Origin of the sequence: Pseudomonas fulva NBRC 16637 = DSM 17717 (genome assembly GCF_000730565.1) — a bacterium.
Taxonomy (GTDB): domain Bacteria; phylum Pseudomonadota; class Gammaproteobacteria; order Pseudomonadales; family Pseudomonadaceae; genus Aquipseudomonas; species Aquipseudomonas fulva.
This window is the reverse complement of the sequence record NZ_BBIQ01000015.1, coordinates 1-112865: the sequence shown is the minus strand read 5'-3', so window position 1 is coordinate 112865 and position 112865 is coordinate 1. Positions and strand designations below refer to the sequence as shown.

Annotated in this window: 107 protein-coding genes, 2 tRNA genes and 1 pseudogene (1 of these 110 running past the window's edge); 61 read left to right on the top strand and 49 right to left on the bottom strand. The window is 61.8% G+C overall.

The genetic code is table 11. From position 1 onward, the window contains the following. The 6 genes from PFU01S_RS15770 to PFU01S_RS15745 all read left to right on the top strand — a co-directional run. On the top strand, positions 1–1839 hold part of the coding region annotated (locus PFU01S_RS15770; protein ID WP_042139660.1) for an immunoglobulin-like domain-containing protein (this coding region is incomplete at its 5' end). 2204 nt of the annotated region lie to the left of the window's left edge; 1839 of 4043 annotated nt are visible. A gap of 185 nt (positions 1840–2024) precedes the next feature. Continuing rightward, the gene (locus tag PFU01S_RS15765) at positions 2025–2366 is read left to right on the top strand and encodes a hypothetical protein (RefSeq protein ID WP_023535786.1); all 342 of its coding nucleotides are present in this window, start codon (positions 2025–2027) and stop codon (positions 2364–2366) included. Positions 2367–2562: 196 nt separating this feature from the next. Beyond that, complete coding sequence (locus tag PFU01S_RS15760; RefSeq protein WP_033737322.1) at positions 2563–3462, top strand: TauD/TfdA dioxygenase family protein; 900 nt, start codon at positions 2563–2565, stop codon at positions 3460–3462. A 16-nt stretch (positions 3463–3478) separates the two neighbouring features. Further along, a complete protein-coding gene (locus PFU01S_RS15755) occupies positions 3479–4498 on the top strand; it encodes an ABC transporter substrate-binding protein (protein WP_028688209.1) in 1020 nt (339 codons plus the stop codon). A gap of 3 nt (positions 4499–4501) precedes the next feature. After that, on the top strand, positions 4502–5365 hold the full coding sequence (locus tag PFU01S_RS15750; RefSeq protein WP_028688208.1) for an ABC transporter ATP-binding protein: 864 nt from the start codon (positions 4502–4504) through the stop codon (positions 5363–5365). Between the two features lie 15 nt (positions 5366–5380). After that, positions 5381–6244 (top strand): ABC transporter permease, encoded by an 864-nt coding sequence (locus tag PFU01S_RS15745; protein ID WP_028688207.1) that lies wholly within the window; start codon positions 5381–5383, stop codon positions 6242–6244. A gap of 53 nt (positions 6245–6297) precedes the next feature. On the opposite strand, the gene PFU01S_RS15740 is transcribed toward PFU01S_RS15745, so the two are convergent. Beyond that, a complete protein-coding gene (locus PFU01S_RS15740) occupies positions 6298–6858 on the bottom strand; it encodes a WYL domain-containing transcriptional regulator (RefSeq protein WP_027914179.1) in 561 nt (186 codons plus the stop codon). Positions 6859–7065: 207 nt separating this feature from the next. Between PFU01S_RS15740 and PFU01S_RS15735 the strand changes: the two genes are divergently transcribed. The 6 genes from PFU01S_RS15735 (at position 7066) to PFU01S_RS15710 (ending at position 13026) form a co-directional block, all read left to right on the top strand. Then, the gene (locus PFU01S_RS15735) at positions 7066–7857 is read left to right on the top strand and encodes a tetratricopeptide repeat protein (RefSeq protein ID WP_027914178.1); all 792 of its coding nucleotides are present in this window, start codon (positions 7066–7068) and stop codon (positions 7855–7857) included. 136 nt (positions 7858–7993) lie between these two features. Further along, positions 7994–8446 (top strand): MarR family winged helix-turn-helix transcriptional regulator, encoded by a 453-nt coding sequence (locus tag PFU01S_RS15730; protein WP_023535787.1) that lies wholly within the window; start codon positions 7994–7996, stop codon positions 8444–8446. Next, a complete protein-coding gene (locus tag PFU01S_RS15725; RefSeq protein WP_027914176.1) occupies positions 8443–10530 on the top strand; it encodes an FUSC family protein in 2088 nt (695 codons plus the stop codon). Before PFU01S_RS15730 ends, PFU01S_RS15725 begins: the two co-directional genes overlap by 4 nt. After that, complete coding sequence (locus tag PFU01S_RS15720; protein WP_023535833.1) at positions 10527–10739, top strand: DUF1656 domain-containing protein; 213 nt, start codon at positions 10527–10529, stop codon at positions 10737–10739. The genes PFU01S_RS15725 and PFU01S_RS15720 overlap by 4 nt, the downstream gene beginning before the upstream one ends. After that, positions 10736–11611: an efflux RND transporter periplasmic adaptor subunit gene (locus PFU01S_RS15715; protein WP_027914175.1), complete on the top strand. Its 876-nt coding sequence runs from the start codon at positions 10736–10738 to the stop codon at positions 11609–11611. The genes PFU01S_RS15720 and PFU01S_RS15715 overlap by 4 nt, the downstream gene beginning before the upstream one ends. Next, complete coding sequence (locus tag PFU01S_RS15710) at positions 11608–13026, top strand: efflux transporter outer membrane subunit (protein ID WP_027914174.1); 1419 nt, start codon at positions 11608–11610, stop codon at positions 13024–13026. Before PFU01S_RS15715 ends, PFU01S_RS15710 begins: the two co-directional genes overlap by 4 nt. Positions 13027–13173: 147 nt before the next feature. Here PFU01S_RS15710 and PFU01S_RS15705 read toward each other — a convergent pair whose 3' ends face one another. Further along, entirely contained in the window at positions 13174–13419 is a 246-nt protein-coding gene (locus tag PFU01S_RS15705) for a TIGR02647 family protein (RefSeq protein WP_023535777.1), read from the bottom strand. Positions 13420–13488: 69 nt separating this feature from the next. After that, positions 13489–13788 carry a hypothetical protein gene (locus tag PFU01S_RS15700; protein ID WP_023535746.1) on the bottom strand — a complete coding sequence of 100 codons (300 nt, stop codon included), beginning with the start codon at positions 13786–13788 and terminating at the stop codon, positions 13489–13491. A gap of 147 nt (positions 13789–13935) precedes the next feature. On the opposite strand from PFU01S_RS15700, the gene PFU01S_RS15695 reads away from it, so the two are divergent. Continuing rightward, on the top strand, positions 13936–14595 hold the full coding sequence (locus PFU01S_RS15695) for a glutathione S-transferase (protein ID WP_027914173.1): 660 nt from the start codon (positions 13936–13938) through the stop codon (positions 14593–14595). A gap of 111 nt (positions 14596–14706) precedes the next feature. On the opposite strand, the gene argH is transcribed toward PFU01S_RS15695, so the two are convergent. Then, entirely contained in the window at positions 14707–16101 is a 1395-nt protein-coding gene (gene argH, locus PFU01S_RS15690) for an argininosuccinate lyase (protein WP_027914172.1), read from the bottom strand. Between the two features lie 308 nt (positions 16102–16409). Between argH and PFU01S_RS15685 the strand changes: the two genes are divergently transcribed. From PFU01S_RS15685 to PFU01S_RS15655, 7 genes are all read left to right on the top strand, one after another. Further along, positions 16410–17153 carry a LytR/AlgR family response regulator transcription factor gene (locus tag PFU01S_RS15685; protein ID WP_027914171.1) on the top strand — a complete coding sequence of 248 codons (744 nt, stop codon included), beginning with the start codon at positions 16410–16412 and terminating at the stop codon, positions 17151–17153. 161 nt (positions 17154–17314) lie between these two features. Then, positions 17315–18256, top strand: a complete 942-nt coding sequence (hemC, locus tag PFU01S_RS15680) for a hydroxymethylbilane synthase (RefSeq protein WP_028688206.1) — start codon at positions 17315–17317, stop codon at positions 18254–18256. Next, positions 18253–19035: a uroporphyrinogen-III synthase gene (locus PFU01S_RS22700; protein ID WP_028688205.1), complete on the top strand. Its 783-nt coding sequence runs from the start codon at positions 18253–18255 to the stop codon at positions 19033–19035. The genes hemC and PFU01S_RS22700 overlap by 4 nt, the downstream gene beginning before the upstream one ends. Before the next feature lie 30 nt (positions 19036–19065). After that, the gene (locus PFU01S_RS22695; protein ID WP_028688204.1) at positions 19066–20166 is read left to right on the top strand and encodes a uroporphyrinogen-III C-methyltransferase; all 1101 of its coding nucleotides are present in this window, start codon (positions 19066–19068) and stop codon (positions 20164–20166) included. Further along, positions 20163–21401, top strand: a complete 1239-nt coding sequence (locus PFU01S_RS15665) for a heme biosynthesis HemY N-terminal domain-containing protein (protein WP_027914167.1) — start codon at positions 20163–20165, stop codon at positions 21399–21401. The genes PFU01S_RS22695 and PFU01S_RS15665 overlap by 4 nt, the downstream gene beginning before the upstream one ends. 222 nt (positions 21402–21623) lie before the next feature. Further along, complete coding sequence (locus PFU01S_RS15660) at positions 21624–22145, top strand: disulfide bond formation protein B (protein WP_028688203.1); 522 nt, start codon at positions 21624–21626, stop codon at positions 22143–22145. A 212-nt stretch (positions 22146–22357) separates the two neighbouring features. Continuing rightward, positions 22358–22828 carry an Rsd/AlgQ family anti-sigma factor gene (locus tag PFU01S_RS15655; RefSeq protein ID WP_028688202.1) on the top strand — a complete coding sequence of 157 codons (471 nt, stop codon included), beginning with the start codon at positions 22358–22360 and terminating at the stop codon, positions 22826–22828. A gap of 7 nt (positions 22829–22835) precedes the next feature. Here the strand turns inward: PFU01S_RS15655 and PFU01S_RS15650 are convergent, their stop codons facing one another. After that, a complete protein-coding gene (locus PFU01S_RS15650; RefSeq protein ID WP_027914165.1) occupies positions 22836–23471 on the bottom strand; it encodes an FKBP-type peptidyl-prolyl cis-trans isomerase in 636 nt (211 codons plus the stop codon). A gap of 259 nt (positions 23472–23730) precedes the next feature. Here PFU01S_RS15650 and PFU01S_RS15645 point away from each other — a divergent pair, with 259 nt between their 5' ends. Then, positions 23731–24672 carry an AlgP family protein gene (locus tag PFU01S_RS15645; protein WP_028688201.1) on the top strand — a complete coding sequence of 314 codons (942 nt, stop codon included), beginning with the start codon at positions 23731–23733 and terminating at the stop codon, positions 24670–24672. Here PFU01S_RS15645 and PFU01S_RS15640 read toward each other — a convergent pair. Then, the gene (locus tag PFU01S_RS15640; RefSeq protein ID WP_027914163.1) at positions 24648–25130 is read right to left on the bottom strand and encodes a TIGR02444 family protein; all 483 of its coding nucleotides are present in this window, start codon (positions 25128–25130) and stop codon (positions 24648–24650) included. The genes PFU01S_RS15645 and PFU01S_RS15640 overlap by 25 nt on opposite strands. Positions 25131–25180: 50 nt before the next feature. Between PFU01S_RS15640 and PFU01S_RS15635 the strand changes: the two genes are divergently transcribed. The 3 genes from PFU01S_RS15635 (at position 25181) to PFU01S_RS15625 (ending at position 28311) form a co-directional block, all read left to right on the top strand. After that, positions 25181–27091, top strand: a complete 1911-nt coding sequence (locus tag PFU01S_RS15635) for an ATP-binding cassette domain-containing protein (RefSeq protein WP_028688200.1) — start codon at positions 25181–25183, stop codon at positions 27089–27091. Between the two features lie 130 nt (positions 27092–27221). Continuing rightward, on the top strand, positions 27222–27854 hold the full coding sequence (locus PFU01S_RS15630) for a LysE family transporter (protein WP_027914161.1): 633 nt from the start codon (positions 27222–27224) through the stop codon (positions 27852–27854). A 214-nt stretch (positions 27855–28068) separates the two neighbouring features. Beyond that, positions 28069–28311, top strand: a complete 243-nt coding sequence (locus tag PFU01S_RS15625) for a DUF2789 domain-containing protein (protein WP_027914160.1) — start codon at positions 28069–28071, stop codon at positions 28309–28311. A 144-nt stretch (positions 28312–28455) separates the two neighbouring features. Here the strand turns inward: PFU01S_RS15625 and PFU01S_RS15620 are convergent, their stop codons facing one another. Together PFU01S_RS15620 and PFU01S_RS15615 are read right to left on the bottom strand one after the other, a co-directional pair. Then, a complete protein-coding gene (locus PFU01S_RS15620) occupies positions 28456–28893 on the bottom strand; it encodes a CBS domain-containing protein (RefSeq protein ID WP_023535729.1) in 438 nt (145 codons plus the stop codon). A gap of 131 nt (positions 28894–29024) precedes the next feature. Beyond that, entirely contained in the window at positions 29025–29480 is a 456-nt protein-coding gene (locus tag PFU01S_RS15615; RefSeq protein WP_027914158.1) for a winged helix-turn-helix transcriptional regulator, read from the bottom strand. A gap of 139 nt (positions 29481–29619) precedes the next feature. On the opposite strand from PFU01S_RS15615, the gene PFU01S_RS15610 reads away from it, so the two are divergent. From PFU01S_RS15610 to PFU01S_RS15575, 8 genes are all read left to right on the top strand, one after another. Next, a complete protein-coding gene (locus tag PFU01S_RS15610) occupies positions 29620–30879 on the top strand; it encodes an MFS transporter (RefSeq protein WP_028688199.1) in 1260 nt (419 codons plus the stop codon). A gap of 93 nt (positions 30880–30972) precedes the next feature. Further along, the gene (locus PFU01S_RS15605; RefSeq protein ID WP_028688198.1) at positions 30973–31269 is read left to right on the top strand and encodes a 2Fe-2S iron-sulfur cluster-binding protein; all 297 of its coding nucleotides are present in this window, start codon (positions 30973–30975) and stop codon (positions 31267–31269) included. Positions 31270–31338: 69 nt separating this feature from the next. Continuing rightward, positions 31339–32091: a hypothetical protein gene (locus PFU01S_RS15600; RefSeq protein ID WP_023535779.1), complete on the top strand. Its 753-nt coding sequence runs from the start codon at positions 31339–31341 to the stop codon at positions 32089–32091. Between the two features lie 15 nt (positions 32092–32106). Then, positions 32107–33447, top strand: coding sequence for an ATP-grasp domain-containing protein (locus PFU01S_RS15595; protein WP_028688197.1), 1341 nt, complete (start codon positions 32107–32109; stop codon positions 33445–33447). A gap of 28 nt (positions 33448–33475) precedes the next feature. Beyond that, positions 33476–34807, top strand: a complete 1332-nt coding sequence (locus tag PFU01S_RS15590) for an ATP-grasp domain-containing protein (RefSeq protein WP_028688196.1) — start codon at positions 33476–33478, stop codon at positions 34805–34807. A 31-nt stretch (positions 34808–34838) separates the two neighbouring features. Further along, on the top strand, positions 34839–36065 hold the full coding sequence (locus PFU01S_RS15585) for an ATP-grasp domain-containing protein (RefSeq protein ID WP_028688195.1): 1227 nt from the start codon (positions 34839–34841) through the stop codon (positions 36063–36065). Between the two features lie 24 nt (positions 36066–36089). Continuing rightward, on the top strand, positions 36090–36986 hold the full coding sequence (locus PFU01S_RS15580) for an EamA family transporter (protein WP_027914153.1): 897 nt from the start codon (positions 36090–36092) through the stop codon (positions 36984–36986). 17 nt (positions 36987–37003) lie between these two features. Next, positions 37004–38347, top strand: a complete 1344-nt coding sequence (locus tag PFU01S_RS15575; protein WP_230395997.1) for an aminotransferase class V-fold PLP-dependent enzyme — start codon at positions 37004–37006, stop codon at positions 38345–38347. Between the two features lie 80 nt (positions 38348–38427). Here the strand turns inward: PFU01S_RS15575 and PFU01S_RS15570 are convergent, their stop codons facing one another. Continuing rightward, a complete protein-coding gene (locus PFU01S_RS15570; RefSeq protein ID WP_027914151.1) occupies positions 38428–40158 on the bottom strand; it encodes a dipeptidase in 1731 nt (576 codons plus the stop codon). Positions 40159–40313: 155 nt separating this feature from the next. After that, positions 40314–40390, bottom strand: a tRNA-Arg gene (locus PFU01S_RS15565). Between the two features lie 317 nt (positions 40391–40707). Here PFU01S_RS15565 and gabD point away from each other — a divergent pair. Then, the gene (gabD, locus tag PFU01S_RS15560; protein WP_028688193.1) at positions 40708–42150 is read left to right on the top strand and encodes an NADP-dependent succinate-semialdehyde dehydrogenase; all 1443 of its coding nucleotides are present in this window, start codon (positions 40708–40710) and stop codon (positions 42148–42150) included. A 182-nt stretch (positions 42151–42332) separates the two neighbouring features. After that, on the top strand, positions 42333–43610 hold the full coding sequence (gabT, locus tag PFU01S_RS15555; protein WP_023535755.1) for a 4-aminobutyrate--2-oxoglutarate transaminase: 1278 nt from the start codon (positions 42333–42335) through the stop codon (positions 43608–43610). A gap of 76 nt (positions 43611–43686) precedes the next feature. On the opposite strand, the gene PFU01S_RS15550 is transcribed toward gabT, so the two are convergent. Continuing rightward, positions 43687–44673: a GGDEF domain-containing protein gene (locus PFU01S_RS15550; RefSeq protein ID WP_027914149.1), complete on the bottom strand. Its 987-nt coding sequence runs from the start codon at positions 44671–44673 to the stop codon at positions 43687–43689. A gap of 128 nt (positions 44674–44801) precedes the next feature. Then, positions 44802–45986, bottom strand: coding sequence for a delta-9 fatty acid desaturase DesA (gene desA / locus PFU01S_RS15545; protein ID WP_027914148.1), 1185 nt, complete (start codon positions 45984–45986; stop codon positions 44802–44804). Positions 45987–46194: 208 nt separating this feature from the next. On the opposite strand from desA, the gene dibA reads away from it, so the two are divergent. Beyond that, complete coding sequence (gene dibA / locus PFU01S_RS15540) at positions 46195–48090, top strand: phosphodiesterase DibA (RefSeq protein ID WP_028688192.1); 1896 nt, start codon at positions 46195–46197, stop codon at positions 48088–48090. A gap of 38 nt (positions 48091–48128) precedes the next feature. Here dibA and PFU01S_RS15535 read toward each other — a convergent pair whose 3' ends face one another. From PFU01S_RS15535 to tcyJ, 9 genes are all read right to left on the bottom strand, one after another. After that, positions 48129–48773: a methionine ABC transporter permease gene (locus PFU01S_RS15535; RefSeq protein WP_027914146.1), complete on the bottom strand. Its 645-nt coding sequence runs from the start codon at positions 48771–48773 to the stop codon at positions 48129–48131. Further along, positions 48763–49869, bottom strand: a complete 1107-nt coding sequence (locus tag PFU01S_RS15530; protein WP_028688191.1) for a methionine ABC transporter ATP-binding protein — start codon at positions 49867–49869, stop codon at positions 48763–48765. Before PFU01S_RS15530 ends, PFU01S_RS15535 begins: the two co-directional genes overlap by 11 nt. Positions 49870–49874: 5 nt before the next feature. After that, a complete protein-coding gene (locus tag PFU01S_RS15525) occupies positions 49875–50672 on the bottom strand; it encodes a MetQ/NlpA family ABC transporter substrate-binding protein (RefSeq protein WP_028688190.1) in 798 nt (265 codons plus the stop codon). Continuing rightward, entirely contained in the window at positions 50665–52056 is a 1392-nt protein-coding gene (locus PFU01S_RS15520; protein ID WP_028688189.1) for an LLM class flavin-dependent oxidoreductase, read from the bottom strand. The genes PFU01S_RS15525 and PFU01S_RS15520 overlap by 8 nt, the downstream gene beginning before the upstream one ends. Further along, the gene (locus PFU01S_RS15515) at positions 52056–53237 is read right to left on the bottom strand and encodes an SfnB family sulfur acquisition oxidoreductase (protein ID WP_028688188.1); all 1182 of its coding nucleotides are present in this window, start codon (positions 53235–53237) and stop codon (positions 52056–52058) included. Before PFU01S_RS15515 ends, PFU01S_RS15520 begins: the two co-directional genes overlap by 1 nt. Before the next feature lie 49 nt (positions 53238–53286). Then, the gene (locus PFU01S_RS15510) at positions 53287–54528 is read right to left on the bottom strand and encodes an SfnB family sulfur acquisition oxidoreductase (protein WP_028688187.1); all 1242 of its coding nucleotides are present in this window, start codon (positions 54526–54528) and stop codon (positions 53287–53289) included. 285 nt (positions 54529–54813) lie between these two features. Continuing rightward, on the bottom strand, positions 54814–55572 hold the full coding sequence (gene tcyN, locus PFU01S_RS15505; RefSeq protein ID WP_027914140.1) for an L-cystine ABC transporter ATP-binding protein TcyN: 759 nt from the start codon (positions 55570–55572) through the stop codon (positions 54814–54816). Positions 55573–55574: 2 nt separating this feature from the next. Next, positions 55575–56243 carry a cystine ABC transporter permease gene (tcyL, locus tag PFU01S_RS15500; protein ID WP_027914139.1) on the bottom strand — a complete coding sequence of 223 codons (669 nt, stop codon included), beginning with the start codon at positions 56241–56243 and terminating at the stop codon, positions 55575–55577. After that, positions 56240–57034, bottom strand: coding sequence for a cystine ABC transporter substrate-binding protein (gene tcyJ / locus PFU01S_RS15495; protein WP_023535740.1), 795 nt, complete (start codon positions 57032–57034; stop codon positions 56240–56242). The genes tcyL and tcyJ overlap by 4 nt, the downstream gene beginning before the upstream one ends. 274 nt (positions 57035–57308) lie before the next feature. Between tcyJ and epsC the strand changes: the two genes are divergently transcribed. Together epsC and betT are read left to right on the top strand one after the other, a co-directional pair. Next, positions 57309–58241, top strand: a complete 933-nt coding sequence (gene epsC / locus PFU01S_RS15490) for a serine O-acetyltransferase EpsC (RefSeq protein ID WP_027914137.1) — start codon at positions 57309–57311, stop codon at positions 58239–58241. Positions 58242–58547: 306 nt separating this feature from the next. Beyond that, the gene (gene betT, locus PFU01S_RS15485) at positions 58548–60509 is read left to right on the top strand and encodes a choline transporter BetT (RefSeq protein WP_165919275.1); all 1962 of its coding nucleotides are present in this window, start codon (positions 58548–58550) and stop codon (positions 60507–60509) included. An 80-nt stretch (positions 60510–60589) separates the two neighbouring features. On the opposite strand, the gene tauD is transcribed toward betT, so the two are convergent. Genes tauD through tauA form a run of 4 tightly spaced genes read right to left on the bottom strand, consistent with a single transcriptional unit; the run spans position 60590 to position 64092 of the window. Beyond that, the gene (gene tauD / locus PFU01S_RS15480) at positions 60590–61423 is read right to left on the bottom strand and encodes a taurine dioxygenase (protein ID WP_028688186.1); all 834 of its coding nucleotides are present in this window, start codon (positions 61421–61423) and stop codon (positions 60590–60592) included. Positions 61424–61471: 48 nt separating this feature from the next. Continuing rightward, positions 61472–62311 (bottom strand): taurine ABC transporter permease TauC, encoded by an 840-nt coding sequence (gene tauC / locus PFU01S_RS15475; protein WP_028688185.1) that lies wholly within the window; start codon positions 62309–62311, stop codon positions 61472–61474. Then, the gene (gene tauB, locus PFU01S_RS15470; protein ID WP_028688184.1) at positions 62308–63093 is read right to left on the bottom strand and encodes a taurine ABC transporter ATP-binding subunit; all 786 of its coding nucleotides are present in this window, start codon (positions 63091–63093) and stop codon (positions 62308–62310) included. Before tauB ends, tauC begins: the two co-directional genes overlap by 4 nt. A 27-nt stretch (positions 63094–63120) precedes the next feature. Beyond that, the gene (tauA, locus tag PFU01S_RS15465; protein ID WP_028688183.1) at positions 63121–64092 is read right to left on the bottom strand and encodes a taurine ABC transporter substrate-binding protein; all 972 of its coding nucleotides are present in this window, start codon (positions 64090–64092) and stop codon (positions 63121–63123) included. A gap of 491 nt (positions 64093–64583) precedes the next feature. Here tauA and PFU01S_RS15460 point away from each other — a divergent pair, with 491 nt between their 5' ends. The 8 genes from PFU01S_RS15460 (at position 64584) to PFU01S_RS15425 (ending at position 71617) form a co-directional block, all read left to right on the top strand. Further along, positions 64584–65918, top strand: coding sequence for an OprD family porin (locus PFU01S_RS15460; protein ID WP_027914131.1), 1335 nt, complete (start codon positions 64584–64586; stop codon positions 65916–65918). Positions 65919–66079: 161 nt separating this feature from the next. Continuing rightward, positions 66080–66721 (top strand): peroxiredoxin, encoded by a 642-nt coding sequence (locus PFU01S_RS15455; protein WP_028688182.1) that lies wholly within the window; start codon positions 66080–66082, stop codon positions 66719–66721. Between the two features lie 180 nt (positions 66722–66901). After that, the gene (gene ssuE, locus PFU01S_RS15450) at positions 66902–67495 is read left to right on the top strand and encodes an NADPH-dependent FMN reductase (RefSeq protein WP_023535782.1); all 594 of its coding nucleotides are present in this window, start codon (positions 66902–66904) and stop codon (positions 67493–67495) included. A gap of 84 nt (positions 67496–67579) precedes the next feature. Then, the gene (locus PFU01S_RS15445) at positions 67580–68545 is read left to right on the top strand and encodes a sulfonate ABC transporter substrate-binding protein (RefSeq protein WP_027914129.1); all 966 of its coding nucleotides are present in this window, start codon (positions 67580–67582) and stop codon (positions 68543–68545) included. Positions 68546–68602: 57 nt separating this feature from the next. Next, a complete protein-coding gene (gene ssuD, locus PFU01S_RS15440) occupies positions 68603–69751 on the top strand; it encodes an FMNH2-dependent alkanesulfonate monooxygenase (RefSeq protein ID WP_027914128.1) in 1149 nt (382 codons plus the stop codon). A 10-nt stretch (positions 69752–69761) separates the two neighbouring features. Beyond that, positions 69762–70559, top strand: coding sequence for an aliphatic sulfonate ABC transporter permease SsuC (gene ssuC, locus PFU01S_RS15435; protein ID WP_027914127.1), 798 nt, complete (start codon positions 69762–69764; stop codon positions 70557–70559). Next, positions 70556–71368, top strand: coding sequence for an aliphatic sulfonates ABC transporter ATP-binding protein (gene ssuB, locus PFU01S_RS15430; protein WP_028688181.1), 813 nt, complete (start codon positions 70556–70558; stop codon positions 71366–71368). Before ssuC ends, ssuB begins: the two co-directional genes overlap by 4 nt. Before the next feature lie 33 nt (positions 71369–71401). Then, a complete protein-coding gene (locus PFU01S_RS15425) occupies positions 71402–71617 on the top strand; it encodes a TOBE domain-containing protein (protein ID WP_003255829.1) in 216 nt (71 codons plus the stop codon). Between the two features lie 27 nt (positions 71618–71644). Here the strand turns inward: PFU01S_RS15425 and PFU01S_RS15420 are convergent, their stop codons facing one another. The 4 genes from PFU01S_RS15420 to PFU01S_RS15405 all read right to left on the bottom strand — a co-directional run bounded on the left by PFU01S_RS15420 (position 71645) and on the right by PFU01S_RS15405 (position 76716). Beyond that, positions 71645–72277 (bottom strand): TetR/AcrR family transcriptional regulator, encoded by a 633-nt coding sequence (locus tag PFU01S_RS15420; RefSeq protein WP_028688180.1) that lies wholly within the window; start codon positions 72275–72277, stop codon positions 71645–71647. Then, complete coding sequence (gene gshA / locus PFU01S_RS15415) at positions 72277–73854, bottom strand: glutamate--cysteine ligase (protein ID WP_241194868.1); 1578 nt, start codon at positions 73852–73854, stop codon at positions 72277–72279. Before gshA ends, PFU01S_RS15420 begins: the two co-directional genes overlap by 1 nt. 154 nt (positions 73855–74008) lie before the next feature. After that, positions 74009–74392 (bottom strand): PaaI family thioesterase, encoded by a 384-nt coding sequence (locus PFU01S_RS15410; protein ID WP_033694972.1) that lies wholly within the window; start codon positions 74390–74392, stop codon positions 74009–74011. Next, a complete protein-coding gene (locus PFU01S_RS15405; RefSeq protein WP_027914122.1) occupies positions 74392–76716 on the bottom strand; it encodes a Tex family protein in 2325 nt (774 codons plus the stop codon). Before PFU01S_RS15405 ends, PFU01S_RS15410 begins: the two co-directional genes overlap by 1 nt. Before the next feature lie 216 nt (positions 76717–76932). On the opposite strand from PFU01S_RS15405, the gene ompR reads away from it, so the two are divergent. Next, positions 76933–77673: an osmolarity response regulator transcription factor OmpR gene (gene ompR / locus PFU01S_RS15400; RefSeq protein ID WP_027914121.1), complete on the top strand. Its 741-nt coding sequence runs from the start codon at positions 76933–76935 to the stop codon at positions 77671–77673. A gap of 13 nt (positions 77674–77686) precedes the next feature. Beyond that, on the top strand, positions 77687–79000 hold the full coding sequence (locus tag PFU01S_RS15395) for an ATP-binding protein (RefSeq protein WP_027914120.1): 1314 nt from the start codon (positions 77687–77689) through the stop codon (positions 78998–79000). A gap of 83 nt (positions 79001–79083) precedes the next feature. On the opposite strand, the gene rimK is transcribed toward PFU01S_RS15395, so the two are convergent. Further along, a complete protein-coding gene (rimK, locus tag PFU01S_RS15390; RefSeq protein WP_027914119.1) occupies positions 79084–79989 on the bottom strand; it encodes a 30S ribosomal protein S6--L-glutamate ligase in 906 nt (301 codons plus the stop codon). Then, positions 79986–80468: a retropepsin-like aspartic endopeptidase RimB gene (rimB, locus tag PFU01S_RS15385; protein ID WP_023535750.1), complete on the bottom strand. Its 483-nt coding sequence runs from the start codon at positions 80466–80468 to the stop codon at positions 79986–79988. Before rimB ends, rimK begins: the two co-directional genes overlap by 4 nt. Before the next feature lie 109 nt (positions 80469–80577). Here rimB and PFU01S_RS15380 point away from each other — a divergent pair, with 109 nt between their 5' ends. Then, positions 80578–80979, top strand: a complete 402-nt coding sequence (locus PFU01S_RS15380) for an RNA-binding S4 domain-containing protein (RefSeq protein ID WP_027914118.1) — start codon at positions 80578–80580, stop codon at positions 80977–80979. A gap of 25 nt (positions 80980–81004) precedes the next feature. On the opposite strand, the gene PFU01S_RS15375 is transcribed toward PFU01S_RS15380, so the two are convergent. Continuing rightward, positions 81005–81799, bottom strand: coding sequence for a phosphatase PAP2 family protein (locus tag PFU01S_RS15375; RefSeq protein ID WP_027914117.1), 795 nt, complete (start codon positions 81797–81799; stop codon positions 81005–81007). Positions 81800–81904: 105 nt separating this feature from the next. Between PFU01S_RS15375 and hslO the strand changes: the two genes are divergently transcribed. The 3 genes from hslO to PFU01S_RS15360 all read left to right on the top strand — a co-directional run bounded on the left by hslO (position 81905) and on the right by PFU01S_RS15360 (position 85098). Next, complete coding sequence (gene hslO / locus PFU01S_RS15370) at positions 81905–82804, top strand: Hsp33 family molecular chaperone HslO (protein WP_028688178.1); 900 nt, start codon at positions 81905–81907, stop codon at positions 82802–82804. A 179-nt stretch (positions 82805–82983) separates the two neighbouring features. Continuing rightward, entirely contained in the window at positions 82984–84525 is a 1542-nt protein-coding gene (locus PFU01S_RS15365) for a phosphoenolpyruvate carboxykinase (protein WP_023535742.1), read from the top strand. Positions 84526–84660: 135 nt separating this feature from the next. Continuing rightward, entirely contained in the window at positions 84661–85098 is a 438-nt protein-coding gene (locus PFU01S_RS15360; RefSeq protein ID WP_027914114.1) for an acyl-CoA thioesterase, read from the top strand. Between the two features lie 225 nt (positions 85099–85323). Here the strand turns inward: PFU01S_RS15360 and PFU01S_RS15355 are convergent, their stop codons facing one another. From PFU01S_RS15355 to fdhD, 3 genes are all read right to left on the bottom strand, one after another. Next, on the bottom strand, positions 85324–85803 hold the full coding sequence (locus PFU01S_RS15355) for a glycine zipper domain-containing protein (protein WP_027914113.1): 480 nt from the start codon (positions 85801–85803) through the stop codon (positions 85324–85326). Between the two features lie 195 nt (positions 85804–85998). After that, positions 85999–88344 (bottom strand): FdhF/YdeP family oxidoreductase, encoded by a 2346-nt coding sequence (locus tag PFU01S_RS15350; RefSeq protein ID WP_028688177.1) that lies wholly within the window; start codon positions 88342–88344, stop codon positions 85999–86001. Positions 88345–88349: 5 nt separating this feature from the next. Then, a complete protein-coding gene (fdhD, locus tag PFU01S_RS15345) occupies positions 88350–89180 on the bottom strand; it encodes a formate dehydrogenase accessory sulfurtransferase FdhD (RefSeq protein WP_028688176.1) in 831 nt (276 codons plus the stop codon). A 192-nt stretch (positions 89181–89372) separates the two neighbouring features. Here fdhD and lysM point away from each other — a divergent pair, with 192 nt between their 5' ends. Then, entirely contained in the window at positions 89373–89813 is a 441-nt protein-coding gene (gene lysM / locus PFU01S_RS15340) for a peptidoglycan-binding protein LysM (protein ID WP_027914110.1), read from the top strand. 59 nt (positions 89814–89872) lie between these two features. Here the strand turns inward: lysM and yrfG are convergent, their stop codons facing one another. Then, positions 89873–90535: a GMP/IMP nucleotidase gene (yrfG, locus tag PFU01S_RS15335; RefSeq protein WP_028688175.1), complete on the bottom strand. Its 663-nt coding sequence runs from the start codon at positions 90533–90535 to the stop codon at positions 89873–89875. A 63-nt stretch (positions 90536–90598) separates the two neighbouring features. Here yrfG and nudE point away from each other — a divergent pair, with 63 nt between their 5' ends. After that, positions 90599–91165 (top strand): ADP compounds hydrolase NudE, encoded by a 567-nt coding sequence (nudE, locus tag PFU01S_RS15330; RefSeq protein WP_023535727.1) that lies wholly within the window; start codon positions 90599–90601, stop codon positions 91163–91165. Then, on the top strand, positions 91162–91980 hold the full coding sequence (gene cysQ / locus PFU01S_RS15325; RefSeq protein WP_028688174.1) for a 3'(2'),5'-bisphosphate nucleotidase CysQ: 819 nt from the start codon (positions 91162–91164) through the stop codon (positions 91978–91980). Before nudE ends, cysQ begins: the two co-directional genes overlap by 4 nt. A 132-nt stretch (positions 91981–92112) precedes the next feature. Here the strand turns inward: cysQ and PFU01S_RS15320 are convergent, their stop codons facing one another. From PFU01S_RS15320 to rfbC, 4 genes are read right to left on the bottom strand one after another with little or no spacing between them, the layout of a single operon-like run. Then, the gene (locus PFU01S_RS15320) at positions 92113–92568 is read right to left on the bottom strand and encodes a thioesterase domain-containing protein (RefSeq protein ID WP_027914106.1); all 456 of its coding nucleotides are present in this window, start codon (positions 92566–92568) and stop codon (positions 92113–92115) included. Then, a complete protein-coding gene (locus PFU01S_RS15315; protein WP_027914105.1) occupies positions 92568–93971 on the bottom strand; it encodes a sigma-54-dependent transcriptional regulator in 1404 nt (467 codons plus the stop codon). Before PFU01S_RS15315 ends, PFU01S_RS15320 begins: the two co-directional genes overlap by 1 nt. After that, entirely contained in the window at positions 93968–95782 is a 1815-nt protein-coding gene (locus PFU01S_RS15310; protein ID WP_028688173.1) for a sensor histidine kinase, read from the bottom strand. Before PFU01S_RS15310 ends, PFU01S_RS15315 begins: the two co-directional genes overlap by 4 nt. Before the next feature lie 42 nt (positions 95783–95824). Then, entirely contained in the window at positions 95825–96370 is a 546-nt protein-coding gene (gene rfbC / locus PFU01S_RS15305; protein WP_023535751.1) for a dTDP-4-dehydrorhamnose 3,5-epimerase, read from the bottom strand. A 267-nt stretch (positions 96371–96637) separates the two neighbouring features. On the opposite strand from rfbC, the gene aguA reads away from it, so the two are divergent. Beyond that, the gene (aguA, locus tag PFU01S_RS15300) at positions 96638–97744 is read left to right on the top strand and encodes an agmatine deiminase (RefSeq protein ID WP_027914102.1); all 1107 of its coding nucleotides are present in this window, start codon (positions 96638–96640) and stop codon (positions 97742–97744) included. Positions 97745–98193: 449 nt separating this feature from the next. Here the strand turns inward: aguA and PFU01S_RS15295 are convergent, their stop codons facing one another. After that, positions 98194–100296 carry a TonB-dependent receptor gene (locus tag PFU01S_RS15295; protein ID WP_028688172.1) on the bottom strand — a complete coding sequence of 701 codons (2103 nt, stop codon included), beginning with the start codon at positions 100294–100296 and terminating at the stop codon, positions 98194–98196. A 459-nt stretch (positions 100297–100755) separates the two neighbouring features. On the opposite strand from PFU01S_RS15295, the gene PFU01S_RS15290 reads away from it, so the two are divergent. Next, positions 100756–102075 carry an OprD family porin gene (locus tag PFU01S_RS15290; protein ID WP_023535821.1) on the top strand — a complete coding sequence of 440 codons (1320 nt, stop codon included), beginning with the start codon at positions 100756–100758 and terminating at the stop codon, positions 102073–102075. A 69-nt stretch (positions 102076–102144) separates the two neighbouring features. Here PFU01S_RS15290 and PFU01S_RS15285 read toward each other — a convergent pair whose 3' ends face one another. Together PFU01S_RS15285 and PFU01S_RS15280 are read right to left on the bottom strand one after the other, a co-directional pair. Further along, positions 102145–103512 (bottom strand): ATP-binding protein, encoded by a 1368-nt coding sequence (locus PFU01S_RS15285; protein ID WP_028688171.1) that lies wholly within the window; start codon positions 103510–103512, stop codon positions 102145–102147. A 1-nt stretch (position 103513) separates the two neighbouring features. Beyond that, positions 103514–104236, bottom strand: a complete 723-nt coding sequence (locus PFU01S_RS15280) for a response regulator (RefSeq protein WP_028688170.1) — start codon at positions 104234–104236, stop codon at positions 103514–103516. A gap of 140 nt (positions 104237–104376) precedes the next feature. Between PFU01S_RS15280 and PFU01S_RS15275 the strand changes: the two genes are divergently transcribed. Next, positions 104377–106674, top strand: coding sequence for a TonB-dependent siderophore receptor (locus PFU01S_RS15275; RefSeq protein WP_028688169.1), 2298 nt, complete (start codon positions 104377–104379; stop codon positions 106672–106674). Positions 106675–106746: 72 nt separating this feature from the next. On the opposite strand, the gene PFU01S_RS15270 is transcribed toward PFU01S_RS15275, so the two are convergent. Continuing rightward, a complete protein-coding gene (locus tag PFU01S_RS15270; protein ID WP_028688168.1) occupies positions 106747–106953 on the bottom strand; it encodes a DUF3079 domain-containing protein in 207 nt (68 codons plus the stop codon). A 337-nt stretch (positions 106954–107290) separates the two neighbouring features. On the opposite strand from PFU01S_RS15270, the gene PFU01S_RS15265 reads away from it, so the two are divergent. From PFU01S_RS15265 to PFU01S_RS15250, 4 genes are all read left to right on the top strand, one after another. Beyond that, complete coding sequence (locus tag PFU01S_RS15265; protein WP_027914097.1) at positions 107291–108103, top strand: alpha/beta fold hydrolase; 813 nt, start codon at positions 107291–107293, stop codon at positions 108101–108103. Beyond that, positions 108096–109253: a PAS domain-containing sensor histidine kinase gene (locus PFU01S_RS15260; RefSeq protein WP_042139648.1), complete on the top strand. Its 1158-nt coding sequence runs from the start codon at positions 108096–108098 to the stop codon at positions 109251–109253. The genes PFU01S_RS15265 and PFU01S_RS15260 overlap by 8 nt, the downstream gene beginning before the upstream one ends. Before the next feature lie 418 nt (positions 109254–109671). Further along, entirely contained in the window at positions 109672–109911 is a 240-nt protein-coding gene (locus tag PFU01S_RS15255) for a type II toxin-antitoxin system RelB/DinJ family antitoxin (RefSeq protein WP_028688166.1), read from the top strand. Further along, positions 109901–110200: a type II toxin-antitoxin system RelE family toxin gene (locus PFU01S_RS15250; RefSeq protein WP_028688165.1), complete on the top strand. Its 300-nt coding sequence runs from the start codon at positions 109901–109903 to the stop codon at positions 110198–110200. Before PFU01S_RS15255 ends, PFU01S_RS15250 begins: the two co-directional genes overlap by 11 nt. A gap of 298 nt (positions 110201–110498) precedes the next feature. Here the strand turns inward: PFU01S_RS15250 and PFU01S_RS15245 are convergent, their stop codons facing one another. The 5 genes and pseudogenes from PFU01S_RS15245 to PFU01S_RS15235 form a co-directional block, all read right to left on the bottom strand. Further along, a complete protein-coding gene (locus tag PFU01S_RS15245) occupies positions 110499–110945 on the bottom strand; it encodes a type II toxin-antitoxin system HicB family antitoxin (RefSeq protein WP_042139646.1) in 447 nt (148 codons plus the stop codon). Positions 110946–111050: 105 nt separating this feature from the next. Next, positions 111051–111215, bottom strand: coding sequence for a type II toxin-antitoxin system HicA family toxin (locus tag PFU01S_RS21860; RefSeq protein ID WP_081783995.1), 165 nt, complete (start codon positions 111213–111215; stop codon positions 111051–111053). Positions 111216–111800: 585 nt separating this feature from the next. Further along, positions 111801–112007 (bottom strand): annotated as a pseudogene (locus tag PFU01S_RS22685) (tyrosine-type recombinase/integrase); the annotation flags it as partial. 157 nt (positions 112008–112164) lie between these two features. Next, positions 112165–112240 (bottom strand) — tRNA-Thr (locus tag PFU01S_RS15240). A gap of 98 nt (positions 112241–112338) precedes the next feature. Next, positions 112339–112587 (bottom strand): hypothetical protein, encoded by a 249-nt coding sequence (locus tag PFU01S_RS15235; RefSeq protein WP_023535804.1) that lies wholly within the window; start codon positions 112585–112587, stop codon positions 112339–112341. Positions 112588–112865: the final 278 nt, after the last annotated feature.

Here is a 112865-nt window from a genome sequence, read left to right as displayed (position 1 = left end):
GGCGCTGGCCATACCGCTACCGTCGGCGCCAGCGGCGTCGATGTGACCGGTTGGAAGTTGGGCAGCCTGACCGTCAAGCCACCGGCCTACTACCAGGGCCAGTTCGACGTGAAGGTCACCTCGACCTCCACGGAGAGCGTGGGCGGCAGCAAGGCAGTCAACGAAGGTACGATCAAGGTCACGGTGTACCCCGATACCTACTCGGCAACCAACCTCACGGCCGACAGCGACACGTTCACCGGAACGGGCGCCAACGAGATCATCGTCGCCGACATCAGCGGCCTGCATGTGGTCCCAGGTCAGAACTACAACCTGGCGTTCATCGTGGACACCTCGGGCAGCATGAAGGACTCCGTGGACCCTGCGCAGAAAGCACTGCAGTCGGTCTTCACCACGCTGTCCAACAGCGTCAAAGGGGCAACGTCCGGCACGGTCAACGTGTTGCTGGTGGACTTCGCTACCCAGGTGAAATCCACCGTGGCGGTGAACCTGTCCGACAGCAATGCCCTGCAGACGCTGAAGAATGCCCTGACGGCCATGACGGCCAAAGGTGGCACCAACTACGAGGACGCCTTCAAGACGACGGCCAACTGGTTCCAGAACCTCAAGGATTCCGGCGTTACCGGCAACAATCAGACGTTCTTCATCACCGACGGCGAGCCAACGTATTACCAGACCGGTGAGCGTGTTAACCCGACGCTGCTCAGCAGCAAGGGCATCATGATGGATGCGTATCTGTCGTCGATTAACTACAAGCTCGGCCAGACCGTGAACGTCTACCTGGACAGCAGCAACGTCCTGAACATCGACAGCGCGGGGAACCTGACGGTTACCCGGTACGGATTCTGGAGCTCGACCCAGACGTTGGCAGGCACACTGCACGCCCAAGGCGACGGCACCTATGAGCTGTCTAGCCTGGCAGGTCAGGGCAGCTACGCCGATGCCGACACGATTACCAACTCCCAGAGCGCGTTCGCGTTGCTCAAAGGGTTGTCGCCTACCATCGAGGCGATCGGCATCGGCAGCGGCGTCAACACCAATGACCTCAAGCCGTACGACTCCGATGGCAATCCGCAGAGCAACATCGATGCCTCCAACCTGGCAAACGCCATCCTGGGTCACACCGAGGCCATCCAGCCTGGTAGTGACACCGTCAATGGTGGCGACGGCAACGACATCCTGTTCGGCGACGTGATCACCATGCCGTCGGTAGCGGGTAACGGTATCGAAGCGCTGCAGAATTATGTGGCGATGAAAACCGGTGTCGATGCCAGCGCGGTGGACAGCAAGGCGATGCACCAGTACATCTCCGAGCACTACACCGAGTTCGATATCTCCGGGCCTAACGGCGGCAACGACATCCTCTCGGGCGGCAACGGCAACGACATCCTGTTCGGTCAGGGCGGCAACGACATCCTCGATGGCGGCAAAGGCAATGACATCCTGTTGGGTGGCTCAGGCAACGACACCCTCATCGGCGGTCCGGGTAACGACATCCTGATCGGCGGCAGCGGTGCCGATACCTTCGTCTGGAAGGCCGGCGATTATGGCAATGACGTCATCAAGGACTTCAACCGCTCCGAAGGTGACCGCATCGACCTCAAGGACCTGTTGCAAGGCGAGAAAGGCAGCACCATCGACAACTACCTCAAGCTGTCGACGGTGGAGGGCACCACGACGTTGCAGGTCAGCAGCGAAGGCAAGCTCAACACCGATGGCGGGCTGGCCAATGCTGACGTCACCATCAAGCTGGAAGGTGTGAACTGGTCCAACCAGACGATCAACTCGTTGATCAGCGGTGCCGACCCGACCATCATCATCCACAACAAAGACAGCTGACGGTCCATGACCGGGGCAACCGTAACAGGTTGTCCCGGTGTGCCTTGACCTGGCGCAACTGCCTGGGCAGGCCTTCCGCCACGCACTCCCACAGCGCATACTTTCGCGCCGCACCCACGCGTGCGGCGCTTTTTGCCTATGCTGCTGTCTACCCTGAAGGAATCCATGTGACGAGGGACATCGCCATGTTCTACGTGCAACGCGACGCCGCTGGCCAGTTGCAGCGAGTGGAAGCTGCTGCGTTCGACGAATTTACCGAAATGCTTCCGGCCGACCATGCCGACATTCAGGAATGGTTTGCCGATGACGTCGTGGAAAATAGCCTCAATCAGCTCAAGCAAAGCGACTTGGACATGATCCGGGTGCTTGAAGACTTGATCGATGTCCTGACCGCCAAAGGCGTGTTCAAGATCACTGACCTGCCACCGGGCGCCCAGGCCAAACTCCTGAACCGTTCGACAGCGCGCAAAGCGCTGAGCAGCCTCAATAACCTGATAGAGGAAGAAGAAGAGGGTGGCCTGATCTGACGCCGAGCTCAGGCACCGACCGAACTATGGTTATGCTTTAAAGGTATTTAAAATATAGTTCTTATGACCTTATAGTTCACTCCACTGCGTACCCGTCGACCAATCGATGCGCCGCACGACTCGAACCCACACGGGAGTCCCCGTGCGTTTCCGATCGTCGCGCGTCATGAAGTCGCGCACTGCGTGGGAGTGAAACATGCCAGCCGCCTTGAACGCCCTGTCGCTCATCGATAGCGCGCCGTCACAACATTTTGATGTCCACCCGTTCGCCGGCGCCGTCGGCGCCGAAATCGTCGGCCTCGACCTTTCCAGGCCGCTCAATGCTCAGGACTTCGCGCGGATTCACCGTGCCCACCTCGATCATCATGTGCTGGTTTTTCGCGATCAGCGCATCACGCCTGAGCACCAGATCGCCTTCAGCCGCCGTTTTGGCGAACTGCAGATTCATGTGCTCAAGCAGTTCCTGCTTGAGGGGCATCCTGAAATCCTGATTGTTTCCAACATCATCGAGAACGGCCAAAACATCGGCCTGGGCGATGCTGGCAAATTCTGGCACTCGGACCTTTCCTATAAGGCACTGCCCAGCTTGGGCTCGATGCTACACGCCCAGGAACTCCCTGACGAAGGCGGGGACACGTTGTTCGCCGACATGCACAAGGCCTGGGACGCAGTACCCGCTGCGCTGCGCACGCTGGTAGCCGGGCGCAATGCCGCTCATTCCTACACCGCCCGCTATGCCGAAACCCGATTCGAAGGTAATTGGCGCCCTGCACTGACAGCCGAGCAACTGGCCCAGGTGCAGGAAGTGGTCCACCCCGTCGTGCGCACCCACCCTGAGACCGGGCGTCAGGCCTTGTTCGTCAGTGAAGGTTTCACCACCCGCATCGTCGGCCTGCCGGAAGACGAAAGCCGGGATGTCCTGCAGCAGCTGTATGCCTTGAGCGTGCAGGATGACAACGTCTATCGCCATCAATGGGAGCCCCACGACCTGGTGTTCTGGGACAACCGCTCTCTGATCCACCTGGCTGCCGGTTGCCCTGCGCACCTGCGGCGCAAGCTCTACCGCACCACCATCCAGGGCGATGCCCCGTTCTGACGAAAAGGATTCCATCATGCGCAAATCCATCAGCCGCCTGGCGGCAAGCATCGGGCTGGGCGCAAGCCTCATCATTGGCAGCCTGACGGCCCCCACCGCCGCCCAGGCAGAAGGCAAGATCCGCATCGCCGAACAGTTCGGGATTGTCTACCTGCTGCTCAATGTGGTGCGTGATCAGCACCTGATCGAAAAGCATGGCAAAGCGCAGGGCATCGACATCGACGTCGAGTGGGCACAGCTTTCCGGTGGCTCGGCCATCAACGACGCGTTGCTATCCGGCTCCGTGGATATCGCAGGCGCTGGCGTAGGTCCGCTGCTCACCGTCTGGGATCGCACCCGAGGGCGACAGAACGTCAAGGCTGTGGCTTCGCTGGGCAACTTCCCGTATTACCTGGTCAGTAGCAATCCGGCTGTGAAGACCATTGCGGATCTGTCCGAAAAGGACCGCATCGCCGTGCCGGCGGTGGGGGTGTCGGTGCAGTCGCGCCTGCTGCAATACGCTGCGGCGCAGCAATGGGGAGATCAGCAGTACAACCGGCTGGACAAGTACACCCTGGCTGTTCCTCATCCCGATGCTACGGCCGCCTTGCTGGCAGGCGGTACCGAACTCAACGGGCATTTCTCCAACCCGCCGTTCCAGGACCAGGCACTGGCCAACAAGAACGTGCACATCGTGCTCGACAGCTACGACCTGCTCGGACCGAATTCCCCCACGCTGCTGTTCGCCACCGAAAAATTCCGCAAGGACAACCCCAAGACGTACAAAGCCTTCGTCGATGCCATTGCCGAAGCGGCCACATTCGCCCAGAACGACAAGGCGGCAGCCGCCGATACCTACATCCGGGTGACCAACGCCAAGATCGACCGCGCAAGCCTCATCAAGCTGATCGACAACCCTCGATACGAATTCACCGTCACGCCAAAGAACACCTACAAGCTCGCCGAATTCCTCTACAGGGTCGGCGCGATCAAGCACAAGCCAGTGTCATGGAAGGATTATTTCTTCCAGGATGAACGCCCGTTGCAGGGGAGCTGAGTCATGACTGCGCCATTGCCAGGCCACACGGTCAGCACCTTGATCCACCCCACAGCACCGCCGTTGCTGAACGTGCAGGGCCTCACCCTCGAGTACCGCACCCGGCGACGGGTGGTGCGCGCGACCCATCAGGTCAGTTTCGAGGTGGATCAGGCAGATCGCTTCGTCCTACTGGGGCCTTCGGGTTGCGGCAAGTCAACCTTGCTCAAGGCCGTGGCTGGCTTCATCGAACCCTGTGAAGGGCAGATCCTGCTTCAGGGGCAGCCCGTCAGCGGCCCGGGGCCGGACCGAATCGTGGTGTTCCAGGAGTTCGACCAGTTGCCACCTTGGAAGACGGTGAAGCACAACGTCATGTTTCCGCTGTTGGTATCGGGCCAATTGAAGCGGGCCGAGGCCGAAGACCGGGCGCTTCACTACTTGGATAAAGTCGGCCTTGCAGCTTTCGCCGATGCCTACCCGCATACGCTGTCGGGCGGTATGAAGGCGCGCGTGGCGATCGCCAGGGCCTTGGCCACGCAGCCGAAGATATTGCTGATGGACGAACCCTTTGCCGCACTCGATGCACTTACCCGGCGCAAGATGCAGGAAGAATTGCTGCTGCTCTGGGAGGAAGTGCGCTTCACCCTGCTGTTCGTCACCCACTCTATCGAGGAGGCCTTGGTCGTGGGCAACCGCATCTTGCTGCTCTCACCTCACCCCGGCCGGGTACGCGCCGAGGTGCACAGCCACCAATATGACTTGGGCAGCCTGGGTGGCAGCGATTTCCAGGCCAGTGCCCGGCACATACACCGCTTGTTGTTCGATGAAGCTGCTGGCCCCGCGCAGGTCGACGATATTGGTTTCAATGACATCCGCATTGCCTACTGATCAGGAGTTTGAGCCATGACCACAACCTCTGTGCGCCAGGAATACGAGGTGCAGCTAGAGCCCTTGCTCAGTGTGCCTGTGGAACGCGACCTGTCGTTGACTCAGCGCCTCTGGCAGCACGGCTGGCTGCGCAAGGCCGTCATCCTGGTGGTCATCGCCGTGGTGTGGGAAGCCGTCGCCCGTTACCAGGACAACGACCTGCTGCTACCGACCTTCCTCCAGACCGCTGCCGCGTTTTGGGAAGGCCTGGTCAGTGGAGAGTTGCCGGCCAAGGTCGGCGTGTCGCTGGTGATCCTGCTCAAGGGCTACCTGCTGGGCATCATCCTGGCTTTTGGTCTCACCAGCTTGGCTGTCTCGACCCAGCTTGGGCGCGACTTGCTTGGCACTTTGACCTCCATGTTCAACCCCCTGCCTGCCATCGCCCTGTTGCCATTGGCATTGCTGTGGTTCGGGCTAGGCGAAAACAGCTTGATCTTCGTCCTGGTGCATTCGGTACTCTGGGCCCTGGCGCTCAATACCTATGCAGGATTCCAGGGCGTTTCCGACACCCTGCGCATGGCCGGGCGCAACTACGGCCTCAAAGGGCTACGGCTGGTGATGCACATCCTGGTGCCGGCGGCGTTGCCCTCGATTCTGTCCGGGCTCAAGATCGGCTGGGCGTTCGCCTGGCGCACGTTGATCGCCGCGGAACTGGTCTTTGGCGCCAGCAGCGGCAAAGGTGGCCTGGGTTGGTACATCTTTCAGAACCGCAACGAACTCTATACCGACAAGGTGTTCGCAGGCCTTGCGGTGGTCATCCTGATCGGGCTGCTGGTTGAGGGGATTGTCTTCAACACGCTGGAGCGCCTGACGGTCAAGCGTTGGGGCATGCAGCGCTGAACAGGCAGGCGCCGACGCGGGCCATTGGCCAAGGCCAGTGAGCGCGTCCCTGATCATGGCGTTTGATACTGGGCTGCGGCGTTGCTGAGAATCTTGCCGATCTCTTCGCGCAACTGCGCAGGCTGCTCGACCACCAGCTCATCCCCACGGCTCAATAGCCACCAGCGCAACGAGCTCCCATCGCTCACCGTGGCCCGCAGCCGATGCCCTTGGTCATGGGCGGTCAACTGCATGTCGCTGCTCAGTGGGGCCTCCCTGAGCTGGCGCGCCAGTGGATCGCTGATGCGTGCCACCAATTCGATGCCTTCGCCCGGTGGCGCTTGCAGCGCCTCTCCTTTGAGGTGTGCCAGCAGATCGGTGGTGCCGCGTAGCTCGTTCACCACGCCGGCCGCCCAGTGCCACCCGTAGGGGATGCTCTTGTCATTGCGCTCCAGCGGAAAGATCAGCGACAGGTCATTGAGGTCGCGCTCCACGGTGCGCTTGCTGACGGTAAAGCCCAGGTCTCGTAGCCGACAAGCCAGTTCGGAACTGGTGAGCCCTGGAGAACGGCCCGGTAGCTGGCGCAGCAGCGCCCACTGACGGCTGAGGGTGGCGCGAGTGGTGGCGAACGGCAAAAGGTAACGTCCTTGTCTAGGCTTGCCGCTCTAGGATGGCGGCACGCGAGGGGCATGGCAATTGGCCACGGACCGCTCAGATCAAGTAAGTGACGGTTGGTTGCCTGCCACCGAATCGTTCGCGACAGGTTTTGACGTCCTGTTGCGCAGAATCACGCCTCATCACAGCCGAAGGTTGAGGTTGTGCATCGTTCAATGAGGATGAACATGTCTGCTGTCGGCAATATCCATTCGCTGCTCGCCCGCCTGCTTCCGGCACAGGTGATCGTTCCTCCCGCCGTTGCCCGACGCCAGCGGCTGTTTGCAGGTGTCGGCATGCCCAGTCAACGGACGATGCTGGTCAGCCGTCTGGACGAAGCCAGTGACCTGCAAGCGGTCTACCAGGATCTGCGCCTGCAAGCCCTGCAAGGGAACGTCGCGGCGCTGAACGACCTTGGTTGGATCTGGCTCAATGGCAAGTACTGGCGTGCTGATACCGTGCTGGCCGGGCACCTGCTGCGCATGGCGGCGTTGCAGGGCAGTGCCGTGGCCTGGTTCAACCTGGGGCAGCAGCACTACTTCGGCAAAGGTGTCGACCGTTCCTACACCCAGGCCGCCGAATGCTACCGCCAGGCGTTCGAGCGGGGCATGTCGCATGCGGCCGCTGCGCTGGGAGACTTGTACGAAGAAGAAGTGTGTGATGCCCGGATTCAATGGCAAGTCGATCCACAGCTTGCCTACCGATGGTTCCTGCAAGGTGCCGAGCAGGGTGAGGCACGCTGTCGCTTTGAGGTTGGCTACCGGCTGATTCACGGTCTGCATGTGCAACCGGAGCTCAAGCCGGCGTTGTACTGGCTCGAACTGGCGGCCGCTGCGGGTGTGGTGCAGGCAGCGGAAGAACTGGCCGTGCACTTCAGTCGACGCGATCAGGAGCGGTATCAGCAATGGCGCGACCGCGCCGTGCAGATGGGCAGTACCTTGGCCCTGACCATGAAGCTGGAAGACCAGGTTCAGCCCTGAAGCGTTGGTGCAGTTAGCTGCGAGCTTTGCACTGTAAACAAGATTTCATGCAGGCGCTTCGTCGCCCCCTGTTGACGGAAGGGGGAGCACCCGGCGTATATTGATAGTTAGCAAACTATGAATATATGTGGTTTTCATGTCCCTTGATCTTCTGCGTCTACAGGTCAGCAGCGGCCTGGTCGTTGCCGCCCGCCACTGGCGCCGCATCTGCCACGTGGCACTGACTGCCTATGGCATTTCCGAAGCCTGTGCCGCGCCACTGCTGATGATCGTGCGCCTGGGCGATGGCGTGCACCAGGTGGCCGTCGCCCAGGCGGCTGGGCTGGAAAGCCCGTCCCTGGTGCGCTTGCTCGACCAGCTGTGCAAGGCCGGGTTGGTGTTGCGTAGCGAGGATCCACTGGACAGGCGCGCCAAGGCCCTGAGCCTCACGGTTGAAGGGCGCGCGCTGGCCGAGGCCATCGAGGCGGAGCTGGTAAGGGTGCGGGGTGATGTGCTGAGTCGTCTCGATCCAGAGGACCTGCAGGCCACCCTGCGTGTACTGCGCGCATTCGAAGCAGCCGGGCTGGGCAGCACGGGCGGGGTCGCATGAACGGCTTCTTCAGCTCGGTACCGCCGGCTCGCGATTGGTTCTACGGCGTGCGCACCTTCGCCGCCTCGATGATTGCGCTGTATATCGCCCTGCTCATGCAGTTGCCGCGTCCGTACTGGGCCATGGCGACCGTCTACATCGTTTCCAGCCCCTTCCTGGGGCCTACCAGCTCCAAAGCGTTGTACCGCGCCCTGGGTACCTTGCTGGGTGCCGCTGGGGCAGTGCTGTTGGTGCCGCCCCTGGTGCAGTCGCCGCTGCTGCTGAGCATCGCCGTGGCCCTGTGGACGGGGACGTTGCTGTTCCTTTCTCTGAACGTGCGTACGGCCAACAACTACGTGTTCATGCTGGCCGGGTACACCTTGCCGATGATCGCCCTGGCAGTGGTCGACAACCCGTTGGCCGTGTTCGACGTGGCTTCCTCGCGGGCTCAGGAAATTTGCCTGGGGATCGTCTGCGCAGCCGTGGTCGGGGCCATTTTCTGGCCGCGGCGGCTGGCGCCCGTGGTAGTGGGGGCAACCGGTAACTGGTTCAACGAGGCCATTCGCTATAGCGACAGCTATCTGGTCCGGCAGCAGAGCACGGTCGATGTCGGAGGTATGCGCGGGGCGATGGTGGCGACCTTCAACTCACTGGAGTTGATGATCGGCCAGCTCGGCCATGAAGGGACCGGGCCTCATACCTTGAAAAACGCCCGTGAGCTGCGTGGGCGCATGATTCACCTACTGCCGGTCATTGATGCGCTGGACGACGCATTGACGGCCTTGCAAGGGCGCGCTGCGCAGCAATTCGAACAGATCCTGCCTGTGCTCGATGCAGCCCGTGAATGGCTCAAGGGCACGGCAGAAAGCCCTTCTGTCCAGCAGTGGGCAGCCTTGCACCAAAGGATCGACGAGCTGCGGCCGGATGCGGCTGCACTGGACCAGCGTGCCGAGCTGTTGCTGTCCAACGCGCTCTACCGGCTCACCGAATGGGTAGATCTGTGGCAGGACTGCTGTACCTTGCAGCATGCCCTGCGCACCGATGACGCCACACCCTGGCGCGCCGTTTACCGCCACTGGCGCCTGGCGCGCTTGCGGCCATTCTTCGACCGGGGCCTGATGCTCTACTCGGTCACCTCCACCGTCCTGGCCATCATCGTTGCCTGCGGCCTGTGGATCGGCCTGGGCTGGAATGACGGCGCCAGTGCGGTGATCCTGGCGGCTGTGTCGTGCAGCTTCTTCGCCGCGATGGACGACCCGGCCCCACAGATCTACCGCTTCTTCTTCTGGACCCTGCTGTCGGTCATTTTCTCGAGCCTGTACCTGTTCCTCGTGCTGCCCAACCTGCATGACTTCCCGATGCTGGTACTGGCCTTCGCCGTGCCTTTCATCTGCATCGGTACGTTGACGGTACAGCCGCGCTTCTACCTGGGGACATTGCTAACTATCGTCAACACCTCGACCTTCATCAGCATCCAGGGTGCTTACGACGCCGATTTCTTCACCTTCCTCAATTCCAACCTCGCCGGCCCGGTTGGCCTGCTCTTCGCGTTCATCTGGACCTTGGTCATGCGCCCCTTTGGTGTGGAGCTGGCTGCCAAACGCATGACCCGTTTCGCCTGGCGCGACATCGTCGAGGTGACCGAGTACGCGACCTTGGCCGAGCATCGCAAGGTGGGTGTAAAAATGCTCGATCGCTTGATGCAGCATTTGCCGCGTCTGTCGCAAACCGGCCAGGACAGCAGCGTGGCGCTACGGGACTTGCGTGTGGGGCTGAACCTGCTCGACTTGCTGGCGTACATGCCGCGCGCCGGTCAGGTTGCCCGTGAGCGACTGACCCTGGTGATCGCTGAAGTGGGTGCCCATTACGCGGCCTGCCTGCGCGCCGGTGAGCGGCTGCACGCGCCACCTGCACTCTTGCGCAACATGGAAAGGGCCCGACTGGCGCTCAGTCTCGATGAACCCTGCGAACGCCTCGACGCCCGCCCGCATTTGTTGCATGCACTGGCTGGCCTGCGCCTGGCACTGCTGCCGGGTGTCGAGGTCATGCTCGAGCCTGCGGAACAACTGCAACTGCCGTCTGGCCTGGATGGAGCGCCCCTGTGATCGGTGAACTGGATATCAGTGGGGTATTCCTGCCCACGCTGCTGGTAATGATGATTGGAACCTACCTGCTGTTTCTGGGTGTCCACGCCGTACTGGTGCGTGTGCACTTCTATCGCCTGGTCTGGCACCGGGCATTGTTCAACGTTGCCCTCTACGCCGTGCTGCTCGGTGCGGTGGACCATTTCTGTCGAAGCCTGATGCTGCCATGAAAAAACCTTTGCTGACCCTGGGCCGTGTGGTCCTTACCCTGTTGGTAGTGACATTTGCCGCCGTACTCGTCTGGCAGATGGTTGTGTACTACCTGTTCGCACCCTGGACGCGCGATGGCCACATTCGCGCCGATGTGATCCAGATCGCCCCGGACGTGTCCGGGTTGATCCAGAAGGTCGAGGTGCGTGACAACCAGACCGTCAAGCGCGGCGATGTGCTGTTCACCATCGACCAGGACCGTTTCAGCCTGGCGCTGCGTCAGGCCAAGGCCACGCTCGGCGAGCGCCAGGAAACCTTGGCCCAGGCCTCGCGGGAGGTGAACCGTAATCGCAAGTTGGGCAATCTGGTGGCGGCCGAACAGCTCGAAGAAAGCCAGTCGCGCCAAGCGCGCGCCCGCTCGGCGGTCAGCGAGGCGCAGGTGGCTGTCGACAGTGCCCAGTTGAACCTTGATCGCTCGGTGGTGCGCAGTCCCGTGGACGGTTACCTCAACGATCGCGCGCCGCGCAACCATGAGTTCGTAACCGCGGGGCGACCGGTGCTGTCGGTGGTCGACAGTGCCTCTTATCACGTCGATGGCTACTTCGAGGAAACCAAGCTGGGGGGCATTCACATCGGGGACGTGGTGGATATTCGTGTGATGGGCGACAACACCCGCCTGCGCGGGCATGTGGAAAGCTTTGCAGCCGGCATCGAGGACCGCGACCGCAGCAGCGGCACCAACCTGCTGCCCAACGTCAACCCTGCCTTCAGCTGGGTGCGGCTGGCCCAGCGGATTCCGGTGCGGATCGCCTTTGACGAAGTCCCGCAGGATTTCCGCATGATTGCCGGGCGAACCGCCACTGTCTCGATCGTCGAGGGCCAGCACCCATGAAACGGCTGATGCTCGCAGGGCTATGCCTGTCGCTTGGCGCGTGCATGACGGTCGGGCCAGACTACGAGCTGCCCAAAGAGGCGGCAATACAGCGCACTGACCTCAACGGCCCCCTGCGCCAGGATGCCGACAGCGTAGTGTCGGCACCGGTGCCGGAGGATTGGTGGCAGCTGTATCACGACCCGCGGTTGAACGCGCTGGTGCGCCAGGCCTTGAGTGCCAATACCGAACTGCGCGTTGCGGCAGCGAACATCGCCAAGGCCCGCGCGCAGGTCGACATCGCTGAGTCTCAAGGGGGCTTCGACGGTGGAGTGAAGCTAGGCGCCCAGCGCCTGCAGGAGTCTGGCGAGGCTTTCTTGCAGCCCGAAAAGGTGCCTGTGGCCAACATCGGCGAGGCGATCATCAGCGCGTCATACCAGTTCGACCTGTGGGGCACTTTCAAGCGCGGCACAGAGGCCGCCAAAGCCAGTGCCGATGCAGTCCAAGCCGCAGCGGACACGGCGCGGATCACGCTGGTGGCAGATGTGGTCAAGGCCTATACCCAGGTATGCTCGGCCAACGAGGAATACCACATTGCCCGTGAGTCGCTCGATTTACAGGCGCAAAGCGTCAAGCTCAGCCAGCGCCTGCGCGATGCGGGGCGTGGCGATGAAACCCAGGTGACGCGGTCGCAAACCCAGTTCAAGTCGTTGGGCGCCGAGCTGCCGCGATTCAAGGCCGAACGTGAGACAGGCCTGTATACCCTGGCCGCATTGCTGGCGGTCCCCGTGCAGAAGTTGCCAGCAGGCGTTGCCGATTGTGCCGAACTTCCGCAGCTGACTCAGCTAGTGCCAGTGGGCGATGGCGCCGCGTTGCTCAAACGTCGCCCCGATGTGCGTCAGGCAGAGCGACAACTGGCTGCTGCTACCGCCAATATCGGTGTGGCGACCGGCGCGCTTTATCCACAGATCAGCATCGGCGCGCAGGTCGGGACCATCGGCATCCTGGACAATTTGGGCGAGCCTTCGACCAACCGTTGGGGCTTCGGCCCGCAGGTCAGCTGGAGTATCCCCACCGATGGCACGCGGGCCCGCATTCGCATGGCCGAAGCGTCCACCCAGGCAGCCTTGGCGAATTTCGATGGCGTAGTGCTCAATGCCATACGCGAAACCCAGACGCGGCTGGCCCAATACAGCGCATTGCTGGACCGGCGCGATGCACTGGCCGAGGCCGAGAAGTCAGCTCGGGAGGCGGCCGACCAGACGCACCGGTATTATCAGGCTGGGCGGGAGTCGTTCCTGGCGGACTTGCAGGCGACGCGGACCTATACCGACATGCGTGCGCAGTTGGCGGCTGCGAACAGCCAGGTTGCAATGGGGCAGGTTGGCGTGTTCCTGGCGCTTGGAGGCGGTTGGAAGCGACCCGTCGAGCACTGATGGGAAAATAGGGTCTGTGTAAAAAGTCTTGAGAACAGGGTCAGGTGAGGCGAGCGCAGCCCAGGTGGCGGGCTTATGGCTTGTAAATGAGCCTTCCAAGGCCACTGCAAGGCAGGGGCTGCAGCACAGCCCCACGCACTCACAAGGTCAGGCCGGCTGGGGCGCCCTCAGAATATTCTGCAGCAACTGAACACTTTCGACCGCATCGTGACCCAGGCTGGTCAGGTAGCCACCGTCGGGTTGATCGGTCAGGCCTTTTTCGTGCAGCCGCTGCGCGGCGGCGATGAGGGTCGGGGATGCGGTGTTGTGAATCTTGATGCCTTCCTGGCTGCTGTCGAGGTTGAACAGTGCGAGGACTTCCAGTTCAGCGATCAGTTCGGGTGAAAAGGACATGGCGACTCCTGACTTCCAGACGAGGATAGCGGCACCGCGGGGGGTGCCTGAATCTGGAGTGTAGCCGTGTTATTCGTCCTCGCCTTGATCCATCTCAGGAGGCAGTTCAGGCAGCGCGCGCAGGGCGTTTTCATACCACTGGCTATCGAAGGCTCGATCCTGCGCCAGCATGTTGTCGATCTCGAAGGCCAATACGTGGGCCATCAGGTTGAGGATATCCTCGCGCTCATACCCGACCAGTGTCAGCTTGTTGAACGTAGCCTTCGCCGCAGCCGGCTCGCCGCTTTCGATCTGGTTTTCGATGGCCTGCGTCAGCGTGGCTTCGGCAAACGCTTCATCGTCATTGTCGATATCGGTGGGCTCGCTCATGGGATTACTCCTGTGGTGGGCGCTACAGTTTGCCACGTCCGTGGTGGCAATGCCTGGTCATCGACCGGGTGCATGACGCTGGTCAGCCGACGGCGAACGGGCTATAACAGCCCTGCCATCCCCATACGGCCCGGAGGCTGTCGAACCATGCTCAAGCTCCACGGATTCCCTGTCAGCAACTACTACAACATGGTCAAGTTGGCCTTGTTGGAAAAGGGCGTGCCTTTCGAAGAAGTCCTGTTCTTCAGCGGTCAGACGCCTCAGGTGCTGGAAGTCAGCCCACGTGGCAAGGTGCCGGTACTGCAGACCGAGCACGGCTTTCTCAGCGAAACCACGGTGATCCTCGACTACATCGAGCAGACCCAAGGCGGCAAGGCGCTGCTTCCCGCTGACCCGTACGCGCAGGCGAAAGTGCGTGAACTGGTCAAGGAGATCGAGCTGTACATCGAGCTTCCTGCTCGCACCTGCTATGCCGAAGCCTTCTTCGGTATGCCCGTGGAACCATTGGTCAAGGAAAAGGCACGCACCGAGCTTCTGGCAGGTTTCGCCACGCTCAAGCGCAACGGGCGTTTCGCGCCTTACGTGGCAGGCGAGCAATTGACCCTGGCCGACCTGATGTTCTGCTTCTCGGTCGACCTGGCATGCGCCGTAGGCAAGAAAGTGCTCAACATCGACTTCCTTGAAGATTTCCCTCAGGCCAAGGCACTGCTCGAGCAGATGGGGCAGAACCCCCACATGGCAAAAATCGTGGCAGACAAGGAAGCGGCAATGCCGTCATTCCTTGAAATGATGCGCAACAAGCGCTGAAACAGCGGGCGAGTCCGGCCAGATGGGGGCTTGTTTCAAAGCCCCCTTCAACCTCAGTATTTTGCCCATGCGACGAGGGAGGGTTAGCTCTCAACCCGTCACTCAGCGCCGTTAGCGCGCAGCCAGCAACGCCTTGCCGCGAGCCACCGCTGCGCGTACCTGTGCCGGTGCCGTACCACCGATGTGATCACGGGCATTTACCGAGCCTTCCAGCGTAAGAACGGCGAATACGTCCTGTTCGATCTGGTCACTGAACTGACGCAGCTCTTCCAGGCTCATCTCTGCCAGGTCCTTGCCGCTATCGACCCCGTACTTCACCGCGTGGCCCACGATTTCGTGGCAGTCACGGAACGGCAGGCCACGGCGCACCAGGTAGTCGGCCAGGTCCGTTGCGGTCGAGAACCCGCGCAAGGCGGCCTCGCGCATGATGGCATGCTTGGGCTTGATGGCCGGGATCATGTCGGCGAAGGCACGCAGCGAATCGCGCAGCGTGTCTGCGGCATCGAACAGCGGTTCCTTGTCTTCCTGGTTGTCCTTGTTGTAGGCCAGCGGCTGGCCTTTCATCAGGGTCAGCAGTCCGGTCAGCGCACCGAAGACGCGCCCGCTCTTGCCACGCACCAGCTCTGGCACGTCCGGGTTCTTTTTCTGCGGCATGATCGAGCTGCCGGTGCAGAATCGATCGGGCAGGTCGATGAACTGGAACTGGGCACTGGTCCACAGCACCAGTTCTTCGGAGAAGCGCGAGAGGTGCATCATCGCCACACTGGCGGCGGCGCAGAATTCAATGGCGAAGTCACGGTCCGACACGCCGTCCAGGGAGTTGCCTGCCACGGCTTCGAAGCCCAGCAGCTTGCAGGTCAGCTCACGGTCGATCGGGTAGGTGGTGCCGGCCAGCGCAGCGCTGCCCAATGGCATGCGGTTGGTGCGCTTGCGGCAGTCGACCAGGCGTTCATGATCGCGGCTGAGCATTTCGAACCAGGCCAGCAGGTGGTGGCCGAAGGTGACGGGCTGGGCCGTCTGCAGGTGTGTGAAGCCAGGCATGATGGTTTCGGCTTCGCGTTCGGCCTGTTCCAGCAGCCCTTTTTGCAGGCGGGTGATTTCGGCCAGAATCAGGTCGATTTCGTCGCGCAGCCACAGGCGAATGTCGGTTGCGACCTGGTCGTTGCGGCTACGGCCGGTGTGCAATTTCTTGCCGGTGATACCAATGCGGTCGGTCAGACGCGCTTCGATGTTCATGTGCACGTCTTCCAGGTCGACGCGCCAGTCGAAGGCACCAGCCTCGATTTCGCCCTGGATGGTCTTGAGCCCGTCGATGATGGTGTCACGCTCGGCATCGCTGAGCACACCGACTTGCGCCAGCATGGTAGCATGAGCGATGGAGCCCATGATGTCGTGGCGGTACAGGCGCTTGTCGAAATCGACCGAGGCCGTGAAACGGGCGACGAAGGCGTCTACGGGTTCACTGAAGCGGCCGCCCCAGGACTGATTGGTCTTGTCAGTGCTCATGGTTTCACTCATTGCAGGCGTGAACGAAAAATTGCCGCGATGATAACAGGGTTGGGCCCAGTGCCGCAGGGCGCCTGCAGAGTGTGAGGGTGGAAAAGGCGTAGCGCGATGTAGGCCACGGAGATTTCACCGATTGAACGGCAGTGTTCCATGGACCGTCTACAGTTTGACAGAGGCGGGCAGCTAATCTGCCAGCCACAGTGAATCTTTGGCTATCGCACCGGTCTAGAGCGTGACACGCAGCGTCGCTTCACACAGCTGTCTACGCTTTTAACCGTGCGAGACTCACTCAGGAATCCAGCGCAATTATGAATGTCCTGATCGTTGATGACGAACCCCAAGGCCGCGAGCGCCTAAGCCGAATGTTCGGTGAACTCGAGGGTTATACCGTGCTGGAGCCAAGTGCCACCAATGGTGAAGAGGCCCTTGCGCTGATCGAAAGCTTGAAACCCGACATTGTCCTGTTGGATATCGGCATGCCTGGCCTCGATGGTCTGCAGGTCGCCGCCCGACTGTGCGAGCGTGAGGCGCCACCTGCGCTCGTGTTCTGTACCGGTGATGACGAGTACGGGGAAGACGCCTTCAAGGAAACTCCCCTCAGCTACGTGACCAAGCCTGTGCACGGGCAGGCGCTTCGTGAGGCACTGCGCAAGGCCGACCGGCCAAACCGCAGCCAGCTGGCCGCGCTCACTCGTCCAGGCCACGAGGGCGGTGGTCCCCGCAGCCACATCAGTGCCAGAACCCGCAAGGGCATCGAGCTGATCCCTATCGCTCAGATCATCTACTTCATCGCCGATCACAAGTACGTGACCCTGCGCCATGAAACGGGCGAAGTGCTGCTCGACGAGCCGCTCAAGGCACTCGAGGATGAATTTGGCGACCGTTTTGTGCGTATCCACCGCAATGCGCTGGTTGCGCGGGAGCGGATCGAACGCCTGCAACGTACACCTCTGGGGCATTTCCAACTGTACCTTCGAGGGCTCGACGGCGATGCCCTGACCGTGAGCCGGCGTCATGTAGCTGGCGTGCGCAAGATGATGCAGACCCTTTGAGCGCTTGACGCCGTGGACGTGCCAGCGCTCATGGCAGTCGCACAGGGGCGCACCGCCGGGCCTGTCATCGGCAGCTTTGGCCCAGGCTGTTGATCCGTATCTGCTAGTGCCGCCGATGATGCTGCTATCATCGGCGGCATTTCTCTGGTTCGGGGCGTTACATGTCCACTCGCGAAATCCGTATTGCCACTCGTAAAAGTGCCCTGGCCCTGTGGCAGGCCGAATACGTCAAGGCGCGCCTGGAACAGGCCCACCCTGGCCTGAAAGTTTCCCTGGTGCCCATGGTCAGCCGGGGCGACAAGCTGCTCGATGCGCCTTTGGCCAAGATCGGCGGCAAAGGGCTGTTCGTCAAGGAACTGGAAACCGCTCTGCTCGAGCACGAAGCCGACATCGCCGTGCACTCGATGAAAGACGTCCCCATGGACTTTCCCGAGGGCCTTGGCCTGTATTGCATCTGCGAGCGTGAAGACCCGCGCGATGCGTTCGTTTCCAACCGGTTCGACAGCCTTCAGTCGTTGCCTGCCGGCAGCATCGTCGGAACTTCCAGCCTGCGTCGACAGACCCAACTGCTGGCCCGCCGTCCCGACCTGCAAATCCGCTTTCTGCGCGGCAACGTCAATACACGCCTGGCCAAGCTCGACGCGGGTGACTACGACGCCATCATCCTGGCGGCAGCCGGGCTCATCCGGTTGGGCTTCGAAGCGCGAATCACCGACAGCATCAGCGTCGACGACAGCCTTCCTGCCGGGGGGCAAGGCGCCGTCGGCATCGAATGCCGCAGCGCCGATGCAGAGATCCACGCGCTCCTCGCGCCCTTGCATCATCTCGATACGGCCGATCGTGTGGTAGCCGAACGCGCCTTGAACAAACGCCTGAACGGCGGTTGTCAGGTGCCGATCGCCTGTTATGCAGTGCTTGAACAAGACCAGCTGTGGCTTCGGGGCCTGGTAGGGCATCCAGATGGCGGTACGCTGTTGGTCGCCCAGGCTCGGGCGCCTCGCCTGCAAGCTGAAGCACTCGGTGTGCAGGTGGCCGAAGATCTGCTCAATCAGGGTGCTGAGGCCATTCTCAAGGAAATCTACGGCGAGGCAGGGCATTCGTGAGCCCTTGGCGCCTGCTGTTGACCCGACCCGCTGAGGAGTGTGCAGCGCTTGCCCACACACTGGGCCAAGCTGGCATAGCCAGCAGCTGCATGCCTTTGCTTGCGATCGAACCTGTCATGCTGCAGCCGCCGCAATTGGCGTTGCTCAAGGGACTGTCCAGTTACCAAGGGTTCATCGTGGTCAGTAAACCGGCTGCCAGGTTATTGCTCGCGGCAGCGGCGCAGCGGCAACTGCCCGTACCGATGCAGGGTTGGTTCACGGTAGGCGCGGCTACGGCTGCGGTGCTGCAGGATGCACAGCTTGATGTCAGCTTCCCCGCATGCGGGGACGACAGTGAAGCCTTGCTCGAATTGCCTGCGCTCCAACAGGTTCTGGCGAACGCAGGGCCGCGCATCTTGATCGTGCGGGGTGTCGGAGGTCGCGAATTGCTGGCAGAGCGTCTTGCTCAGCGAGGTGCTACCGTCGATTATCTGGAACTGTATCGCCGCGACCTGCCGTCGTACCCTGCGGGCTACCTGTTGCATCGCATCGAAGCGGAACGCCTTAATGGCGTGGTGGTCAGCAGTGGACAGGGTTTCGAACACTTGCAGCAACAGGCTGGTAGCCAATGGCCGCAGCTGGCACGCTTGCCGGTGTTCGTACCAAGCCCGCGGGTCGCTGAGCAGGCCCGGGCCGCAGGTGCCCAACACGTTGTGGATTGCCGTGGCGCCAGCGCTGCGGCCTTGCTGGCAGCCGTGCAGCGTAGCGCTGCACCTGCCGACCCAGGCGCCAAGCTCTAGGCGGCGCGCCCCCATGCAAAGGATGGATACGTGAGCGAGACTGTCTTGTCCAACAAGGATCAAACGTCGGCCCAGGCGCCGACGGAGCCTGTCACCCCAGTGCCCGCCAAGCGCTCCGGCAATGGCTTAGCCGCGCTGGCCCTGTTGTTGGGCGCTGCCGGCATCGCTGTAGGCGGCTGGGGCGCCTGGCAAGTGCACCAACTGCAAGGCAGCGAGTTCGACCAGGGCCAGCACCTGGAGGCGCTGAACCAGCGAGCCGAGGCGCTTCAGCAGCGTGAACAGAAAATCAGCGCACAGTTGGCCGGTCTGCCGGCAGCCAGTGAGCTTGAAGACCGTCGTCGTCTGGTCGCGCAGCTCCAAGGCGATCAGCAACGTCTGAGTCAGCGGCTTGAGACCGTACTGGGTGAAAGCCGCAAGGAATGGCGCCTGGCCGAAGCCGAGCACTTGTTGCGCCTGGCGACCTTGAGGCTGTCGGCTTTGCAGGACATCACCAGTGCCAAGGCGCTGGTCGAAGGGGCCGACGAGATTTTGCGCGAGCAAAGCGACCCTGGCGCCTTCGCCGCGCGCGAGCAACTGGCCCGCAGCCTCGCCACGCTCAACAATACCCAGCAGCCTGACCGCACCGGTCTGTTCCTGAAGTTGGCGGCCCAGCGTGAGCTCGTCCAGCAACTGAGCGCCCAGTCCCCGGAATTCGACAATGACGCCAATGCCATGGGTGCGCTGACCAGTGACGGCGACGGCGCCAGTCGCCTGTCCAAATGGTGGTCGGAAATATCCAAGTATTTCCAGATTGAATTCAATGCCGACGAGAACGTGAAACCGTTGCTCGCGGGTCAGCAGCTCAATCAGCTGCGCCTGGCGTTGAGTCTTACGCTGGAACAGGCGCAATGGGCAGCGCTCAACGGCGATGCGAAGGTCTATGCCCAGGCATTGGATGATGCACGCAGCGTGCTGCTGGCCAACTTCAACGCCGACAATCCGCAGAGCAAAGCCATGCTCGACAGCCTGAACGCACTGGCCGAGCAACCCGTTTCGGTCGTAACCCCTGACCTCAGTGAAAGCCTTGCCTCCGTTCAGGCCTATATCCAGCGCCGGCATCTGCCTGCCGAGGACAAGGGAGACAAGCCATGAAGCGTGTCTACCTGTTGGCGGTACTGGCCATTGTGGTGGCAGCGGCCCTCGGCGTGGCCGTGGCCAAGCACAGCGGCTACGTGATGATTTCCTATGGCAGCTTCCGTTATCAGTCCGGGCTTTGGGCCGCGCTGTTGGGCTTGCTGGCCGTCATCCTGGCGCTGTTGGTGCTGCGTTTTCTGGTCGGCCTGCTCCTGGCGTCCGGCGGGGCGGTCAACCCTTGGTCCCGGCGCAACCGCAGCCGGCGCAACCGCGTTGCCATCGAACAGGGCCAACTGGATCTGGCAGAAGGGCGCTGGGCCAGCGCCCAGCGTCATCTGCACAGGGCTGCAGAAGCCGAACGCCAACCGCTGATGTATTACCTTGGCGCCGCCAAGGCCGCCAACGAGCAGGGCCGTGTCGAGGAAAGCGACGGTCTGCTGGAGCGTGCGCTGGAGCGGCAACCTCAGGCAGAGCTTGCCGTGGCCTTGACCCATGCCCAACTGCAAATGGACCGTGGCGACAACGACGGGGCGCTGGAGACGTTGCTGGCCATGCAGGAGCGCCATCCACAGAACACTCAGGTACTGCGTTTGTTGCAACGCTTGCAGCTTGAGCGCGGCGACTGGTCTGCGCTCATTCGCCTGATGCCGGACCTGCGCAAGAACAAGGTATTGCCCGCCACCGAGCTCGCCACGCTCGAACGTCGTGCCTGGGGGCAAAACCTGAGCCTGGCACAGACCCGGGGTGAAGATGCGCAAACGGCCCGCCAAGCCCTGGAGCGTGCCTGGCAGCAATTGACCTCCGCCCAGCGTCAGGAGCCGCAACTGGTCCTGGCCTATGCCGAGCAACTGCGCCAGCTCGGCGCTCAGGGCGAGGCCGAGCAGGTATTGCGCACGGCGCTCAAGCGCAACTACGAAAGCCACCTTGCTCGGCTGTACGGCCTGGTGCGCGGTGAAGACCCTGCCCAGCAGCTGCAGACCGCCGAAGCTTGGCTCAAGGACCATCCTCAGGATGCCAGCCTGCTGCTGACGCTGGGTCGGCTCAGCTTGCAGAATCGGCTGTGGGGCAAGGCCCGTGACTATCTGGAAAGCAGCTTGCGCATGGAGCGCAACCCCGAGGCCTGCGCTGAGCTGGCACGTCTGCTCGCAGGCCTTGGCGAAACGGAGCGCAGCAACCAACTCTTCCAGGAAGGGCTTGGTTTGCTCGATGAGCGACTGCTGGCGCTGCCGTTGCCGGAGACGGTTCGCGCTTGACCTGACCTTGGCCCGCGCAAAGCCGCGGGCTTCAAGGGGAGGTAATCTTTCGGCTCGGGCCAGAGAAATCCTGACGTATTTTCTTAAGGCGCGTCTTACAAAGCAGTTGGATATTTCTTAGGTAACGCTGGGAATTGTCTCGACTGTTGTGCCTTGAAACAAAGGATGTGATTCCTCTACCGTTTCAAGCCACGACTACCGATACCGGGACCCTCACTGCCCATGCTGCCGGCCCGCCTGCGTACTTTCTTCTTCCCAACCTGCCTGGTGGCATTCACTGCCCTGGTCACTGCATTCAAGCTGCAAGATGCGCTCGGGCTTTTGCCGTGCCTACTGTGTGTGACACAACGGGCGCTGCTGGCAGGGTATGTACTGGTGTGTCTAAGCGCAGTGCTGCATGGGCCGGCACTCGAAGGCCAACGCCGCTATGCCCAGCTAGCGCTTGGCTTTGCACTGGGTGGCGCTGCAGTAGCCGCAAGGCATGTCTGGCTGCAGGGGGTTGCGGCCGATGACCTGGTCTGCCCCGTCGCCATCGACCACAACGCTGGGCAGTACTGGAACGAGCTTGCCCGGCAACTATTTTCCGGTGCCCCTGATTGCAATGCGCTGACCTGGAGCTTCATGGACTTGACGTTACCCGAATGGAGCCTGATGGCCTTTGTGCTCCTGGCTGCGTTTGCGCTCGGTCATCTACTTGCAGGTCGCCTGCATGCCCTGCTCACCCATGACCTCAAACAACGCTGAGCCGCAGCACGACCAATGGCGGTAAGACGGCGTATTAAACACTTGTACGAAGTTATTACCCTGCGTACCTTGAAGGGCAGCTTGCGTGGGAATAATCTCCGAGCACGCCTACCGAAAATCCAAGGTTTGATGCTGTTCTGCTAATTCAATCTCGTGCCTTAGCAGCGCTACGCGAGGAGCAGCGGCATCTACCCACAGGGGAAGAGATCGCCATGCTCGATAGTTGTCAGAATGCACAGGAACGCTGGGGCGGGGTCAACGCGCTGATCGACCGTTGGCTGAGCGAGCGCGAGCAACTGGTTCATGCCTATCGTTCGTTGCGTGATGCCAAACCGGCCTTTGCAGACAAAGACACCAACGGCGACTTCTGTGCGCTGCTGGTGGACTATGTCTCGGCGTGGCATTTCGAAATCTGTGAACAACTGGTCAGCGAGGCCAAGGCATTTGGAGACACCCGAGCCCTTGATCTTGCAGGCGAGATCAGCCCACGCATTGATGACATTACCCAGATTGCACTGGCGTTCAACGATCACTGCGTCAAGGCTGAATGCAAGGACACCGAACGCTTCGCCGAGAAGCTTGGCAAGCTTGGCAGCTTGTTGCATGAGCGCTTCGAGCTTGAAGATTGCCTGATCGAAGTGCTGCACAACGCGCACAAGGAAGAAGGCCTGGCGCCCGTCTGAGGGTCATTCAGTCCTTGGTTTGCAGCAATTGGATTTCAAAAACCAGCGGCGTGTAGGGTGCAATCAGATCACCCGCGCCGTCGGCGCCGTAGGCCAGTGCAGACGGAATCACCAGTCGCCATTTTGCACCCGCATGCATTTGCGGCAGCGCCATCTGCCAGCCCTCGATAACCGAGTCGAGGCTGAACCACTGCGGCTCACGGCTTTGGTCGAACACTTCTCCACTGGGCAACCGTCCCACGTAATTGACCAGCACCTTGGCGCCCGCCTTGGGCTGCGGTCCATTGCCTGCTTGTAGCTCGCTGTACAGCACACCTTGCATCAACTCATGAACGCCAGCACGGGCCCGCTCATTGGCCATGAAACGTATCTCTGCGGCTTCAGGCGCCTGGGGCGCAGCGTCTTGCTGCGGTTGGTGCTGTTCGAGCAGCGCCTGCATGCGGGCCTGGCTCAACTTCAAGGGCTGTTCCTGGTAAGACTGGCGCAAGCCTTCGACGAGCGCATCGAGCTGTAGCCCTGGCATTTCCTGTCGCAGCCGTTCACCCAGACTGGCACCCAGGCTGTAGGCAAGGTCCTGATCATCGGTGTCGGCCACGGCCAACATCGGCAGTAGGCAAAAACCTAGAACAATGGATCGAAGCATGACCAATTCCTACGGCGGTGGGGGGCGAAGTATGCCAGTGTTCACGACGGTACGGGCTCGCGGCGTGCCGGACCACACGGTGCATTGATCAACGACAGGTCAGCGCTGGCGAAGCGTAGTTAATTGCCGTGCTTGCGGTGCGAGATGTGCTCAGACGTTGATATGCAACAGTGTATGGATATTGCGGTCAAGATGCCCTAGCGGCCTGCGCAGCGGAAGCATAGTATGAGTCGCACTCTCATCAGTCAGGAGGTAAGTCATGTCGGCCAAGAAAAAGCCAGTCAGCACGCCGTTACACCTGCTTCAGCAACTTTCGGGTAGCTTGCTTGAACATTTGGAAGAGGCCTGCTCGCAAGCGCTGGCTGATGCAGAGAAGCTGTTGGCCAAGTTGGAAAAGCAGCGCGGCAAGGCCCAGGAAAAACTGCATAACGGTCGCTTGAAGTTGCAAGACGCAGCAACGGCGGGCAAAGCCAAGTCGCAGAACAAGGCCAAAAAGGCCGTTGCCGAGCTCGAAGAGCTGCTCGACTCGCTCAAGGACCGCCAGACCCAGACCCGCGGCTACATCCAGCAATTAAAGCGCGATGCTCAGGACAGCCTGAAACTGGCCCAAGGCGTTGGCAAGGTGCGTGAAGCCGCCACCAAGGCCCTCGACCAACGTGCAGCCCAGGCTGCCGCCCCAGCTGCTACCAAGCCTGCTACCAAGACCACAGCCGCCAAATCGCCTACCCCAGCCACTGGCAAGGCCAAACCGGCTGCGCGCACCGCAGCTACCAAGCCTGCAGCCAAGGCCGCTGACGCACAATCCGTGGCAGCCAAACCTGCTGCCAGATCGGCCTCGAAGCCTACCGCAACCAAGGCTGCCACAAAGCCGGGCGCAGCCAAGTCCCCTGCGAAAGCGACAGCGGCCAAGGCTTCAGCGGCTGAATCTTCTGCATCCAGCACCCAGGCTGCCAAGGCGACGTCAGCCAAGCCTGCAGCCAAGGCAGCGAGTGCAAAAGCCGCAAGCAAGCCCGCACCTGCGAAACCCTCTACCCGTGGCACCGCCACCCGAACGGCCACTCGCACTGCCAGCAGCCGATCCACAAGTGCCAAGCCGGCGACGGCTGCCGACGACAAAGCCCCAGCGTCCGGCAACTCGGTGAACCCTGCCACACCTGTATCCGACGTAGGAGCTGCTCAGTCGTCGTCCACCGACGCCTGATGCGCCAGCGCCGCCGCGCGCAACTGCTCAAGTGCGCGGTGATCTCGCAGCTGGCTCGGTGCAAGCCAAGCCAGCCAGTCGCCAGTATGTCCCGGTCTGCCGGCGGGCCACTGTGCTGCACAGGCTTGCAAGCGTTCCAACAGCGCTTTTTCAGCTGAAAGCTCCAGTCTTTTGAGTTGCTCTCGCAGCTCAGCCAACGGTGGGTCGCCTTTCGCTGATTCTCGCCATTGTTCGCGCAGGCTTCGCAAGGGTGAGACCACATCCCGTTGCCAGGGCCCTGCACAGCCCTGCAAGGCCTCGACGCGCTGTTGCTGCACCTCGATTGACCTGGCCTGCAGCCAGGTGGCGCACAATAGCAGGCACACGTCGCCCCCTTGCCGTTGCAGGTCGAGGCAAGCCGCTTCCACACCGGGCCTGGCGTACAGGCTCAAGGCGTGATCCCACAAGTCGCATTGCATGGTTCCACTCGCGCTATGGGCCGAGGAAGCTGGTAGACTCCGCGACCATCATGATCAGACTATCCAACCTCACTTTACAGCGTGGTCCGCAGCGCTTGCTAGATGGCGCCGAGATGACCCTGCACACCGGTCACAAGGCCGGCCTCATCGGTGCCAACGGTGCCGGCAAATCCAGCTTGTTCGCTTTGCTGCGCGGTGAGTTGTCGCCCGATGGCGGTGATTGCCACCTGCCGGCAGACTGGCGGATCGCGCACATGCGCCAGGAGGTCGATACCCTCGACCGGGTGGCCGTGGACTATGTGCTCGACGGCGATGTGCGATTGCGCAGGGTGCAGGCTGCGTTGGCAGAGGCCGAGCAGGCCCATGACGGTACGGCACTGGCCCGGCTGCACAGTGAGTTGGACAGTGCGGACGGTTATACCGCCGATGCGCGAGCGCGCAAGCTGCTGGCGGGGCTAGGCTTTACCAACGAGCAGATGGACCGCCGCGTCGGCGACTTCTCCGGTGGATGGCGGATGCGCCTGAACCTGGCCCAGGCATTGATGTGCCCCTCCGATCTGTTATTGCTCGACGAACCGACCAACCACTTGGACCTGGACGCCATCCTCTGGCTGGAAGACTGGCTCAAGGGCTACCCGGGCACGCTGTTGCTGATCTCCCACGACAGGGATTTTCTCGATGCCGTGGTCGATCACGTGCTGCATGTCGAACAGCGCAAGCTGAACCTGTACAAGGGCGGCTACAGTGCATTCGAACGCACCCGTGCCGAACGCCTGGCACAACAGCAGCAAGCATACGAGAAGCAGCAGGCGCAGCGTGCGCACATGGAAAAATACATTGCGCGCTTCAAGGCCCAGGCCACCAAGGCGCGTCAGGCACAGAGCCGCATAAAGGCCCTGGAGCGCATGGAGGAGCTGTCGGCCGCTCACGTGGATTCGCCGTTCGATTTCGTGTTCCGCGAGTCGCAGAAAATCTCCAGCCCCTTGTTGAGCCTGTCCGAAGGGCGGTTGGGTTACGGCGACAAGGCCATTCTCGAGAAGGTCAAGCTGCAGCTGGTGCCGGGTGCACGCATCGGCCTGCTAGGCCCCAACGGCGCCGGCAAGTCCACCTTGATCAAGAACCTTGCCGGTGAGCTTGAGCCATTGTCCGGGCGCCTGGTGCGGGGTGAAAACCTCGCCGTCGGCTATTTTGCCCAGCATCAGCTCGACTCGTTGGACGACAAGGCCAGCCCCTTGCTGCACCTGCAGCGCATTGCCCCAACCGAGCGCGAGCAGACGCTGCGCGACTTCCTCGGTGGTTTCGATTTTCATGGCGATCGCGTAGACGAGCCGGTCGTGAACTTCTCGGGTGGCGAAAAGGCACGGCTTGCGCTGTCGCTTATCGCCTGGGAGCGGCCAAACCTGCTGCTGCTCGACGAACCCACCAACCACCTGGACCTGGAAATGCGCCTGGCCCTGACCATGGCATTGCAGGAGTTTGCAGGTGCAGTGGTGGTGGTGTCCCACGACCGGCATCTGCTCAAAAGCACAACCGATGACTTCTTGCTGGTCGCCGACGGTAAGGTCGAGCCCTTCGACGGGGACCTCGATGACTATAGCCGCTGGCTCGTGGAATATCGCCAGCGCAACGCGCCGGTCAGTAGCGCGGTAACCAACCCCGACAAGACCGACAAGAAGGCCATGCGCCAGGCTGCGGCAGCATTGCGCCAACAACTGGCGCCGCACAAGAAGACCGCTGACAAGCTTGAAGCTGAACTCAACCAGGTGCATGCGCAGTTGGCCGAGATCGAGACTGCGTTGGGTGATGGTGGTCTTTACGAAGCCGCCCGCAAGGACGAGCTGCGTGAATTGCTGGCCCGGCAAACCGCGCTCAAGCAGCGTGAAGGCGACCTCGAAGACGCTTGGATGCAGGCACTGGAAACGCTCGAAACCATGCAGGCCGAACTCGAAGCGCTCAGCTGACGCGCTTTTTGCGAGCGCTGCTACCGACCCTTCGCAAGCAGCGCTGCAAAATCGCTCAAATTGCGCTGGTCATTTTTTCATCGGCACCTTAGCTTAATGCTTTGAAACATGTGCATGAGCGAGGTGTGGGATGTCGATGGAAGTGTGGTTGGGCTTTTTTGCCGCCTGCTGGGTTATCAGCCTGTCTCCGGGTGCGGGCGCTATCGCCTCGATGTCTAGTGGGCTGCAATATGGGTTCTGGCGCGGCTACTGGAATGCGCTGGGCTTGCAGATCGGCCTGGTGATGCAGATCGCCATCATTGCGGCAGGCGTCGGGGCCATCCTGGCTGCTTCGGCCACCGCATTCCATGTGATCAAATGGTTCGGCGTCGCCTACCTGGTGTACCTGGCCTATAAGCAATGGCGCGCCCTGCCCATGGACATGAGCGATGAATCCGGTATACGACCCATCGGCAAACCGCTGAGCCTGGTGTTCCGGGGTTTTCTTGTGAACGTCAGCAACCCCAAGGCCCTGGTGTTCATGCTGGCGGTGCTGCCGCAGTTCATCAATCCTCATGCGCCTTTGTTACCACAGTACATCGCCATCGCCGCTACCATGGTTGCCGTCGATCTGCTGGTGATGGCGGGTTATACGGGGCTTGCAGCACGCGTGCTTAGGGTGCTGCGCACACCCAAGCAGCAAAAGCGCCTCAACCGTACCTTTGCCGGGCTGTTCATCGGTGCGGCCACGTTCCTGGCCACCTTGCGCCGCGCGCCGCTGTAAATCCAGGGCAGAGGTGGCTGCGCCTTCTGGCTCAGAGCTTTCTGCTCAAGGCATTACGGTGATTTATCGAGTCTTCTGCTGTGGCGCGCTGTCTATTCCCAGGCAGGATGATTGCGGTCGTCCTGCCTAGGGCGCTGATGCCCACCCTTGAGCGCAAGCTCTCAAACAGGACTGGCGCTTACACCAAAGCGCATGCCGGCACTGCGGAGGAATCATGGACAAACCGACTCACCACTTTTCCGAATTGTTCAAGCAGCTTGGACTGGACGACGACCCGGTCGAGATCGAGCGCTTCATCACCACCCATTCGCCACTCGATGATGATGTGAAATTGGTCGATGCACCGTTCTGGAGTGAGGGCCAGCGTGCCTTTCTCAAGGAAAGCTACGCCGCCGATGCCGACTGGGTTCCCATGGCCGATCAGTTGAACGAAGCGCTGCATCCGGCCAAGAAATAAGTTACCTGCAGCGTGAAGCGTGAGGGGCCGTGAGCCGTTCCGGTCAACGCGTCGATACTGCCATTCAAGGTATAGACAGTTCCGGAACCGGCTGACGGCCAGTCTTACCTGTAGCGCATGCAGGTGGCCGAGCCCTGAAATGCCTCACTCGCCGCGGATGTACTGCTCGAGCTGCAAGATCAACCCTGCCTGCTCCGCGATGGTCTCCTTGACCAGGTCGCCAATCGACAACAGCCCCAACAGCTCACCGTTGCTCACCACCGGCAGATGGCGCAAATGTCGATTGGTCATCAGGTTCATGCAGTATTCAAGGTTGTGCTTCGGCTCCACGGTAACCACCGGTGCGCTCATGATGTCGCGCACCGGCGTGGCGGCCGACGAGCGTCCCTTGAGCACCAGCTTGCGCGCATAATCGCGCTCACTGACGATACCTACCACCTCGTTGCCTTCAACGACAGGCAACGCGCCGATGTTCATCTCGGCCAACAGTCTGAGGGCGTCGAGCACTGAGTCGTCCGGACCGATGGTGTACACGGTCTGGTGTTCGGACTTGCTCTTGAGGATTTGTTCGACGTTTTTCATGGTGGCCTCTGCAGGTGGAGGAAAACACTGGCGACGGTCCTGCAAGCATCGACCACCCGGCGCCGTCCGGCAATGCAGGAAACGGCATCAAGGTGATTGAAAAACGTCATGAGCATGCAGGGGCGTTTGCCTCAACCCCCTCGGGTGATCAGTCGTCGGTGACAATCCTCCGGGCTCAACTGCTGGCCTGTACGGGATCGAACGGTGATCGTCTCAAGGGGCTGGTCTGTCATGTTGTCCAGCATGATCGAGTGGCATTCACCTGAACCGTACAAAAAACGCTCTCCCCACTGGCGCATGCTGATGACGATGGGGAAGGCGGCCCGGCCCATTTCGGTCAGCACATACTCCTTGTAAGCACTCCCATCGGAAGCAGGCCGGACCTCGAACACGCCCAATTCGACCATTGCCTTGAGCTTTACGGTGAGGATGTTCTTGGCGACACCAAGGCGCTTCTGAAAATCACTGAACCGCCGTACGTCGTCGAACGCTTCGCGGATGATCATCAATACCCATCGGTCCCCAATCGCTTCTAGGGTGCGCGCCACTGGGCATTCACTGCGCGCTAACTGTTCCTGTTTGGCCATGTTTGTCCATGAGCAGATGATGAAAAGCGCTAACCATATGAGAAAACGTTCATGGTCAGTAGTTGCATTTAAAAACCTGATTTGTTAAAAATCGCTACAAGTGGTTTCCTTTTGAAACCTATTCCAAGGATGGAAGTGCATGCCGTACAGGCCAGATAGCCCGGTCAAGCGGGCGGCGACAGCCGAAGCGTCTGCCAACCGTGACGACACGGCGCGCTGCGACACACCGCGTAGTACCACACTCAGCCCTTCCCAAACCTTCCTCTTTGCCATTACCTGCGCAATGGCCGTGGCGAATGTGTACTTCGCCCAGCCGCTGCTCGAGTCCATGGCCAGCAGTTTGGCGGTGCCTGCCAGCACCATCGGGATCGTCGTCACGGCCACCCAGGCAGGTTATGCGGTCGGTTTGCTGTTCATTGTGCCGCTGGGCGACTTGGTCAACCGGAAGAAGCTCATTCTCTGCCAAATGCTCCTCAGCGCCTTGGCCCTCTGCGCCGTAGGGCTGGCGCAGGCCTGGGTCGTGCTGCTCGGTGCCATGGTCCTGGTGGGGTTGATGGCCGTACTGGTGCAGGTGGTGGTGGCCTACGCTGCGGCACTGGCAAGCCCCGAGCAACGTGGCCAGACCGTGGGGACTGTGACCAGCGGCGTGGTCCTGGGGATTCTGCTTGCACGTTTCGTGTCTGGCGCGATGGCCGATCTGGCCGGGTGGCGCAGCGTGTATTTCGTGTCGGCCGCGCTGATGGCGGGGATGGCCTTCGTGTTGTGGCGCACGCTGCCCGCCTCTCCCCGCGCTGCGGTCAGCGGCGGCTACTTTGCCCTGCTGCGTTCGGTGCTGCAGCTGTTTCTGCGCGAACGTACCCTGCGCGTGCGCGGAGTCTTTGCGTTGCTTATCTTCGCTGCCTTCAGCGTGCTCTGGACATCCATGGTCCTGCCGCTCAGTGAACCAGATCTTGCGCTTTCGCATACCCAAATCGGGCTCTTTGGCCTTGCCGGGGTAGCAGGGGCTCTCGCAGCGGCGAGGGCCGGGCGACTGGCAGACCGTGGCCTGGCCAATCGCACCACAGGCATTGCGCTGGTCTTGCTGACCCTTTCCTGGCTTCCGACGGCGTTCGTCCATAGCTCGCTGCTGGCAATGGTCCTGGGCGTGGTGATGCTCGACTTCGCCGTGCAGGCCGTGCACGTCACCAACCAAAGCCTGATCTTCGCTGCACGACCGGATGCGCAAAGCAGGCTCGTTGGCGCCTACATGTGCTTCTACTCGCTGGGCAGCGGGCTCGGCGCCATCGCGGCGACCTACACCTATGCCCAGGCGGGTTGGGTAGCCGTGTGCATGCTGGGCGCATCAATCAGTGCCGTCGCCTTGATCTACTGGCTGTGGTTGAACTTCAACGACCGATAAGTACTTGCGATTCAACAGCTGCGCTCATTGTTTCGACACAGCAACGTGATGCCGTGCGCGCGACACAGCAACTTCAACTTAGGCGAGGCACGTATGGCGCTGCACAAACTGACCGTTTCTTCCCACGGCGTCGACTTTGAACTGCCCTCCAACTCACCCCTTACAGACATCGAATGGGAGGCCGGTGGCAAGAATGTCATCCCGCTCGGCTGCCGCGTCGGGGCGTGCGGGGCGTGCCTGATCAAAGTCAAGCAAGGGCTGGACGCGTTGAATCCACGCAACGATGAGGAAACAGCATTCATAGAACTGTTGGGCTATAGCGGGGCGGACTACCGTCTGGCCTGCCAGTGCCTGATCAGAGGTGAATTGGCCATTGAAGTCATTGGCTAGGCAGTGCGTTGTTCACGTCGACTCATGATGAGTGGCGTCTTGTATCAGAACCCAAGAAGAGGCTCGAATATGCTGAACCGTGTAAAGAATGTGGGCTATGGCGATCGCACTCCGTTCCTCAATGCTGCTGCATCGGTCAACCTGCGTGGGGAAATCGACAGCATCATCGATGAACAGGTCGATCAGTGGTACAAGACGGTGCCGCAAGCCGCGCACCTGGAAGGCAAGGATGTCAACAGCGCCTACTACAAGCGTCACCTGATCGAGACGGCGTGGCGTATCCGCCTGCTGCGCGTTGCCGAGGCCAAGGCCTTGGTCGAGGTGGCGAAAGTCAGCCCGGAAGCTGCGCAGATCTGGGCCCACTACGAACAGGAAGAAATGCTGCATGACGACTTGTTCATCCAGGATCTCCAGCGTGTAGGCGTCAGCCGCGAAGAGTTCCTTGCCACCGAACCCTACCTGTCCACCAAGCTGCTGGCAGGCTTCTTCTCCTACCTGCTCGACCATGAAGGCCCCCTGGGCGTCATCGCCTACTCGTACCTGGTCGAATACGTCAACGTCAAGCTCGAGCCGCGCAAGCTCGAAGCGCTCAAGGGTTCGGTCGGCGAATCCAAGATCGTGGGTCAGATCTCCCACTCCCACACCGACATCAACGATGACCATCCAGGCGAGGTATGGGCGGCATTGCGCTTCTTGATCAAAGGTGAGCAGGACATCGCTGCGCTCAAGCGCTACCTGGCCGAGCATCAGAAAGTGTTGGCCATGTACTTCAACGAGTTGTACCTGGACACGCTGGCCAGCCCGCAAGCCAAGGTAGCCTAAGCCATGGTGCAGGCAATGAAGACGACGCGACCTGGTGTGCTGATCCTGAGCCATTGCGGCTTTTCATTTCTGGAAGACTTGAAGTTAGAGCTGCATCGTCGACAGCTTCGCTGCTTCGTGCTTTCTTCATTGCCGCTTCCTGAACATGTACCGGCTCGTTTGCAGCAAATCGAGTCTTGGGCAGACCGGCTCTATGTCGGCGACGCTCACCAATTACGCAGCGATGAGGTTACCCAAACCCTCCAGCGTCTGCATGAAGCAGGCGAACAGGTCACCTGCTGCATCAGCGTGTGGGAGGGGTACCGGCACCTGATGGCGCAGGCCAACCTGTCGCTTGGCACCTACGACATTGGCCCTGAGCAAGCGCTTGCCCTGCGCAACAAGCTCGGGGTGCGTAACCAACTGGCGGCAGCCGGGCTTTCACAGGTCCAGGCGCATGCTCTGTCGGCATCGGTCCTGCAGGCATTGCAGATGGATGGCCGGCCTTACTTCATCAAGCCGATCCATGGCATCGCTTCCTATGCCGCCTTCCCAATGCGTCCGGACACCCGTTGGGCCACGTTGGAAGCCTTGAGAGAGGCTTCAGCAAGCGACACCGTGTATGCCTCGGCCTTCAATGAGGGGCTTGAGTTCATGGCCGAGGATTACATCCCCGGTAAAGAATTCAGCTTCGAGACCTTACTGCTCGATGGCCAGGTCCACGTGGTGGCCATTCATGAAAAATACGAAGTCACCGAGACAGCCGAAACGGTGCTGGAAGACAGCTGCACCACACCGCCAGCCAGCCTCGATAAAGCGCAGATCGCAGCCGGCCTGGCATGGCTGAGTGAAGTGCTTGGCTGCCTGGCGCTGAAATGGGGTTGCTACCACATCGAAGCCAGGTTCACCGGCGAGCACTGGGACCTGATCGAAGTCAATCCACGGGTGGGCGGCAGCCTGATTTCCCATAGCGTTGAGGCGGTCGCTGACGGGCACAGCATGCTCTCGCTGTGGCTGGACCTGCTGTTCGCAAGCCAGGACGATGCGCCTCTGCGCGAGGCCTTCGCACAGCGTCTGGACAGGCTTGGCTGGCACGCCGAGGGCACCACCGAGCAGACGACGGCCACGTTCTTTCGCGTCTATTTCGCCAAACCCGGCACCCTGCGTAGCGTCGAGCTGGCTGAGACCCCACTGGCGCCCAGCGTGACGCACATCCTGCTCAAGGCAGGCGATGTGATTCCTGCCCATGCCCGTGAAGTATTCCTCGGCCAGTTGCTGTGGACATTCCCGCACACCGAACACCCCGCTGAACTCAAGCGCCTGTCTCGTAGCAGCGCAGACGCGCTCGATATCCAGTACGAGACCGAAGGCTTCTGACGTCCGCCAGGCACCGGAGACAATTGACATGTCCTTGCAAAGACCCGTTTTGCTGGTTGTGGATTACAACTTGAGCCGTATCGGCGACGTTCAACACATGCGCAACCATGCCCGTGAGCGCTGGAATGCCGAAACCTGGTTGGTGCGCAGCGCTCCCCAGGCGCACGATCTGCGCATCAGCGATCGGCTTATCGACGCAGACCCGTTGGCGCCGGACTTCATCCAGCGCGTGCTTGAGCAATTAGGCGACGAGGCCGCGCGTGTCAGTGCTGGCATCGTGTTTTCCGACAATGCCGTGGCCAGTGGCGCTGCGCTGCTTGAGCGCCTTGGTTTGCCCGTTGACGACGCCCGCCTGGCACTGGGGGCGTTCGACAAGCTGGCCTATCGGATAAGCGAGCAGCGCATCGGGCCGCTGCTTACACAGCTCGGCGTGATGGTGCCGGATTTCGAACGCATCAGGTGCCTTGAAGACGTACAGAACTTCGCCCGGCGTCAGGCTCACGGCTTCGTCATCAAACCCACGACCGAGGGCAATAACCGGGGCGTAGTCCTGGTCGCCCCGGGTACAGACTGCGACCAGGCGTTTGCCGAAGTAGAGCCGTACCTGGCGAGCGGCGTGCTAGCCGAAGCCTTGATACCCTTTGACCGTGAATACTCCTACGACGGGCTGGGCGAGTTGTGGTTCATCACCGAGAAAGTGAGTGCCACCGGGCGCTACCCGGTAGAAGTGGCGCAGATCCTGCCGGCCCGGCTCGATCATCAGGAACGCATGGCCATCCGTGTGGTGGGCGAGCAGGTCAACCGATTGGTCGGCCAGCGCATCGGGCCGTTCCACAACGAGATCAAGCTCAGCGAGAAAGACTGCAACACGGCCGTGGTCGAACCCAATCGGCGCCCTGCAGGCATGAAAATCTGGACGCTGGCTCAAGCTGTCCACGGGCTTGACTTGTATGCAGCCTGGATCGACTCGGTATTTTCGGCAGCCATACCCAAGGAGCTGCCAGAGCCTAGCTGTAGCGCGGCCACCCTCATGTTCGGCGTGCCTCAGGACATGACCGTCGATGTGGCCCGACTAGGCGACGTTCATGCCCTGGTGGTGGAAACCATTGCCTGCGCAGCACAGCGGCTGGGCATTGCACAGGACGCTGTCGTCTTGCTCGAATGCGCTTGGGTGACCAGTGCGCGCCGTCTCGTCCATGCCACGCCCCGGGATAATGGCGATTTCGTGGCGCAGGCCTGCGTGACGCTGCACGATGCCCAGGCCGATATCCGTGATCTGGTCAGCGCGCTGCGCGAACAGTGGCTGGAGGTCATGGCGCGCAGCCTGGCTGCCGAACCCCTGCTCAAAGCCGCTTGCTGAGCGACGCCATCCACGCTTCGAGAACAATAATATGAAGATTCTGATCCTCCACCGTGTGCCTTACCCCCGAATCGAATACCACCGTGGCATCGATCATGCGCTGCACGAAGTCACCTATTTCGGCAAGCAAGCTGCAATCGACACGCTGCCTGCCGATTTGCAGTGCAAGCGGGTGGTACGAGCGGGTACCGCCAGCGCTAGTGAGGAAGCATTGGCATGGCTGTCTGGTAGCCCCCAGCGCTTTGATCGCATTATTTCAATGTCCGAATACGAACTGCTCGATGCTGCACGCTTGAGAGAAGCATTGGGCGTTGAAGGGGCTTCATTACAGACCGTGACCCTGGCGCGCAACAAGCTGCTGATGAAGCAAGCGGTGCAGGCCAACGGCTTGCGCATACCGCAGTTCATGTCGCTGGCCTGTTACCTGGACGCGCAAGGCCAGGTGCCTTGGGCAGGCAAAACGGTCTTGAAACCCCACAGCGGCGCTTCGAGCGCGGACGTCAGCGTACATTTACCGTCTCAGGCCCACGCCGAAATCCGGCGCAAAATCCATGAACAGTCGTTGCTCATCGATGATTTTCAGGTCGAGGAGTACGTTGCAGGCCCCATCCGCCATTTCGACGGTTTGGTGCTCGACGGTCGAATCGTCACGATGCAGGCCAGTGAATACGTAGGCACCTGCCTGGACTACATGGAGCGGGGTGCGCCGCTGGGTTCCTGGCATGTGGACAGCTGCGCATCCATGCGGGAGTGGGTGGGGCAGGCGCTGAACGCGGTGCGGATCACCCACGGCGCCTTCCACCTGGAAGCCATCATGGACGCCGACGGGCCGGTCTTCCTCGAAGTGGGTAACCGGGTCGGCGGGGCTGACGTGGTGGCGACGTATGAGATGGCCACGGGGATTCATTTGCCTTCGCTGGAACTGCGCATCTATGTCGACGGCGAACTGGACCTTTCGACGCTGAGCGGCCGGCAGGCGGACCTGGGCTACGGATGGTTCGTGTTCCCTGGGCACACTCACCCGCAGCGCACGTTCCTTGGGCTCGAGGGCGCAGGTGAACTGCGCGGCAGCCCTTGTATCGTGCAGTGGAACGAGCTCGAACCGGGTGCACCATTGCCTGGGCACGTGACCTACTCGGCATTCGAAGCGCCGCTGGCGGGCATCGTCAAGACCGCCGAGCCCGAGCGTACCCGCGACTGGATGGTTGATCTGTTCTCGCGGGTATCACTGGCCCGGCACCTGACATCCGTTGCTTAACTTCTTCTTCAAGGCAGCCTGCCAATGAAACCACAGCATGTAGTGCTGGCCGTTCTGATCACGGCCATCTGGGGCATCAATTTCTCTGTCATCAAACTGGGGCTGGCCACTGTCGACCCACTGATCCTCGCCGGGATTCGTTTCAGCCTGTGTGCGCTGCCGGCGATTTTCTTCATCCGCAAACCCGATGTGGCCTGGCGCTACATCATTGGCTACGGCCTGGTGTTCGGCATCGGCTTATGGGGTGTGGTCAACCTCGGGATCAAGGCTGGGCTGTCTGCCGGCATTGCCTCGCTGGTGCTGCAGTTCAGTGCATTCTTCACCATCCTGCTGGGCGGGTTGGTCTTCAAAGAAGCACTGACGCGCTTTCAGGTGCTGGGCATGCTGGTGGCCTTGGCGGGGCTGCTGTGCATCATCACGATCAGCGACGGCTCGGTGACATTGCCTGGTGTGTTGCTGGTACTCCTGGGCGCTGGCGCATGGAGCGTGGCCAACGTCATCAACAAGAAGGCAAAGACCAAGGACGTGTTCGCGTTCCTGGTGTGGTCCAGCGCTTTTGCACCGATCCCGTTGTTCGTGCTCGACTACGCGGTCAATGGCAGTGCCGGCTACACCGCGCTGGTCCATCAGGTGGACAGCACGGCGATTCTGTCGATTCTGTTCCAGGTTTATCCGAACACCTTGTTTGCCTATTGGATCTGGAATTCGCTGCTCAAGACGTACCCGGTATCGACCGTCGCACCGCTTTCGCTGCTGGTGCCGATTTTCGGCATGCTCGGCTCGGTACTGGTGTTCAACGAGAGCGTGCCCACCAGCAAGGTACTGGCCGTTGTCCTGATCGTGCTGGGTCTGGCTGTCGGCCTGTATGGGCAGCGCATCTTCAATGCTTTGTCCGCGCGCACTGCGCGGACCTCACTGTGAATCGATAGGAAGTCGAAATGAGTTTGGGAAGACGTGGATTCATGGGGGGCGCTGTGGGCGCCACCCTGGTTGGCGGCGGCATGATCGCCAGCCTGTCCAGCGCAGGCGCCGTTGCGGCGCCCGAGCCAGAAACCCCGGCATTCGATCCTGCCGACTGGGCATCGGTACGGGCGCAGTTTCAGCTGTCGCCACGGTATGTGCATATCTCCAACTTCTTCCTGGCATCCAACCCCAAGCCGGTGCGCGATGCCATGGCGCGGCACCGGGAGGCCTTCGACCAGAACCCCTATACCTACCTCGAAGACCACATGTTCGCCAAACCCGAAGACATGGTCTGGCGCAAGGTCTGCGAAACCGCGGCCGCCTATACGGGCGGGCGCGCAGAGGACATTGCCCTGACCACCAGCACGACCCAGGGCCTGGCAATGATCTACAACGGCATCAAGCTCAATCCCGATCAGGAAATTCTCACCACCCACCATGAGTGGTACACCCATGACGAAGCGATGCGCCTGGCTGTGGTCAAGTGGGGTGGCAGCATCAGGCGCATCGATCTCTACCAAGGTCCGCAGGACGTCAGCGTCGATGCCATCGTGACGCGTATCGAAGCCGCCATTCGCCCTTCGACCCGCATTCTGGCAATGACTTGGGTCCATTCAGGCACCGGCGTACGGTTGCCGGTCAAGGAGATCGGCGACCTGGTGGCCCGGCTCAACAAAGGCCGTGACGAGGCGCAGAGAATCCTGTACGTGATTGACGGGGTGCATGGTTTCGGCTGCTCCGAGGCGCAGGTCGCCAGCCTGGGATGCGATTTCTTCAGTGCCGGTACGCACAAGTGGATCCTCGGCCCGCACGGAACCGGTCTGGTGTGGGGGCGCCAAGGGCAATGGCGCCACGTCATGCCGACCATTCCCACCATCATGGCGGCCGAGCCTGCCAATGCCTGGCGCCAGGAACGTGCGCCGCAGGGCGATACGCAAGCGGCATGGGTAAGCCCCGGAGGGTTCCTGGCGTTCGAGAATCAGTGGGCGATGATCGAGGCGTTCCGATTCATCGAGCAAATTGGCCGCAAGCGCATTGCCGAGCGCGTTGCCGAACTCAATGGCCAACTCAAGGAAGGGCTGGCCAAACTGCCCAATGTTTCATTACTCACGCCCCAAGACGCGCAGTTTTCGGCGGGTATCGTATGCTGCGACGTTAAGGGTCAGGCGCCCAAGGACGTGGTGGCGAAGTTGAAAGCGCAGAACATCATTGCCAGCGCAACACCTTACCGCCATACCTCGGTTCGCTTCTCTGCCGGGATCACCAACACGCCCCAGGACATTGAAAAGACCCTGCAGGTGATGCACAGCCTGACATGATTCAGGGCTGTGCAGGGATCACCGGGCGCGCTAGCCCGGCCTGCCAGGCCGGGTAGCGATGCCAAAGGCAGAGGCGGATCTCAGAGCTTCGGCATCTGCCCGATCCGCGCCACCATTTCGCTGACCACCTGCAGGTCCAGCATGAACTGGTCCACGGTCTTGAACTCGTTGTCGTTATGCCCGGTGTACTTCACACCGGGCATGGCCAGACCAAACTGCACGCCGTTGGGCAGGTCATGCACTGAGGTGGCTCCGGCGGACGTACCGAACGCGTGCTTCATGCCCAGGTTTTCGCTGGCCACAGCCAGCAGGGCCTTGACCCACTCGCCTTCTGGGTTGCGGTACATCGGCTCGTCCAGGCTGTAGTCGTAGGCGGGCGTGATATGGCTTTGCTGCGACCACTTACCGAGCTTGTCGGCGATTTCATCCTTGATCGTCGCGACCGCCTTGCCCTTGGGGATGCGCAGGTTGATCGCCAGCTTCAAGCCTTTGTCATCCACACCGACGAAGGTTGGCGAGGCGGTAAGCGGCCCCATGAATGCATCGTCATAGGCGATGCCCAGCTTCTTGCCCAGGTAGTCCAGGCCCCAGTTGTCCGCCGCATAGTGGGCAGCATCGGTGAACTGGTTCCGCTTCAACGGCACCGTCTTGCCCACGCCATTGATGAAGTCCAGCATGCGCGCGACAGGGTTCACGCCCGATTCGGGCTCCGAGGAGTGAGCTGACACACCGGTCACGGTGAGCACCACTTGCTTGCCGTCGGGTTTGGCGGCAATGCTGAAGTCGCCACCGTTTTGCTTCACGTACTCGGCACCGGCCGTGTTCAACCGCTGCGCCAGTGCGCTGGCGTCGTCGGTGAGCAAGGTCGCTACCGAGGTGGACGGGATCTGATTGGTAGCAAGCCCACCGGTAAGGTTGACGATTTCGGCACCCTGGCCGCTGGCCGCACGCTTGGCAAAATTCGCCATCACGGTGCCGTAGCCTTTTTCCGCGATGACCACCGGATAGCCGCCATCCAGGGCTAGGTTGTAGTCAGGCGTAGGGTTGCGCTCGAAGTAGTACGGGATGGCATCGCCGCTGGTTTCTTCGGTGGTGTCGATCAGCAGTTTGAATTGCCGCGCCAGGGGCAGGTTTTCATCCTTGGCGACCTTCAGGGCATACAGCGCTACGACGATGCCATTCTTGTCGTCCTCGGTACCACGGCCGTACATGCGATCACCGACCAGGGTGACCTTGAACGGGTCCAGGCGCGTGCCGTCGGCCAGCTTCCAGTTTTCCGGTGTGACAGGGACCACGTCGGCATGGGCATGGATACCGACCACTTCCTTGCCGCTTCCCAGGGAGATTTCGTAGACACGGTTGTCGACGTTGCGAAAAGCCAGGCCAAACCCGTCGGCCAGTGCCTTGATCTTGTCGGCGATCTTCAGGAACTCGGGGTTTTCATGCTGAGGCGTGCCCTCGACGGTGACCGTGGGAATGGCCACCAGTTCGCGCAGGGTCTGGGTGGCAGCCTTGCCGTACTTGATGCGGGTGTAGAGCCCGAGCAGGCGATTGATCTCGTTCTGCTGCTCGGCGCCCAGCGGCTTACCGGCCAGGTAGGTGTCCAAGGTGGTGCCCAGGTCATCGGCCTGGGCCAGTTCGCTGCCTTTGAGCTTGCCGAGAAACTGCTTGAAGTCATGCGGATCGCTGCCGTCGAACGCCTTGACGATCGCCGCAGACTGCTGCTGGGTGAGGTTGGCCTGGGCAGGCAACGCGAACAAGCCGATGCTGGCTGCCAGCAGGGAAACAGAGGTGAGCTTTTTCAGATGCATGAGTGTACGCATTCCTTCGCCAATCATTGATGAGGCCCCGTCGTGCGGGAAGGCCCTCACGCTAACACCAATGACCTGTGGTACGGCAGTACCAGGCGTGTGACATGGCGCACAAACGAAAAAGCCCCAGGCGTTGGCCTGGGGCTTTTCATGTATGGCGCACTCGGCGGGATTCGAACCCACGACCCCTGCCTTCGGAGGGCAGTACTCTATCCAGCTGAGCTACGAGTGCAACGCGCACGCATGATACCTATCTCGTTCGTCTGCGTCCATCGCCTTGATCTGTAGCCCTTTTTACCAGTTGCCATGTTCGCCTCCATGGCGGTTCTGCCTGGGGCTACTCTTTCGGTTCGTGCTCGCCTTGGGTAGCCAGGGCCCATCACGCCCTACCAGCGAGCCGATTTCAGATAAGGTGTTCAACCGCTCGTTCTTTTTTTCGAACAGCCTATTGTCCAACACCCCAGCAGACGCTTAGCATTCGTTTGAGATTTCAAACGCTCGGGGCCCTGCGCTGGGCGCTTTCAACAATCAACAATTCGGGAAGCCGACATGCAGCTCAAAGACGCTCAGTTGTTCCGCCAGCAAGCCTTCATCAACGGTGAATGGCTGGATGCGGACAGCGGCCAGACTATCAATGTGACCAACCCTGCCACGGGCGAAGTCATTGGTACCGTGCCGAAGATGGGTACTGCGGAAACCCGCCGCGCCATCGAGGCAGCCGACAAGGCCCTGCCGGCCTGGCGTGCCCTGACCGCCAAGGAGCGCTCGACCAAGCTGCGTCGCTGGTTCGAACTGATGATCGAAAACCAGGACGACCTCGCTCGCCTGATGACCACCGAACAAGGCAAGCCGCTGGCCGAAGCCAAGGGCGAAATCGCCTATGCCGCCTCCTTCATCGAGTGGTTCGCCGAAGAAGCCAAGCGCGTCTATGGCGACACCATCCCAGGCCACCAGCCTGACAAGCGTCTGATCGTCATCAAGCAGCCGATTGGCGTCACCGCGGCCATCACCCCGTGGAACTTCCCGGCTGCCATGATCACCCGTAAAGCCGGCCCGGCCCTGGCCGCTGGCTGCACCATGGTGCTCAAGCCTGCCTCGCAAACCCCGTACTCCGCCCTGGCGCTGGTCGAACTGGCCAACCGTGCCGGTATTCCGGCAGGCGTGCTGAGCGTGGTTACCGGCAGCGCAGGCGAAGTCGGCGGCGAACTGACCGGCAACGCCCTGGTGCGCAAACTCTCCTTCACCGGCTCTACCGAAATCGGTCGCCAGCTGATGCAGGAATGCGCCAAGGACATCAAGAAAGTATCCCTGGAGCTGGGTGGTAACGCCCCGTTCATCGTGTTCGACGACGCCGACCTGGACAAGGCAGTCGAAGGCGCGATCATCTCCAAGTACCGTAACAACGGCCAGACCTGCGTCTGCGCCAACCGCATCTACGTGCAAGCTGGCGTCTATGACGCGTTCGCGCAGAAGCTGGCCGCCGCTGTGGCCAAGCTCAAGATCGGTAACGGCCTCGAAGACGGCACCACCACTGGCCCGCTGATCGACGGCAAGGCCGTGGCCAAGGTGCAGGAGCACATCGAAGACGCGGTGAGCAAAGGCGCCAAGGTCCTGTCCGGCGGCAAGCTGATCGAAGGCAACTTCTTCGAGCCGACCATTCTGGTCGACGTGCCCAAGACCGCTGCCGTTGCCAAGGAAGAAACCTTTGGCCCGTTGGCGCCGCTGTTCCGCTTCAAAGACGAAGCCGAAGTCATCGCCATGTCCAACGACACCGAGTTCGGCCTGGCGTCCTACTTCTACGCCCGCGACATGAGCCGTGTGTTCCGTGTCGCCGAAGCGCTGGAATACGGCATGGTAGGCATCAACACCGGCCTGATTTCCAACGAAGTGGCGCCATTTGGCGGTATCAAGGCTTCTGGCCTGGGCCGCGAAGGCTCCAAGTACGGTATCGAGGATTACCTCGAAATCAAATACCTGTGCATCAGCGTCTGATCGCACGGTAAAGGCTTTACCTCTGCCAGCGGGGCGCGAGAGCGACGTCCCGCTGGCCTTTTTTACATTGCAGCACCTGGTGGCCAGGGCGTTCGCGGCAGTCGATCAACGAATACTGACTGCGGGCAACCCCAGCTACCCCCGAATAAAAGCGCCATGTTCAACGGCGCAATGAGGGCATTATGAGCAAGACCAACGAATCCTTGATGCAACGCCGTGTCGCCGCTGTCCCACGTGGCGTCGGCCAGATCCACCCGATTTTCGTTGAATCGGCCAAGAACTCCACCGTCATTGACGTCGAAGGCCGCGAACTGATCGACTTCGCTGGTGGTATCGCCGTGCTGAACACCGGCCACCTGCACCCAAAAGTGGTTGCAGCGGTGCAAGAGCAGCTCACCAAGGTCAGCCACACCTGCTTCCAGGTACTGGCGTATGAGCCCTACGTAGAGCTGTGCGAAAAGATCAACAAGCTGGTGCCAGGTGACTTCGACAAGAAGACCCTGCTGGTATCCACTGGCTCCGAAGCGGTCGAGAACGCCGTCAAGATCGCCCGTGCTGCAACCGGCCGCGCCGGCGTGATCGCCTTCACCGGCGGCTACCACGGCCGTACCATGATGACCCTGGGCCTGACTGGTAAAGTCGTGCCGTACTCTGCAGGCATGGGCCTGATGCCAGGTGGTGTCTTCCGTGCACTGTTCCCGAGCGAGCTGCACGGTGTCAGCGTCGACGATGCCATCGCTTCGGTCGAGCGCATCTTCAAGAACGACGCCGAGCCACGTGACATCGCCGCCATCATCCTCGAGCCCGTACAAGGCGAAGGCGGCTTCCTGCCAGCGCCTAAAGAGCTGATGAAGCGTCTGCGTGCCCTGTGTGACCAGCACGGTATCCTGCTGATCGCCGACGAAGTGCAGACCGGTGCAGGCCGTACTGGCACCTTCTTCGCCATGGAGCAGATGGGCGTTGCGCCTGACCTGACGACCTTTGCCAAGTCCATCGCCGGCGGCTTCCCGCTGGCCGGTGTGTGCGGCAAGGCCGAATACATGGATGCCATTGCACCGGGCGGTCTGGGCGGCACCTATGCCGGTTCGCCAATCGCCTGTGCTGCGGCCCTGGCCGTCATCGATGTATTCGAAGAAGAGAACCTGCTGGACCGCAGCAAGGCCGTGGGCGAGCGCCTGACCGCCGGTCTGCGTGAGATCCAGCAGAAGCACCCGATCATCGGTGACGTGCGTGGCCTGGGTTCGATGATTGCCGTCGAAGTTTTCGAGAAAGGCACTCATACCCCTAACGCTGCAGCTGTCGCCCAAGTCGTTGCCAAGGCGCGCGACAAGGGTCTGATCCTGCTGTCCTGCGGTACCTACGGCAACGTCCTGCGTATTCTGGTGCCGCTGACCGCCGAAGACGCTCTGTTGGACAAGGGCCTGGCCATCATCGAAGAGTGCTTCGCTGAACTCGCTTGATGTAGCTGGCTTTAAAAAAAACCCGCTTCGGCGGGTTTTTTCATGTCAGCAATTTACCGACGGTGGGCGCCGATGCTCATCCCTGAACGATCTGATTCTTGCCTTGGCGCTTCGCTTGATACATGGCTGCGTCGGCACGGGCATACAAGCTGTTCAGGGTGTCGTCGTCCTCCATCAAACCCGTCAGGCCCTGGCTCACCGTCACGCTGTAGGTCTGGCCCTCCTGGCCGAAACTCAGCCGCTGCACCTCCCGCTGCAACCGTTCGGCGATCTGTTCTGCCACTTTGGCCGTGCAGCCTGGGAATACTGCGGCAAATTCTTCGCCCCCGATGCGGCCGAACAGATCACCTCGACGCAGTACCGTCCTGCCGCTGTGGGCAATGCGCTGCAGCACTTGGTCACCTTCCTGGTGGCCGTAGCTGTCATTGATGTTCTTGAAATCGTCGATGTCCAGAAGCAGGAAAGTCAGCGGTGTACCGTCCTCCCGTGCCTTGTCGAAGGCCTGCTTGGCACATTCGAAGAAGTGGCGGCGGTTACTGCTCTGGGTCAGGACATCGGTGGTGGCCAGACGCTGAAGCTCGCCTTCGAGGCGTTTCTTGTCGGTGATGTCTTCGGCGATGCCGACGATGGTCACCCGATCGCTACCTGGCTGCTGGCTGACGTAGCACTTGTCGCTCAGCCAGCGCAGCTCGCCATCGCCGTTGAGGATGCGGTATTCGCGGTGTTCCACGGAGCCTGTGGACAGTACCTGCGCCAGGCTCTGTTCGGCAAATTCAAGATCATCCGGATAGATGCTGTCGCGCCATACGTTGAAATCGGCCATGACCCGGCTGACAGGGCGACCAAAGATGCGCTCGAACGCAGGGCTTACGTACAGCACTTGCCGCGTTTCCCAATCGAAGGCCCACAGTACGGCGTTGACACTTTCAAGCAACGAACTGAATAGCTGCTCACGTTCGCTGAGTCGGGCGACTTCGCCTTGGGCATGCATCAGTGCCAGCAGGGTTTGGGCAGCGTCGGGGGGAGGAGTACCGGTCAGAATCTTGGGATTGTTCTTGGCCATGTGCACAGCGCGCGCTCGACGGGTAAAGGTGCGGCCACCTTCCGGCCGATGTGGGCAGTTCGAGTCGAAACAGAGGGTTGAAGTTCCTGAGCTTACGCCCCAGAACGGGGCGTATCGATCAACGGAGGTCAGGCAGCGGTCGGGCGCAGGGAATAGGTTTTCAACTGCGAAGCGAAGTCGCGCAGGGCGTGGATGCCACTGGTCTCGGCCTCGTGTACCCAATCCTTCATGGCGGCAAGCATGTCGTGGCCATTGGCGCTGGTCCGCGCCCAGATCTGCTGCAGGGCCAGGCGCTTCTCGTAAATGGTCTTCAATGCCTGACTGTGCGCCAGCATGGACTCGATACGGACATGGTGGCGATCCTCCAGCAAGCTGGTTTCACGGGACAGCAGGCGTTTGGCGCGGCGGAAGTGGTGGCTGACCGAGGTATCGACGCGGTCCAGCTCCTGTTTGACCAGCGGGCCGATCACAAGCTTGCGGTACTGGGCCATGATCTGGAAGCGGTTGTTCAGGATGGCCATGGCGGTGTCCATGTCCAGGCTGGCCTTGCCGGCAACGCGGTGAGCGATGGGGGCCACGCGCTGGACCTTGGCCAGGCGCAGCAGGCAGAACAGGCGAATCCACGCCCAGCCCATGTCGAATTCCCAGCGCCTGACCGAAAGCTTGGCCGAGTTGGGGTAGGTGTGATGATTGTTGTGCAGCTCTTCGCCCCCAATGACGATGCCCCAAGGCACCAGGTTGGTCGCCGCGTCGCGGCATTCGAAATTGCGATAGCCCACGGCGTGGCCCAGGCCATTGACCACCCCGGCTGCCCAAAAGGGAATCCACATCATCTGCACGGCCCAAATCGTGATGCCGGCGGTGCCGAACAGCAGCAGGTCGATAAGCGCCATCAGCACGATACCGCCCAGCTTGTAGCGGGAGTAGAGGTTGCGTTCGACCCAGTCGTCCGGGCAGTTCTTGCCGTAGATGCGCAAGGTCTCGGGGTTGCGCGCCTCTTCGCGATAGAGCTCGGCCCCTTTGCGCAGCACCGTACTCAAGCCCTTGTAGACTGGGCTGTGCGGGTCCTCCGGGGTTTCGCACTTGGCGTGGTGCTTGCGATGGACAGCGGTCCATTCACGGGTGTTCTGCGCCGTGGTGAGCCACAGCCAGAAGCGGAAGAAATGCTTGAGCCCGGTGTTGAGCTCCAGCGCACGATGCGCGGAATAGCGATGCAGGTAGACCGTGACGCTGACAATGGTCACATGGGTCATCAACAAAGTGATGCCGACCAGTTGCCAGGCCGACAAGTCGAGCAGGCCGTTGTACCACATAGGTAGAGATACCCTCGAGATTCAGGGGAAAGGTGCGATTATCCCTGGGTCGGGAAATAAAACCAGTCAAAGCTGACCACGCCATGTTTCAGCCGGGCGTCGGTGCCCGGCATACCTTGATGCGCGGCCTTTGCGAAGCGCTAACCGCACGTCGGGCAGCAGAAGCTTTATAATCCCCCAACATTTTTCATGGGCAATTGCACCCGACATGTCTGTTTCCGTTCGCGACGCCTTGCGCATGGCAGCGCTTTATGTGGTGCTCTCGATCCTCTGGCTGGTGCTGGCCGAGGTGGTGCTGCAGAGCATGACTGATGACTCCCTGGCCCTGACCGTGGGGCGTCAGATCAACATCGTGGTCTGGGTGTTGCTCAGTGCCTTGCTGATCTATGTGTCGCGCGTGCGGCTGTTGAACTTCATCGGCGCCGGTGCGCGCCTGCGCGGGGAGGACCGTGAGCGCCTGCGCATGGCCGCTGCGGTGTTCGACTGCACCCTGGAAGGCGTCCTTGTGACCGACCGGCAGGGGATGATCGTGCACGTCAACCGCGCGTTCATGCGCATCACCGGCTATCAGCAGGATGAGGTCATTGGCCAGCGCCCCAGCAAATTCAAGTCGGGGCGTCATGGCGCCGCGTTCTACCAGCAAATCTACGCGGCCCTGACCGAGACGGGGGAGTGGAGCGGCGAGATCTGGAACCGCCGTAAAAGCGGTGAAATCTATCCTCAATGGCAAACCATCCGCGCCATTTGCGATGACGAAGGCGAACTGAGCCATTACGTGGCGGTATTCAGTGACATCAGTGCCATCAAGCATTCGGAGCAGGAGCTGGCCTATCTGGCCCACCATGATCCCCTGACCGACCTGCCCAATCGCCTGTTGTTCACCGACCGGGTCCAGCAGGCGTTGGCAGCGGCCCAGGCCAAGAAGCGCGGTTGTGCGCTGCTGCTTCTGGACCTCGATCATTTCCAAAGCATCAACGACGGGCTCGGCCATACGATTGGCGATCAGCTGCTCAAGCTGGTGGGCGTGCGCCTGGGTGAAGTCGTGAGCAGCGGGGTTACCCTGGCGCGCCTGGGCGGCGACGAGTTCGGCGTCCTGGCCGAGCACTGCCAGGATCTGGGGCAGGCGGCAAAACTGGCCCAGCGCATCATCGAACGCATGCGCGAGCCCTTCCTCTTCGAGGGTCATCGCCTGTTCATCAGTGTCAGCGCAGGCATCAGCCTGTTCCCAAGCGACGCCCTGAGTGCCGAGCAGTTGCTACGCAATGCCGATTCGGCGCTGTACAAGGCCAAGACCAACGGCCGCGCCTGTTATGCCCTGTACACCGAAGAGCTGACCGCGCACGCCCAGTTGCGTGTGGAAACGGCGGGAGAACTGCGCCGCGCCCTCGAGCAGGACGAGCTGCGCGTGTTCTACCAGCCCGTGCATGACCTGGCCTCGGGCAGTCAGGTGGGGGTCGAGGCACTGGTCCGCTGGCAGCATCCCCAGCGGGGCCTGGTGCCCCCCGGTGAGTTCATCCCGATTGCCGAACGCACCGGGCTGATTGCCGAAATCGATGCCTGGGTGCTGCGCCAGGCGTGCCTGCAGATGGTGCGCTGGCAGCGAGAAGGCCGCCCCCTGGCATTCGTGGCCGTGAACATCTCGAGCCGGCTGTTTGGCCAGCATGAGCTGTACCGGCAGGTGGCCGATGTGCTGCACGAAACAGGCCTGGCGCCAGCGCTGCTTGAACTGGAGGTGACGGAAAGTGCGGTGATGGAAGATCCGGAAGTGGCCCTGGAGCAGCTTCACCGTCTGCGCGAGCTGGGTGTGACCTTGGCCATCGATGATTTCGGCACCGGCTATTCCTCGCTGTTACGCCTCAAGCGCATGCCCGTGCAAAAGCTCAAGATCGACCAGGGCTTCGTGGCCGGGCTGCCGTGCGATGAAGATGATGTCGCGATCGTGCGGGTAATCATCGCCCTGGCCCGCAGCATGGGCATGCAAGTGCATGCCGAAGGCATCGAGCAGCAGGAGCAGGCCAGCTTCCTGCTGCAGGAGCAGTGCCAGCTGGGGCAGGGCTATTGGTTCGGCCGGCCGGTCGCCGCAGAACACCTGCGCTGGGAGTAAGGCCAGGGGCTGGCTTGGCGCCAGCCCGCACCCTGCGCTCATCGCTTGTTCAACCCTCGGGCCAGGCGGTCGCCACCCAGCTGGATCAGTGCCACCAGGGCCACCAGCATGGCGATCACCGTTAGCATGATCTGGCTGTCGAAGCGCTGGTACCCATAGCGGTAGGCGATGTCCCCCAACCCTCCGGCACCGATGGCGCCTGCCATGGCGGATGAATTGATCAGCGTCACCAAGGTGATGGTGAAGCCGCCGACGATGCCCGGCAGGGCTTCTGGCAGCAGCACGTGCCAGACGATGTGCCAGCGTCGGCATCCCATGGCTTGGGCTGCCTCCACCAGGCCATGGTCGACCTCACGCAGGCTGACTTCGGCGATGCGAGCGAAAAAGGGCGTAGCTGCGATGGTAAGGGGCACGATGGCCGCCCAGACCCCATAGGTAGTGCCGACCACCCACCGCGTGAAGGGGATCAGGGCAACCATCAGGATCAGAAATGGCACCGAGCGGAACAGGTTGACGAAGGCGGCCAGCACCCGGTTGAGCAGCGGTGCCGCATAGATGCCGCCCCTGTCGCTGGTCACCAGCATGACGGCCATCGGTACGCCCACCAGCAAGGCGATCAGCGAAGAAACGCCGACCATCAACAGCGTGTCGAGCAAACCCTCCAGTAGACGATCAACCCACATGGCCCAGCACCTCCACGTCTTCGGCCCAGCGCCGAGTGCGCTCCAGGAGGCGGCTGGCGTCATGGGGCGAGTGCTGCACCGAAACGATCAGTTGCGCCAGTGTACGCGCGCCGATGGACTGCACACCCCCTTGCAGCAGCCGCACACATCCGCCCAACTCGGCGAACAACGCCGTCAGATCGGGCTCGCCGAACGCTGTCAGCTTCAGCACGATAGCGCTGTCGGGGCTCGATGGGGCAGCCTTGATGTCCGCGGTCAGGGCTTCTGGCAACGTGGGTTGCAGCGGCGCCAGCAACGTGCGCGTAGTAGCGTGCCGCGCCGCGCCGAACACCTGCCAGACCTCTCCCTGCTCGACCAATTGGCCACGCTCCAGTACCGCAACCCGGTGGCAGGTGTCGCGCACCACGGCCATTTCATGGGTGATCAGCACGATGGTCAGGCCCAAGCGTTGGTTGATGTCGCGTAGCAGCGCCAGAATCGAGGCGGTCGTCTCGGGGTCCAGCGCCGAGGTCGCTTCGTCGCACAGCAGGATGCATGGGTCGTGCACCAGGGCGCGGGCAATGCCCACGCGCTGCTTCTGGCCGCCGGACAGCTGCGCAGGATAGACGTGGTGCTTGTCCTCGAGGCCAACCAGTTGCAGCAGCTCGCGTACCTTGCGCTGGCGCTGCGCCTTGGCAACGCCGGCCACTTTCAGGGGCAGTTCGACGTTCTGCCACACGGTCTTGGCTGACATCAGGTTGAAGTGCTGGAAAATCATGCCGATGTTTCGGCGCAACGCCACCAGTGCCTCCTCGTCGTAGCGGGCAATGTCCGCCTGGTCGATCAGCACCCGGCCCTGCGTAGGCTGCTCCAACCGGTTGATGACGCGCAACAGCGAGGACTTACCCGCCCCGCTGCGGCCGATGATGCCGAAGATTTCACCGCGCCGGATGTTCAGGTCGATGCCTTGCAACGCCGGCTGGCTCTGGCCTGGATACGTCTTGCCCAACCCGATGAACCGCACATGGGCTTGGCTGACGTCGGGGCGCAGGTCCACGTGTTCAGCCTGACGCGGTGGGGCAGGGGATTCGAGTGCTCGTGCAGTGGACTGGCTCATCGCTGTCACTCCCAACCGGCCTGGTAGAGCGTGCCATGAGCCTTGTCCAAGGCCGCGCGCACGGCGGGCGAGTGCTGGTAGATGTCGACGAACTTGGCCAGGCGAAGGTCATCCCTGCTCTGTGGGCGAATGACGAACTGAATCACGTATTCCTTGTTCTCCAGACCATCGAAAAGCAGGGCCGAGGTGGCGTCAAAACTGTTGGCCAGCCGAATGTAGGCGGGGTAGCCCTGCACCAGGTCCGCGTCGTCATACGCCCGTACCAACTGGACCGCTTCGACCTGAATGATCTTGAGCTTCTTCGGGTTGGCCGTGATGTCCTGTTCTGTGGCCTTGTAGCCCACGCCAGGTTTTAGCGTGATCAAGCCGGCCTTGGCCAGCAGTTGCAGGCCTCGCCCGCTGTTGATCGGGTCGTTGGCGATTGCGACGCTCGCCCCTTCGGGCAGGTCGGCGAAGCTTTTGTAGCGCTTGGAATACAGGCCCACGTTGTTGATGATGCCTGGGGCGTAGGGCACCAGATCGAAACCGGCAGCAGCCTTGGCGTTTTCCAGAAAGGGAATGTGCTGGAAATAGTTCACGTCGATGTCGCCACTGTTGAGGCTGACATTGGGCGCTATCCAGTCGCTGAATTCGATGAGCTTCACCTCGAGCCCCTGCTTGTGCGCCTCTTCGACGGCGGCTTCCAGCGGGATGGCGAAGGCTGACGTGGTGCCGATCTTCAGCGGCTGATTGGCCAGGGCTGCGCTCGAGAAGCCCAAGGCAATAACGACGGCCGCAACGGGACGAATTAGTTTTTCAAGCATGGTGCAGGGCTCCGGTGAAAGCGGGGGCAGGCGCAAAGCGGTAGGCCGAGCCAGGATGGTCGGCTGGCAGGTAGGGATGGTCGGTTGCGAACAGCTTTTCGCGCAGCGTGCCGCCGGCGTAGGCGGTCTTGTAGCGGCCGCGCGCCTGTAGCTGCGGAATCACCAGGTCGATGAAGTCCTCGAAGCTTTCCGGTGTAACGGTGCGGGTCAGGTTGAAACCGTCCAGGCCGGTTTCGTCAGCCCACGCGATCAGCTCATCAGCCACTTGCGCGGGGTCGCCGATCAAGGTGACGTAGCGGCCACCCAAGGCGTGTTGTTGCAGCAGGCGGCGTCGGGTCCAGGCATTGTCCTGAAGTTGGCGGGTGGCCGACTGGATGGCGTTGCCTTGGCTAAAGGCAATCGGCTCGTCCAGATCGAAGGCCGCAAAGTCGATGCCAGTGGAGGCAGCGAAATGCGCGACGCCGGCTTCGGGGCTGGCATGGCGCAGGTATTCAGCGTGCTTGGCCAGGGCTTGTTGCTCGGTGGGCGCCACGATCACCGTGATGCCCATGAAGACCTTGACTGCCATTGGGTCGCGACCCGCAGCCCTGGCAGCGGCGCGCACCTTGTCCACCTGGGCGCGGGTTGAAGCCTTGTCCTGGCCGCTGATGAACACACACTCGGCATGGTTGCCCGCAAACGTCAGCCCGCGCGGTGAGCTGCCAGCCTGAAACAGTACCGGTGTCCGTTGTGGCGACGGTTCGCACAGGTGGTAGCCCTCTACATCGTAGAACTCCCCGTGGTGGCGAACCTTGCGCACTTTGTCGGGGCGCGCGTAGATGCGCTGGCCGCGGTCAGCCAGCACGGCATCGTCGGCCCAGCTGCCCTCAAGCAGCTGGTACAGCACCTTGAGGTATTCATCGGCCTGGTCGTAGCGACGGTCATGCTCGGGCTGCTGGGTCAGGCCCATGGCGCGCGCAGCGCTGTCCAGATAACCGGTGACGATGTTCCAGCCGACTCGACCGTTGCTCAGGTGATCCAGGGTCGAGAGACGGCGGGCGAAGAGATAAGGCGCTTCATACGTAAGGTTGGCCGTGAGGCCGAAACCGAGGTTGCGGGTCACGGCGGCCATGGCGGACACCAGCAGCAGAGGGTCGTTGACCGGCAACTGGATGGATTCCTTCAACGGCACCTCCAGCGACTGGCCGTAGACATCGTAGGTGCCGACGATGTCGGCAATGAACAATCCGTCGAACAGGCCCCGCTCCAGCAGGCGCGCCAGGTCGGTCCAGTATTCGAGGGTCTTGTACTGGGTCGAAGTATCGCGCGGGTGCGTCCACAGGCCATGGTTGATATGCCCCACGCAGTTCATGTTGAAGGCATTGAGCAGGATCTGCCGGGCCATCAGAGGGTCCCCCGGCGCGGTGGGTTTTGCTCGTTGAGGTAGTAGTTGCCGATGGCGTGGTACTTCCAGCGCACTGGGTCGTGCAATGTGTGCACCCGGGCATTGCGCCAGTGGCGGTCGAGGTTGTGTTCGGCCAGCGTGGCCTGACTGCCACCGAGCTCAAACAGCGTGGTGCCGGCGGACAGGGCGATTTCGGTGCTGATGGCCCGTGCCTCTGCCACGGCAATGGACGCTGCGGCTACGGTTTCGGCCGTGCTGTCGTCACGCGCGCTGTCTAGGTAATGGCCTGCGCGTTCGAGCAAGGCTTCGGCAGCGTGCAGGCGGATGGCGAGTTGGCCGAAGTGCTTGACGGTCAGCGGATCGTCGCTCGCCTGCTCGACGCCTGAATCCACCCATGGCCGGCTGCGGGTCCGCACGAAATGCAAGGCGTCCTCATAGGCTGCACGGGCGATGCCGGTATCGATGGCCGCATGAAGAATTTGCGCCAGCGGGCCTACCGGGGTAGGGCGCTCGAACACGCTCTGAAACGGTACGACGTCCTGTGCGCTGACAGGCACGTTATCGAACACCACCGAGCCGCTGCCGGTGGTGCGCTGGCCGAAGCCACTCCAGTCGTCGATCACTTGCAGGCCGGGGCTGTCGGCAGGCACGAATGCCAGGTGCTGGACGCCTTGGTCATCGACCACCGAGGTGGGTATGCGCTGGGCGTATAGCGCACCCGTGGCGTAGAACTTGCGGCCATTGATGCGAAAGCCTTCGCCTTCGCGGCTCAGCCGGGTGGTGCGGTCATTGGCTGTTTTGGTGCCCAGTTCTGCCAGGGCATTGCCAAACCGCCGACCTGCCAGCACCTCGGCGTACAGACGCTGCTGCTGCTCGGGCGTACCGTTTACTCGAAGCACTTCCAAGGCATAGAAATGGTTTTGCGGAATCTGCCCGAGCGAGCCGTCGGCCTGCGCGATGAGGGCGATGACCTTGGCCAGGGTGACGTTGGATACGCCCGCCCCGCCGTAGGCCTTGGGGACGCTGATACCCCACAGGCCCGAGCGTGTGAACAGCGCCAGCTCAGGGTGTGGCAGACGCCGTTCACGGTCGCGCGCCGCGCTGTCGGGGCGTAGATGTCGGGCGATGTCCAAGGCAACGGCCAGGGCTTCGCCGTCGCTGGTAATGATGCGTGTGGTCATGGTGTGTCTCCGGTGCCCCGGGCCGCGCAGCGGCCCAGGAGGCTACCAATCAGATCCAGGAATGCCGCGCGGGCAGGGTGCCGTTGAGGTGGTACGCGCCAACCGCGTGGTATTTCCAGCGCACCGGGTCGTGCAGCGTGTGCACGCGGGCGTTGCGCCAGTGGCGGTCGAGGTTGAACTCGGCCAGGGTGGCGCGGCTGCCGGCGAGTTCGAACAGTTTCTCGCTGGCCTGCAGGGCAATCTCGGTGGTCAGTACCTTGGCCTCGGCCACCGCAATCGACGCGCGGGCGGCCGACTCGGCATCCACCGTGCCGGCGTTGACCTCGTCCAGCACCTGCCCGGCCCGGCGCAGCAGCGCCTCGGCGGCATGCAGTTCAAGCTTCAGGCGGCCGATGTCTGCAATGACATAGAGGTCGTCGCTGGCGCGGTCTACCTGGGCTTCGATCCAAGGGCGCGACTTTGTGCGCACGAAAGCAATGGCGTCATCGATGGCGGCCTCGGCAATGCCTGCGTCAATGGCCGCCTGGATGAGCTGCGAGGCGGCGCCCTGGGTATTGGGTACCTCCCGCTGGCGCCAGTTGTCGATGACCAGATCTGCTTCTACCGGAACGTCATCGAGCAGTACCGTGCCGCTGGCCGTGGTGCGCTGACCGAAACCCGACCAATCGTCGACGATGCGTAGCCCGGGTGTGCCGCGGCGCACGAAAGCCAGGCGCTGGCGACCTTCCTCATCCAGCGCCTTGACCGCCACCCAGTGGGCGAACAACGCCCCGGTGGAATAGAACTTCTCACCACTGATGCGATAGCCGTCACCTGCGCGGTCGATGCGTGCCTTGAGGGTAAGGGTGTCCTTGGTTCCGCGCTCCGGGCCCGCATTGCCGATGCGCCAGCCGTCCAACACGCTGCGAAACAGCACCGCCTGTTGCGCCGGCGTGGCTGTCAGACGCAGCAGTTGCAGCATGCCGAACTGGTTCTGCGGGATCTGCCCCAGTGCGGGGTCGGCAGCGCTGATCAGGCGGAACACTTCGGCCACGGTTTCAAACGATACCTCGGGGCCGCCGTAGGCCTTGGGAACGCTGATGCTTCCCAGGCCACTGCGGGTGAACAGTTCGATCTCGGCCCAGGGCAGTTCGCGTTGCTGATCCCGACGGGCAACGTGTTCGCGCGCGACAGCGGCGACTTCACGCGCAGCCTGCAGCGCTTGGGCATCGCTGCGCAGGACCTTGGCTGGCAGCACGGGCGGTGCGCTGTCGAGCACGCTGCGGGGGGGAATAAGGGCTTGGCTGGACATCAGTGCCGCTCCTTGGCTGCACGCAATGCCCTGGCGTTATGCACTGGGGTGATGGTGATCCTGACCATTGCTGACCTCACATGTGGGTTATGCCGCTACAGCTGATCGCGACAGACGTATGCTGGTCCGGTGGTCCGGTACATATACCGTAAAGGTTTATAAAATATTTATGAACTAACGGTTTGGAATATATATAGAAGCGTGTCGCCTGCCACCAGGCGACATGGATTCAGGCCTGAGCTCAATGACGGCTGTGCTTTTACAATGCGGGCTGGCTTTGCCGGCTTACTCAGAAGCAGCCGTGCCCAGAAACTTGCGCAGAAACTGCCGCGTGCGCTCCTGTTGCGGCGCCGCGAACAAGGCTTTGGCCTCACCTTGCTCCACGATCACACCCTTGTCGAAGAAGATGACCCGGTTGGCCACGTCGCGAGCGAAGCTCATTTCATGGGTAACGATGATCATGGTGCGTTTTTCTTCCGCCAGGCTGCGAATGGTCGCCAGTACCTCGCCTACCAGCTCCGGGTCCAGGGCCGAGGTGGGTTCATCGAACAGAATCACCTCCGGCTCCATGGCCAAGGCACGGGCAATGGCCACCCGCTGCTGCTGGCCCCCGGACAGGCGACGCGGGTAGGCGTCTTCCTTGCCTGCCAGGCCCACCTTGGCCAATAGACGCCGGCCAAGGTCCACCGCTTGGTCGCGCGGTGTTTTCTTGACGATCACCGGCCCTTCGATGACGTTCTCCAAGGCCGTGCGGTGGGGAAACAGGTTGAAGTTCTGGAACACGAAGCCTGCCTGTTGGCGCAGGCGACGTATCGCGCTGTGTTGCGGGCCGAGGGGCCGGTCGGCATCGATGCTGATGGCGCCGATCTTGATCTGCCCGGCATCGGGCGTTTCCAGCAGGTTCAAGCACCGCAGGAAGGTGGTCTTGCCCGACCCGCTGGGGCCGATGATCGCCACCACTTCACCCGGCTGCACCGTCACATCGATGCCATCGAGCACGGTCAGGCCCTTGAAGCGTTTGGTCAGGCCTTTGACTTCGATCATGCTCAGTGCTCCTGGTCGTGTTGGTTGACCCGCGCTTCCATGCGGTTCTGGAAGTGGGCCAGGATACTGCACAGCACCCAGTAGACCACGGCCACTGCCACGTACATGGTGAACACCTCGAAGGTACGTGCCGTGATCAACTGGGCCTGACGGAACAGCTCCGGCACCTGGATGGTGGCGGCCAGCGCAGTGTCCTTGACCAGCGAGATGAAGCTGTTGCCCAACGGCGGCAACGCGGTGCGCAGCGCCTGGGGCAGGATCGCCCGGCGCATGGCCTGCACGCGGGTCATGCCGATGCTGGCTGCTGCTTCCCACTGCCCACGGTCGATGGAAGCGATCGCGGCGCGCAGGATCTCGCAGATGTAGGCGGCCATGTTCAATGACAGCCCGATCAGCGAGGCGGGGATCGGGTCGAGCTCGATACCGATCTGGGGCATGCCGAAGTAGATGACGAACAGCTGCACCAGCAGGGGCGTGCCACGGAAGAACGATACGTATATCCGTGCCAGCCAGTTGAGCGGCAGCACTTTGGACAAACGCATCAACGCCAGGGCAAAGCCCAGCACCAATCCGAAGAACATGCCCCCTACGCTGAGCAGCACGGTGTAACCCGCACCCTTGAGCAGAAAGGGTGCGGAGTCGGCGACCAGTTGCAGGCTTTCAGCGATCATCGGGTGACGTCAGCACCGAAGTACTTTTCGGACAGCTTGGTCAGCGTCCCGTCCGCCTTGAGCTTGTCGATGGCCTTGTTGATGGCGTCCAGCAGTTCAGGTTCGCCCTTGCGCATGGCAACCCCGCTCTCCAGTCGCGAGAACGCATCGCCCGCCAGTTGCGTATCCTTGGCTTTCTGCGCGTATTCAAGTGCAGCCAGGCGATCGATCAGGATGGCATCGATGCGGCCGTTGCGCAGGTCGGCAAACTTGCTGGGGTCGTCTTCATAGGTACGCACTTCGGCCTTGGGCACATCCTGTTTGACCCATTGCTCGTAGTTAGTACCCAGGCCTACACCGACTTTCTTGCCTGCCAGGTCCTGAGCGCCCTTGATGCCGAGCTGGTCAGCCTTCTTCTTCAGCACCAGCGCCTGGATACCCGAGACGGTATAGGGTTCGGAGAAATCGTATTTCTTCTTGCGCTCCTCGGAAATCGTGACCTGGTTGACGACGATGTCCAGCCGCTTGGATTCCAGCGCAGCCAGGATACCGTCCCATTTGGTCGGCTGGATCTTGGCCTTTACGCCGAGCTCCTTGGCCAGCAATTCGGACAGCTCCACTTCGAAGCCGGTCAGCTTGCCGTTTTCATCCTGGAAGCTGAAGGGTGGGTATGTGCCTTCAAGGCCGACGTTGATCACGCCTTTTTCCTGGATGGTCTTCAACTCTTCGCCGGCAAAGGCCTGGCCAAGCAGGCCTGTGCCCAGCAGCAGGGCCAGGCTGGCATTGAGTAGCGGTTTGGCGAACTTCGACATGTCTGAGCCCCGAGCGTGTTGTGAATGAAGTGATGGCGACTATAGGGTTGGATGCGCAGCGCAGGAAATAGTCAAAAATTATCGCACTTTGCCTATTTATGCGTTTGGAAATTGTCCATTGATCTTGAGGGTAGGCGAGGCTGGCATGGCTGTCATTGCTCTGGCGGTCCAATCCAGTGTCAGGAAAGAGGGTGAGGCCTGTTCCAGGGCGCTTGCCCGCAAAATGACGGCATCGACAATAGAACAGATAGCCTAGAAGGCAGGAGAACACACCGTGAGCGAACAACCCGCCTCCGGGCACTGGCAACTGCAGGGGATCGTGGCCGGCTTGCGCGGTGCCCGTGAGCAATGGCGCACCCGCAATGGCCGCAGCAGCGGCGAACAAGGTGGCCGGGAGCTGCCGTCGCGCGAAGCGGTGCGACAGATCCTTGAACAGCTCTGCGGCGCGCTGTTTCCCATGCGCCTCGGGCCAGTGGACCTGCGCGAGGAGAGCGAGGATTTTTATGTCGGCCATACCCTGGACGCCGCGCTCAATGCGTTGTTGGTGCAGGCGCGCCTGGAACTGCGCTACGCCGCCCGGCAAGGCAAGGAGGACCTGGCGGGTGTCGACGCCCATGCCCTGAAGCTGATCCAGGGCTTTGCCGCAGCGCTGCCGGGCATGCGTGTACTGCTCGATACCGACGTGCTGGCGGCCTACCACGGCGACCCGGCGGCACGCAGTGTCGATGAAGTGCTGCTGTGCTATCCCGGCATCCTGGCGATCATCCATCACCGTCTGGCCCATCACCTGTACACGGCCGGGCTGCCACTGTTGGCACGAATCAGTTCGGAGCTGGCCCACTCGGCAACGGGTATCGATATCCATCCTGGAGCCCAGATCGGCCCAAGCTTCTTCATCGACCACGGTACCGGCGTGGTGATCGGCGAAACCGCGATCATCGGCGAGCGCGTGCGGATTTATCAGGCGGTGACCCTTGGCGCCAAGCGCTTCCCGAGCGATGAGTCCGGCACGTTGCACAAGGGCTTGGCCCGTCACCCGATCGTCGAAGATGACGTGGTGATCTATGCCGGCGCTACCGTACTGGGGCGTATCACCATCGGGCAGGGTTCCACCATCGGTGGCAACGTCTGGTTGACGCGCAGTGTGCCGCCGCACAGCAACATTACCCAGGCCAACCTGCAGCTCGATTGTCAGGACAAACAGTGATCGTGGACGGTGCCTTGAGTCGGCACCCGCCCGGTGCATGCCCCTTTGCGGCCAGGGGTCGACAGGGCATGTCAGGCTGGCCAAGAGGTGTTTCCAGGGCATTACCAATCGGCGCTTCAATTCGCAATGAGGCTCAAACCATGTTTAACTTGAACGCTTGTTCAATTAAAAAAACGCTGGTCCGCTGCCGGTGTTCATCAGGAGGATTCCTTTGCTGAACCCGTTAATTATGCGTCTTTCGTCCTTTGACGAGGTGCACACGCCATGAGTGCACCGACCCCTTCGCTTGCCCCTGGCAAGATCCGCATGAACCCCCCGGTGTTCTATTTTGCGGCAAGTTTCATCCTCATCTTTGGCCTTGTGGTCATCATCAACCCGGAGAGTGCAGGCCAGTGGTTGCTGGCGGCGCAGAACTGGGCTGCCAACACGGTAGGCTGGTACTACATGCTGGCGATGACCCTGTATCTGGTCTTCGTGGTGGTCACCGCCGTATCCGGCTACGGCAAGATCAAGCTCGGTGCCGACCACGACGAGCCCGAATTCAGCTACCTGTCATGGGCGGGCATGCTGTTCGCTGCGGGGATCAGCATCACGCTGTTCTTCTTCTGCGTCTCGGAACCGCTTACCCACATGCTGCAGCCGCCCCAGGGTGAGGGGGGTACGGCTGAGGCGGGGCGGCAGGCGATGCAGATCCTGTTCCTGCATTGGGGCCTGCACGGTTGGGGCGTCTTTGCCTTCGTCGGCATGGCGCTGGCTTATTTCGCCTACCGGCACAACCTGCCGCTGGCCTTGCGCTCTGCGCTCTACCCGCTAATCGGCAAGCGCATCAACGGGCCTATCGGCTATGCGGTCGACGGCTTCGGCATCATCGCCACGGTATTCGGCCTGGGGGCCGACATGGGCTTTGGCGTGCTGCACCTCAACGCCGGCCTGGATTACCTGTTCGGCATCAGCCACAGCCAGTGGGTGCAGGTGGTGCTGATCACGCTGATGATGGGCGCGGCGGTGGCCGTGGCGGTAGCCGGTGTGGAAAAAGGCGTACGGGTAATGAGCGACATCAACCTGTTCCTGGCCTGTTCGCTTTTGCTCTTCGTGTTGTTCGCAGGCCCCACCCAGCACCTGTTCAACACCCTTATCCAGAACCTGGGCGACTATTTGGGTGCCTTGCCCCGCAAGAGCTTCGACGTCTATGCCTATGGCGATAACCGTGAGTGGCTGGGCGGCTGGACAGTGTTCTACTGGGCCTGGTGGATCGCGTGGGCGCCGTTCGTGGGCTTGTTCATCGCGCGCATCTCCCGTGGGCGGACCATTCGCGAGTTCGTCTTCGGTGTGCTGCTGATTCCGCTTGGCTTCACCCTGGCGTGGATGTCGATCTTCGGCAACAGTGCACTGGACCAGGTCATCAATCACGGCATGACCGCGCTGGGCCAAGCCGCGTTGGACAACCCGTCCATGAGCCTGTACCTGCTGCTGGAGACCTACCCGTGGAGCAAGGCGGTGATTGCCATGACGGTGTTCGTCAGCTTCGTGTTCTTCGTGACGTCGGCAGACTCCGGTACCGTGGTGCTGTCCACGCTGTCGGCAACCGGCGGCGATGCCGACGAGGATGGCCCGAACTGGCTGCGCATCTTCTGGGGCGCCATGACGGCACTGGTGACCAGTGCCTTGCTGTTCGCCGGCAGCATCGACTCGCTGAAGTCAGCGGTGGTGCTCACTTCGTTGCCCTTCTCGCTGATCCTGTTGTGCATGATGTGGGGGCTGCACAAGGCCTTCTACCTGGAGTCGCAGCGCCAGATCGCGCAGATGCACTCGCTGGCTCCCTTCGCCCAGTCACGCCGAGGCCGTGGAGGTTGGCGCCAGCGCTTGAGCCAGGCGGTGCATTTCCCTTCGCGGGACGAGGTGTATCGGTTCATGGACGATGTGGTGCGCCCGGCCATTGCCGATGTGCGTGAGGTGTTCGAGCAGAAAGGGCTGGTGCTGATCACCCAGGACGACCCGAGCCATGACAACGTCAGCTTGAAAGTCGGCCATGGCGATGAACAGCCGTTCATCTACCAGGTGCAGATGCGCGGTTACTTCACGCCCTCGTTCGCCCGTGGTGGCCTGGGTGCCCATGAGTTGAAGAACCGCCGCTATTACCGGGCGGAGGTCTACCTCAGCGAAGGCAGCCAGAATTACGACCTGGTGGGCTACAGCAAGGAACAGATCATCAACGACATCCTCGACCAGTACGAACGGCACATGCAGTTCCTGCATTTGGTGCGCTGATCGCCCCGTCCTGGAAGGGCGAGCCTCATGGCTCGGCCTTCCAGGATCGCCCCGCCTCTCTCCGACTAAGCGCCCTCCGGCTAATAGGGCGCATCGCCCAGAATGGTTGCCCTGTGCATCACTCGCCGGTTCGGCCGGTAGTCGTCCACTGCGTAATGCTGGGTGACGCGGTTGTCCCAGAACGCTACGTCGTTTTCCTGCCAGCGCCAGCGGATCGTGAACTCTGGCCGGGTGGCATGAGCGAAAAGAAGCTTCAGCAGTGCCTCACTTTCCGATTCGCTCAATTCATTGATGCGCGTGGTGAACCCCTCATTGACGAACAGTGCCTGGCGCCCGCTGGCTGGATGCGTGCGTACCACCGGATGAGATAAGGGTGGGTTTTGACGCCGGGTCTGCTCCCAGCGCGCCAGATCCTGCGGAGTTGTGCCAAAGCGCTCCAACGGGAATGACTTGGTGAAGTCGTGGGTCGCCGTCAGCCCGACCAGCATCGCCTGCAGCGGCGCTGACAATCCCTCGAAAGCTGCAATGCCACTGGCCCACAGGGTATCGCCGCCATAGGCCGGCAAGTGCTTGGCACTGAGCACTGCGCCCAGGGCCGGTGTCGGCAGAAAGGTCACGTCGGTGTGCCAAACGGCGTTGTCACGGACGTCAGTGACCGCAGTATCGAGCACCAGCACCTGGGGCGTATCGGGTACGTTGGGGTAGATGGGGTGGATGTGCAGGTCGCCAAAGCGGGCGGCAAAACGCGCCTGCTGGGCGGGGGCGATGGGCTGGTCGCGGAAGAACAGCACCTGATGGCGAAGCAACGCGTGTTCTATGGCGTCGCGCACCTCGTCGCTGATGTCGCGGGCAAGGTCCACGCCGCCGATCTGTGCGCCCAGCGCCGGGCTGAGTGGGGTAATGGTCAGGCTCATGTCGGTCTCTTCAGGCAGGCGCCCTTGCGGGCGCACGAGCGGTAGGGTTCAGTGGCTTTGTCCGTGCCAGGGCACCAGTCGGCGTTGCAGCGCGCGTAGGCTCATCTCCAGCGCGAACGCGATCAGCGCGATCAGCAGGATGCCCAGCACCACCACATCGGTGACCAGAAATTGCGCGGCCGACTGCACCATGAAGCCAAGGCCGCTGGTGGCGGCGATCAGTTCGGCCGCTACCAGCGTCGACCAACCGACGCCCAGGCCAATCCGAATGCCTGTCAGAATGTCGGGCAGCGCACTGGGCAGGATCACGTGACGAATCAGCTGGGCCCTGGTCGCACCCAGCGATTGCGCGGCTCGCAGCTTGGCCGGGTCGGTGGTGCGCACGCCCGTGGCAGTGGCGATGGCGATGGGCGCGAAGATCGCCAGGTAGATCAGCAGCACCTTCGACAGCTCGCCGATCCCGCACCAGATGACAATCAGCGGCAAGTAGGCGAGCGGGGGGATAGGCCGGTAGAACTCGATCAACGGGTCGAAGATGCCCCGTGCCACGCGGCTATAACCAATGGCGATACCTATCGGGATGGCCGTGAACACCGCGGCCAGCAATGCCGTGCCGATACGCCCGAGACTGGCGCCAAGGTGCTGCCACAGGCTGGCATCCATGTAGCCCTGGGTGAGCAAGACCCAGGCTTTGGCCGTGATGTCAGCAGGCGAGGGCAGAAACAGGGGCTCGACCCACCCGGCAGCCGTGACCAACCACCAGGTCAGCACTAGGCTGGCCAGGGTCAATGCGCTGATCCAACGGGTGGGCAGCAAGCGAGCCCCGCTGGCGGCAGGTGCTGATTGAACAGTGGGCTCACTGGCCGCTGGTATATCAATGCTGCTCATGCGCGCTCCTGGGATTGACGGTGCGAAAAGACCCGGGCCAGCACATGCTCGCGCGCTTCGATGAAGCGCGGGTCGGACTTGATCGCCCGCGCCGGCTCGCCGTTGGCGTAACGCTGGCCGAAGTCCAATTGAAGCCGCTCGACGATGCGCCCTGGGCTGGGTGCGAGCAGCACCAACTCAGTGGCGAGAAACACGGCCTCCTCTATGTCATGGGTGATCAGGAACACAGGTTTGTCGGCGCGCTGCCAGATATCCAGCAGCAGCGTCTGCATGTGCTCGCGGGTGAACGCATCCAGGGCACCGAACGGTTCATCCATCAGCAGTACGCCAGGGTCGGCGGCCAATGCACGGGCCAGGCCCACGCGCTGCTTCTGGCCGCCTGAAAGCTGCCATATGCGCCGCTCGGCAAACTCTGCAAGGTCGACCAGGGCGAGCATCTCGCGGGCTCTGGCTTCACGTGCCGCGCGTGGCACGCCGGCCAGTTCCAGGCCGAAGGCGACATTGCCCAGCACGTTCTGCCAGGGCAGTAGGGCATCATCCTGAAAGACCACGCCACGCTCGGCCCCTGGCCCCTGCACGGGCACGCCGTCGAGCGTGATGCGTCCCGCGCTGGGGCTGACGAATCCTGCGATCAGGTTCAGCAACGAGGTCTTCCCGCTGCCCGAGGGCCCAAGCGCCACCAGCAACTGCCGCGGCCCTACGCTCAGGGTGATGTCGGCCAGCACCGGGCTCGCGGCACCAGGGTACTGTGCGCTGATGCGCTCCAGTTCGAGCAAGGCCATGTCAGGCTCCTGTCATTGGCTGCAAATTCAGTGGGGGAGGTACTGGGCACTGACGTAGGGGCTGTAGTCCGGCAGTACGGCCTCGACCTTGCCTTGCTGCTTGAGGAACGTGGCCGTGTCGGTCAGGGCCTGGGTAGTGGGCGCACCCAGGGCGCTGGCCTGGTCTGCGGCCAGCGGGTAGACGTTGCCTTGCAGCAACACCGGGATGTCCGAAGGCTTGGCGCCGGACAGCTTGGCCAACTTGGCGACGTTGTCCTGGTTCGCCAGCCAGGCTTGCGGGTCCTTTCGGTAGTCGGCATACGCCTGCAGGGTGACCTGCGCGAAGGCCCTGACCACGTCGGGGTGCTTGGATGCGAAGTCCTTGCGCACGATCCAGGCGTCGAAGGTGGGGGCCCCCGCCTTGCCCAGCTCGCCCGAGGTGATCAGCACCTTGCCGGTTTCCTTCGCCACGCCCAGCGCAGGGTCCCAGACATAGGTGGCGTCGATGTCGCCACGTTTCCATGCCGCGATGATCGCGGGCGGTGCCAGGTTCACGATCTGCACCTTGGCAGGATCGATGTTCCAGTGCTTGAGTGCTGCCAGCAGGCTGTAGTGCCCGGTTGACACGAAGGGAACAGCGACTTTTTTGCCCACAAGATCCTGGGGTGTCTTGATTTCATCGCGCACCACCAGCGCTTCGCCGGCCCCGATCTGCGTGGCGATCAGGAACGTCTCGATCGGCAGCTTGCGCGTTGCGGCGGCTGCCAATGGGCTGGAGCCCAGATAACCAATCTGCACGTCCCCACTGGCAACGGCGGTGATCACATCGGCACCATTGTCGAACTTGCGCCAGTCGATACTGGCTTTGGTCGCCGTCTCGTAGTCGCCATCGACCTGCGACACCTTGGCAGGATCGACCGTCGTCTGATACGCCACGGTCAAGTCTGACGCCTGGGCCATCCAGCTGGCGCCAGCAAGGGCTAAGGTACTGAGAATTCGCAGGGTGCGGTGCGGGTTCATGGTGAGCTCTCATCGGGTAAAGGATGCATGAGCTAAGGCTAATTGATCTAAAAAACTAAAAATAAATAACTTTTAAGAATTAGCTTAGCGCGTGTTTGGCACCCTTGGTCGATGCTTGACCACGCGCAATGGCAAAATCAGCCGACGCTGCTAGGCTCAGCGTCCCTATAGATCCAATTGGAATGAGGTTATGAGCAAACGATTGCAAATAGCCGGGGGTTATGAGAAACCCACTTGCTACAACAAAATGCAGTAATGGTTCCTTACATATTCCTTAAAAGTCTTACCGATTCACAAAACAGTCATTTTGGATTTATAGGATTGTCATTATCCTGTAGCGCAGGTTGGCGCCTTAGACCAAAGTCGCGAAACGTTTAGAAATGATTGACTAAAGGGTCACGCTTTGGGACTAAATCGCCCATCCACGGTGAGCGGGGCAACAGACCCGGCCGCCTGAGATACACAAAAATTAGAACGTAGAGGAGCAAAGCATGTACAAGTCCAGCCTGGCCATGGCCGTGGCACTGGGTGTTCTCGCCCAACAAGCAGGTGCTGCCGGTTTCGTTGAAGACAGCAAGCTGTCGGTCAGCTCGCGCACCATGTACTTCAATGGCGACAACCGTGACGGCGGCGCCGACAACCGTGAATCGGGCCAGGGCTTCAAACTGGATTACCTGTCCGGTTTCACCCAGGGCACCGTTGGTTTCGGTGTAGACGCCCAGGCTCTGTGGGGCATCCACCTCGATGGCGGCCGTGGCAAACACCCTGACAACAGCAGCTTCTTCCCAAGCGATTCCGACGGCTCCGCCGTCAGCCAGTGGGCTCGCCTGGGTGCCAACGCCAAGGCCAAGTTCTCCAAGACTGAAGTCCATTACGGCAGCGCCCTGGCGCCTAACCTGCCGATCCTGGTCTCCAACGATGGCCGTCTGCTGCCGCAGACCTTCGAAGGTGGCACCCTCCAGTCGAAGGAAATCGACAACCTGACCATCAACGCCGGTCAGCTGACCCACGCCATGGGCCGCGCCTCGAGCAACCGCACCGGCCTGTCGGTCAACGGCGCCTTCCGTGACAGCAACAAGTTCCGCTATGGCGGCCTGGACTACAAGCTCACTCCAGACCTGACCCTGCAGTACTACTACTCGAACCTGGAAGACTTCTACAAGCAGCACTTCCTGGGCGCTACCCACGTCTTCAAGATCGCTGACGACCAGTCGTTCAAGACTGACCTGCGCTACTTCAACAGCAGCAGCGATGGCCGTAACGGTGACTCGGGCTACACCTTCAACAACAACGGCGGCTTTGCCAAGACGCCTGGCGAGGTCGACAACAAGACCTGGTCGGCAATGTTCACCTACACCCTGGGCGGTCACTCGCTCATGCTCGGTCACCAGCGCGTCAACGACGACGGTGGTTTCGTCTGGTTGAACCAGGGTAGCGTGCGCAAGGACGGTTCGCGTTCCTCGCTCGAAGGCGCCGGCGGCGCCAGCTTCTACCTGTTCACCGACAGCATGATCAACCAGTTCGCCAAGGCCGGTGAGAACACCACATTCGGTCAATACGCCTACGATTTCGCGCGCCTCGGCGTACCGGGCCTGAAGGCTTCGGTTTCCTACCTCAAGGGTGAAGACGGCAAGAACGCCAGCGGCAATGGCCACTTCAGCGAGTGGGAACGTGACGCCCGGATCGACTACGTCATCCAGGAAGGCACGTTCAAAGGCCTGGGTGCGAGCCTGCGCCACGGTGTATACCGCGGCACCGGTGAAAGCTCGTTGGCCGATCAGGACCAGACCCGTTTCATCGTGAACTACACTTACAATTTCCTGTAAGCCGTAGCCACATTAAAGAGCCTCGCCTGATGCGAGGCTTTTTTGTGACCAAAATTTGTTATGCGTAAAAAGCATTAATAAAGCTTTATTTATTCTTTTTAAGGTTGAAGAAATTCAGGCACATTCATTCCACAGGCACCCCAGCACAGGAGCTGCATCCCATGAGCCTCAAACTCGGCGATATCGCCCCGGATTTCGAACAGGATTCCAGCGAAGGCAAGATCCGTTTTCACCAATGGCTGGGCGACAGCTGGGGCGTGCTGTTCTCGCACCCTGCCGACTTCACCCCGGTGTGCACCACCGAATTGGGGCTCACGGCCAAGCTCAAGGATGAATTCGCTAAGCGCGGAGTCAAGGCCATTGCACTGTCGGTCGACCCGGTCGACTCGCATCACCGCTGGATCGACGACATCAACGAAACCCAGCAGACCGTGGTCAACTTCCCGATCCTCGCCGACGCCGACCGCAAGGTGTCCGATCTGTACGACCTGATCCATCCAAATGCCAGCGATACCCTCACCGTACGCTCGCTGTTCGTCATCGACCCGAACAAGAAAGTTCGCCTGACGATTACCTACCCCGCCAGTACCGGGCGAAACTTCAACGAGATCCTGCGGGTCATCGACTCGTTGCAATTGACCGATTCGCACAAGGTCGCCACGCCAGGCAACTGGCAGGACGGCGACGACGTGGTGATCGTTTCTTCGCTCAAGGACGAAGAAGAGATCCGGCAACGCTTTCCAAAAGGCTACAAGGCGGTCAAACCCTATCTGCGTCTGACGCCTCAACCGAACCGAGCGTGAATACTGTGTTGCATAGCGCTTAGCCAAGCAGGGATTTTCGGGCCGTTTCGACGGCCCTTTTTTTTGACAAAAAATTGGCCAGTAAATACCTAAATCGAATAAACAAAGAATTAAATATGATTTATAGATATATAAAGATGCTGATAATGTCGTCCTACCGTAACCCAAGGAAGCGCAGCAATGCTGGTCGTATCAATCGGTGGTAGCCCAAGTCCTCGCTCACGCTCAGGCGTGTTGCTCGAACGTTCGCGGCAGTGGCTCGAGCACCGTGGCGTTGAAGTCGTCACCCTGCAGGTGCGCGACTTTCCTGCCGAAGACTTGCTGCATGCCCGCTTCGACAGCCCGCACGTGCAGCACTTCCAACAGTTGGTGGCCCAGGCCGATGGCCTGATCGTTGCCACGCCGGTGTACAAGGCTTCGTTCGCTGGCGCGCTGAAAACCCTGCTTGACCTGCTGCCCGAGCGCGCATTGGCCAACCGGGTAGTACTGCCTATCGCAACGGGCGGCAGCATTGCCCACATGCTGGCCGTGGATTACGCCCTCAAGCCCGTGCTGTCGGCTCTCAAGGCCCAGGAGACCCTGCAAGGGATCTTTGCCGACGACAGCCAGATCGCCTATGCCGAAGGCAATAAGCCGGCCCAGCTGGCGCCTGCCCTCGAAGAGCGGCTGCACGACTCGCTGGAAACCTTCCACCTGGCCCTGGCCAGGCGCCCGCGCCCGGTAGCACCCGGTGTGCTCAATGATCGCCTGATCAGTGCTCGCTGGAGCATCTGATCCGGCAAACCCGCTGTATCACCTTACTCGCCCGTCAACGAGGCAAGCAGGTGCAACCCGAACCCCATCGCACAGGAGAGCGCCATGCGCACAATCTTCTTGCGTCGTGGTCTGGTCGCCCTGTTTGCGGCGGCTGTGTCCCTCGGCGCCATCACCCAGGCACAGGCTGAAACCCTGCGCATCGGTTATCAGAAATACGGCACCCTGGTGCTGCTCAAGGCCAAGGGCACGCTGGAAAAGCGCCTGGCCGAGCAGGGCGTGCAGGTGCAGTGGACCGAGTTCCCCGGCGGCCCTCAGCTGCTCGAAGGGCTGAACGTCGGTTCTGTCGATTTCGGCGTGACCGGCGAAACGCCTCCGGTATTCGCACAGGCCGCCGGGGCCGATTTGCTGTACGTGGCCTACGAGCCTCCCGCACCTCACAGTGAGGCCATCCTGGTGCCCAAGGACTCGCCGATCCAGTCGGTGCAGGCACTCAAGGGCAAAAAGGTCGCCCTCAACAAGGGCTCCAATGTCCATTACCTGCTCGTACGGGCACTCGAAGACGCAGGCCTGAAGTACACCGATATTCAACCGGTCTACCTGCCCCCGGCCGATGCGCGCGCAGCGTTCGAGCGTGGCAGTGTCGATGCCTGGGTGATCTGGGACCCGTACCAGGCCGCCGCCGAGCAGCAGCTGCAAGCCCGCACCCTGCGTGACGGCCAGGGCCTGGTAGACAACCATCAGTTCTACCTGGCCACGCGCAGTTATGCGAATCAGCACCCGGCCGTCATCAATACCGTCATCGAACAGGTACGTGCGGTCGGTGAGTGGTCGCAGGCCAACCCGCAGGAGGTCACCGACCAGGTCGCTCCGCTGCTTGGGCTCACGCCGGACATCACCCTGACGTCCGTCAAGCGCCAAGGCTACGGCGCAGCGCCCTTGACGCCGGACGTAGTGGCGGCCCAGCAGAAAATCGCAGACACCTTCCAGACGCTCAAGCTCATACCCAAGCCGCTGCGCATCAAGGACGTGATCTGGACACCCCCGGCCAAGGTTGCCAGTGCACCTTGATTGATCTGCCCGTGCCGGGCCTTCCCCGGCTCAGCTATCCCTTAGGAGACAACTCCAATGAGCCTCAACATCTTCTGGTTCCTCCCCACGCACGGTGATGGCAAATACCTGGGCACCGCGCAAGGCGCCCGGGCGGTCGACCATGGCTACCTGCAGCAGATTGCCCAGGCGGCCGACCGCCTGGGGTTCGGCGGCGTGCTGATACCCACCGGGCGCTCCTGCGAGGATTCCTGGCTGGTGGCCGCCTCCCTGATTCCTGTTACCGAACGGCTGAAGTTCCTGGTAGCCCTGCGCCCTGGGATCATCTCGCCGACAGTCGCCGCGCGGCAGGCCGCCACGCTCGATCGCCTGTCCAATGGCCGGGCGCTGTTCAACCTGGTAACCGGTGGTGATCCGGATGAGTTGGCCGGTGACGGCCTGCACCTCAATCATCAGGAGCGCTACGAAGCGTCTGTCGAGTTCACCCGCATCTGGCGCAAGGTGCTTGAAGGCGAAGAAGTCGACTACGACGGCAAACACATCCAGGTCAAAGGCGCGAAGCTGTTGTACCCACCCATCCAGCAGCCTCGTCCACCGTTGTATTTCGGTGGTTCGTCCGAAGCCGCCCAAGACCTGGCTGCAGAGCAGGTCGAGCTGTACCTGACCTGGGGCGAACCGCCCAGCGCGGTGGCTGAAAAGATCGCCCAGGTGCGCGATAAGGCAGCTGCTCAAGGGCGCGAGGTGCGGTTTGGCATTCGTCTTCATGTGATCGTGCGCGAGACCAATGCGCAAGCGTGGGAAGCGGCTGAAAAACTGATATCCCATCTGGACGACGACACCATCGCTCGCGCCCAGGCATCGCTTGCCCGTTTTGACTCGGTAGGGCAGCAGCGCATGGCCGCGCTGCACAATGGCAGCCGCGACAAGCTCGAAGTCAGCCCCAACCTGTGGGCTGGGGTAGGCCTGGTTCGCGGAGGTGCAGGCACTGCGCTGGTGGGCGATGGCCCGACCGTCGCCGCACGGGTCAAGGAGTATGCCGCCCTGGGCATCGACACTTTCATCTTCTCCGGTTACCCACACCTGGAAGAGTCATACCGGGTGGCCGAACTGTTGTTCCCGCACCTGGACGTACAACGGCCTCAGCCTGCCACCGGCGGCGGCTACGTGAGCCCGTTCGGCGAGATGGTTGCCAACGACATCTTGCCCAAGTCCGTGGCCCAGCGATGAGGGGTACTGTATGAGTCGCAAAGCCTCGAATACCGTGACAGAGCGCTTGGCGCCCTGGGCGCTGCCGGTACTGCTGCTGGCCGCGTGGCAACTGGCGGTCAGCGCTGGCTGGCTGTCAACCCGCATTCTGCCAGCGCCAAGCGCCGTACTGTCAGCCGGCGTCGACCTGGTACGCAGTGGAGAGATCTGGACGCACCTGGCCATCAGCGGCTGGCGTGCCGGGCTGGGCTTCGTGATCGGTGGCAGCATTGGCCTGGTGCTGGGCTTCATCACCGGGCTGTCCAACTGGGGCGAGCGCCTGCTCGACAGTTCGGTACAGATGATCCGTAACGTGCCGCACCTGGCCCTGATCCCGCTGGTGATCTTGTGGTTCGGCATCGACGAGTCGGCGAAGATCTTTCTGGTCGCGCTGGGCACGCTCTTCCCCATTTACCTGAATACCTACCACGGGATCCGCAATGTCGACCCGGCCCTGGTGGAAATGGCGCGCAGCTACGGGCTTTCGGGGTTCAGCCTGTTTCGCCAGGTGATCCTGCCCGGTGCCTTGCCTTCGATACTGGTGGGCGTGCGCTTCGCACTGGGCTTCATGTGGCTGACCTTGATCGTCGCCGAAACCATTTCGGCCAACGCCGGCATTGGCTACCTGGCGATGAACGCCCGGGAGTTCCTGCAGACCGATGTGGTGGTGCTGGCCATCGTGCTGTACGCCGTGCTCGGCAAGCTCGCCGACCTGGCTGCCCGTGGCCTTGAGCGTGTGTGGCTGCGATGGCATCCGGCTTATCAAGTTGCCAGGAAGGAGGGCGCATGACCGTGCTCAAGGACAATCCGCCACACCTGCTGCGTGGCATTCCATTGGCCGCCAAGGGCCTGCTTAAAACCTTCGGCTCGCGCGAGGTGCTAAAAGGCATCGACCTGCATGTCCCGGCCGGCCAGTTCGTCGCCATTGTCGGCCGTAGCGGTTGCGGCAAAAGTACCTTGCTGCGCCTGCTGGCTGGGCTCGACCAACCAACGGCAGGGCAACTGCTGGCAGGTGCTGCACCGCTGGACGAGGCACGGGAAGAAACCCGCCTGATGTTCCAGGACTCGCGGCTGCTGCCGTGGAAAAAGGTCATCGACAATGTGGGGCTCGGCCTGTCCGGCGATTGGCGTGCCAGGGCGCTGGATGCGCTGGAGGCAGTGGGCCTGGCCGACCGCGCCAACGAATGGCCCGCAGCCCTCTCGGGCGGCCAGAAGCAGCGCGTTGCGCTTGCCCGCGCACTGATCCACCAACCGCGTCTGCTGCTGCTGGACGAACCGCTAGGTGCGCTGGATGCACTGACGCGCATCGAAATGCAGCAACTGATCGAGCGCCTGTGGGGCCAGCATGGTTTCACCGTGCTGCTGGTGACCCATGACGTCAGTGAAGCGGTTGCGGTGGCAGATCGCGTGATCCTGATCGAGGACGGCGAAGTCGGGCTCGACCTGACGGTCGACCTGCCACGGCCACGACCGCGCGGTTCGCACCGCCTGGCCGCGCTTGAAAGCCAAGTGCTCAACCGAGTCCTTTCTGCGCCGGGCACTGCGCCCGAGCCGGAGCCTGTTGCCCCCCTGCCCACGCAGTTGCGTTGGGCGCACTGAACCCCCAGAAGCCATCGAAAAGGAAACACTCCAATGACCATCAAAGCCATCAACGTCCGTAATCAGTTCAAAGGCACCGTCAAGGAAATCCTCGAAGGCCCGGTGCTGTCGGAAATCGACGTCCAGACCGCCTCGGGTATCGTCACATCGGTCATCACGACCCGCTCCGTACGTGAACTGGAACTGCAAGTGGGCAGCGAGGTGATTGCCTTCGTGAAGTCCACCGAGGTATCCATCGCCAAGCTGTGATCGAGCACGGGGCCGCCTTGCGGCCCCTCAGTGCGAACGCTTGACCAGAAAAGGTGGCAGGTACAAGCCCAGGTAGGCTTCGAATACCCGCTTGCCTTCTTCGGCCATGCGCGGGGTGATGGTCTCGTGCAATTGCATCGACCGGGCATACACCCGATCGCTCAATTCCATGGCCAAGGCGAACACATCCACATCCGCAGGCATCACCGGCAAGTGAAAGTGCTGGTCGAACAACCTGTGCATCAGGGCGCCGAGCTCCATGTCGTGCTGCCGGTCAGCCTGCATGACCTCGCTGAGGCCATGCTGCGCCAGGATCAACTGCCGCGCAGCGGCATCCTCGTTGTAGATATCCAGCATGCGTTGCTCGATCAACCGCGACAGCTCATGCCAGCGGGTGAGCATGCTGCTGTCGATCGGCGCGCCAAGCGCCTCGCGGAAAACCCTGTGTACATCGGCAGTCAGCGCTTCGAGCAGCGCAGGCACGCTGGCGAAGAAGTGGTAGACCGATGACGGCGGGATTTGCGCGCGCTCGGCCACGCTGTAGATCGACAGGCCAGCCATCCCGCCCTCGGCCAGGAGCTCGCGGGCAGCTGCCAGGATCGCTTCGATCCGGGCCTGGCTGCTGGCGCGTGGCTTGCGCGCTGGGATGCCGCGGGTCATCAGTTGCTGATTGCCAGGATACTGGCCTGGTAGGCGCCCACGAAGGTATCGAACTCGCCCACTTCTTCCTGTTCCAGCTGCGACTGTTTGGCCAGGGACTCGCGCGCCAGCGTTTCGAAGGCCTGCTGCTGGTCGGGGCTCAGGGGCTGCTCGCGCAGTGTCTGGGCGTGGAGACGGCTTTGTCGCAGCGAGAACGCGATGAAGCTCTCATCATGCTCGGTCATGCGCGCCAACACCTGGGCCGATGGGGTCAGCTCGGGGTCGTCGACCTTTGCCTGCTGGGCTTGCAGGGCCTTGGCGTGCTCATCCCCGCCCTGGGCCTGGTCGAGCAGGTCGGCCAATTGAGCGATCTGAGCAATCAGCTCGCTGGCCCAGTCCTTGAGCGGCACAGGCTGCCCATCACGCTGCAACTTCAGGCCTGGACGCCGGCCTTCTTTGACCACACTCAGGAAATTGCTGGTGCACTGGCTGCATTCGTTGTTGTTGAGCTGTGGGCTATCGTCCAGCGCGCAGAACAGCAAAAACGCATCGAGAAAGCGTGCTTCGGTGAGGTCGATGCCCACTGGCAGGAGCGGGTTGATGTCCAGGCAGCGCACCTCCACGTACTGCACGCCGCGCGAGGTGAGCGCCTGGATTGGACGTTCGCCGGAGTAGGTCACCCGCTTGGGACGGATGTTGGAGTAGTACTCGTTCTCGATTTGCAGAATGTTGGTGTTCAGCTGTACCCACTCGCCATCGACATGGGTGCCGACCTCCACATAAGGTGGGTACGGCGTGCCTACCGCCTTGCGCAGGCTGTCGGTGTAGCTGGACAGGTTGTTGTAGCAGGGCGTCAGGCCCGCCTGGGCATTGCTCTGGTAGCCCAGGTCGCTCATGCGCAGGCTGGTGGCGTAGGGCAGGTAGAGGGTGTCGCCATCGAGCTCTTCGAGCTGGTGGGCGCGGCCCCGCAGAAAGCCCTTGTCCAAGGCGGGCGAAGCGCCGAACAGGTACATGAGCAGCCAGCTGTAGCGACGGAAATTGCGGATCAGGGCGATGTACGCGGCCGACTGATAATCCCGTTCGTTTTCAGTGCTGCCTTCGGCTTCGCGCAGCAATGGCCACAGGGCCTCGGGCAGCGAGAAGTTGTAATGGATGCCGGCAATGCACTGCATGGTGCGGCCGTAGCGCAGGGCCAGGCCCTTGCGATAGACATGCTTGAGCTTGCCGATGTTGGAAGTGCCGTACTCGGCGATGGGAATGTCTTCTTCAGCCGGCAGCGAACACGGCATCGACGGGCTCCAGAGGTACTCGTCGCTCAACTTGGTGTAGACGAACCTGTGGATCTGCTCGAGGTTTTCCAGCACCGCAGCGGCGTCAGGCAGCGCCGGGGTGATGAATTCAAGCAATGATTCGGAGTAATCGGTGGTGATCTGTTCGTTGGTCAGCGCCGCGCCCAGTGCTTCGGGGTGCGGTGTCTGGGCCAGACGGCCACTGTCTGTCACGCGCAGGCATTCGCGCTCAATGCCGTGCAGACACTGCTTGAGCAAGGGGAGATTATCGCCGAGCAAGCTCAGGCGGCGGTTGAGGAGTGTGCTCAAGATGTATTCCTTCACGCGTCAGTCGCCCCAATATGGGGGTAGAGATGACGGTCTACAAGGGTAGGGGGAAGGGAACGGGCGTTGTCGCCTGGTTTACCGCGGCCCCAGCAGTGCGCGCGCACTGCCGAAGTTACCGCAGATAATGCTTTGTGAGCTAGAGCGCGACGAAGGTTCCTTGCGCCTTGGCAACCAGCTTGTCGTCCTGGACTACGTCAGCGTCGACCACCAGCGTGCGTCTGCCTGCGTGCAGCACCCGAGCGGTGCACAGCACCTCGCCATCGCTGACGGCGCGCAGGTAGTTGATCTTGCATTCGAGGGTGACGCTCTGCTGGTCGAAGCCGTGGCTGGACGAGCAGGCCAGCCCCATGGTGATGTCCACCAGGCTGAAGATCGCCCCGCCATGAAGCTTCTGGCCACGGTTGCGCAGGTGCGGCGCCACCGCCAGGCTCACCTCGGCAACGCCCGCTTCCAGGCGTTGCAGGCTGCAGCCCAGCAATTGGCTGAAGGCGCTTTGCACGTACTCGGGTGCCACGTCCATCACTTCTTCTTCAACTGCTTGGCGTTGGCGAACAGGGCAGCCATGGCGTTGTTGGCCGGCGCTGCAGTGGCGGTCTCGCGCTGACGGGGCGCTGGCTGCTGACGGCCACCCCCCTGGCCACGTCCGCCACCCCGGTTGCCTTCGACCTTCTCGCCCGGCGTATCGCTCATGCGCATGGACAGGCCGACACGCTTGCGCGGGATGTCCACTTCCATGACCTTGACCTTGACCACATCGCCGGCCTTGACCGCTTCGCGTGGGTCTTTGACGAACTTTTCCGACAGCGCCGAGATATGCACCAGCCCATCCTGGTGCACGCCGATGTCCACGAAGGCGCCGAAATTGGTGACGTTGGTCACTACGCCTTCCAGGATCATCCCAGGCTCCAAGTCCTTGAGGTCCTCGACCCCGTCCTGGAAGGTGGCCGTCTTGAACTCCGGACGCGGGTCGCGGCCAGGCTTGTCCAGTTCCTGCAGGATGTCGGTCACCGTGGGCAGGCCGAAGGTTTCGTCGGTGAATTTCTTTGGGTCCAGGCGCTTGAGGAAGCTGCTGTCCCCGATCAGCGAGCGGATGTCCCGGTCGGTGTTGGCGGCGATGCGCTGCACCAGCGGGTAGGCCTCGGGGTGAACGGCAGACGCGTCCAGCGGGTTGTCGCCGTTCATCACGCGCAGGAAGCCTGCGGCCTGCTCGAAGGTTTTTTCACCCAGCCGGCTGACTTTCTTCAAGGCTGCACGGGTGGCGAACGGGCCGTTGGCATCGCGATGGGCGACGATGTTCTGTGCCAGGGTCGTGTTCAACCCAGAAATACGCGTGAGCAGGGCGACCGACGCGGTGTTCACGTCCACGCCAACGGCGTTCACGCAGTCCTCGACGACGGCGTCGAGGCCGCGTGCCAGCTTCACTTGCGACACGTCGTGCTGGTACTGGCCCACGCCGATGGACTTGGGATCGATCTTGACCAGCTCGGCCAGTGGATCCTGCAGACGACGGGCAATCGAGACCGCGCCACGGATCGACACATCCAGATCGGGGAATTCCCGGGCCGCCAGCTCCGATGCCGAGTACACCGAGGCGCCGGCTTCGGAGACCATGACCTTGGTGATCTTCAGGGCAGGATACTGCTTGACCAGGTCAGCCACCAGCTTGTCGCTCTCGCGGCTGGCGGTGCCATTGCCGATGGCGATCAGCTCGACCGAATGCTTGGCGCACAGCGCAGCCATTACCGAGAGCGTGCGGTCCCATTCGTTCCTGGGTGCATGGGGATACACGGTGGTGTAGTCGAGCAGCTTGCCGGTGGCATCGACCACGGCGATCTTGCAGCCCGTGCGCAGGCCAGGGTCGAAGCCCAGCGTGGCGCGCGGGCCAGCGGGCGCTGCCAGCAGCAGGTCATGCAGGTTGTGGGCGAAGACGTTGATCGCCTCACCCTCGGCATTGTCGCGCAGTTCACCGAACAGGTCGGTCTCCAGGTGGGTGTAGAGCTTGACCTTCCAGGTCCAGCGCACCACTTCACCCAGCCATTTGTCGGCCGCGCGGCCACGGTTCTCGATGCCGACGTGCTCGCCGATCATCAGTTCGCACGGGTGCAGGGTACCCGGCAGCTCTTCGCCCACTTTCAGCGAAGCGCTGAGTACACCTTCGTTGCGCCCGCGGAAGATCGCCAGCGCGCGGTGCGACGGCGCGCTGCGCAGCAGTTCGTCATGGGCGAAGTAGTCGCGGAACTTGGCACCTTCCTCTTCCTTGCCGGGCACCACGCGTGCGCTGAGCACCGCTTCCTGCTTCAGGAAACTGCGCAGTTTGTCGAGCAGGGCTGCATCTTCGGCGAAACGCTCCATGAGGATGTACTTGGCCCCCTCCAGCGCAGCCTTGACGTCTGCCACGCCCTTGTCGGCGCTGACAAAGCGCGCCGCTTCGCTTTCCGGGACCAGGGACGGGTCGGCGAACAGGCTGTCGGCCAGCTCGCCCAGACCGGCTTCCAGGGCGATCTGGCCCTTGGTGCGGCGCTTTTGCTTATAGGGCAGGTAGAGGTCTTCGAGGCGCGTCTTGGTGTCGGCCAGCTTGATCTCGCGCGCCAGTTCCGGCGTCAGCTTGCCTTGCTCCTCGATGCTGGCAAGGATGCTGATGCGACGCTCGTCGAGCTCGCGCAAGTAGCGCAGGCGCTCTTCCAAATGGCGCAGCTGGGTGTCGTCCAGGCTACCGGTCACCTCTTTACGGTAACGGGCGATGAAAGGCACGGTAGAGCCTTCGTCCAACAGGCCCACGGCCGCCTCGACCTGTTGTGGGCGTACGCCCAGTTCCTCGGCGATACGGCTGTTGATGCTGTCCATGTAAACCACCTGACGTTCTTGAATACGGAGTCGCCGGTGGGCCTTTCGCCCGACGGCGCTGGATGAAAGCGGCGCATTATACCCATCGCAAACAGCTTGCGGTGATGGCCTGGCGCCAGTTGGAAGTGGCGTCCCGGGAAAAATCTGCTAACAATGCTCACGGCACGCGTTGTAGCGGCTACGCCATAATGCGCAGCGATACCAGAGGAGTAATTCATGACCGGCACGCCAACTACCGCTGAAGGTGAAAAAATTCTGATCGTCGATGACGATCCAGGGCTCAGCAGCCTGCTTGAACGTTTCTTCACCAGCAAGGGTTATCGTGCCCGCGCGGTCCCCAACACCGAGCAGATGGACCGCCTGCTCCAGCGTGAAGTGTTCAACCTGGTGGTGCTCGACCTGATGCTACCGGGCGAAGACGGCTTGTCCGCCTGCAAGCGCCTGCGCCAGCACAACAACCAGATTCCCATCATCATGCTCACGGCCAAGGGTGACGAGCTCAGCCGCATCAAGGGCCTGGAACTGGGCGCCGACGACTACCTCGGCAAGCCATTCAACCCCGACGAGCTGATGGCCCGGGTCAAGGCCGTGCTGCGCCGTCAGGCGCCTTCGGTACCCGGTGCGCCGGGCAGCGAGGACGAGTCGGTCACCTTCGGCGACTACGAGCTGTCCCTGGCCACCCGCGAACTCAAGCGTGGCAACGAAGTGCACATGCTCACCACGGGTGAATTCGCTGTGCTCAAGGCCCTGGTGATGCATGCCCGCGAACCGTTGACCCGCGACAAACTCATGAACCTGGCACGCGGGCGTGAATGGGATGCGCTGGAGCGCTCCATCGACGTACAGATCTCGCGCCTGCGCCGCATGATCGAACCAGACCCGTCCAAACCGCGCTACATCCAGACGGTATGGGGTGTGGGCTATGTGTTCGTACCGGACGGAAACGCCGGCAAATGACGCTGCTGCCTAGATGAAGACGCCGCTGTGGTTTCCGCAGAGTTTCTTCGCGCGCACCTTGTGGCTGGTGCTGATCGTCGTTCTGTTCTCCAAGGCGTTGACCCTGGTCTACCTGCTGATGAACGAGGACGTCTTGGTCGATCGCCAGTACAGCCACGGCGTGGCATTGACCTTGCGCGCCTATTGGGCGGCCGACGAAGAAAACCGTGACCAGATCGCCGAGGCGGCAGGCCTGATCCGGGTGACCGGTGCAGGCGTACCCGAGGGCGAGCAACACTGGCCCTATAGCGAGATTTACCAACGGCAGATGCAGGCCGAGCTTGGCGAGGACACCGAGGTACGGCTGCGCATCCATGCGCCGCCTGCCTTGTGGGTCAACGCGCCCAGCCTGGGCCCGGGCTGGTTAAAGGTGCCGTTGTACCCCCACCCGTTGCGCGGGCAGAAAATCTGGAACGTGCTGGGCTGGTTCCTGGCCATCGGCTTGCTGTCCACCGCATCGGCCTGGATATTCGTGCGTCAATTGAACCAGCCGCTCAAACGCCTGGTGTTCGCCGCGCGCCAGCTTGGCCAGGGGCGCAGTGTGCGCCTGCCGGTCAGCGACACGCCCAGCGAAATGACCGAGGTGTACAAAGCCTTCAACCAGATGGCCGAAGACGTCGAGCAAGCCGGGCGCGAGCGCGAGTTGATGCTGGCCGGCGTGTCCCACGACTTGCGCACCCCGCTGACCCGGCTGCGGCTTTCACTGTCCCTGCTCGGCAGCGACAGTGAGCTGAGCGACGACATGGTGCGCGACATCGAAGACATGGACGCCATTCTCGACCAGTTCCTGGCGTTCATTCGCGACGGGCGTGACGAACCCCTCGAAGAAGTCGATCTTGCAGCGTTGGTGCGTGAAGTGGTTGCACCCTACAACCAGCCCGAGGAGCGTGTTCGGCTGTGCCTGGAGCCCATACCGCCGTTTCCAGTGCGTCGGGTATCGCTCAAGCGCATGCTGGGCAACCTGATTGGCAACGCCCTGCACCATGCGGGCAAGGGCGTCGAGGTTGCAGCCTATGTCTCGGGGGATGAAAGCGCCCCGTACGTGGTACTGAGCGTGCTTGATCGGGGGGCAGGGATCGACGAATCCGAGCTCGAGACCATCTTCAACCCGTTCATTCGGGGTGACCGTGCGCGAGGCGGCAAAGGCACCGGCCTGGGCCTGGCCATCGTCAAGCGAATTGCCGCCCAGCATGGCGGAAACGTCGAACTGCGCAATCGTTCCGGAGGCGGTATCGAAGCGCGGGTACGGTTACCCTTGGGGTTGCTGTTGCCGCGCAACGCTGTCTGACCGCAAGCTTGGCCTGGCGTGCTTCCAAGGGGCGATCAGCCGCCGAGGAAGCCGGCGGGCCTGGCAGGCGGCCAGCGGGGTGATCAGCCCTTGCCCTTGGTCCGGGTCTGGTTGGGCCCGCCGTTCTTCTCCAGGTGTTCGAAGATCATGCCGGCTACGTCCTTGCCGGTAGTCACCTCGATGCCCTCCAGCCCCGGTGACGAGTTCACCTCCATCACCAGTGGGCCGTGGTTGGAGCGCAGAATGTCGACCCCGGCCACGCTCAAGCCCATCACCTTGGCTGCACGGATGGCCGTCATGCGCTCTTCCGGGGTGATCTTGATCAGGCTGGCAACACCACCACGGTGCAGGTTGGAGCGGAACTCGCCCGGTTTGGCCTGGCGCTTCATCGAGGCGATCACCTTGTCACCCACCACAAAGCATCGGATATCGGCACCACCGGCTTCCTTGATGTACTCCTGCACCATGATGTTCTGCTTGAGCCCCATGAAGGCTTCGATCACCGATTCGGCCGCCTTGGTGGTTTCGCACAGCACCACGCCAATGCCTTGGGTGCCTTCGAGGACCTTGATCACCAGCGGGGCGCCGTGGACCATCTGGATCAGGTCCGGAATATCATCGGGCGAATGGGCAAAGCCGGTGACCGGCAGGCCAATGCCACGGCGCGACAGCAATTGCAGCGAGCGCAGCTTGTCGCGCGAGCGTGCGATGGCGACCGATTCGTTGAGCGGGTACACCCCCATCATTTCGAACTGGCGCAGCACAGCGCAGCCATAGAAAGTGACAGAGGCACCAATACGCGGGATGACTGCATCGAACCCTTCCAGTGGCTTGCCGCGGTAGTGAATCTGCGGCTTGTGGCTGGCGATGTTCATGTAGGCCCGCAGGGTATCGATCACCACCATCTCGTGACCACGCTGGGTACCGGCTTCGACCAGGCGGCGGGTGGAATACAGACGCGGATTACGCGAAAGCACAGCGATCTTCATGCAGCACCTGTCAAGGTAGTGTGGGTGGCCGGAAAGGCAGGTTTGTCTTGTACGTACTTCAGGCCCGGATTGACGACCAACTGGCCGTGAATCAGGGCCTTGGAACCCAGCAACAGGCGGTAACGCATGCTCTTGCGGCAAGCCAGGGTAAATTCGACTGCCCATACCCTGTCACCCAGCGCGAGCGTGGTGCGAATGACATAACGGGTTTGGGCGTGGCCATTGGAGCTTCGGATGGTTTTCATGCTCACCAGCGGCGCCTCGCAGCGGCGGTGACGCAATTGCACGATCGAACCCAGGTGCGCAGTGAATCGGACCCACGGCTGGCCATTGCGTTCGAAAGGTTCTATCTCGGTGGCATGCAGGCTGGAGGTGCTGGCGCCGGTGTCGATCTTGGCGCGTAACCCTGCCACGCCCAGCTCGGGCAAGGCTACCCATTCCCGCAGGCCAATTACAGTCAGATGATCAAATGTCTTCACGAAACGCACCCAGCGGATGAGAGAGTGAACTGTAAGCATGGCGGGGAATTTTTGCATCCGATGCTTACGGTAGTACAGTTCCCCCAATCACGGAATTCGAGGTATCGGGATGGCACAGAAAGTCGAAGATGACGACAAGGTTCGCCTGGACAAGTGGTTGTGGGCAGCGCGTTTCTACAAGACGCGTGCGCTGGCCAAGGCGGCCATCGAAAGTGGCAAGGTGCATTGCCGTGGTGAGCGATGCAAACCGGGCAAGGAGCCGCGGGTGGGCGATGAATTCGTCCTGCGTACAGGCTTCGACGAGCGCACGGTGGTGGTAAAAGCGCTGTCGGCGGTGCGCCGCGGTGCGCCTGAAGCGCAGGCTTTGTATGAAGAAACCGAAGAAAGCGTGCGCCGGCGCGAGCAGGCTGCGGCGCTGCGCAAGGCCGGTGCCACTGGTGTCACCACCGATGGGCGGCCGACCAAGAAGCAGCGCCGCCAGATACATCAGTTGCACGGAAGCTTCGAGTAGCTGTGGCCGCATGGCGGCCCAGGCCTCAGCGCAACACGGCCATTCGGCCGACCAGCGGCAACCTGCCCAACAACCTGAACAGCGGAGCGGTCCAGCGCACCAGCGCAGCACTGCTTCTGGCCGCCAGGGGCGTATACAGGCTCCAGCCCAGTGCCAGCACCGCCATCAACAGGCCGCCGATGTAGTCATCCTGGCCCCAGTGTGCGCCAGCGACCAGGCGTGGCAGCATGAACACCACAGCCAGCCCCCAGATCACCAGGTACTGCCCGACGCGGCGGCTGAAGACGCTCATGAACAACGCCCAGATGAGCAATACCGAGGCATGATCGCCCGGGAAGCTCTTGCTGGAGCGGTCCTTCAGCTCCCAGGTTGCCTCCAGGTGTGGGTAGTAGTCGCTCAGGTGAACGGCGCCATCGAGCATCATCGACGGGCTGTTGTGTTGCCAGCCGGCCGCGTCGACCCACTTGGAAAACAGTGCCCGAATCACCACTAAGAGCAGTAGCGTGACCAGAAAGCCGAAAAATGCCTGGCGAACCTGGGCAGCCTTGAACACCCAGTCGCCGCGGATCAGCGTGGCCAGCAGGATCAGGCCGACGACGATGTCGAACGGGCGCAGGCTGCCGACGGTCCAGATGTAGCGCCAGGCAGTGTTTTCAGCCAGCGGTGCATTGAGGCTGTGGAACAGCCATTCGTCGAATGCCAGGCACAGCATCTGGCCAACAGGCCATAACCAGAAACACAGTAGTGCGATGGGCAGTAGCGTACAGGCTACCAATGGCCCCCAGGACCACCTCGCTTGGAACAGTGGTCGATTGTCCATAAGATACCTCGATCTCCTAACGGGAATGAGCGCCCGAAACGCTCGACGACGGGATTGCAAATCCCGGCAATTATCTTGTCATTATTTTCAGATAGCCAGACAACCATGAGCGATTTGCCAGATACAGATTTCACCCAACGTTTCATCTTCGACGAGCGCGATGTGCGCGGCGAGTGGGTGTCTCTCGATGACAGCTACGCCGCGGTTTTGGCGCGTCACGAGTACCCGGCGCCGGTCAAGACCTTGCTCGGCGAGCTGATGGCCGCCACCGCGCTGCTGGTCGGTGCCCTCAAGTTCGACGGCCTGCTGATCCTGCAGGCGCGCTCGGCAGGGCCTATCCCCTTGCTGATGGTCGAGTGCTCCGGGGACCGCGACATCCGTGGCATGGCCCGCTACGAGGCCGACCAGATTGCAGCCGATGCCACCCTGTCCGAGCTGATGCCAGGCGGGCACCTGACGCTGACCATCGATCCGGTCAGGGGCCAGCGCTACCAGGGCACTGTCGAACTAGACGGCGCCGACCTCTCGGAATGCTTCACCAACTACTTCGTGCAATCCCAACAGCTGAACACGCGTTTCTGGCTGCACGCCGAGGCCGGCAAGGCCCGTGGTCTGCTGCTTCAGCAACTGCCGCGTGACCGTCAGCCTGATGACGAGGAACGTGAGGACAGCTGGCAGCATGTAGTGGCCCTGGCCAAGACCCTCAAGCCGCAAGAGTGGGAGGAAGCCAACGAAACCCTGCTTCACCGCCTGTACCACGAAGATGCCGTGCGGCTGTTCGACATTCAGCCCCTGCGCTTCAATTGCAGCTGCTCGCGCGAGCGTTCCGGCAATGCGCTGGTAAGCCTGGGCGAAGCCGATGCCAAGGCGCTGGTGGAGGAATGCGGCGGTACGGTGGAGATCGACTGCCAGTTCTGCAATGAGCGGTATTTCTTCGATGCCAGCGATGTCGCACAGCTCTTTGCGGGCGGCGGCACGGACTCTGCCTCAGAAACTCTTCACTGAAACGTTTCACTGCAGGAGATTCTCCTGTCGAATTGCGCAAAAGCTCGGTTCTGACAGGAGGGGCCTACTTTTTTTGGGCGTTTCTGGCATAATCCGGCCACTTTTTTCGCTGTAGTAGTTTTTCTGAAACGACTACAAAACGTTTGGAGCACTCGGCCTCGGGCCGGATGGGGTATCTCATGACGCAAGCCAACAACACCGTGTACACCGACCTGAGCGTCGATGAGCTGGTAAAAGAAGCGCTGCAACGCGGTGAAGGTGTACTAGCCGACACGGGTGCACTGGTCGTGGAGACCGGCCACCGTACCGGCCGTTCCCCGGCTGACCGTTTCATCGTCGAAGAACCTTCCACTCAGGACGCCATCGCCTGGGGCCCGATCAACCGCAAGTTCCCGGCCGACAAGTTCGATGCCTTGTGGGACCGCGTCGAGGCGTTCAACAACGCCCAGGATCACTTCGTTTCCTACGTCCACGTAGGGGCGGCGGCCGAGCACTACCTGCCGGTCAAGATGACGACCCAGACGGCCTGGCAGAACCTGTTCGGTCGTTGCCTGTTCATCAACCCGGAGCAGTTCAACCCGGCTGGCCGTGGCGAATGGCAGATCCTCAACGTCGCCAACTTCGTCTGCGAGCCTGAGCGTGATGGCACCAACTCCGATGGTTGCGTGATCATCAACTTCGCCCAGAAGAAAGTGCTGATCGCTGGCATGCGTTACGCTGGCGAAATGAAAAAAGCCATGTTCTCGGTACAGAACTTCCTGCTGCCGGCTGCCGACGTACTGCCAATGCACTGCGCGGCCAACATCGGCGAAGAGGGTGATGTCACCCTGTTCTTCGGTCTGTCCGGCACCGGCAAGACTACGCTGTCGGCTGACGAGAGCCGTTACCTGATCGGTGACGACGAGCACGGTTGGGGTGAAGGTGTCGTCTTCAACATGGAAGGTGGCTGCTACGCCAAGTGCATCGACCTGTCCGAGAAGAACGAGCCGGTCATCTGGAAAGCCATCAAGCATGGCGCCGTGCTGGAAAACGTCGTGCTCGATGCCAACAAGCACGCCGACTACAGCGACGTCAGCCTGACCCAGAACAGCCGCGCCGCCTACCCGTTGGAGCACGTGGCCAAGCGCTCCGAGGCGAACCTGGGTGGCGAGCCGAACGCGGTCATCTTCCTGACCTGCGACCTGACTGGCGTACTGCCTCCCGTGTCGATCCTGAACAACGAGCAGGCGGCCTACCACTTCCTGTCCGGCTACACCGCGCTGGTCGGCTCCACCGAAATGGGCTCGGGCGGCGGCATCAAGTCGACCTTCTCCACCTGCTTCGGCGCGCCGTTCTTCCCGCGTCCTGCTGGTGAATACGCCGAGCTGCTGATCAAGCGCATCAACGGCTTCAACTCCAAGGTCTACCTGGTTAACACCGGCTGGACGGGCGGTGGCTACGGTGTGGGCAAGCGCTTCAGCATTCCGACCACCCGTGCCGTGATCGCTGCCATCCAGAGCGGCGCGTTGGTCGGTGCTGAAACCGAGCACCTGGACATCATCAACCTGGACGTACCGAAGTCGGTACCAGGCGTCGAGACTGACCTGCTCAACCCGCGCACCAACTGGGCTGACAAGGCTGCCTACGACGAAGCCGCCAAGGGCCTGGCCAACCTGTTCATCGAAAACTTCAAGAAGTTCGATGTGTCCGATGCCATCAAGGCTGCGGGTCCTCAGCTGTAAGCTGAAGCAGGTTGTAGTAAAAAAGCCGCCCTTCGAGGCGGCTTTTTGCTGGGAGCTTCAAAAAGGTTGGTTCGGTCAAACGGCTCATTTTCTGATTCACTGTGTCCATCCAATGTGAAACCGCGAGCCTGCCCGATGATCCAGCCTCCTCAGCGCACTGCCTTTTCTCACGTGCATCCGATCCTGACCCGCGCGCAAGACAACGACGCCAACGGCCATATCGCGGGCTCGACCGTGCATGCTTATTTCGAAACGGCCATTCAGGCCTTTTTGATTGAGCAAGCCGGACTGGATCTGCGCGACGGCGCATTGGCGGCGTTCGTGGTCAGCTCGGCGGCGGACTTCTATGCCCTGCCGGGCTTTCCGGACGTACTGGAGGTTGCGCTGGGTGTGACGCGTCTGGCTGGGAGCACCGTGGAATACCGGCTGGCGCTGTATCGTCCTGGTGAAGCCCAGGCTTGTGCGGCGGGGACGGTGGTGCAAGTGTTCATCGACCGAGCCAGTGGCCAGCCGGTTGCACTGCCAGCGCAGTTGGCGGCCAGGTTAGCGGCGCTTGCAGAGCAGGCCCCATGAAAAAACCCCGCCTCAAGGCGTAATGCTGTTCATTTAGGGCCGCTCCGCGACCCATCGCGGCACAAGGCCCCACAGTGACTGCGTGACGCTTGAGTTAGCGGGCTCACTGGGCATCGTGGGAGCGGCCTTTGTGCCGCGATGGGCCGTGAAACGGCCCCAACACGCTTAAGTGAACAGCATTACGCCTCAAGGCGGGGTCTTTGCGCAGCGGTTACCGCTGCCCCATCAAGGGTGGCGATGACGGCCGTGCTTGCGGTGGCCGTAATGGTGACCACGGTCCCAGTGACGGCGGTCGTCGTAGTCGCGGCGGTAGCGGCGATGGTCGCGGCGATCATCCTGATCAGCCTTGTTGCCCATGTAGTTGCCCAGGGCACCGCCTGCGCCGCCGCCAGCGGCTGCACCGATGTAGCTGCCGGTGGTGCCGCCAACGGTACGGCCCACCACGTTGCCGCCTGCTGCGCCCAGCGCACCGCCGATGGCCGCTTCGCCACGCTGACGTTTGTCGGCGCCCACCGCACTGCCGGCGGCGCCGCCCAGGCCTGCGCCTATGGCGCCGCCTGTGCTACCACCGATGGACTGGCCTACGACTGAGCCCAGTACCCCACCCAATGCGCCGCCAATGCCGGCCTCGGTGGAGCCGCCTGCCATGGCAACGCCGCTGAGCAAGCTGAAAGACAACAACAGAATCGAGGAGTACTTCTTCATTCAAGAGAGCCTCAGAGTGATGACGAGGCGAATGTGCTTCTATCTGCAGCCAGTGGCAACGAATATCCGACGAATTGCATGGGTTGTACACAATTCGTCAACTCATTGATTTATAAGTGAAACTTTGTCTTTTTTTTGCGGTCTTATGCTCTTGTGACCCAGCCCTGCTCCTGTACTGGACCAGGGCTTTTTCATTCAGAGTATTCGTCCGTCGTCCTCTGCGCGTTCCAGTTTGATCGCAATGAACTTGGACGTGGGTGTGTGACTACCCTCGCCAATGCTCTCCAGCGGTACCAAAGGGTTCACTTCTGGATAATAGGCCGCTGCCTGCCCTGCAGGTATGTCGAACGCCAGCAGAGTGAAGCCGCGCACGCGGCGTACATGCTCATCTCCCCACAGTGAAACGATGTCGACCTTCTGGCCAGGCTCAAAGCCCAGCCGAACAATGTCGGCTTCGTTGGCGAACAACACGTCGCGCTGGCCGCGTACGCCTCGGTAACGGTCATCCAGGCCATAGATGGTGGTGTTGTACTGATCGTGCGAGCGCATCGATTGCAGTACCAAGTCCGGCACCTGGCCGCTATTACGTACACGCTCGTCGATCAGGGAGTCTGGCAGCAGGTTGGCCTTGAAGTTGGCGCGGCCATTGGCCGTGGCCCACTCGCGCCGGGCGGCGCTATTACCCAGATAGAACCCCCCAGGCTGGCGCATGCGCTGATTGAAATCAGCGAAGCCTGCAATGGTGTCGGCGATCAGGGCTCGAATGCGGTCGTAGTCGGCCACTAGCCATTGCCAGTCCACAGGGTGTTTGCCCAAGGTGGCTGCAGCGATGCCAGCGATGACCGCAGGTTCGGACCGCATCTGCCGGGACAGTGGCTTGAGCTGGCCGTTGGAGCCATGGACCATGCTGAACGAGTCTTCGACGGTGACCGCCTGAGGCCCGTCCGCTTGCATATCGATATCGGTGCGGCCCAGGCAAGGCAGGATAAGCGCCTGCTTGCCGTGAACCAGGTGGCTGCGGTTGAGCTTGGTGCTGATGTGCACGGTCAGTTCGCAGTTGCGCAGCGCCCGCGCGGTGCGCTCGGTGTCAGGCGTGGCCTGGGCGAAGTTGCCGCCTAGCCCGATGAACACCTTGGCGTGCCCCTGGAGCATGGCATGGATGGCTTCGACGGTGTTGTGCCCGTTCTTGCGCGGCACCGGGAAGCCGAAGCGCGCTTCGATGGCGTCGAGCAGGGCGGCAGGCGGACGCTCGTTGATACCCATGGTGCGGTCGCCCTGCACGTTGCTGTGACCGCGAACCGGGCACAATCCGGCCCCTGGCGCGCCGATGTTGCCGCGCAGCATTTGCAGGTTGACCAGTTCCTGGATGGTCGGCACCGAGTGACGGTGCTGAGTGATGCCCATGGCCCAGCACATGATCACGCGCTGGCTCCGGCAGTACATACGGGCGGCCAGTTCGATGTCTTCGAGTGCCAAGCCCGACTGCTGCTGGATATGCGCCCACGGCGTGGCATCGACCACCGCCAGGTAGTCGTCCAGGCCGTGCCCGTGCTCGGCGATGAAGGCGTGGTCGAAGACCGCCGGCTCGCCCTTGGCTTGCGCTTCACGCTCCCATTGCAGGGCGAACTTGGCCATGCCGCGCAGCATGGCCATGTCGCCACCCAGCGCCGGGCGGAAGAACGCGGTGTTGGTGGGGCGGTCGCTGTTGGTCAGCATCTCCAGCGGGTTTTGCGGGTGCTGGAAGCGTTCCAGACCACGCTCCTTGAGCGGGTTGATGCACACCACCTGCGCACCGCGTTTCACCGCATCGCGCAGCGGGTCCAGCATGCGAGGATGGTTGGTGCCCGGGTTCTGGCCCCAGACGAAGATGGCATCGGCGTGCTCGAAATCCTCGAACGTGACGGTGCCCTTGCCCACCCCGACGCTCTGCCCCAGCGCCACACCGCTGGCCTCGTGGCACATGTTCGAGCAGTCCGGAAAATTGTTGGTGCCGTAGGCGCGCACGAAGAGCTGGTACAGGTAAGCCGCTTCGTTGCTGGCGCGCCCGGAGGTATAGAACTCGGCCTGGTCAGGGCTTGCGAGCTTGTTCAGCTCTCGGCCGATGAGGGCGAACGCGGCGTCCCAGCTGATGGGCTGGTAGCGATCACTGGCGGCGTCGTACACCATCGGTTCGGTCAGTCGGCCTTGGTACTCCAGCCAGTAGTCGCTTTGTTGCAACAACGAGGTAACGCTGTAGCGGGCGAAGAAGGCGGCGTCCACGCGGCGTTTGGTGGCTTCCCAGTTGACGGCCTTGGCGCCGTTTTCGCAGAACTTGACCATGCCGCTTTCGGGCGAGTCGCCCCAGGCGCAACCCGGGCAATCGAAGCCACCGTTCTGGTTGGTCTTGAGCAGGGCGCGGATGTTCTTCAGCGGGTTGTCGCTGCCAACCCAGGCTTTGGCCACGCTGCGCAGTGCACCCCAGCCGCCGGCAGGGCCGTGGTAGGGCTTGTAGCGAGGGGAAGAGGCTGGGGCGTTTTTCGGAATAGGCTGGTACGAGGTCACGGCTGTTACGACTCCGCCGCCGGGCTGTAGACCCGCGGTGCGCTGTGTTTGGGCAAATGAATGAGGTTGAGGTTGTGCCTGCGCGCCCATTGCAGGGCCAGGCCCGTTGGTGCCGACAGGCTGACCAGGGTCTGGATGCCGGCGCGCAGTACTTTCTGGATCAGTTCCAGGCTGCAACGGCTGGTGACGATGGCCAGGCCGCCGTCGCTGTCGATGCCCTGGCGCAGCAGTGCGCCAATGAGCTTGTCGAGGGCGTTGTGCCGGCCAATGTCTTCGCGGCCCAGCAGCAGTTCGCCATGGCGGTCCATGAACAAGGCCGCATGCACGGCGCCGCAGTGCTGGCCCAGCGGCTGGAAGGCGTCGATGCGCTGGCGCAGGCCGACCAGCCACTGTGCAGGCGGCAACGGGGCGCCGGGCAGCTTGGCCAGGTCCGGCAGCGCCTGCTCCAGGGCTTCGACGCCGCACAGGCCACAGCCGCTGGTGCCGGCCAGCTGGCGGCGTTGGTTCTTCAGGTTCCAGAAAGCGCGGCTGGAGATTTCCAGGTCCGCGTACATCGACGCGCCACTTCCCGACAGTTTGACGTCGTAGATTTCGGCGGTGCTTTCAACGATGCCGCTGCCCACACTAAAACCAACGGCAAAATCTTCCAGGTCGGTCGGGCTGACGAGCATGACGGCCTGGTTCAGGCCGTTGTACACGATCGCCAGGGCGACTTCTTCGGCCAGTGGCGTGCTGCCAGGCTGGGCATCGCCGAGCTGGACGTAATCATAGGTAGTGCTGGCGGCGGGCAGGGCTAACGGTAACGAGGCCGCACAGAACGGTGGCTTGCTGTTCATCCAGGCGTGCTCTTGATCGGCGATTGGGCGCCGGCTTACTGAGGCTACAAGCCTAGGCTTGCCCGCCGGCGACGTCTAATTGCTAGGGTCTATGCCGTGATAGACCGCGTCGATAGGTCGCAGTGCGATGACTGACTGAGTCATGGCCTAGACTTCACTGTCCAACGGTTTCACATCAACAAGGAGAGCGTCATGAGTCTATTCAGCTTTGTGAAGGAAGCAGGCGAGAAGTTGATCGATCTGCTAACCCCCGGCAATGCCAAGGCCGAGGAGCAGTTGAAAAAGCACGTTGAAAACGTCGGGTTGGGTAACCCCAACATCACCGCCACCGTGGAAGGCGACACAGTCACCCTCAAGGGCGAGGTAGCGAGCCAGGAAGAGAAAGAGAAGATCATTCTGGCAGCCGGCAACATTGAAGGTGTGGCCAGCGTCGACGATCAGATCACCGTCACCGGCCCAGTAGCCCAGGCTGCGCGCTTCGTGACCGTGGAGAAGGGCGATACTCTGAGCGCCATCTCCAAGCGGGTGTACGGCGATGCGAACAAGTACCAGAAGATCTTCGAGGCCAACAAGCCCATGCTGTCGGATCCGAACAAGATCTACCCGGGCCAGGTGTTGCGTATTCCCGAGTAACGGGTAAGCCTGTCTATAGGCTTGTCACCGCAACCCGCGCCCATGGCGCGGGTTTGCGTTCACAGTCCGTGCAGCAATTCCCGATAGTCCTCGACAGCTGCGAACTCCGCGGTATCCCGAGGCTGCGCCTGGCTGTCCGGCTGACGCACCGCCAGCAAGTGGCCCACGCCGAATTGCCGGGCACTGCGCAAGATGGGCAATGTGTCGTCGATGAACAGGCTGCGGGCAGGTTCAAAGCCGATATCGGCTTGCAAGGCATCCCAGAACTGCGGGCTTTCCTTGGGAAACCCATAGTCGTGGGAGCTGATCATACGGTCGAAGTAGGGTGCCAGTTCGATGCGCTCGAGTTTGAGCGACAGTGAATCGCGGTGTGCATTGGTGATCATGATTACCCGCTTGCCTGCCTGGCTGATCGCAGCCAGAAAGGTATCGGCATCGGGTCGCAAGGCGATCAGGTCGGCGATTTCGCGCTTGAGCTCGCGGATCGGCAAGCGCAGCTCACGGCTCCAGAAGTCCAGACAGTACCAGTTCAACGTGCCGGCGTTGCGCTCGAACAGCGGTTCGAGTTCCAGCTGCGCCATCGCCCGGCTCACGCCGTGCAGTTCTGCATAGCGCTGCGGCAGGTGCTCCAGCCAGAAGCGGTTGTCATAGTGCAGGTCGAGCAGTGTGCCATCCATGTCCAGCAGGACGGTGTCGATGGCGGACCAGGGAAGAACAGGCATGGGAAACTCTCGTTCGGTCGGCAAGCCACGGTATAGTAACCCGTTCACGCCAAGGAGCCCCCCATGCGCCAGAAACCTACCGTCCTCAGCCGCGAAATCGTCGCCAGCAGCCGCCTGTTCCGAGTCGAGGCCGTCGAGTTGCGGTTCAGCAACGGCGTGGAACGCACCTACGAGCGGCTGGTGGGCCGGGGCAACGGTTATGGCGCGGTGATGATCGTGGCCATGCTCGATGCCGAGCACGCGGTCCTGGTCGAAGAGTACTGCGGTGGAACTGACGAATATGAACTGTCCCTACCCAAGGGCCTGATCGAGCCCGGCGAGGACGTGCTGGCGGCAGCTGACCGAGAGCTCAAGGAAGAAGCCGGCTTTGGTGCACGGCAACTGGAGCACCTGACCGAGCTTTCCCTGTCTCCGGGCTACATGAGTCAGAAAATCCAGGTGGTGCTGGCCACCGACCTGTATGAGGAACGGTTGGAAGGCGATGAGCCGGAGCCGATGGGCGTGGACAAGGTCAACCTGCGGGAGCTGTCGGCCTTGGCCATGCACCCGCAGTTCAGCGAAGGTCGCGCGCTGGCTGCCTTGTACCTGGCCCGTGACCTGCTGATCCAGCGCGGGGTACTGGCACTATGAACGATCAGCAATTGATGCAGGGCGTGGTGGCGTTGGCGCTGTCGGCGGGCGAGGCGATCCTGCCGTTCTGGCGCGCCGATGTGGCCGTCGTCAACAAGGCCGACGACTCGCCTGTCACGGCTGCGGACCTGGCTGCACACCAAGTGATTGCAGAGGGCTTGCAGGCTCTGGCCCCGCACATTCCCGTTCTGTCCGAAGAAGACTGCGATATCCCACTGGTGGAGCGCCAGAAGTGGCGCCGTTGGTGGTTGGTCGACCCGCTCGACGGCACCAAGGAGTTCATTGCCGGCAGTGAGGAATTCACAGTCAACATCGCCTTGATCGATCAGGGCGAGGTGGTGTTCGGGGTGGTATCGATGCCCACTTCGGGGCGTTGCTATTTCGGCGGCAGGGCCCTGGGTGCCTGGCGAGCGGAGCGGGGTGAAACCGCGCAGGCCATCCAGGTGCGCGCCACCCCGCCTGCCGGGTCGCCTTTCACCGTGGTTGCCAGCCGCCGGCACTCCAGCCCTCGGCAAGAGGCTTTGCTGAACGGGTTGGGTGCTGCGGTGGGGCCGCTTGATTTGGTTTCGGTGGGCAGTTCGCTGAAGTTCTGCCTGTTGGCCGAAGGCAGCGCCGACTGCTACCCGCGTTTGGCGCCGACCTCCCAGTGGGACACCGCGGCTGCTCAGGGTGTGGTCGAAGGTGCCGGGGGCGAGGTGATCGAGGTCGACGGCCAACCCTTCCGGTATCCGGCGCGCGAATCGCTGCTCAATCCCTACTTCCTGGCCCTGCCGGCGGGGGCTGGTTGGCGAGAGGCCTTGCTTGCGCTTGTTTGATTCACAAGAGTCAGTGCGGCGTTGGGTGTTGAAAACTGCTCATCGTTTGAGGGCCGAAAGGGCCGCTAAGCGGCCTTAGATGCTCGCCTTCACACAAGACTGACAGTTGATCACTCGCGATCACCCCGCCGCTCACCTGTGCAACACATACTGCCCGCTGAACAGCACCGCCACTTCATCACTGCCCACGTTGCTCACTGCCGTTTCCAGCGTCAGCCGTGCCCGCCCACGCCGTTGATACATTGTCAGGAACCGCGACCAGGCCTTCTCGTCCGGTGCAGCGCAACTGGCCACGGCGGCGCCGGTAACCGGCAGCGGATAGCTGATCTGCCCCTCTTGAATGACGATATGCCCATCATCGATGCCCAACTCCTGTAGCCGCAGGTGCAACCAGCCCCAGCCGGCCAGGACCGCGGCGCAATAGAGGCTGCCACCGAACATGGTGTTCTTGTGGTTGACGTTGGCGGCCAATGGCAGTTGCAGGCGCAGGGTATGCCCTTGCCAGTCCAGCACCTCCAGGCCCATCTCCCGGGTCAGTGGAATATCGCCGTGAAGCACTGTCTGCAGCGGGTGAATCGGCTTGCTCATCAACGGGTTTCCTCATGGTCGTCGTGGCCACCGCCACCGCCCTCGAAACTCAGGCCATGCTTGCGTAACTTGTCGTGCAGCGTCTTGCGTGGAACACCCAGCGCTTCGGCCAGGCTACGCAGCGAGCCATGAGGCTGGGCCAACTCGGCAGTGATCAACGAGCGCTCGAAGTGCTCCACCTGCTCGCTCAGGTTGCCGGTGACGGGGGCGGGCGCGTTGGTTGCAGGCGGCGCCTGGCCATCGAGTGCCAGCTCCAGCCCGAGGGCAAAGCGTTCGGCCGCGTTTTGCAGTTCGCGCACATTGCCCGGCCAGTCATGGCGCAACAGCAAGGCCCGTTGCGCAGGTTGCAGCGCGTGCGGCCCCAGGCCATGGCGCTGGCTGGCCGCATCGGCGAAATGCTGGAAGAGCATCAGGATGTCGTCGCCACGTTCGCGCAGCGGTGGAATACGCAAGGGCGCCACGTTCAAGCGGTAATACAAGTCCGCACGAAAACGGCCCTGATCGGCGGCCTGGCGCAGGTCTTCCTTAGTGGCGGCGATGATGCGGATATCCAGCGGTATCAGCTGATTGCCACCCAATCGCTCGACGACGCGCTCCTGCAGCATGCGCAACAGCTTTACCTGCACATCCAGGCTCATGCTTTCGATTTCATCAAGGAACAACGTACCGCCATTGGCGAATTCGAACTTGCCAATGCGGCGTTTTTGCGCGCCCGTGAAGGCGCCAGGCTCATGACCAAACAGCTCGCTCTCGACCACCGATTCGGCCAAAGCGCCAGCGTTGATGGCCACGAAGGGCCCGTCCCGGCGGCTCGACAGGTCGTGCAGGGCGCGGGCGACCACTTCCTTGCCAGCCCCGGTCTCACCCAGGATCAATACGTCCGCTCGCGTGCCGGCCAGCGCGCCGATCTGCTCGCGCAGGCGCTGCATGGCCGCGGACTGGCCTACCAGGCGCGTGGCCAGTTGCTGGCGGTCGCTCAAGGCCATGCGCAGGCTACGGTTCTCCAGCACCAATTGGCGCAGTGCCAGGGCGCGGCGTACGCTGTCGAGCAGGGCGTCGCTGGCGAAGGGCTTTTCCAGGAAGTCATAGGCACCGGCGCGCATGGCTTGTACCGCCAGCGGGACATCGCCGTGCCCGGTGATCAACAGTACCGGCAGTTCGCTGTCCAGGCCATGCAGCTGCTCGAGCAGCTGCAGGCCGTCGATGCCCGGCATACGGATATCGCTGACGACAACCCCCGGCCAATCTGTTGGAATGCGCTCGGCCAGGCCGTGGGCATCGGCCAGTGCCACGACCTTGAGCCCGGCCAGGTCCAGCGTCTGGCTCAGGGCTTGGCGCAGGTGTGCGTCGTCGTCGACCAGGATCACCTGGGCGCGGCTGTCGATCAGTGTCTCGGGGCTCATGCCGAAGAATCCTCTGAATTGGGCAAGGTGGCACCCGGCGGGGCTACACGCATTTTCAAGGTCAGCACCGCACCGCCCTCGGGGTGGTTGGCCAGCAACAGTTCTCCCCCCAGGGTGCGCATCAGGCTGTCACAGATGGCCAGGCCCAAGCCCAGCCCCTGGGTGCGGGTCTTGGTGGTGAAAAAGGGCTCTCTGGCATGCTCCAGTGCCTGACGGGTGAAGCCGGGGCCGTTGTCGCGAATGGAGAGATAAACGCAATCGTCCTGCTGCTCTGCACTTATCCACAACCGGCGCGGGTTGGCCTTCTCGGTCAGCGCGTCCAGGGCATTGGCCAGCAAGTTGCCCAATACCTGACGCAGGCGGGTTTCGCCCGCCTGTACCCAAAGCGTCGCTTCAGGCAGGTCGCGCACCAGCTCCACCGCCATTGCCCGGCGACGTTTGGCGAGCAGGGCCAGGGCATCGTCCAGGGCCGGTTGCAGGGCTACGCTTTCCGGCGCGTGGCGGTCACGGCGGGCAAAGGCGCGCAGGTGGGCAATGATCGAGGCCATGCGCCCGGTCAGTTCGCCGATCAGTTTCAGGTTGCCGCGCGCGTCCTCGGTACGTTGATGGTCCAACAGGATCTCGGCGTTTTCCGCATAGCTGCGAATGGCTGCCAGGGGCTGGTTCAGCTCATGGCTGATACTCGCCGACATGGTGCCCAGCACCGACAGCTTGCCTGCCTGCACCAGTTCGTCCTGGGCCCTCACGGCCTCCTGCTGGGCATTTTCGCGTTCGAGCACGGCGCTTTTGAGGCGCGCGTTGAGCCCTTCGAGGTCGGCGGTGCGCTCGGCCACGCGCTGTTCGAGCTGCTGACGACCACGGGCCTCGAAGTCGATGCGGTCCATATAATGACGGCGCCGCTGCATTACCAGGCCAGTCAGCAGCACGATGACCAGCAGAGCGCCGGCACCGATGGCCGTGACCGTCTGCGCGGAGCGGTCCACCAGGATGCGCGGCGCAAGGATGCTGACCTGCCAGCCGGTCTCTGGAATGGCCCGGGTCTGAGTGATCCAGGCATCGTCACTGATCACCAGCGGCTGGGGTGCCTGGGTCGGGTACGGCTGGATGGCGATGATGGCCTGGCGCTCGGCCGCGGTCAGCGGACGGGTGGCGCGAAAACGCCACTCCGGGCGTGACGTGAGGATGACCACGCCGTTGTGATCGGTCAGCAGCAGTTGCTCGGGCGTGCGGCCCCACAAGGTCTCGGTATGATCGAGGTCGACCTTCACCACCAGCACACCGACGATGCGTTCGCCGTCGCGCACGGCGGCGGCAAAGAAATACCCCCGCTTTGCAGACGTGGTGCCCTGGCCGAAGAAACGACCGAGGTGCCCGGCCATGGCCTCGTTGAAGTAAGGGCGAAATGCGAAGTTACGCCCCACGAAGCTGTCGTGTTTGTCCCAGTTGGACGCCGCCAAGGTGTTGCCGCTGACGTCCATGAGGTACATCACCTCGGCGCCGGTCTGCTGCACGATGTTTTTCAGCAGGCGGTTGGCATTGGTGACCGCCTCCAGGCGGAACGGATCGGCCAGCACCCCGCGCAAGGCCGGCAAATCGCCAAGGATCTGCGGCAAGGTTTCATAGCGGTGCAGCGTCCCCAGCAGGTTGGCGACATAGAGGTCGAGGGTCTGCCGGTTCTGCGAGGCCAGTTCTTGCCGGTAATAGCGATCGGCCAGGTGATGCAGCGGCCATAGCAGCGGCACCAGGCACAGCGCCAGTAAGGCCAGGCTGCGCCAACGGGGGCGGCGAGGAGGGGTGTTCTTGGCGATCATCACATCATTGCGTCAGAAAAGTCTGATGCAATTATGCGCTAGTTAAGGCAGCACTTGTGCTTCTGCCCACGACACGCCCACCTTGTCCTTGTCTGACAGCACAGGCGGCTGTTGCAGGCCCCAGTCAATGGCCAGCGTCGGGTCGTCCCAGCGGATGCAGCGGTCAGCCTGGGGATTGTAGTAGTCGGTGGTCTTGTACAGAAACTCCGCCGAATCGCCCATCACCGCAAAGCCATGGGCAAAGCCTGCTGGGATCCACAACTGACGATGGTTTTCCGCCGACAGGTGCACCGCCACCCACTGGCCGAATGTTGGCGAGTGCCTGCGCACGTCCACGGCCACATCGCGGATCTCGCCCTGTACCACGCGCACCAGCTTGCCTTGGGTATTGGCCACCTGATAATGCAGCCCACGCAGCACGCCCCGGCCGGAGCGCGAGTGGTTGTCCTGGACGAACTCGACCTCGGCGCCGGTCAGCCGGGCAAACTCGCGGGCGTTGAAGGACTCGAAAAAAAAACCTCGGCTGTCGCCGAAGACCTTGGGTTCGATGATCAGCACTTCGGGGAGGGCAGTGGGTATCACGTTCATCGGGAAACACTCTGCAGGCTATGCGTTATGACCCTAGCTGGCAGACGCGTGCTTGTCCTGTCCAGAAGAGCGCCCGACAACGGTCTGAACACTGCTAGGGTTAGGTTGCGCACGACGAGCGTCACGTATTTGCCGATTATTATCGAAATATAATCCGTATATTATGCGCCTTCTCGAACGCTATTCTGTTTAAAGATGGATTTATATCGGTTATAAACGCTTTTTACGCCCACACCCTTCCGGGCAGGGCCATGACAGAGGTCAACGATGAAAACCCTCACTTCCACGCCACGTGCCGATGGTTTCCACATGCCCGCCGAATGGGCCCCGCAAACCCAGGTCTGGATGGTCTGGCCAGAGCGGCCGGATAACTGGCGACTGGGCGGTAAGCCGGCGCAGGCGGCCCATGTCACCTTGGCCAAGGCGATCGCGCGCTTCGAGCCGGTCACCGTGGGCGTCTCGGCGGGCCAGTATGAAAACGCGCGTCGCCTGCTGGACCAGCCCAATATCCGGGTCGTTGAACTGGGCAGCGATGATGCCTGGGTGCGTGACACCGGCCCCACCTTCGTGGTCAACGACAACGGCGAAGTGCGTGGCGTGGACTGGGATTTCAACGCCTGGGGTGGCTTCGAGGGTGGACTGTATGCACCGTGGAACCGGGACGAGGCATTGGCTGGCAAGGTGCTGGAGATGGAGCGCTGCCAGCGTTATCGCACCGAAGGGTTCGTGCTCGAAGGCGGCTCGATCCATGTGGACGGCGAAGGCACGGTGATCACCACCGAAGAGTGCCTGTTGAACCACAACCGTAATCCACACCTTAACCGCGAGCAGATCGAAACCGTGCTGCGCGACAACCTCGCGGTCGATACCGTGGTGTGGCTGCCGGACGGCCTGTACAACGACGAGACCGATGGCCATGTCGACAACTTCTGCTGTTACGTGCGCCCTGGCGAAGTGTTACTGGCCTGGACAGATGACGTGAACGACCCCAACTACGCGCGCTGCCACGCGGCCATGGAAGTGCTGCAGACCACCCGCGACGCCAAGGGGCGGGCCTTCGTCGTGCACAAGATGCCGATTCCCGGGCCGCTGTACGCCACCGAAGAAGAATGTGCCGGCGTCGACCAGGTGTCGGGCAGCCAGGAGCGTGACCCTTCGGTGCGTCTGGCAGGCTCGTACGTCAACTTCCTGATCGTCAACGGCGGCATCATCGCGCCGAGCTTCGACGACCCGGCCGATGCCGAGGCCAAGGCCATACTGTCGAGCATCTTCCCTGATCACGAGGTGGTGATGATCCCTGGACGGGAATTGCTGTTGGGTGGCGGTAACATCCATTGCCTGACCCAGCAGCAGCCGGCGCCTGTGCACCGTTGATGGTTCGTGGCGCGTGGTGAGGACGAGCACGCGCACAACCGCCCGGCGACGCCTGGCACCTGCAGTGGCATAGCTTTTGTATTGTTTTTCAAATAGATAGCCTGATGTAACCAGGTTACCTGCTTGTAACACTACTTGCGTAGGTTAGCTGCTCACGGGCCAGGAGTACGTGTAGAAATGAATGCAGCAAGTGAGTCGGCATTGCGCCCATTGGCAATAGACCAAGCATCGCTCGAGCGTTTGGCGACGTGGTTGAAGCACCATGGAAGCAGCAGGGTCAGGACGACCGACCCACGACGGCTACTTGCCGGGCGTTACCCTGAAGGACTGATCAGCGAGGCGGAGTTTCATGCGTTGATGGCGGTGTGGCGTTAGCCGCGACCCAACGTTGCTCAAACCCTGTACCACACTGGCAGGGGCAGCCCCGCAAAGGCTGCCCCTGCTGACGTTCAGAAGCTGTAGGTGCCTGTGACGACCAGGCTGCGGGGGTCGCCGACCTGGATCTGCGCTGCACTGGTCGCCGAACTGTAGTATGTCCGGTCGGCAATGTTGCTCAGCGCCGCCCGCACATCCCACGCCTGGGTGCGGTACCCGGCCAGCGCATCCCAGCGGCCATAACCTGGCAGCACCGTGGTGTTCTGGTTGTCGGCATACCGCTGACCGACCAGCGTCAGGCCTGTTTCGGCGTACCAGCCCAGTTCTGGCTTCCAGGTGACGAACAGGCTGGCGTTACGCTTGGCCACGTCATTGACCCGGTTACCTTGCTGGCCGTTGTTGTCCTTGACGATAGTGGCATCCTGCAAGCCAACCCCGCCGCGCACGTACCAGTTGCCGATCACATTGCCCGTGGCGGTCAACTCAATGCCGCGCGAGCGCTGAAGGCCGCTGAGCAAGGTGATTTCCGGGTTAAGCGGGTCGCGGGTACGACGGTTGTAAAGCTCCAGTTCATAGACCGCCAGGGTGGTGGTCAGGCGTTGGTCGAACCAGTCGCTCTTCACGCCAACTTCCTTTTGCCGGGTCAGCTCGGGTGCCGTCTCGTTGCTGTTGCCCGGGGCGCCCGGCGTGATGCCGATCAGGCCACCGCCTACCGGCGAGAAGGTCTTGCTCCATGATACGTAGAACGAGTGATCCTGCCACGGGGTGTACACGATCCCTATGCGAGGGCTGGTGGTCCGGCTGCTCTGTTTTTCGGACAGGCTGCGCACCTTGTTAGTGGTCTCCACGTCGAATTCATCGAAGCGCACGCCTGCCAGCAGCTGCCATTGATCGTTCAGGCGAAGCTGGTCTTGCAGGTACAGGCCACGGCTTTGCACCACGGTGTGGTTGTTGCTGGACATCACCATGCGACCGTTGTGCTGCTTGCTCCGGTCAGGGTCGTACAGGTCCAGCGGCGGCACGGGCCGCCCGCCGGCGTTTGCCGCAGCCGCGGTATACAAGGTAGGGTCGCGGCGTTGGCTGCCGAACTCCAGGCCCAGCAACAGCGTGTGCCCCAAGCCTAGTGTGTCAAAGGTGCCTTCGGCTTCCAGGGTGTTGAACAGGTTGCGGGTGTTCAGGTCCTGCTGCCAGCGCTGACGCGTCACCGTGCCATTGCTGGGGTTATAGGCGGTGGGGTAGGTGTTGTCGAATTCGCTGTCGAGCTTGAACAGGCTCAGGGTGTGACGCAGTTGCCACGCATCGTTGAGCTCGTAGTTCAGGCGTGAGCGCAAGGACTGCGCCCGGTCATCGATGAAGTCACGCTGTGTATCGCCGTAGGTCGTGCTGCGGCTGACGTTCGCCGGGCGGCCATCGACGCCGGGGATACCGCGGTCCGGCGTGCGGTTGAAGCGGCTGTACTCGTATTGCACCAGCCAGTTCAGCTGCGGCGTGACCTGCCAGCTGACCGAGGGCGCGAACAGCTGGCGGCTACCGTCGATACCGTCACGGAAGCTGTTGTTGTCCTGGTTACCCATGTTCAGGCGCAGGCTGACCGTGTCGCTGGGGTCTGCGCTCAGGTCGGCATACAGGCTGCGCAGATCCTCGCTGCCTGCCCGTGCCTCCAGGGTAGAGCGACGGCCTGCCTCGGGCGCCTTGCTGATGCGGTTGACGATACCCCCCTGGCCGCCCCGCCCATACAGCACGGCCGCCGGGCCTTTGAGCACATCGACCCGTTCGATGCTGTGCAGGTCGCGGATGTACTGGCTGTCATCGCGCACGCCGTCCAGATAGAAGTCATTGCCGGCTTCGAAGCCGCGAATGCGTACGCTGTCGAAGCGCGTGTCGGCACCACTGCTGACGTTGGGGATACCCTCGAGCGCTTTGCCCAGCGTGTCGCTGCCGTAGTCCAGCACCTGCGACGTCTTTATCGTATCCACCGCCTGCGGCACGGAGCGCACGGCAGTGGCGGTTCGAGTCGCGGTACCGACCTCACGCACCCGCGGGTTGTCTTTTTCCCGCTCGCTTTCGGCGGTGACGGACAGCTCAGGTAGGGTGGTGGTGGCAGCGCTTGTGGGGCTGGCAGCCAGCAGGCATGAAATGGAGAGCGTGATAGGAGCGAGGCGAGAAGGGGCAGGCATGGCGCACGTTTGACCGAGCAATAATGAAGGTGCGAATGATAATGGGTGCTATTTACTAATGCTCGCCTATTCTGAGCCCTGGATTTTTACGTTTGTATCACTTTGTAACTAATTACGAAGGCCTGCCAAGGGAACTTGTCGCTGTGATCAGGAAGAGTTTTCCATATCAAGAAGGAATATCCTCCTACAGCTTTAGTTCTAAAGAAAATGCCTCATGAGCGCTCGGTTTTTAGTTATATCAACCTGAATTTCACGTTTTTTTGACATTTGTAATCGCACGCCGCTAGGATTCGGCCACGCCTGCTGGCCAATCCGTTTGGCCATGCTGTTGCCAGGCCGGCCGCGTTTACCGGCAAAGGGGCTTTTGGCAGAACCTGCATAGCGTCGAACCTACGAAGGGGCGTTGGTTCATGGCGTCATTACGCAGCGCGTTTTCGATCAAGAAATAAGGAAAATAACATGTTGAATACCAGGATCAGCCTGGTCGCCCTGGCGATGATCGCCGCGACCCAGGCCCAGGCCAATGACCAGGCCGCCAGCAACGGCTTCATCGAGGACAGCCACGCCAACGTCCTTCTGCGCAACGCCTACATCAACCGTGACAAGAAGCACGGCACCGATGACCAGATCGAGTGGGGCCAGGCATTCATCGGTAACTTCTCGTCCGGCTTCACCCAGGGCACCGTCGGGGTCGGCGTCGATGCATTCGGCCTGTACGCCTTGCGCCTGGACGGCGGCAAGGGCCACAACGGTGGCGGCGGCGTCGACTTCTTCAAGCCGCACGACACCACCAACGCCGATGGCAATGCCCGTTCGCCGCACAACCTGGCCCGTGCCGGTGCCGCCGTGAAGTTCCGCATTTCCAACACCGTGCTCAAGTACGGTGACCAGATGCCCGCCCTGCCAGTGCTCCAGTACGACGATGCGCGCCTGCTGCCGGAAAGCTTCACCGGCACCCTGATCACCTCCAAGGAAATCGAAGGCCTGGAGCTGAACGCCGGTCGCTTCACCCAGGAAGCGCGCAAGAGCGCCGAACGTCGCGATGGCGGTGGTCTGAAGTCGATCAACGTGTTGGGCGGTAGCTACAAGTTCAACGACAACTTCACCGCGTCGCTGTACACCGCCGACACCGAAGACGTGATGAAGAAGCACTACCTGGGCTTGAACTACGTCTACGCCATTGCCGAGAACCAGTCCCTGACCCTGGACTTCAACGGCTACAAGTCGAGCATCGACAACAAGTACGTGCGTGAAGCGGGCCTGAACGGCGACTCGAACACCATCTGGAGCCTGGCCGCCACCTACGCCTACGGCGCCCACTCGTTTACCCTCGCTCACCAGCGCAGCACTGGCAGCACCGGCTACAACTACGGCTGGTATCAGAACCAGGGCGGCGTGGGTGACGGTGGCTCGACCATCTTCCTGGCCAACTCCTACTGGTCCGACTTCAATGCCGAGGACGAGCGTTCCTGGCAGCTGGGCTATGGCCTGGACTTCGGTGCCTACGGCATCCCTGGCCTGACCTACAAGCTGGCCTACGTGGTGGGTGACAACATCAACACCCGCAATGTCGCCAACCCACAGGGCTTCGGCGAAGGCAAGGAGCGCGAGATCTTCAACCAGATCCGCTACGTGGTACAGGAAGGCCCTGCCAAGGACCTGTCGGTCAAGCTGCGCAGCTCGTTCCTGCGTACCAACAATGCCGTGCGCCAGAACGGTTACAACGACGACGGCAACGAAGTCCGCGTATTCGTCGAGTACCCGATCAGCATCTTCTGATCCGGTCACCCACGCAGGCCACCTTCGCACCGCGTGCGCCGTTGGCCTGAGCCTACGGGCTGCCCGTCTCTAGACAGGCAGCTCAAGGGTCACGCGCAACCCGCCCCCCTCACGGTTGCGCACCCGCAATGCCCCCCCATGGCTGGTCATGATTCGCTCGACGATACTCAGCCCCAGCCCATACCCGCCGGATGCCTGGTTACGCGAGCTCTCGCCCCGTACGAACGGTTCGGTGACGGTCGCCAGCAGGTGCGGCGCAATGCCTGGGCCTCGATCCTCGACGTGAACCAGCACCCGTGCCCCTACGCGCTCCACCGACACACTCACCTGACTGGCATAACGCAATGCATTGACCAGCAGGTTTTGCAGGCAACGCTGCACCATCAGGGCATCGACGCTCACCACGCCGCCATGGCCGTGCACGGGTATGGGTTCGTCGGCAGTGGCCAGCTCGGCGCACTGGCGTATCACCAGGCGATCCATGTCGACCGGTTGCAGGTTTTGCTGCTCGCCCGCACGCAGGTAGTCCAGCACCTGGCCGATCATGTCGTCCATCTGGGCGATGTTCTGCCGTAAGCGCTGCCGGTGTTCGTCGTCGGGCATGCGTTCCAGGCGCAGGCGCATGCGCGTCAGCGGGGTGCGCAGGTCATGGGAGACAGCAGCGAGAAAGTAAGCCTTGTCGTTGACCATGGCGATCAGGCGCTGCTGCATGGCGTTGAAGGCTTGCGCGGCCTGACGAACCTCATCGGGACCATCGAGCGCCAGCGGCGGTTGTTGCAGGTTGCTGCCCAGCGCCAGCGCCGCATCCGCCAGGCGGCGTAGCGGACGCAGGCACAGGCGCACGGCAATCAGGCACACCACCAGCACGGCGACAATGCGCAACGCGTACACCCGCAGCAGGTAGTCACTGATCAGCAGCCAGGCGGATTCGCCGCTCCAGCCCTGCAGTTCCTGCCCGTCGATGGTCAGCCAATGCCCGTCTGCCAACGGCACCGCAAACTGAAGATGGGCCTGGGCGGTGCGCAGCCCGAACAGGCTGCGCCAGACGATCGGCTGGCCCAGTTCGTCGGTCAACTGCACCTTCATCAAGCGCACCTGCGGCTCATGGCCAAGCTCGTATTTCAGTGCCTGATGAAGCAGCAACTCGACCCGTTTGCGCCCGCGCCGTTCGTCCTGCTGCAGTACGGGCAGCTGCTCGGCGCAGCGCAACTGGTAATGGGCCGGCACCTTGAGCACGCCGGCATGACAGCTGGCCTGCTGGATCAGCGGTGCACTGCGCGCCGCAATCAAGCGCACGGGGGCTTCGAACACCTGGGCGAAGCGCACATCGAACCAGATGCTGCTGGACATCAACTGAATGGCCAGGGTGCCGCCCACCATGATCAGCATCAGCTGCCCGAACAGCGTGCGCGGCCACAGTCGGCGAGCCCAGCGCATGTCAGGCCGTAGCCTGGGTCTGAGCAATGCTCAGCAGATAACCTTCGTTGCGGATGGTGAGGATCTGCGCCACATCGCCAGGCGCATGGCGCAGATGCTGGCGCAGGCGGCTGACGCACATGTCGACCGAGCGATCGTCCGGCAGGTGGTCGCGGCTGAAGGCACTACGTGTCAACTGGTCGCGAGACACCACACGGTTGTTGGCTTCGAGCAGTTCGCGCAGCACCCGATAATCGGAGCGCGGCAAGGTCAAGGTGTGCCCGTCGGGGCGGGTCAGCAGGCGCTTGATATGTTCCAGGCGAAAACCTGCAAAGACATGGGCTTGGACCTGGGTTGGCTCCTGTACGGCAGCCTCCAGCCGATGGGGCCTGCGCAGCACGGCCTTGATCCTGGCAATGAGTTCTCGGGGTTCGAAAGGCTTGGCCAGGTAATCGTCGGCCCCTACTTCCAGGCCAATGATGCGGTCCAGTGCACTGCCCTTGGCCGACAGCATGATCACCGCCAACCCCGGCAGGGCCTGCAACTGACGGCACAGGCTCAGGCCATCTTCACCGGGCAGCATCAGGTCCAGCACCACAAGGTCCACCTTTTGCCGCGCCAGGTGCTCGTGCATCTGCTTGCCGTCGGCCGCCGCCAGTACGACGTAGCCTGCATCGGTCAGGTAATCGCACAGCAGCTCGCGAATCTCGTCGTCGTCATCAACAACCAGCAGGGTTGTGCTCATCTGAAAAAACACCTGTGAGGCGGGCGTCGTCAACGCCCGTTACGTTGCATTACATCCTCGTACATGTCGGGTGTAGAGCCCGGAGGACTGATCCCTAGAATCCTAACAAAAAATCATCTGCAAATACGAAGCCTTCCCAAATGAATCCCTCAAGCATCGCCAACACCTTCACCGCGTTCACCTGTGGCGGCACCCGCCTCAAGCCAATTGCCTTCTTCGTCGGCCTCGCCATCAGCGGTGGCGTCATGGCCGCCGACAGCGCACCTCTGGTGCTCGATGCCACTCAAATCGAAGACAGTGCCCTGCTGCCCCAGGACGATGCCGGCCAGCTGGGCTACACCGTCGAACGCACGCGCAGCTCCACCGGCCTGGCGCTGACCCCACGGCAAACGCCACAGTCGGTCACCACCATCACCCGCCAGCAGATGGATGACCGCGCCATCCACAGCATCGAGCAGGCGCTGGAAACCACCCCCGGGGTAACCGCCAGCAAAGCCGAAGTGGGCGGACGCACCGATTACCGCGCCCGTGGCTACTCCATCACCAACTGGAAAATCGACGGCCTGCAGGCACCCGGCGCGTCCGACTTCAGCGGTAGCGGCAACGCCCTGAACATGGACCTGTACGAGCGCATCGACATCGTGCGCGGTGCCAACGGCCTGCTCGGCGGAACCGGTGACCCGTCCGCCACCATCGACCTGATTCGCAAGGCGCCCACTCGCACCTTCGGCGGCAGCGCCTATGCCACCTACGGCAGTTGGGACAAACGCCGCCTGGGCGCCGACCTGAACCTGCCGCTGTCCGAAGACGGCCGCCTGCGCTCGCGTTTCGTGGTGACCCAGCAGGACGCCAACTCGTTCCGCGACTACCAGTCCGACCGTTCACGCGCGGCCCTGGCCAACTTCGAGTTCGACCTGGACGACGCCACCACCCTAGGTGCCGGCTATCAGTACGAGTACAACAAGGTGGTGGGCGGTGGCTGGGGCGCGAACATCCCCATCTGGTACCGCGACGGCAGCAAGACCGACCTGCCACGCAGCTCCAACCTGGTACCAAGCTGGAGCTTTGGCGAGTACACCACCCGCACCGCCTTTGGCTCGCTGGTGCACCGCTTCGACAACGACTGGTCGCTGGACCTGAAGGCATCCCAGAGCACGACCGATGCCCTCAACCACCGAGGCCTGGGCAAGGTCAACTCGGCAGGGCGTGGCCGGTTCGGCGGCTACTGGAATCAGGACGGCAGCGGCGCAGTGCTCAACGGCCTGCACAGCTCGAGCGACACCACCCAGCAGTCGGCGCAGATCGACCTGTCCGGCCCGTTCCAGTTGTTTGGCCGTACGCACCAGGCCATGGTCGGCTACAACGACAGCCGTAGCGTGCAGTGGTCCCCGGAATACCGCTGCAGCATGGTCGGTGGCGGCAAGGCCACCGATCCAGTGGTGGGCTGCTTGTTCCGCGCCAACAATGGCCTGCCCATCAGCGACTGGCGCAATGGCGTGGACGGGGACTATGCCATGCTGGCTTCGCAGACCGGCAAGCACAGCAAGACCACCACCCGCCTGCAAGGCATGTACGCCGCGACCCGCCTGAGCATCACCGACCCACTGTCGGTGATCCTGGGCGTGCGCACCACTGACTACTCGGCCATCACCCGCAGCGTGGATGCCGTGCGCACCAGCCAGGAAGAAAACGGCGTTGTGACTCCCTACCTGGGCGCGGTCTACGACCTCAACGACACCTACTCGCTGTACGCCAGCTACACCGACATCTTCAACCCGCAAACCCAGGAAACCAGTGCCGGCAGCCGGGTCGAGCCGATCCGTGGGCAAAGCTACGAGACGGGCATCAAAGGCGCCTGGTTCGACGGTCGCCTGAACGCCTCTGCGGCGTACTTCCGCACCAAGCAGGAAAACAAGGCCGTGCTGGACGGCGGCCTGTCGACCCCGACCGGTGGCGATGCCTACAAAGCAGGCTCAGGCCAGGAAACCGACGGTATCGATCTGGAAATCGCCGGCGCCTTGACCCCGGACTGGAACGTGTACGCCGGCTACACCTACCTGCACTTCCGCCGCGTCGACAGCGACGGGCGCAGCGACCCTTCGCACCTGTTCAAGGCCTCTACCACCTACCACCTCAGCGGCCCACTCGACCGCCTGACGGTCGGCGCCGGCGTTACCGCGCAGTCCAATATCCGCGCCCTTTCCAGCCCGGCGGGCCAGCCCGTCAACGGCGTGAGCAGTGGTGCCACCGACGTGAACTGGTCCGGCTACGCCATCTGGAACGCCATGGCCAAGTACCAGGTGACCGACGACACCAGCGTGACCCTCAATGCCAACAACCTCTTCGACAAGCACTACTACACCCGCTACGGGTTCTATGCAGGGGCCGTTTACGGTGACCCGCGCAGCTTGTCGCTGACCGTCAACACCACCTTCTGATCCACGTTGCAAGGACGAACACCTCACCAGCACCCGGCGGGTGAGGTGGTTCATGCAGGGCTGAGGGCGCGGTCAGAGGATGGGGGGCTTCGCGTTATCCACAGCGGGCGGCTCGAACCTGTCATCGAAGCTGTCCCAGTCTTCGCCGAACAGCTCCATCGGGTGCATGGTCCGGTCGGCACCATTGCCGCATGCCAGCGCCTTGGCTGGGCAATACAGATCGCAGCCCCAGCAAATGCGCTCGGGGTGGCTGGGGTGCTTCGGGAATTTCTTGGCCATGAGGTGCCTCCGGCAGGCGGTACATGACCTGAGCCTAACCTTCGCAGCGCTATTCGAGTTGACCGAAGTCAAACACCAGCCAATGGCATCCTGATCATCGCCTGACCGTCTGTCCCCAGAAAATTGGCAGAAACTTCTACGTCGCTTGCCTATATAGCGTAATGTGGGCGTCCCGATCCGTGAACTGTTACAGCACAAGACCCCACTAAGTCATTAGCGGGGCGATGACGCGTCGCTCAACGGCACCTTTCTGTAGGGCTTCCCTCAACTATTCTCAGCAAGGACTTGAACGGATCGTGACAGCTCAGCATGACGTTGAACGGTATTGGGGAGAGGTATGACCCTGCAAAAACGTAACAACGTCCAGGTTGCCGGAGCCGGTGACGTGACCCTCGTTCTGTCCCATGGTTTCGGCTGCGACCAATCCATGTGGCGGCTGCTGCTCCCGCACTTTCTCGAACGCTTCCGGGTCGTGACCTACGACTTGGTCGGGGCGGGGCACTCGGACCTGAGTGCCTACAAGCACGACAAGTACTCCACGCTGTGGGGCTACGCGAGCGATCTCAACGAAATCATCGACGAATACGCCCAAGGCCCGGTCATCGTGGTCGCCCACTCGGTCAGCGCCATGATCACTGCCCTGGCCGAGCGCCAGCGGCCAGGCCGCCTGATGGGGCTGGTCATGGTGGGCGGCTCGCCCTGTTACGTCGACGACGAGGCGTACACCGGCGGCTTCACCCCCGATGAAGTGCACGACCTGCTGACCACCCTCGACGAAAACTACCTGGGTTGGTCCAGCTCCATGGCCCCCGTGCTGATGGGGACCCCCGGCCAGCCGGCCCTGGAGCAGGAACTGGCCAGCAGTTTCAGCCGCACCGACGCCCAGATCGCCCGGCACTTCGCCCGCGTGATCTTCCTGTCCGACCACCGCAAGGACGTGACAGGCCTGCAGCTGCCCACCCTGATCGTGCAATGCACCGGGGACCCCGTCGTGCCTTTAGCGGTAGGCAACTACCTGCACGCCGTCATGCCCAGCAGCCAGCTGAGCATCATCGAGAACATGGGCCATTACCCCCAGCTGAGCGCGTCAGGCGCTTGTGCGGCCGCGATGGACCAATTCTTCACCCACCTTGGCCTCGACCATGGATAACACGGCGCTGCTGTCCACCCAGGCCTTCTTCGAGCACGCACCCTGTGCCCTGGTGGTGATGGCGCCCGACGGCACCCTGGTGCGCTGCAACCAGACACTGGCCGACTGGCTGGGGTACGACAGCGCCACCCTGCACGCGATGAGCTTCGACCAACTGCTGCCCGCCGACGGCCGCGTGTTCCTGCTGACCCACTGGGGCCCACTGCTGAACATGCAGGGGTCGATCTCCGAAGTGAAGATCGCCCTGCGCCACCGCGACGGCCGCAAGCTGCCCATGCTGCTCAGCGGCGTGCGCCGCGAAAGCGTTGACGGCATCCGTTACCATCTGGCGCTGTTCAGCGCGCTCGAAAGCACCAGCAGTGGCAAGGCTGCCCTGGAAGCCATGCAACGCGCCGAAGAAATGCTGGCGCAGAAGATAGAAGCCGAAAGCGCCCTGCAGCGCGCCCAGGCCGAACTCGCCGCCGCCTACCAGGAAGTCCAGCGCCGTGCCGTCTTCTCCGAACAGATGGTCGCCATTGCCAGCCACGACTTGAAGAACCCCCTGACCGCCATCCAGATGGCCGCGTCCATGCTCAAGCGCGATCTACCAAGCGACCGTGCTCGGCGCTTGTTGGCGGGCATCGATACCTCGACCGAGCGCGCGCTGCGCATGATCGTCGACCTGCTCGACTTCGCCTCGGTCAGGCTCGGCCCCGGCATGACCATCCGCCGCGAGCCAGTGGACCTGGTGCGTGCCGTGGATTATTCGGTGAGCGAGCTGAAGGTGGCCTTCCCTGATGCACAGATTCGGCATTACGCCCGCGGTTGGCGCGTGGTGCAGGTCGACCCGGATCGGTTGCAGCAGTTAATGGGTAACCTGGTGGCCAACGCTGTCGCCTATGGCGACCTTCGCTATCCCATTACCGTGACCACGGATTTCTCGGATGACGGGGCGGTGGTGACTGTGCATAACCATGGTGCTGCAATCGATGACGCGCTGCTGCCCACGTTGTTCGAGCCGATGACCCGAGGCAGCGATTGCCAGGACACGGTGCGGTCGGTGGGGCTGGGGTTGTTCATCGTGAAGAAGATCGCCGAGGCGCATGGGGGGAGTGTGAATATGTGCTCGGATGGGGTGTTGGGCACACGGTTTGAGGTTTGGTTGGGGTGAGGGGCCTTGGGCAGGTGCGCTCAATTCACCGGGAATCCTAACCCGTATCTTGCGTAAGCGCCGTCCCATACGAGCAACCCCCCCAACACCGCATCCGGAACCGAGCGAATCCCAGTGTGGGAGCGGCCTCGCGCCGCGATGGGCTGCACAGCAGCCCCAGCAATCCCGAACCTACACAAAAAATCTCCGGGATGACCGGCAAGCTCGATACCTTGCCGTCCGAGCAGATAAGTCACGTGGCTGAATCTGAGTAAACTTTTAGGCGTATTCCAGCCCCAGCTCTGAAATTCTGGCTATCGAAAAAACGACTCAGCCTGCAACGCATAGGCTTCTGTCAGCTTGTCTCCCCACGCCACTTGCCATGAGCTAAGAATTAAGTCACTGTAAAGACCATTGTCATTACAGCGAGCAAGCCATCATGGCCTCCATCAACGTCCGCATCGACGACGATCTCAAAACCCGAGCCTACCGTGAGCTCGAGCGCTTGGGCGTGACGCCCTCGGAGCTCATGCGTCAGGCATTACAGTACGTGGCCGAGCGTGGACAGCTACCGTTCAGGCCTGTGCTCATGACGGATGAGGATGAAACGCTGCTGGCGACCGTCCGCGAGCGCCTTGCCGACCCTCAGCGAGTGAAGGTTTCTCTGGATGACCTATAGCCTTGAGTTCGATGCGAGAGCGCTGAAGGAATGGCAGAAGCTTGGGGATACGATCCGGCAACAACTCAAGAAAAAACTCGCCTCGGTTTTGCTAAATCCCAGAGTCGAAGCGAACCGGCTACACAGCTTGCCGGATTGCTACAAGATCAAGCTGCGCAGTAGCGGCTACCGATTGGTCTATCAGGTGATCGATCAGGAGGTTGTTGTATTTGTGGTAGCTATCGATAAGCGCGAACGAGAGCAGGCTTATCACAAGGCAGCCGAGCGAGTCTTGAGTAAAACGTCATGACGAAAAAGCCCGCCGGAAGGCGTAATGCTGTTCATTTAGGGCCGCTTCGCGACCCATCGCGGTACAAGGCCGCTCACACATTGACTGCGTGACGCTTCAGTTAGCGGACTCATTGGGCATTGTGGGGCCTCGCGCGGCGATGGGCTGCACTGCAGCCCCAACAAGGCGTTTCGGAAGTTCGATTAATACCCCGTGAGCTCTCAAGTTTCGCAAAGTTGATTCAGTGCTTCACTTGCGTTTCTTGCCCGTATACCTAGTCATTATTAGGGCGCCCTGGGGCGCCCTTAATGTTTTCAAGTCATACTGTCTTTCTGGTTTTTAAAGCGTCTATACCTTCGTTTAAGTTTTTCGCCAGCTCATGCAGTGCCGCCGCGGCTAAAAATCCTGATCTGGACGCATAAGCGCTATCTTCTTTCACGCGATCATCTATGCGTTTTAGGAGACCTTCTGGTAAAGACGCGTTAATGCGAACCGACTTCCCATAGTAGGGGGTAACGTCAAATTCTACGAATGCCCAGATGCCATCAGCATAAGCTGGGTCCTTCCTATGAAGCTCGATGTTTTGAGGTTGCGGCAGAGGCTCTCCATCTTCTACCAACCCTTCAAAGTGCATCTCTAACGCCAGTTGGACTTCGCTCAATGCTTCATCGATCGTTTCGCCAGCAGAGAAGCAGCCCGGTACGTCTGGAACTGTCACTCCGTAGTCGGAGTCTTCATCTTTATGCAAAACAACTGGGTATTTCATTTTAAACATCCCTCCGAAAAAGTTCGGCGATTCGATTTCACTATTGCTAACAGCAAGCTTACGATCTTCCAGCAAGTGTAAAGCCGGTCAGAGACCGGCTTGCTTTCAGATGTTTCGAAGCGTCCCGATTGCCACATCTTTATTCGGATGAGGAACCGTAACCCGCCCCGTCTTGGTTGGATGCTTGAACTGCTGGTGGCTCCCATCAGTCCCTTTGACTCTGACCCAACCGTCATCCTTCAGCCGCTTGATGATGTCTCGGCTGTGCACGGGCACCTCCTCAAAGCTTGCCGCAGTTGTGTGTATACTACACAACGAATCAGAGGATTGTACACACTAGTACACAATATCTAAGATCCAACAACCCAACGCTTGTTCCCCAGAGCAGGGGGATGAGCTCACATCGACCGTATTTGCATACGCTTCACCTCCGTTTGCTAATCCTCGCCCCACCGTATCCTGCCTAGAATGCTGAGCGTTATCAGGGATGGCCCCTGCGACCTGTGGGGGATGTCCTCTAGTCTGTGGCTGGCGGCTCCTGACGTCGTGGAGCGAGGGCATCTCATGATCTGGCCTCTTGAAGCCGTTAAAGGTGGGCGGGTAGAGGCTGCATTGGCTGACGAGACCAGTGCTGCGAGATCCTGAGTTGGATGAAATGCAGCAATGCGATGACCGGGGCATGCCCGACTGTTAGTCAGGTGCACCCCATTCCTTGGTCTGCGGCACCATCCCCTACATCGCTGCTGCTAGAGCCATTGGCGTCTGTCACGCCTATGTCAGGAGTGAAGTTGCCGCAAAACCAAATGCGATAAGGGCTGCAGCACTGTCAAGAGCGCCCGGCTCTTCCCATTGAAAGAGACGGATCACTGGATAACTGCTTAGGGCAGTCAGGCCTTCTCGGCCATCGGGTTTCACGTACCTGAGCCGCCCGCCCTTGCGGCCGTTGGATTGCACAAGCAGGTCAAGACCGCCCCCATCGAAGAGCTTGTACTCGCGCTTTCTGGGCTTTGCCGTGCGACAGGGGGTACCGGTAGGCGGGGCAGTTTTGCGGGCCGCAAGGATAGTCTCCGATATCGAAACGGACCTCTACCCTTAAAACTAGCCTTATTAGCGCTGGCCACTCCCGAAATCCGACGGCACGCCAAAACGAAAAAACCCGCCAGAAGGCGGGTTTTCCGGGGGTTCCAGAGATTTTGAAAACCTTCTCTGGAACCTTATATGGTGCCGGCACCAGGAATCGAACCCGGGACCTACTGATTACAAGTCAGTTGCTCTACCAGCTGAGCTATACCGGCAATGGGGCGTCATTATAACGATCGTTTGGCGTGTGTAAACCACTTCCTTGCGATTGTTTGAAAATGACCTAACTCACCGACCCAAAAGGGAAATTTTCTTACCAGCCGCGGTGGAGGGTGGTGACGTTTGGTTCGGTCTTGCCGGGGTTGAAGAACAGCTTGTCGTTGTCGCAACCGCGCTTGCGGCAGGTGTTGTCGGCGCGCAGGGGTAGGCCTCGGTCGCCGCCCAGCTGCATGCCGGGGTGGTTCCAGCCGAGGTTGCCGGGGGCGGGGTGCGAGGGGCCGCTGGCGCAGGCGGTGAGGGCCAGGGCGAAGGCGAGCAGGGCGAGGGGCTTGGCTTGGGTCACGAGAGTCAGGTCCGTTGTCGAATCTGGCGCAACGCCAGATGGCCGCAGGGCTGGCAGGCAGCGCGCGACGTCACTTTTTAATGTTTTGGGGGGCGCATGATACACGGTTGTGGGGGCGGGGATTAGGGGTGGGATGTTGCGGGGAGTGTGCGGTGGGTCATGGAATTGGAAGTTGAGTGGGTTTTTGGGGGAGGCGGGGGTGTGTGGGGCTGTGGATATGGGGTTTGGGGTGGAGTTGCTGGGGCCGCTTTGCGGCCCATCGCGGCGCGAGGCCGCTT

Coding starts and splice junctions, on each gene's coding strand:
- PFU01S_RS15460 (WP_027914131.1), top strand. CDS start 64,584: ATGTACAAGTCCAGCCTGGCCATGGCCGTGGCACTGGGTGTTCTCGCC.
- tauC (WP_028688185.1), bottom strand. CDS start 62,311: ATGAGCAGCATTGATATACCAGCGGCCAGTGAGCCCACTGTTCAATCA.
- PFU01S_RS15665 (WP_027914167.1), top strand. CDS start 20,163: ATGAAGCGTGTCTACCTGTTGGCGGTACTGGCCATTGTGGTGGCAGCG.
- PFU01S_RS15615 (WP_027914158.1), bottom strand. CDS start 29,480: ATGGCCAAACAGGAACAGTTAGCGCGCAGTGAATGCCCAGTGGCGCGC.
- PFU01S_RS15410 (WP_033694972.1), bottom strand. CDS start 74,392: ATGGACGTGGCACCCGAGTACGTGCAAAGCGCCTTCAGCCAATTGCTG.
- tcyJ (WP_023535740.1), bottom strand. CDS start 57,034: ATGTCGAAGTTCGCCAAACCGCTACTCAATGCCAGCCTGGCCCTGCTG.
- ssuC (WP_027914127.1), top strand. CDS start 69,762: ATGAGTCGCAAAGCCTCGAATACCGTGACAGAGCGCTTGGCGCCCTGG.
- PFU01S_RS15375 (WP_027914117.1), bottom strand. CDS start 81,799: ATGGACAATCGACCACTGTTCCAAGCGAGGTGGTCCTGGGGGCCATTG.
- PFU01S_RS15320 (WP_027914106.1), bottom strand. CDS start 92,568: ATGAGCAAGCCGATTCACCCGCTGCAGACAGTGCTTCACGGCGATATT.
- rimK (WP_027914119.1), bottom strand. CDS start 79,989: ATGAAGATCGCTGTGCTTTCGCGTAATCCGCGTCTGTATTCCACCCGC.
- argH (WP_027914172.1), bottom strand. CDS start 16,101: ATGAGCACTGACAAGACCAATCAGTCCTGGGGCGGCCGCTTCAGTGAA.
- cysQ (WP_028688174.1), top strand. CDS start 91,162: ATGAACGATCAGCAATTGATGCAGGGCGTGGTGGCGTTGGCGCTGTCG.
- PFU01S_RS15660 (WP_028688203.1), top strand. CDS start 21,624: ATGCTGCCGGCCCGCCTGCGTACTTTCTTCTTCCCAACCTGCCTGGTG.
- PFU01S_RS15550 (WP_027914149.1), bottom strand. CDS start 44,673: ATGGCCAAGAACAATCCCAAGATTCTGACCGGTACTCCTCCCCCCGAC.
- PFU01S_RS15290 (WP_023535821.1), top strand. CDS start 100,756: ATGTTGAATACCAGGATCAGCCTGGTCGCCCTGGCGATGATCGCCGCG.
- PFU01S_RS15630 (WP_027914161.1), top strand. CDS start 27,222: ATGTCGATGGAAGTGTGGTTGGGCTTTTTTGCCGCCTGCTGGGTTATC.
- PFU01S_RS15760 (WP_033737322.1), top strand. CDS start 2,563: ATGCCAGCCGCCTTGAACGCCCTGTCGCTCATCGATAGCGCGCCGTCA.
- PFU01S_RS15765 (WP_023535786.1), top strand. CDS start 2,025: ATGTTCTACGTGCAACGCGACGCCGCTGGCCAGTTGCAGCGAGTGGAA.
- gabD (WP_028688193.1), top strand. CDS start 40,708: ATGCAGCTCAAAGACGCTCAGTTGTTCCGCCAGCAAGCCTTCATCAAC.
- ssuB (WP_028688181.1), top strand. CDS start 70,556: ATGACCGTGCTCAAGGACAATCCGCCACACCTGCTGCGTGGCATTCCA.
- tcyN (WP_027914140.1), bottom strand. CDS start 55,572: ATGATCGAAGTCAAAGGCCTGACCAAACGCTTCAAGGGCCTGACCGTG.
- gabT (WP_023535755.1), top strand. CDS start 42,333: ATGAGCAAGACCAACGAATCCTTGATGCAACGCCGTGTCGCCGCTGTC.
- PFU01S_RS15685 (WP_027914171.1), top strand. CDS start 16,410: ATGAATGTCCTGATCGTTGATGACGAACCCCAAGGCCGCGAGCGCCTA.
- PFU01S_RS15425 (WP_003255829.1), top strand. CDS start 71,402: ATGACCATCAAAGCCATCAACGTCCGTAATCAGTTCAAAGGCACCGTC.
- PFU01S_RS15515 (WP_028688188.1), bottom strand. CDS start 53,237: ATGACCACACGCATCATTACCAGCGACGGCGAAGCCCTGGCCGTTGCC.
- PFU01S_RS15510 (WP_028688187.1), bottom strand. CDS start 54,528: ATGTCCAGCCAAGCCCTTATTCCCCCCCGCAGCGTGCTCGACAGCGCA.
- PFU01S_RS15295 (WP_028688172.1), bottom strand. CDS start 100,296: ATGCCTGCCCCTTCTCGCCTCGCTCCTATCACGCTCTCCATTTCATGC.
- PFU01S_RS15270 (WP_028688168.1), bottom strand. CDS start 106,953: ATGGCCAAGAAATTCCCGAAGCACCCCAGCCACCCCGAGCGCATTTGC.
- tauB (WP_028688184.1), bottom strand. CDS start 63,093: ATGGCCTTGCTCGAACTGGAGCGCATCAGCGCACAGTACCCTGGTGCC.
- PFU01S_RS15315 (WP_027914105.1), bottom strand. CDS start 93,971: ATGAGCCCCGAGACACTGATCGACAGCCGCGCCCAGGTGATCCTGGTC.
- PFU01S_RS15280 (WP_028688170.1), bottom strand. CDS start 104,236: ATGAGCACAACCCTGCTGGTTGTTGATGACGACGACGAGATTCGCGAG.
- PFU01S_RS15715 (WP_027914175.1), top strand. CDS start 10,736: ATGAAAAAACCTTTGCTGACCCTGGGCCGTGTGGTCCTTACCCTGTTG.
- PFU01S_RS15405 (WP_027914122.1), bottom strand. CDS start 76,716: ATGGACAGCATCAACAGCCGTATCGCCGAGGAACTGGGCGTACGCCCA.
- hemC (WP_028688206.1), top strand. CDS start 17,315: ATGTCCACTCGCGAAATCCGTATTGCCACTCGTAAAAGTGCCCTGGCC.
- PFU01S_RS15705 (WP_023535777.1), bottom strand. CDS start 13,419: ATGTCCTTTTCACCCGAACTGATCGCTGAACTGGAAGTCCTCGCACTG.
- yrfG (WP_028688175.1), bottom strand. CDS start 90,535: ATGCCTGTTCTTCCCTGGTCCGCCATCGACACCGTCCTGCTGGACATG.
- PFU01S_RS15605 (WP_028688198.1), top strand. CDS start 30,973: ATGGCGCTGCACAAACTGACCGTTTCTTCCCACGGCGTCGACTTTGAA.
- PFU01S_RS15285 (WP_028688171.1), bottom strand. CDS start 103,512: ATGCGCTGGGCTCGCCGACTGTGGCCGCGCACGCTGTTCGGGCAGCTG.
- PFU01S_RS15360 (WP_027914114.1), top strand. CDS start 84,661: ATGATCCAGCCTCCTCAGCGCACTGCCTTTTCTCACGTGCATCCGATC.
- ompR (WP_027914121.1), top strand. CDS start 76,933: ATGACCGGCACGCCAACTACCGCTGAAGGTGAAAAAATTCTGATCGTC.
- lysM (WP_027914110.1), top strand. CDS start 89,373: ATGAGTCTATTCAGCTTTGTGAAGGAAGCAGGCGAGAAGTTGATCGAT.
- PFU01S_RS15445 (WP_027914129.1), top strand. CDS start 67,580: ATGCGCACAATCTTCTTGCGTCGTGGTCTGGTCGCCCTGTTTGCGGCG.
- PFU01S_RS15590 (WP_028688196.1), top strand. CDS start 33,476: ATGTCCTTGCAAAGACCCGTTTTGCTGGTTGTGGATTACAACTTGAGC.
- PFU01S_RS15570 (WP_027914151.1), bottom strand. CDS start 40,158: ATGCATCTGAAAAAGCTCACCTCTGTTTCCCTGCTGGCAGCCAGCATC.
- PFU01S_RS15250 (WP_028688165.1), top strand. CDS start 109,901: ATGACCTATAGCCTTGAGTTCGATGCGAGAGCGCTGAAGGAATGGCAG.
- PFU01S_RS15310 (WP_028688173.1), bottom strand. CDS start 95,782: ATGATCGCCAAGAACACCCCTCCTCGCCGCCCCCGTTGGCGCAGCCTG.
- dibA (WP_028688192.1), top strand. CDS start 46,195: ATGTCTGTTTCCGTTCGCGACGCCTTGCGCATGGCAGCGCTTTATGTG.
- PFU01S_RS15735 (WP_027914178.1), top strand. CDS start 7,066: ATGTCTGCTGTCGGCAATATCCATTCGCTGCTCGCCCGCCTGCTTCCG.
- rfbC (WP_023535751.1), bottom strand. CDS start 96,370: ATGAACGTGATACCCACTGCCCTCCCCGAAGTGCTGATCATCGAACCC.
- PFU01S_RS15695 (WP_027914173.1), top strand. CDS start 13,936: ATGCTCAAGCTCCACGGATTCCCTGTCAGCAACTACTACAACATGGTC.
- PFU01S_RS15260 (WP_042139648.1), top strand. CDS start 108,096: ATGGATAACACGGCGCTGCTGTCCACCCAGGCCTTCTTCGAGCACGCA.
- PFU01S_RS15575 (WP_230395997.1), top strand. CDS start 37,004: ATGAGTTTGGGAAGACGTGGATTCATGGGGGGCGCTGTGGGCGCCACC.
- betT (WP_165919275.1), top strand. CDS start 58,548: ATGAACCCCCCGGTGTTCTATTTTGCGGCAAGTTTCATCCTCATCTTT.
- PFU01S_RS15520 (WP_028688189.1), bottom strand. CDS start 52,056: ATGGCCCGGCAGATCCTGCTCAATGCCTTCAACATGAACTGCGTGGGG.
- PFU01S_RS15585 (WP_028688195.1), top strand. CDS start 34,839: ATGAAGATTCTGATCCTCCACCGTGTGCCTTACCCCCGAATCGAATAC.
- PFU01S_RS15530 (WP_028688191.1), bottom strand. CDS start 49,869: ATGAGCCAGTCCACTGCACGAGCACTCGAATCCCCTGCCCCACCGCGT.
- PFU01S_RS15725 (WP_027914176.1), top strand. CDS start 8,443: ATGAACGGCTTCTTCAGCTCGGTACCGCCGGCTCGCGATTGGTTCTAC.
- aguA (WP_027914102.1), top strand. CDS start 96,638: ATGAAAACCCTCACTTCCACGCCACGTGCCGATGGTTTCCACATGCCC.
- PFU01S_RS15625 (WP_027914160.1), top strand. CDS start 28,069: ATGGACAAACCGACTCACCACTTTTCCGAATTGTTCAAGCAGCTTGGA.
- PFU01S_RS15620 (WP_023535729.1), bottom strand. CDS start 28,893: ATGAAAAACGTCGAACAAATCCTCAAGAGCAAGTCCGAACACCAGACC.
- PFU01S_RS15580 (WP_027914153.1), top strand. CDS start 36,090: ATGAAACCACAGCATGTAGTGCTGGCCGTTCTGATCACGGCCATCTGG.
- PFU01S_RS15380 (WP_027914118.1), top strand. CDS start 80,578: ATGGCACAGAAAGTCGAAGATGACGACAAGGTTCGCCTGGACAAGTGG.
- PFU01S_RS15255 (WP_028688166.1), top strand. CDS start 109,672: ATGGCCTCCATCAACGTCCGCATCGACGACGATCTCAAAACCCGAGCC.
- PFU01S_RS15265 (WP_027914097.1), top strand. CDS start 107,291: ATGACCCTGCAAAAACGTAACAACGTCCAGGTTGCCGGAGCCGGTGAC.
- PFU01S_RS15730 (WP_023535787.1), top strand. CDS start 7,994: ATGTCCCTTGATCTTCTGCGTCTACAGGTCAGCAGCGGCCTGGTCGTT.
- PFU01S_RS15635 (WP_028688200.1), top strand. CDS start 25,181: ATGATCAGACTATCCAACCTCACTTTACAGCGTGGTCCGCAGCGCTTG.
- PFU01S_RS15355 (WP_027914113.1), bottom strand. CDS start 85,803: ATGAAGAAGTACTCCTCGATTCTGTTGTTGTCTTTCAGCTTGCTCAGC.
- tauD (WP_028688186.1), bottom strand. CDS start 61,423: ATGAGCCTGACCATTACCCCACTCAGCCCGGCGCTGGGCGCACAGATC.
- PFU01S_RS15365 (WP_023535742.1), top strand. CDS start 82,984: ATGACGCAAGCCAACAACACCGTGTACACCGACCTGAGCGTCGATGAG.
- PFU01S_RS15650 (WP_027914165.1), bottom strand. CDS start 23,471: ATGCTTCGATCCATTGTTCTAGGTTTTTGCCTACTGCCGATGTTGGCC.
- fdhD (WP_028688176.1), bottom strand. CDS start 89,180: ATGAACAGCAAGCCACCGTTCTGTGCGGCCTCGTTACCGTTAGCCCTG.
- PFU01S_RS15600 (WP_023535779.1), top strand. CDS start 31,339: ATGCTGAACCGTGTAAAGAATGTGGGCTATGGCGATCGCACTCCGTTC.
- PFU01S_RS15420 (WP_028688180.1), bottom strand. CDS start 72,277: ATGACCCGCGGCATCCCAGCGCGCAAGCCACGCGCCAGCAGCCAGGCC.
- tcyL (WP_027914139.1), bottom strand. CDS start 56,243: ATGATCGCTGAAAGCCTGCAACTGGTCGCCGACTCCGCACCCTTTCTG.
- PFU01S_RS15750 (WP_028688208.1), top strand. CDS start 4,502: ATGACTGCGCCATTGCCAGGCCACACGGTCAGCACCTTGATCCACCCC.
- PFU01S_RS15395 (WP_027914120.1), top strand. CDS start 77,687: ATGAAGACGCCGCTGTGGTTTCCGCAGAGTTTCTTCGCGCGCACCTTG.
- PFU01S_RS15275 (WP_028688169.1), top strand. CDS start 104,377: ATGAATCCCTCAAGCATCGCCAACACCTTCACCGCGTTCACCTGTGGC.
- PFU01S_RS15535 (WP_027914146.1), bottom strand. CDS start 48,773: ATGTGGGTTGATCGTCTACTGGAGGGTTTGCTCGACACGCTGTTGATG.
- PFU01S_RS15455 (WP_028688182.1), top strand. CDS start 66,080: ATGAGCCTCAAACTCGGCGATATCGCCCCGGATTTCGAACAGGATTCC.
- PFU01S_RS15245 (WP_042139646.1), bottom strand. CDS start 110,945: ATGAAATACCCAGTTGTTTTGCATAAAGATGAAGACTCCGACTACGGA.
- tauA (WP_028688183.1), bottom strand. CDS start 64,092: ATGAACCCGCACCGCACCCTGCGAATTCTCAGTACCTTAGCCCTTGCT.
- desA (WP_027914148.1), bottom strand. CDS start 45,986: ATGTGGTACAACGGCCTGCTCGACTTGTCGGCCTGGCAACTGGTCGGC.
- PFU01S_RS15525 (WP_028688190.1), bottom strand. CDS start 50,672: ATGCTTGAAAAACTAATTCGTCCCGTTGCGGCCGTCGTTATTGCCTTG.
- nudE (WP_023535727.1), top strand. CDS start 90,599: ATGCGCCAGAAACCTACCGTCCTCAGCCGCGAAATCGTCGCCAGCAGC.
- PFU01S_RS15745 (WP_028688207.1), top strand. CDS start 5,381: ATGACCACAACCTCTGTGCGCCAGGAATACGAGGTGCAGCTAGAGCCC.
- PFU01S_RS15610 (WP_028688199.1), top strand. CDS start 29,620: ATGCCGTACAGGCCAGATAGCCCGGTCAAGCGGGCGGCGACAGCCGAA.
- PFU01S_RS15640 (WP_027914163.1), bottom strand. CDS start 25,130: ATGCAATGCGACTTGTGGGATCACGCCTTGAGCCTGTACGCCAGGCCC.
- PFU01S_RS15655 (WP_028688202.1), top strand. CDS start 22,358: ATGCTCGATAGTTGTCAGAATGCACAGGAACGCTGGGGCGGGGTCAAC.
- PFU01S_RS15700 (WP_023535746.1), bottom strand. CDS start 13,788: ATGAGCGAGCCCACCGATATCGACAATGACGATGAAGCGTTTGCCGAA.
- ssuD (WP_027914128.1), top strand. CDS start 68,603: ATGAGCCTCAACATCTTCTGGTTCCTCCCCACGCACGGTGATGGCAAA.
- PFU01S_RS15710 (WP_027914174.1), top strand. CDS start 11,608: ATGAAACGGCTGATGCTCGCAGGGCTATGCCTGTCGCTTGGCGCGTGC.
- hslO (WP_028688178.1), top strand. CDS start 81,905: ATGAGCGATTTGCCAGATACAGATTTCACCCAACGTTTCATCTTCGAC.
- PFU01S_RS15755 (WP_028688209.1), top strand. CDS start 3,479: ATGCGCAAATCCATCAGCCGCCTGGCGGCAAGCATCGGGCTGGGCGCA.
- ssuE (WP_023535782.1), top strand. CDS start 66,902: ATGCTGGTCGTATCAATCGGTGGTAGCCCAAGTCCTCGCTCACGCTCA.
- PFU01S_RS15645 (WP_028688201.1), top strand. CDS start 23,731: ATGTCGGCCAAGAAAAAGCCAGTCAGCACGCCGTTACACCTGCTTCAG.
- PFU01S_RS15595 (WP_028688197.1), top strand. CDS start 32,107: ATGAAGACGACGCGACCTGGTGTGCTGATCCTGAGCCATTGCGGCTTT.